Source organism: Stenomitos rutilans (assembly GCF_059505485.1).
In genome coordinates, this window is sequence record NZ_JCACKR010000139.1 from 173,015 (window position 1) to 256,377 (window position 83,363).

The window sequence follows — 83,363 nt, forward strand, 5'->3', positions numbered from 1 at the left end:
GCTACTCCGGCTTCTGACCTCTATAGTCTGGGCGCAACCCTCACAGCCATGCTTGCAGGTACTCACCCTTCTAGCCTGCCGCACAGAGGCATGAAAATCGATTTTGCCGCGATCGCCAATCTCAGCCTCGCCTACGTGGAATGGCTGGAGTGGTTAACCGATCCGAACCTGGAGCGTCGGGCAAAATCAGCCCAGGATGCACTGACCGCTTTAGACCAGGGCATTCTAAAAACAGAGGCGATCGCACCAGTAGCGAAACCTGCCGACACCAAGATTGCTTTGATGAAAGAGCCAACTAGCCTGGAAATTTTGCTGCCGTCTCTTCTGGGTCAAACCCATCTCCATATCGATCCGCAGCAGATTTCCTTTACCAGCAAACGCTTGGGTTTTCAGTCTGGCCGCCCTCAAACGGCACCCCGTAACCAAATAAATCGGCTAGAGTATCGTAAAGCTGGCAGTGAACATGGTGATGGTGATCCGCACCTTGCTGTCTGGGCAGGCACGCAAAAGTACGAACTGCGAGGAAATCCACCCCTGACTGTGCCAGAGCTAGACTGGCTAGCTTATGAGCTTTCGACGTGGTTAAAACTGCCGATTAGTTGAAAAATAGCGTCGTAATCGGCTATCAGCGGTCAGCTTTGAAACATGTCAATGGATTTATACCACTTCCCTTTCATTGAGCTGGTGCGGTCACTCAAAACTCAAAACTGGTATTAGAGGTTGGTTGTACAAAGCTGCCTTAAACTAACAGCTCAACCTCTAAACGTAGCGATCACCTCGTTGAACAAACTGCTTTAAAATTTCTCTAGGAGACCGATCCCAGGTATCGACGTGGGTGATGATTAGCCCATCCTGATTGAGGGTGTAGATGGAGTAGCCGTGAAAGAGGAGCTTTGCGTTCCAGGGCACTCGTAACGTGCCACGCACTGTCCAATCGGCACGAATCGTCTCCAGGTTTGCTTGCTGAACGCTGTGTAGATCGAAGTGCAGTTCTGTGAAAAAGAGCTGCCCATGAAACCGCAATGTCCAGAAGATAATGCGGTAGTTAAACTTGCCTTTAAAGTGATTGACGGGATCTCGAAAAGCAATCTCTCGACTGTAAATGTCGTAAGAAAGATCGCGTTCAAAGAGTGTGGGCAGATCGTGCTGGAGGGTTGCGATCGCCGTTTCAACCCGTTCCTGGTAATCACGCTCAGCCACGCTACGTTCTGTCACAGTCGTCATGCTCACCCAAAAACAGCTTATCTACGGTTGCGTTCTAGGGCGCGTCATCAATTAAAGCTCATAAACCTCGCGTATCAGCCTTATCCCGCCCGTCCTAACAAACAAGGCTAGGGGCTGAACTGCAAATCATGTGTATGAGCTATTGATGACAGCCCCTAGCTATCACCCTGCGTTTTGGGCTTGATGGCATCCGCACGGTTCAGTTGCTTTAATTCTTCGATTTGTACCGTGATGTCGCCTTTAGCACCCACATTGACCGCGCCCAACTTGTTATCCAGGCCAAATTCATCGCCAGGTTTTGCTTGAGCAAAATCGAAGGATTTAATTAATTGAGCCATCGCGTATTCTAACTGAGCGCCAGGGTCCATAGCGATCCAGCCTTCTGAGGTAAGCTGCCGAAACTCAAAGTGGAGGTGAGGGCCAGTTGACAGCCCGGTGCTACCGACACGACCAATCACCATTCCTTGCTTCACCATCTCACCAGGCTTCACAAAGATTTCAGAGAGGTGCCCGTAAAGGGTTTGCTGGGTGCCCTGGTTGTGGTCGATCGCGACCGCTAGCCCGTAGCCACCCAAAAAGTCCGCCAGCGCCACCTTTCCAGCATACGCTGCCAGTACAGGGGTTCCCATCGGTGCGCCTAAATCAGTCCCAGAGTGAAAGCGTTGCCCACCTTCGATCGGATGGGTACGCCAGCCAAAGAGAGAGGTAATAGGAGCTGGGATGGATAAGGGGAAAATGAGACGAATGTTGCCATTCCCCAGCAGGGCAGGTGGGCGTAAGGTGCGGTAGTAGAAATCCTTGACGGATGGCGTTGCACGACCAATCGTGACGCTATAGTCGCCGCCTGTAGACACTCCGCCAACGCTAAGGGGGGTAGATACAGAAGGCAAGGCAGGACGCTTTGCAACGTCACTACTGCGCTCAGTTGCCCCAATGCTGTAGCTAGTTGAGTCAATGTAGCGATCGTCCCCACTACTGCTAGAAGCTGAGGGAGCAAACTTGGGATTAGTATCCAACGGTGCTTGTACGGTTGGAAAAGATTCTGGTGCCGTTGGCGCGATCGGGGGGGCGACACTAGGAGACGCGTTCAGAGCGGGGTTGGGAGTATCTAGTCCTGGTGGTACGGTGCTTTCAGGCATTGCATCTAGTGCCTGGTCAGCAGCTTGTGCCCATACGGTGCCACCACTGAGAATTGTCACGGCGCTGACAACGCTGAAGCCTCGGCTAAGGAGCGATCGTCGGGACGCGTCAAAGAGAGAACGGGCAACAGGAACGGGCAAAATCATGGTGCGATCCTTAATATCTGACGAACCGAACGGGTAGGGTAGAGTGGCGCTTAAGCATCATCACGGTAGAAGCACTAAGGAGTTTGTGCAGGGGGCGTTTGTGCGGGAGACGTTGGGGTCGCGGGGGCAGGAGTTGTAGAAGCGGGTGGTGTAGACGGTGTCTCTGAAGGCGTTGGCGTGGTTGTACTGGGCGTGGTTGTACTGGGCGTGGTTGTACTGGGCACTGAAGGCGTTGCGGGCGCACTGCCTCCGGGAGCTACCAGACTCGGAAGGGTTGACCCCGTGGGAATGGGGAGATGGGTAACGGCACGCTGTAAGGTCGCCAGCGATCGATTGTAGCCAATAATCGCATTGACTCGATTTCCTTCTGCGGTGGTTAAAGCATTTTCTGCGTTGATGGTATCGGTTGATGTACCAACTCCAGCTCTAAAGCGCAACTGCGCCAAGCGAAGTGCTTCTCTGGCCTGGTCAAGCGCTTGCGTTGTGGTGCCAATGTTTTCAAAGTTGGACAGCAGATTGGCGTAGCCTTGCTCAACCGAAAACCGTACCTGATTACTCTGATCGGCAAAATTCTGTTCTGCGATCGCAATGTTGGCTTCTGCTTGCCGCGCGCGCGAAATGGATGCACCGCCATCAAAGACGTTCCATGTTGCACCTAACTGGAAGGCGTAGCCATCTCCAACGGGATTGTTATCGTCCAAAATATCAGACAATTGGTACTGTGCTTGCGCCGTGACCGTTGGACCTAGCCCTGCTAAAGCGGCTCGTCGTTGCTGCTGAGCTTGCTCACGCAATACAAGCTGCTGCTCTAGTTCTGCTCGGTTTTTGAGCGCCAGCACAATGCTTTCTTCCAACGATAGATTCCATTCCCCTGCAACCGCGACTGGATCAGCAGCGGCCAAGTCGATCGCAGGCGAAGCACTGAGGCGCTGAGCCAGTTGCCGACGATTGATCTGTCGTTGCGCAATAGCATTGGTCAAGTTTTGGCGTGAATTAGCGAGTTGCACCTGAGACTGCAAGACATCAAAGCGAGTTCCTAACCCTGCACGCTCTAAAGCGAGAGTATCGCGCAAACTTGCTTCATTATTACGGACTGTGGCTTGCTGAATCCGAACCGATTCATCGGCCTGCTGCAAGTTGTAATAATCGCCAGCAACATCGAGTCGTAGCTGCTCCTGATTGATTTCAACCTGAAGTTCATCGGAGCGCAATTGTCGCTCGGCTGCCCGAATATTTGCCGGACGTTGACCAGAGGTAAAGATGTCGTAACTCAACGTTGCAGAGGCGCTGAAGGCATTGCTGATCGCGCTTTCGCTACTACTGCTATTTCCCAGTAGCGAAGACAGTGCGTTGTTTTGGCTGCGGTTGCTGCTTGCAGACAATGAACGACTGAGGTTACTTTGAACCGTCAAGGTTGGATAGCTAGCGGCCTGCGCCTCACGTAGAGACGCTCTGCTGCGTTCTAATTGAAGACGTGAAACTTGAAGACTCCGGCTATTCCGCTGGGCAAGCTCGATCGCCTGCTGTAAGGTGATTGGCTGAATACCACGAAGCCTCACTTCGTCTGGCTTCGTTGGAAAGCTTAGTGGATTTGGGTCAGGGTTGAGGTAGTCTGGGGCTGCACCTGGTTTGGCTGGCCCTAAAGGGCGTGAAGGCCCTGGGTCAGGCGTTGATAAAGGTGGAGCGGCTGGACTAGTAGGATCGGGCGCTAGACTTGGCGTTGTGGTTGGCGTCGCTTGTCCAACGTTGATCTTAGGCGCATTAGTAGGTTTTTGATCAGCCGCTTTGATTGCACTGCGATCGAGTGGGGTTGCTTCTGCAAGGGGCTGCATCTCTTTAAGCCAGCTCTTTACTTTGCTGCGGTTGGTTTCACTCGTTGTGAGCGTAAGCGGCTCAGTTGGCACGATCTTAGACAGCACCGTTTTGGGCGTTGGCGTGCTGAGCGCTTTAAGATGAGCTGCTCCTAGCGATGTAACAGCCTCTTGCAGTGATGAGGGATGTGATTCATCTGGTCTAGCAGTGGATGAGGGTGGACTGGGAATTGTCTCCGATACGCCAGATGGCATATTACCGAAGGCAACTAAAACTCCTACACCGACAACAATGAAATGATGAGAAGGTTGCATACGTTTCTTGCTTGCAGTCGAGAAAACTTTTTTGATGGCACCCATCGAGGAGCAACCTTATGCAGAATAGCCGCTTACTCATGTGTTTGGCAAAGCCAATTCACTTTAGAAGTATATACTAAGGACGCTAACTAAATTTACAATAGGCAATTCAAACAACTACGTTCCTGTGCAACAACGCCTTTAAACAGCAGGATGTTTCCATTTATTCCACTTAAATAAGAATAAGCATTTGCACAGAATCGTCTCCAGCCTAAAGGAACACGTCTTGAAAACACTTCATCCGGTGGCATTACCTGACCGGGTGAAACGAGTATTGATAAGAAATTTTTATCTGCAATCCGTCCTCGTTCGTGATTGCAGGTTGTACACCATCCAATCTGCGGTTGAGCCAAATACACGTTGTGCGAGGTACAGCCATCAATCTGGCACATTCGTTTTACAGCTCTAAGGATTCGCTGGGAAATAACATCCCACTGTTCATCCATCCATTCACCCCCTTCAAGCTGGAATTTTATGACCATTTCTCTTATGTCTTTGCAATTGAGGTTTTAGCTTTATTGACATCTGGGTGATTAAGATTCAGGTCCAGAGGCCCAGATGTCTCGCCATTTTACGGTGCCTTCACTCGCAATAACCCAACGCCGAGCGACTAAATTTTCTCGTAACGGTGCCTGTCCTTCACGCCACATCACGTATTTATAAGTAATCATTTTGCCCACGCTTTCTTCAAAGGGAATTTCGCCGAACCAGGTGTTTGTGTTGATATATTCCAGTGGGTATGCCTTCGAGATATCCCAATTACCCAGTTCGGGGCAATCGCCAGTGATGACGATCGTCTCTCCTGGTTTGGTTTGCACGCCGTTGAGTTGCGCTCGCACAATGGTTTGACCTTTGATGCGATCGCCCACATGACTAATGACAATTACCCCACGAGACGGCAGTTCCAGGTCGTAAATCTTGCCATCGCTCACGTCAAACTTCTTACGGGTTAACACACAGGTATGTTCTCCATCCGGTAGCTCAGTATCAACAGATTTGACTGTGGTGGCTTCGCCTCGGTTCAATGCCACAAAACAAATGGAGTCGCGGTAGCGTCGGGCGTAGCAGTAAACATCGGCTTCCAGGTGCTTTTGCCAGTGTCCACCCATCGAAACGGCTGGATTGAGGCGACGTAGGCCAGAGAGTAGGCGGATGGAGCGGTAAATTTCAGTATCCGTATCCCACTGCGTCATCATGGGACGGTTGTAAGGATCATTGCCACCATCGGTATCGTCGTGGAGATACTGTTCCGTACCGTAGTAAATGCAGGGAATGCCGCGACTGGTCATAACAAGTGCAATGGCGGCCTTCAACATCTCTGGATCAGGGTTCAAGCTCTGAAAGCGGGGCATGTCATGATTATCAATAAAGGTCACCAATTCGTTTGCCCCAAAGTAGCGGTGATCCAGATCAAAAATTTCTTGAATCAGATGAAAGCCACCTTCGGCTCCCTGTGCTAGGGCAGCTCGAATCGCGGTGCAAAGGCCGAAGTCGAGTAAGGTCATCCCAGAGTGGTTGGCAAATTCGACGGAGCGATCGTCCGAAGGATGGCTATAAATCCACTCGCCAAAGGTGAACACATCGGGCCGATGTCCTTGAATATCGGCGTTAAACTCTTGCCAAAACCAGATCGGCATGTGTTTGACAGTATCAACGCGTAGAGCATCGACTCCACGATCGAGCCACTGCTTAATCGCCGCTTTAATGTAGCTACGGTAATCACTATTGTTTTCGTTAAAGGTGGCTAACCCTGCCAACTCTCGGTTTTGCACCTGCCATTCGTCTTCCCAATCTGTAATCTCGCCGTAGTGGTGATACCAGTTATTTTTGTCGTGATTAAAATCAGCAATTTTGACACCATCGTCATAAAGTTCGCCCTTTTTGCCGCTGAAATCGGGATTGCTGTGATTGCAAACAATATCGAGGACAAACTTCATATTGCGCTTGTGCAGTTCATGAATAAGGCGATCGAATGTGGTGTTTTTCTGCTCCTGGGTATTGTTTAAAGACGGATCTTCGCCTTTACCGATGTAACGAGGATTCAAGCGCTTAAAGTCCCGTGTCCAATAACCATGAATCGCGGCATTGTCTACAAATAGCGCTTCCACTTGTTCAAATAAGGGCGTTAACCAGAGAGCGGTGATACCCATATTTTTTAAGTAATTCAGTTTATCAATAACGCCTTGGAGGTCACCACCCCAATATTTACCCCAGTCTTCTCGATCGGGATCAAAAAGTTCTGGATTGGGTCCTTCACTATTATCAGGATCACCGTCATAGAACCGATCGACCACTGCAAAATAAATCGTTTCTTGGCGGAATTCGATCGCTCTTGTGTACAGAAACTCTAAATCAATTTCGCTATCTTGCCGGGGTTCTGTGACCAATGCTTCGACTTGTGCTTTGTGGTCATCAGTTTCGTATTGTGTACGAGATCTTTGAGCTGGAGAGCTTTCTACCATAGGAGGTTTGATAAGAAGAATGGGGTGAAATTAGCGTTTTGAACAGAGGCAGATGGTCAACTAATCATTAGAATAAAGGCTAATAGGACGTATGCGGTCGGCCCCTTCTCTTACATGCCTAAAGGGCTTTGAACCCCCAGAATTGGGGGCTGGAGGCTAGTTTTACGAGAATTGACGTAAGTCCTAGTTAAAAAACTTTATTGAGGGCATACCGTAATTAATGAAGAATGGCGAACGGCTATAGGTAGACTCCTATTAATCTTACTGTGTAGAATTTACGCGTTGTTTCCCCGTTTGGGTATCCCACTTTGGATAGTAGTTTGCAATTTTTCGTCAGTCTAAAGGTATAAAACCTGTCATGTTGCCAACTGACCTGCTCATGCATCGCTATAGCGGCGAGGAAATTGTGCCTAAACGAGTGGCGATTGCAGGTAAGCCACTGGCGATCGCAAACGACTTAATCAACCTTTTTCAAGCAGCTCAAAATAATCCCCGCAGTCTTCTCAATCAGCAACTGCAAGCGTTAGAGGGCGAAGGTATCGACTATCGCATGCAGCGTGGTTTAGCTCATTTGCTGACAAGTGACACCTTTAGTCGCTTTGAAACCATTAGCCCACTTGAGCCGTTGGCCTTACGTCAGCGCGTGTTTGCCCTGTCGGCGCAAAAAGCAGGCAGTATCCTGGCAACGCAGGCCACGCTGCATCAACTGGCAGAAAGCCTGAGTCAAGAGTTAGCGCGTGAGGTGTTGCCGTCACACATTCAAGCTGGGCTGTATGCCGATCTGAGTGAAAACCAAATTCTGACCCATTTTGCAGCGCCTACGGCAGAAGCCTTACTGCATCGCTACAATTTGGCACAAGTTCAGGGTGTGTTTTACCGTGCCAGTCACGTCACGCTCACAGCTCATCGTAATGATCCGGGTGAATACAAGCTCCTGTTCCGCTATCTCAAGCTGTTTCGCTTGATGACGTATATCGAAGGTGACGCGGAGCATGGGTTTACATTGACGATCGATGGCCCTACCAGCTTGTTCAAACCCAATACACGCTATGGCTTGCAACTGGCGATGCTGCTTCCGGCGTTGCTGCACGTGACCAAATGGAACTTAACTGCCATGCTGCAACAACGAGATGCCTATTCTGGTGAGCCGCGATCGGGGCGCTTTAGCCTGAACTCAGACTGTGGGTTGGTGACGCACTACCCACCCGGTAAGACGTATGACAGCATGTTGGAGGCTGGGTTTGTTGATCGCTGGTCAAAGGCTAAAACCGAATGGAGACTAGAACGCGAAGTCGATCTTATCCCCATTCCGGGTAGCGTGATGATTCCCGACTTTCGCCTAGTGCATCCCGATGGACGCACCTTTTTGCTGGAAATTGTTGGCTATTGGCGACCTGAATACTTGCGCAAAAAATTCTCCCAGGTGCGCCAATCAGGACGCGATGATCTCATTCTGGCAATCTCAGAACGGCTCAACCTGGAGAAAGCAGGTGTAAAGATGAGCGATATTCCTGCTCAGGTTGTTTGGTTTAAAGATCAACTCATGCCTAAAGGGGTTTTAGAACTGTTGGCTAACAGTTAGGCTGAGCTCATTAGACCCACCAGAAGGCTAGCTTGCTCAACTTGGCTAGACCTAAGTTCCCTCTTGTAGTGCGTATCAGCAAGTTCCATTTCATTAAAAAAAGCCTGACACGACCCGATTCGTTTGTGAAAGGGAAGAGCAGGCTTTGTAAAAGACAAGATGATTTAGCGATCGCTCGTACCACATGAACGCGTGATCGCCAAGGATCGATTAATTGAACGTGAGGTAGTCACGCGCGACCCAGCCGCCACTACCAAGTTGTACCCAGGTGCGTCCACCAGCGTACTGCTCTGCACCCGTCAGGCTAACGCGCTGACCATAGCCTCGGCTACCAACAACATAGCCAGCCGGAGCATTCCGCACCAGCAGTCCGCTTCCAGCATTGACATAGACCCCACCAGCTACAGGAAACGAGCCACCGTTGCCGCCACCACTGCCACCACCGCTGTAGCTTAGATATGAACTGGCAACCCAACCGCCACTGGAAAGCTGTGACCAATTGCGGCCAGCAGCATACTGTTGAGCACCTGTCAGACCCACTCTCGTACCATACCCACGACTACCAATGGCATAGCCAGCAGGCGCGTTGCGAACAATGAGTCCACTCGAAGCCGTGACATACGCACCACCAGAGACAGGAACCGATCCACCGTTACCTGTACCAGGCCCGTAAGGACCAAGATTTGCGACTAATCCAAGCGCTGGGAGAGTTGCTGGTCCTGCAACACCGTCAACTGCTAAGTTGTTGTTTGCTTGAAATGTCCTCAAAGCTGATAGAGTTTGGGGGCCAAAAATACCATCACGGCTCACGCCAAGCGCAGATTGCAGTGCGGCAACACCAGAGCCTCTTTGCCCATAGTAAATTGCGGCTTCGGCCTTATCCGTATGAGATAGTGTTGTCGCTATAACCCCTGCTGCAACGAGACCCATCGCTACAGATCCTGTCACTTTAAGGTCAACGTTTTCAAATGCAACAACCTCAGGGTCAGGAGTGGGATCTTCGTGGGCAACGGCGGCATGAATGAAGGCTAATGTTTCCATATGGCACCTGTGAGACAGTGTGTAGTGGACTAAATGAATGAAAACACATATAAGCGATCGGCAGAAGATTCTGCATTGCTTAAACATGTTTTAAGGAAGCTTCTGTAACTATTAGAAACGATCACAGTGCTGTAAGCAATGCTTCAAAACAAGTGCTTGTTACAGCGCTGAAACTTTCAAAACTGAATAAAAACAACCAAAAACGCACGATCGCTAACCGCACACATTGGTTGGTTCAATTCCATTAACCTAATCTGGGACAGAAGATATCCATAGAGATGTTTCTATTGAGATAATATCAGAGGACTCGGCGATAGTAAAGTCTAGAAAGCATAAGAAGAAAGATGATTAGAACAGGCTTAGGAGCGAAGCAAAGATTTGTTGATCGCCCTTGTTTTCTGACAGCATGAAGCGAGATGATATACAGTCAGATGCGCCAGCTATGTGCTTTTGAATCAATTGCTTGAGGTGCATTCTGTCGACTTTATAGCGGCACGATCGAGCAATCTTTAGCGCATTAATCATCACAAAGGGTGAGGAACGTAGCCTCCTCGTCCGCTAGAACAGGCAAGATTGTGCGGATCTGGGTGGACGCTCAGAACCCAACCCGAAGGTCTTGCTGCTGTTGGTTGCGGCTAATGGTAAACACAGCGCTAGTGGGACGGCGCTTCAAGAATGCCTGTAAGTCTTCAAAGCGATTGAGCTGCTGTCCATTCACCGCTAGGAGTCGATCGCCTGCGCTCAGCCCTGCATTCTCGGCTGGGGACTGTGGTTCAACCAGTTGAATCACCAGTGACTCGCTATTTACGATTGCCCCTAACCGCGCACCGTCAAGCAGTACAGGTGGCTGATGGACCTCCGCTGGAAGCTCGGATGGCGTTTTTAAGTCTGCTGGTTGCTGAGGCACCTCCTCAAGGGGCGATGTTAAGGATCGCCCAGCAATGGCGTCAGCTTTCGCTTGATTCTGCTCAAGGAAGCGTTGAGCGATCGTGGCGGTCGTAGCAAACCCGATGCCCACATTCTCGCCAGACTCGGATAGCCAGATGGCCTTATTCACACCAATCATGTCGCCCTGAGTATTGAGCAACGGGCCGCCTGAATTTCCAGGATGCAGCAGGATTGAAGACTCCAGATCACCATTCTCGCGGGTGCCTGTGAGTGTGCCCAGGGTGATGATGCCTGTACGCCCAAAGGGACTGCCGATCGCGCAGACTTTTTGCCCTTCCTGAACGGTATTGGACGTTGCCAGGTGGATAACAGGCAGCGTCTCCTTTGTGTAAAGCTGCACCAGTGCCAAATCGTGGACTGGATCGCTGACGACAACTTGCCCTGTGTACAAACTTCCATTCCAACCCCTTGCTCTGACCTGTCCGCTGCTAGAGGCTTCGATGACGTGATGGTTGGTTAGCACCAAGCCGTTAGACTTGATGATGCTACCAGACCCAAACTCGCTGCCAGCGTAAAGCGTGATTACGGACGATCGCGCTGCTTGACAAGCACTGGCACTGGTTCGTTCAAAATGTCCTGGTTTTACTTGGGGCGTGCCTGGTAGAGATAGGGGAAGGGTTTGAAGCGATGGAATGAACGATGCAAGGGTATGCGCTGACAACAGTAGAATCCCTGCCCACAACCAGCGGTTGAGTCTCATGGAATGATGGTCACAATAGCCGAATTCAAGAGCTTGAGCAGCGTTGTCTACTTGCTGTAGAAGACATCAGCTATCCCAATTCTAATTGGCTGAGACGGATCTGTATGCTACCTCGAAAAACTGTATGGCTCAGTCAAATAGTCGTTATGTACGGAACGATCGCCACAATCTCCACAGACGACTCAGCAATGTGGCTAAAAATTCACCTGAATGTTGGTAACCTGCTGGTGACGATCGAGGGTCAAAACAGCTGTGCTTGGCTGCTGGCTGAGGAACGCTTCTAGCTGCTGCTGTCCGCTCACACGGTTACCATTAATCGCAATCAGGCGATCGCCCTGTTGCAGACCACCTAACGCCGCCGGAGAGTTGGGCTCAACTTGCTGCACGGTCATACCTTGATCGCCAAAGCTGGCTCCTAGCCTGCTAGCAAGGGCGACCTGTGCTTGTATAGGCTGCTGTGGCGATAAAGCTTGAGGTGAGAAGACTACTGACGCTTGGAGTGATGCTGGCATAGGGGCTTTGATGGGTTGTACGCCTATCGAGCTGGTAGTGGTGCGGCGATTTTGATTGATAAACGCTTGGGCGACCTGAGCGCTTGTGGCATAGCTAATACCTGTATTTTGTCCACTACTGGACAACCAAATCGCTTTATTCACGCCCACTAATACTCCCTGAGCATTCAGCAAAGGTCCGCCTGAATTGCCATAGGTAAGACGTACTGCCGACTGTAAATCACCATTTGCCAGCATGTTTTGGAAAGTGCCCTGGCTCAAAACGCCTGTACGTCCAGCAGGGCTCCCGATCGCGCAGACTTTCTGCCCAGTTTGAAGGCTAGCATCACTGGCTAATGCGACTGTTTGCAACGTTTCGTTGACTGGAATTTGGACAAGGGCGAGATCGTTCCGTGCGTCGCTGGCGATCGCCCGTCCAATGTAGCGATTGCCATTGGCTAGCTTGACGTAAATCTTGACTTTGTTGGGGCTGCGGATAGCTTCTTTGACAACATGCTGCGCCGTTAAAATTGTGCCATCAGTATTCAGAATACTGCCAGTGCCAATTTCAGTTCCTGAATAGAGCGTGACGACAGCATTGGCTGCTTGTTGACAATTGCGATATGCATCAGAGGCTTTTGGTAAGTTGCTCGTAGGTGCCTGAGCCACTGTTTTAGCGATGGGCACAATGGCAATTGCCTGATTACCCAACAGCACACAAGATGCAGAAAAAAGCAGCAAAGACTTGAATTTCATGATGAGTGAGTCACGAATGGAGAGACGCAGACTATACGGTTACCGTAGCGTTCCAACCTGAATGGTCGATCGCTCAAACGGCAAGATTACTTAACTGGAAAAACTTAACTAAAGAACCTGCTGTGGTAGATACGGTTTTAGCGGCGATCGCTTGCAGCCATTTTCAGTTGCATTCACCACACCCGACACCCTAAACCCTCATACCCGCCCTCAAAAGGCTGTGGCTTAGCAAAGCACTAACCGACCGCTGACACATTGACCACACCCTGACATCTCAATGGTCAGTTTATTTCGCCTGGAACTGACAATTTACACAGTTTGTGATTCAGAAATTCAAGTTATACCGATTTAAAGAATGATGGCTACAGATCAATCGGTGGGTAGGGGCAAGGCATTGCCTTGCCCCTACAGGATGTGTCGCATTTTCAATTCAAATTGGTATTAAATGCTGAGTCATAGCAGGCAAGACGCACCGTTTCTAACGGAGGTTCCAACTAAAAACGAACTTGCACACTGGTGCGTTGCCGGCCACGCGCGATCGTAAACAGCGCAGTATCCGGTTGGCGATTGAGAAATGACTGTAAGGCTGTGAAGCCCGTGATGCGGTTGCCATTCACTGCAAGCAAGCGATCGCCTGCACGAAAGCCACCAGTAGCTGCCACAGAACCCGCTTGCACTTGTTGCACCACTAGATTTCGGATGTCGATCGTCATGCCCAACCGTCTACCAGCTTCTGTCCGCAGCGTTTGCGGTGTAGTGGTTACACGTCCAGGTGAGGGGGTGGGGGGCGAAACTGGAGCGCTGGGAGCTACCCATGTCCATTCCGGCTCAGACGGAGTGGCGATCGAGGGTTGAACGTCTGGTACTACAGGGGACGCTTCCATTGGCGCTGTTTCTATCGGAACACTGTTGGGAGCATTCGCCACCGTGGGAGTATTGGTTACGAATGAAGAACCCAGCAGCTTTCTTACCGCCTGCACGCTAGTCGCAAAGCTAATGCCCGTATTTTTGCCGGATGGCGACTCCAAAATAGCTTTATTGACACCAATCAGCTCACCCTGAGGATTGAGCAGCGGGCCGCCTGAGTTGCCGGGATAGAGGCGGATATTGGCCTGCAAGTCGCCGTTCTCCCGTAGCATGCTAAGCGTGCCTTCGCTCAACACACCAGGGCGACCATAGGGGCTACCGATCGCGCAGACGGGTTGTCCAATTTGAATCGCACTTGCCAATGGCACAGCAGGAAAGGTCGTTTGGGTCTCTAGTTGCAGCAATGCCAGATCATTGCGGGTATCAATCTTGATAACGCGTCCCTGGTACTGCTGACCATTTGCTGTTGCAGCTACGATCGGCTGATTTCCCCGCTCTCGAATGACGTGATTGCTTGTAATCACCAGCCCATCTGGGCTAACGATGCTACCAGAACCCGTTTCGTTACCCGCATAAACGGTGACGACGGCAGCACTTTGAGTTTGACAAGCTTGATAGTTGGTTTGAGATGCATCGGCATCAATGAGGCGGGTTGCCGTGGTCAAGCGATCGAGCGCTCGAAGCGGGGCCGCCAGCGATGTGGTGATGCCGACCAGCCAGACAGAGAACGCGAGTAGAAGCAGGTACTTAAATTTCATAGCTTGAAGGGGATGAAGTCTCAAGGAGAGTACATTTCGGCACGCGAATCGGTGCCTTGGCTGTTGCAAGACAACTAGAGCGATACGCCCTTTACGTCAAAAAATCACATCAAAATTTAGAAATTAGAGATACTGACAGGCACCGACTCTCGGAACGTTAAAGGTGCATCCGTGGGGATAGCATCAGGTTTCACCGGGGTTAAATTAGTTTCCGGACTATTTCAAAATCTGCTTACGTGATCGATTGCAAAATTCGCTTTCGCGATCGTGTAACGCCTCCTTGTGCCAAATGACCTGTTCGCTCAGTGCTACAGGCTTTTCTGGCTCTGCTTTCTACCATTCCCAAAACTGTGGCTACAGATGCAACAAACCCAACGGCAAGCCGCTGAAGCCTCTGTATGTAGCACACCTCAAAGCGGAAGCCGGCTTACAGCGTTGACTAAAGCCAAAGAGCTATTTTGTAGAACTAGTAGTAAGAGTGAGATCTCAAGAGCGAGGTTAGGAAGCAACCTGAAGTTACAGCTATCGTAGAAAGTTTTGTCTTCGATCGCCTTGAGATAAATGTCTGTATTGAATCAGGACAAACGTAGTAGTAGCAGGTAGTACTAAAGTCACTGCTTGAAGGGTACAGTCTGCTGCATAGAATGAGAAAAGCGATCGTCCGGAGTCTGTGTGAGCGGAGCCATCAAAGACCAAGCACGAACTCAATATTCCATCCACCCACCCAGCCAGTTTGTTTGCAACCAACGGAATAAACTACTGCCTGATTGGTTGTTTCCGGTACGATCAATGCTCATTGTGCTCCAACCGTGCGAGTGTGATTTGCACGAGCGATCGCTATTGGCAGAAAGGCAGAAACGGAAACTGCGGCGGCAATTTCTGAAGTTTGGCTATGCGATCGTCGCTCAAATCAAGCACAGGGGATATGCTGCTGCGCTGTTCGATCCACGGACTGGTTTACCACTGCTAACGCGTCCTGGAGCCTTGCGGCTAGATGACGTCGCAGTTGTGCAAGCGGCGCTGGGCTATCAAGTCGCCAATAGCCACGGCTGTTCGATGATTCTTCACCCCATCTGGGGCAGAGCTGTCTATCCCTCAACATTGGTTTCATCCGCAGAACCAGCCGTCGTGGAACAGATTTTGCGCACGATGAAGGACTGATCGCAAGCAGCTAACAGTGGTCGATCGTGAGGTTTCGCTAAACTGACCACTCACATGTAGCCAACCCTAACGCTTGACGCTATGGTTAGGTTGCCAATTCGTGCCGTGCGCAACATTCATCTGAACTTGGGCACCCTAACACTAAACATCGTGTTTCATGACGGTGTGAAATGGCTTAGAGCGCTGTTCAGGATCGATCGCCATCTCTATAATCAGGGAGTGCCAACACTCCAATGCTTCACGCCTGCGTCACTCGCCCAGCATCCCGGTTTTTTGATCCTTGGTTTTTGGAGCCAGCACTATGAATCAGCGTCAGCAAAACCTGCGTTATGCAGCAGCTAGAGCCTTTATAGAGTCGCTCGATCAGTTGCAAGAGACACTTCAACCATCTGAAGCTCAACCCTTAGCGCCTATCGCTCCTGAGAAAGACAACTACAAAAGTGCAAAGATATCTCCCTCCGACCCCTTTGACTTAAGTAGCTTTGAGCAAGCAGTGGCGGATATTGAGGAATTTATTCAAAAGCGACAGCAGGGCGGAGAGGTCGGGAAGTAGGAGGTAGAAGGCAAGGGGCAGAAGGTAGAGGGCAAAGAAAAGGTAAAGGGCAAAAGGTATGAGCTGACCGCTGATCGCTAACCTAAAACATTTACTTATCCCCGCTGCCGTTTGGCTTCGTAGAGCATCAGCGCTGCTGCGATCGCCACGTTCAAAGATTCAACACCCGGATTTAAGGGAATGGTGACCTGCTGATCGGCGATCGCGGCAAGTTCGGAGGACAACCCAGCACCTTCGTTGCCCATGAGAACTAACGTTGGTTGCCGCAAATCAACCTGCCAATAGGTCAGCGTTGCGGCGGGACGTGTGGCAATAATCTGCATGCCCTGGCTTTGATAGCGGCTCAGGTCTGCTTTGAGGTCAGAGCTTGCTGCCATAGGGAGCTGAAACCATTGACCTGCGGAGGCTCGCAACACTTTTGGATGATCAAAATCTACACTATCGCCACTCAGCAGGATACCTTCGGCTCCTGCTGCTGCTGCTGTACGAATCATTGCTCCTAAATTACCAGGATCTTGTATCGTCTCCAGCACTAAACCAAGACTGATAAACGAGGGTGCTGGTGTTGCTGTGCGTTCAATCGTTGCTACGACCCCGTCTGGTTCTACCGTAGTAGCAACGGCTCTTAAGACATCGACACTGACCAACTCGATGCGCTGTGCTACCTGTTGTGCTTGCTCATACAACTGGGGATACTTTGATTGCCAGGCAATGGTGTAGCAGAGGGTGACGATCGGACGATCGGCTTTCAGTGCTGCCTCTAAGAGGTGAGTTCCCTCGACCAAAAAAAGCTGTTGTTGTCGTCGCTCTTTGGTCTGGTGCAGTTTCCGCATCTGTTTGACCAAAGGGTTCTGAAGACTAGTAAGCACAGAAGAAAAATTAATTAAAATTTTGTTACAAATCGCACGGAACGTATAAGTAGATCTGAGGGATGCACAAAGCGAATGTGATACCTCGGTTCCTCGAATCGTTTACGTTCAATGAATCTTCTTGAATGCGGAACCCGGGACTTGAACCCGGAAGTCCTTGCGAACACTAGAACCTGAATCTAGCGCGTCTACCAATTCCGCCAGTTCCGCATGTGTGCAGCTACAGCCGCGATTCATAATCATCGAGTAATTAGTGTCATCTGTCAACCACTTTTGGTTAGAAATAGAAGACACGTCTGAGGTGCGCTGTCGCTGTCGCCTTCGATCGCCTGTGACGAAAAACTGTACATTCTGCATCTTTCCGGTAAAATTTCGGTGTTCGTTTTTTCGACCTTCAGATATTGTGGCTTGAAAAACGACGTAGTTGATGCACTTGATTAACCCAGTATTTATTGGAGGACAGACCAATTACTCTCTCGCCTAGCCTCTCCAACACTCACTCTTCATCGGAAGAAGATAAAGCCGTCCTGCAAATCTTGGGTGGTTCCTCTTTGCACGGTCATGTTGACATTAGCGGTGCTAAAAATTCGGCGCTTGTCATCATGGCCGGAGCGCTACTTTGCTCACAAGATTGTCGCATTCGCAATGTTCCCGCCTTAGCGGATGTCACCCGCATGGGCGAAATTCTCTCCGCATTGGGAGTGAAACTAGAACGGCAGGGAGACAGCTTATTGGTGAATGCGTCTCACATTGCTCAATCGAAAGCGCCTTATGAGTTGGTCAGTCAACTTCGCGCCAGCTTTTTTGTGATTGGTCCGTTGCTAGCTCGTTTAGGCGTTGCTCGTATTCCGTTACCCGGTGGCTGCGCGATCGGTGCGCGTCCTGTAGATCTCCATGTGCGCGGGTTGCAAGCGATGGGTGCCGATGTGCAAATCGATCATGGCATTGTAAATGCTCATCTGCGCGGCAGAAACAAACGCCTTCAAGGTGCCAAAATTTACCTCGACTACCCCAGCGTGGGCGCGACCGAAACGCTAATGATGGCAGCGACGCTGGCAGATGGCGAAACGACCATTGAAAACGCGGCTCAAGAACCAGAAGTGGCTGACCTGGCAAACTTTTGTCGGGCGATGGGTGCCAAAATTCGGGGGGCTGGCACAAACACGATTACGATCGTGGGTGTTCCCAGGTTACACACAACTGACTACGCCATTGTTCCTGACCGCGTCGAGGCAGGCACCTTCCTGATGGCGGGTGCCATTACTCGGTCTGAAATTAGTCTGTCTCCAGTGATTCCAGACCATTTGACGGCGGTGATTGCCAAACTCCACGCGATCGGCGCTCAAATTATCGAAGATGCACCTAATCGCCTTCGCATCGTGCCAGGTCAGCGTCACGTGGCAACCGATATTGAGACACTGCCCTATCCTGGATTCCCCACTGATATGCAGGCACCGTTTATGGCGCTGCTCACCTTGAGTGATGGTGATAGCGTCATTACCGAAACGGTGTTTGAAAATCGGTTTGGTCATGTTGCTGAGCTAACCCGTATGGGGGCAGATATCCGCGTCAAGGGCACGCATGCGATCGTTCGAGGCGTGTCCATGCTTTCGGGTGCTCCAGTCGTAGCAACCGATTTACGTGCATCTGCGGCTCTGGTGCTGGCAGGGTTGGCGGCACAGGGCAAAACGACCATTCAGGGCTTGCAGCACCTCGATCGTGGCTACGAAAAGCTAGACATCAAACTCCAAAAGCTAGGTGCCAATCTACAACGGTTACAGGCTAGTGATGCGGTTGACGGTCTCTTGGTGACTCCTGATACCGCGATCGCTGCACCAGCGGCAGATTTGGGCTAGTAGAGTGCCGCCTTTGAGCTAGGAGTCGATGGGTGAGTGGATGATCACCACCGATGCATCCACCCATCTACTCTTCACTGCATTCTTGACAGACTACTAGGAGACGACTAAAGGGCACGCGATCGACCTGGCGTTTGGCGGTATCAAAGCGTGCCAGACTTCAGGTTATTCGGCAGTCTTGAGCTTTAAGGCGTTGTGATTCGCAAGCGGTTAGCGCTTCTCGTTATACTAGCGGTAAGTTGCTGGCGTCGGTGCTCTGCTTTCAGCCATCTACTGACGACTGCTTACAGCTATTTGCATTTGCATTCACTGCACCCGATACCCTACACCCCGCACCCGAAAGCACAAAACTGTAGCTTATCCAAGCAATAACTGCTGTAAGTGCCGAAGCTAGACAATGACTGCCAGCTTCAAAATACGGACAACAGAAAAGTACGGACAACAGAACCGCTGCTGACCTCTAGACTCCAGCGTTTGCCTTCTATCGGTCTCACACCATGTCTTTCCTCAAAACGCCACTCATTGGCTTACGAGCCGACCACTTTCGTCATCCTCTAGACTTTGAGGCAACAACGAACCTGAAACAATTGCCAGGGTTAGATGTCGTGATTCGGAACTTGCTGGGGCCGATCGCGGAACAGTTTTTCTATCTCGAAAATATTGCGTCTAGCGTTTTGGTCGGCGAACAGCAATTGCCTGAGCTACATACGCTGCTGCTGGAAGCCTGCAAAGTGCTGGATTTAGAGCCGCCCAATCTTTATGTGCGGCAGCATCCTGTACCGAATGCCTACACGTTTGCGATGCGCGGTAAGCAGCCCTTCATTGTCGTCCATACCTCGCTGCTTGAGCTGTTGACCCAAGAAGAGATCCAGGCTGTCATCGCCCACGAGCTAGGGCATTTGAAGTGTGAACATGGTGTTTATTTAACATTGGCAAATATCTTGGTGTTGGCAGCAGGGCAGTTACCGACGCTGGGCGGCGCGATCGCGCAATCACTCCAAGCGCAAATTTTAGAATGGGTACGCTGTGCCGAATTTACCTGCGATCGAGCGGCGCTTTTGGCGATTCAAAACCCCAAAGTCGTGAGTTCTGTTCTCATGAAGCTGGCAGGTGGTTCGCCGACCCTTGCGGGAAAGCTGAATCTCGATGCGTTTCTCGCTCAGGCACGGGCCTATGACGACATCAGTAACGACCAGCTTGGTGACCTGCTCAAGCAGGCGATGACGGCTCAACTGACCCATCCCGTCCCTGTGCTGCGGGCGCGCGAAATTGATCGTTGGGCCAGCAGCCAGGAGTATCAGTCACTGCTCCAACGTCGTCCTATCCAGGCTCAAGCGGACGCAAAACCTTCAGGTGGTTGGCGAAATTGGTAGACTCGCTGGACTCTAATGTCCAAGCGAAACTCAAATCGTCGGAAATACCGATCAGGGACGATCGTGCTCTCCAGAATCCCCTAACTGCCTGTCGTCAATCGTTACTTTGACATTCTGGCCCAAGGGCGCGTCCTCAATTAAGCTCAGAAACTTGCGTACCAATCTTACTGCGCCCGCTCTAACAAGCAAGGCTAGGGACTGGAACCCCTGCTGCAAGTCATGTGTATGAGTCATTGATGACAGCCTCTAGTAAATTATTTCGCGTCCGCTATAATCAGAGTGCCTTTACAGAACGACATATATGAGCAGCGCTGTGGTTTCGACTGAGCAGTTACTTCAACAGTTACAGTGGCGTTACGCAACTAAGAAGTTCGATGCGACGAAGAAGATTGGGGAAGACCTTTGGCAGACTTTAGTAGAAAGCCTGGTACTGGCTCCGTCGTCGTTTGGGCTACAGCCGTGGAAGTTTTTTGTGATTACCGACCCGGCTGTTCGGCAGCAGTTAGTTGAGCATACCTGGGGTCAAACTCAGGTGGTGGATGCCTCTCACCTGTTGGTACTGGCCTTTAAGAAGGATCTGAGTACGGCTGATGTTGATCGCTACATGCAGAACATTTCTACCGTGCGCCATGTGCCCGTTGAGAACCTGCAAGGGTTTGCGAAGGTCATCAATGGCTTCTTGGAAAAGCCACCTTATCCGCTTGACATTGATGAATGGTCAAAACGGCAAGTTTACATTGCACTAGGCCAGTTTATGACCAGTGCGGCACTCCTGGGCATTGATACGTGTCCGATCGAGGGCTTTAATCCCCCTAAGTACGACGAAGTGCTGGGGTTAAGTGACTTGGGCTATGCTTCTGTGGTGGTCTGTGCGACTGGCTATCGAGCAGACGATGACAAAAACGCTGCCTTACCGAAAGTCCGTTACCCAGTAGAGGAAGTCGTGCAGTATATTTCCTGATGCTGCATGGACGTTAAGCAACTCTGCAACCCTGCCGCGCTCATCATTGGTGCAGGGCAGGGCATTGGGCTAGAGTTCGTGCGGCAATTGTTGCAACGCAGCAAGATCGATCGCCTGTACGCTACCTATCGCAAGCCGCAGACAGCACTGCTGGCGATCGCAGATGCACGCCTTGTTTGCCTGCCAATGGATATTACGGACGAAGCGCAAATTGCGGCAGTTGTCCAAACCATTCAAGCGGAAACAAAAGCGCTGCATGCAGTCATCAATTGTGCTGGAGTCTTGCACGACGGCCCTATGCAGCCCGAAAAGAGTTTGCGTCAACTCAATGCTGAGCAGCTACTCCGTTATTTTCACGTCAACAGCATCGGTGCTGTGCTAGTGGCAAAGCATGTACAGCCGTTGCTGAAACATGGCGATCGTGCCGTTCTAGCCACCATCTCCGCCAAAATTGGCAGCATCGGCGATAATCAGCTAGGCGGATGGTACGGTTACCGTGCTTCTAAAGCCGCGCTGAATATGTTCATGCGTACCACTGCGATCGAATACAAGCGCACCTGTCCACGCGCGATCGTCGTGACTCTCCATCCCGGTACTACCGATACCCAACTCTCTCAACCATTTCAGCGCAATGTACCACCTGAAAAACTCTTTTCGGTCGATCGTACCGTGAAGCAACTTTTAGCCGTGCTGGATCAACTTCAGGAACACGACAGCGGCGAGTTCTTTTCTTGGGATGGCACTCGATTGCCTTGGTGAGAAGTGAGGGAATGGGGTGTAGGGTATCGGGTCTAGTAAAACGAATGGAAATGCTGTAAATATCACTCTCTCGTTATTGGTTCCGCAGTTTGAGTGCGTGAAAGAGACTCAACACGTCATGCTGCCATTGGGGCAAGATGATGGTCATGGCAATCTCTTCTAAACTGTTCAAAGCGCAGAAACCAATAGCAAGCCAGAGTGTGGTTGCGTAGCCAAACCCAAATAAGCCAACGGTCGCAATTAATAACGTGATGCCCCAGGCTTTGGCAGTGTAGGTATGAAAGCTGGGAAACTTGCCAAACTTGACCAGACTGATTGTGAATAAGACAAGTTGTGCTCCGATCGCGATCGACAAGGGTAAACCAAAGTCAACAATGACTTGGGGATACACTAACCAGGCGCTTATGGCAATGCAAACATAGAGACAAATATCTGCCCAACTATCTGCCTGCCGTAGCTGAACGGTACTCACACCCAGGCGGCGAGCAATGATGCCATCAAAGATATCTGAGAGGACAGCCGCAACATAACCAACCATAAACCCGATGCCTGTTGTCCGATCAAGGGCATCCCAGAGCAGCAGCAGCGCGATCGCAAATCGGAGCCCTACCAAGAGACCTGGAACGCGATTGAGTGGCATCATTTTCCCTAACGCAACAACAGTGAGGCTGACTGAAGCAAGCCGATGAGGAAGCCGAGAATGCCACCCAGATTGACGATCGCCTGAAGCTCACTTTTCACAATGCCGTTGATGGCATTCTCAAGATTCTCTGGTGAGGTGGCTTTGACGCGATCAATAATCACCTGATCAATGTTGAGAATGGGAATGGCTTGCTCGACGAGTACCTCTAAATCGCGTTCTAGATAGCGCTCCAGAATCAGTGCCAAATCCAAACTCACAATTTCTAGCGAAGCATTGACCACTTCAGAGGTGCGTAACCGATTGAGAATCAAGGTTGCTACATTCTCCCACTCAACCGATTTTCCCAATTCTTGCAGTACGTCAGAGCCTTTCTCTTGAATGTAGAGACGCACGCTATCCCGCAGGGTTTTACGTAGCTGCCGCACGGTTGAAATCGGCAAATTTTGGAGCGACAGATTTTGCAGCCATTCTTGCAAGCGTCGTCGCAAATTAAGGGTTGAAACTAACTCAGCAATGCGCGTGTTACTGTTTTCTTTTTCATCTAAACAAAAGGTACGTAACCGCACTAAAGAATTGCGGACTCCAAACAAATTTGCAACGACCCAGGAAGTTCCACTGGTGCGTTCTCGAAAGCCTTCATCAATGACCTGAATGTTGCGATCGGTTAGAAAGTCAATCAGCACCAAACGAATGGTGTCAGGTGGCAACACAACCTGTAGCAACCAATCTGCCAGCTTAATAGACTGCTCATCATTCAGTTGAAACTCTAGCAATACCTGGTCAAAAATTTGATTTAATTGTGCTTCTAGAAAATCTTCACGACGCGCCCATACTTTTAGCAGACGCGGCAACGATTCACCCAACAAATCGCGCAAAATATTTGCCAATACCTTTGCTGTTTTCTGTTCTTTATCGATTTCAATTTGCTCTAAGCCCAACTTCAATAACCAGAGGATTGCGCCCTGAACACGTTCGGTTTCCAAAAGCCGTTTCGCCAACTTTTGCAGTTCTTCTGGCGTGAGCAGCGAGCCCATAATGGTGTCAGAAATGCGTTTGGCTAACCGTTCCTGGTTGCGGGGGATAAGTCCTGGCGTGAAAGGCACTTGCCGCCCACCAATGTAGCGCGGTTGGTAAGGACGAAAGAGCATTTTGATGGCGATGTCATTGGTGAAATAGCCAATGATGCCGCCAACAACCGGAGGAGCGAGAAACAGCCAGAGTGCGGAGAAGTCCAGCGCAGAGAAGTCCAAAACAGAAGGCATCAGTTCTTAGTTTTTAGTGGTTAGTTGTTAGTTGCTAGCTGCCACTAGCAACTAACAACTAACCACTAACTACTTAATCACAACCAGCACTCCCATCGTACCGCTTGCAATGGGGTAATGTGTGGCTCTGGTAAAGCCTGCCCGGTGCGCTAAAGCAACTTGCTCTGCTCTCGTAGGGAAGCGATCGAGGCTGGGCGCAATGTAGGCGTACTCTTCGGTGAGGCCAAACTGTTTTGCCGCGGGCACGACGATCGCATCCAGATACCATTGCTGAAGGGTACGCATCTGAGCATTCGATGGGCGATGAAAATCAAGAATAGCCGCTTTGGCGTGTGGCTTTAAGACACGATAAAGTTCCTTCAGACTGCGGGGAATATCTGTAACGTTCCGCAAACCGTATCCCATCGTGGCGGCATCAAACTCATTGTCAGAAAAAGGGAGAGCCAGCGCATCGCCTTCTAGCCAGGTAATAGAAGGAGTGGGATAGCGTTGTTGCGATCGCTGCTGGGCGATCGCGAGTTGTTCTGCGGCAAAATCGATGCCAATGACCTGACCATTTGCACCTACTTGTTGTGCCAGTAATAATGCCAGATCACCGCTGCCACAGCACACATCCAAACAGGTATCGCCCGCCGTTGCCCCGCTCCACTTAACCGCCATCTGCTTCCAAATGCGGTGTTGTCCCAGACTCAGCCATGTATTGAGCTGGTCATAAACAGGGGCAATACGGTTAAAGAGTGTGCGAACGCGATCGGAGGTCATGAGCTTGAAGATTGGAGCTTGCAGGTTCCATGAATAGCTCACATTCAGTGAACAAACAAGCCCTCATCGCAAATCTACAAGACTAGACAACTGGACGGTAGTAGCGAGTGCAGGTCAGTGCCAAGGCGACTTGCTGTGCCGAGAGTTGTATCAGCATCAGTTCATCGTCCCGTAAGGTGGCTGGCTGCTTCCATTGCAACGACAGTACCGCGAGCACTTCTTTCCGATAAGTCACGGGAATCAACAAGTGTGACTGAATGCCAGAGGTCGAGTAATGTTCGACACCAGCGAGTGTTGGGTCTGCTGCAACGTTGATGACAACCTGAGTTTTATGGGTTGCGATCGCCTCTTTAACCAGAGGATCATGCTCCAACCAGTTATCCAGTTTGCCGTTGGTGCTGTATTCTCCCTGCGGCGGTACCAGGCGATCGCCTTCAACTAGTTGCAGAATGCTGCCGTCTGCCTGAAAGTTTTTGCCAAAGACGGACGCGATCGGCTTCAGGCTCTCTTCTAAACTGGCTGCTTCTTGCGCCGTGTGGACAATCGTAGATAAAAGTGCCATTTGCGCTTGCGATCGACGAAGCTCCTCGGTGCGCTGCTTGAGTAGCTCATACGTTTCGGCAGCACGTTGCACAACCGCTTTCAGTTCATTTGGGTCCCACGGTTTGGTGATGTATTTGTATACCTGTCCAGAGTTAATCGCCTCAACCAGATCTTCGACATCCGTAAAGCCTGTGAGGATAATCCGCATGGTGTCTGGAAACTGAGGCACCGTGCGGCTGAGAAACTCAGTGCCTTTCATCTCCGGCATCCGCTGATCTGAAATGATAACCGCGACCTCGCCTTCCGATGCCAGAAGTTCGAGAGCGCGAACCCCACTTTCTGCTTTTAGTACCTGAAAGTCGCGCCGAAAAGTGCGGTACAGCAAGTCAAGATTATCCGGTTCGTCATCGACGACCAGCATTTTTGCCTTCTTTGATCGATCGAGGCTCATCGGTTGGCGACTAGTGGCATCAAGATCAATGGTTGCGTAGTCCATAGGTTAAGTTAGGCTCCTTAGGTGCCGCTGGGAGGGAAGCACCCCCAGGAAAGTGCGTTGAGAAAACGTGCATTGAGCAAGACAGAATGAGCGGTACAAGCAAAGGAGCAGCGTAAACAGTAATGGCGAAGCTTCGCTTTTGTGCTGGCTGGGACGTTGCCCAAAGTATATCGGATCGCTAAAGACGTCTTCGCTTTAGACGATCGAAGCACCATTAGACAACGAGACACTGCCCTTGCATGGACGTAACCTAGTCTTGCCAAACTTACGACATTTCTAACTTTAAGCAGTAAAAAAGGTTAAATGCCAAACGAATGCTACTGGCGTGTGTTGAATGGCTCTGGCTGTTGAGCTTGCCATACGCTTGAATCAATGGCTGAGACATGCGCCGGGTAGCTTGCTTCTTCAATTTCCACCACCCAAGCCGCAACATCCTCAGCGGACAGCCGCGATGAGGTAATTGGCGTTAAGCCTGCCACGTAGCCAATATAATTTCCCATCAGAAAATAGACGACAACCATGGCTGCGGCTGAAAAGGCAACCAGTGTGCCCGCCAACATCAACGAGAACTCACCGCGATCGACGGCCTGCTGCATTAAGTGCAGTGACCACGCAACCAGGAGAACAACAATGGCAAGAATGAATATCAACATACCTAAAGTATTGTAACAGATACTCAGATTCCGTCATCCCCAGTTTGTTATTTTCTGCCGTAGTAGAAACTGATTGAGTCAGTCTGCGCTGGGTTGGTCTACTCATTACTGCGGACGAAAGCCCATCTGTACCAAAAGTAACGGCTGGACGATTAGGTTCCCCTCTCTGTCAAGCGAACAGGGACGTGTTGTGCAGCTAAGTGTGCTTTAATTTCGGCGACCGTCAAGTGGCCGTAATGGAGCAGAGACGCAAGCAAGGCAGCCTCTGCCCTGCCTTCTGTAAGTGCAGCATGAATATGTTCACAGGTGCCAGCACCCCCTGATGCAATGACTGGGATCTCCACTTGCTCAGCGATCGTGCGCGTTAGCTCCAGGTCATAGCCTGTTTGTGTACCATCTGCATCCATGCTTGTCACTAACAATTCTCCAGCACCGCGTTGCTCGACATTCTTTGCCCAGGCGATCGCGTCTAACTCTGTATTTTCCCGTCCGCCACGCACGTATACATCCCAGCCAGGATTGTCATTGTCTAGCCGCCGCCGTGCGTCGATCGCCACGACGATACACTGGTTGCCGAAGCGATCGCTGGCGCGATCGATAAGGCCAGGATCACGTACTGCCGCTGAGTTAATGCTGACCTTATCGGCTCCGGCTCTTAACAATTGTTTAATAGTTTCTAAGTTTTGAATGCCGCCGCCAACCGTGAGCGGAATGAACACCTGCTCGGCTGTGCGATAGACCACATCAAAAATGATGCCTCGATCTTCGTGCGTTGCCGTGATGTCGAGAAACACTAGCTCGTCTGCCCCTGCCTGGTTATAGACCTGTGCCAACTCGACCGGATCACCCGCATCTCGCAGATCAACAAAATTAACGCCTTTAACTACCCGCCCTGCCTTTACATCCAAACAGGGCAAAATTCGCTTCGCCAGCATGGTTTTTCGTCACGTTGAACGTTTGCATTCTAAAGCTTTTGGAGGCAGAGGGCAGAGGGGATGGGGATGAAGAATGAGGGCTAAAGGATTTAGCTTGCTTCCCGTTGGCGAAGCCTGCCGAAGGCATAGGGTAGGCTAAAGGCTAAAAAGCTGAAAGCTGGTGGCTGACCGCTGACCGCTGAAAGCTGATCGCTCATCAACTCAAAACTCAAAGATTTCCCCGCATCCTCTACGCCAAAATCTCTTCTGTGTGACACTATCTGACGCTCGACGCTGATACACTGAGTTTTGGTTTTATAGTCTCGGAGCGGCGATGGAAGTTGGTCAGAAGGTTCGTATCTATCGGTTGCGCGATCGTGTGTCGCCAGTGATTGCTAAGAAACTGGGTGAGTACGGTGTGATTCAGGATTACAAGATGACGGACGGTAGCGGCGTTGGGTATCTGGTGAAGTTTTCAGATAATTCAGCGACCTGGTTCTTTGAGGATGAAGTGCAGGTTGTCTCTGACTGATGGTTGTCTGGCTAATAGTTGAGGCCAGTGTAAGCGTGCGATCGCCGTGCAAGATTACCTCGCCGGGATGGGTGCAGCGTTTAAGCAATCGTTACCATAAGAGGGACTGCTGGCAGAATCTTCGGCTGGCACACGTAGTGCATTGGGTTGAGAAGCGAACACATGGCTCTAATTTTGACGTTTTTGGGTAAGGGTGGTGTTGGTCGGACGACGATCGCGATCGCAGCCGCTAAGCGCTTTGCGGCTCAGGGGAAACGGGTGCTGCTGACATTTCAAGAGCCAGAACCCGCGATCGCGATTCTTTTAGGTACGGTTCCCAGTCCTGACCCGCAGGAACTTTCGCCAAACCTTTCTACAGTGCAATTTCAAGCCTCCGCTCTGCTAGAACGCAGTTGGGAAGAGGTGAAAAAGCTGGAAGCGCAATATTTGAGAACGCCATTCTTTAAGGAAGTCTTTGGACAGGAACTCAGCGTGTTGCCGGGGATAGACAATGCTTTGATGCTGAATGCGCTGCGCGAGTATGATGCGAGTGGTAAGTACGATGTCATTGTGTTTGATGGAACTGGCGATCAGTCAACGCTGCGGCTGTTTGGGATGCCTGAAAGCACAAGCTGGTATGCTCGTCGCTTCCGTAAGGTCTTTGCCGATTCAGATTTGGGCAAGACGCTCTCACCATTCTTGCAGCCGATCGCCAGCGCAGTGCTAAACGTCAGTTGGACGGACGACATTTTCAATCAGCCCGCCGCACAGCAGGCAACGAATCTGTTGGAGCAAGGCAGGCAAGCATTGGCTGATCCCAATCGAGTTGCGGCTTATTTGGTGACGACGCAGGATGCAGCCGCGATCGCCACGGCAACCTATCTCTGGGGAGCCGCGCAGCAGGTGGGGCTGACAGTGGGTGGGGTGCTGGTCAATCAAACACACGACAGCGCTGGGCTTGGGGAAACGTTTGCTCCCTTGCCTGTGACCCCAATTCCCCCACAGTCGGTTAACGACTGGCAATCTCTAATGGAGTCGCTACCCGATTTAGAGCAGGCGGCTCAGGCACCTCGACCGATCGCCATCAATGTGGCAGAGCGCAAAGTGAGCCTGTTTCTACCTGGTTTTGATAAGAAGCAGGTGAAGCTCACCCAGTCTGGGCCTGAAATTACGATCGAGGCAGGCGACCAACGACGCAACATTCTCCTACCACCAGAACTAAGCGGTAAGCCCGTTGCTGGAGCCAAATTTCAGGATAGTTTTCTGATTATTTCGTTCTAGCGTTCACTGAAGCCACCACTGTCTGCGCTTATTACTGTCTGCGTTACCTGAGAGCCAATGACCTTACCTCCTGACTCCTGGCTCCTAACCAAACTCTCCACCCCTGCGAGTATCTCAACCGTATGACTGAATCGAATCCTGCCCCACTATCAGATGATGCTGTGACTGCCGCTGTGTCACCGGAGGAAGCGGCTTCGGTTTTGCCTGCGGGCGATCGCACGGCTCAAGCCCGCCAGCTTTTGGGCATGAAAGGCGCGCAGCAGGGCGAAACGTCGATCTGGAAAATCCGCCTCCAGTTGATGAAGCCGATTACCTGGATTCCACTCATTTGGGGCGTGGTGTGTGGCGCAGCTTCTTCGGGCAACTACCGCTGGACGTTGGAGAATGTTTTGATTTCGGCGGCCTGTATGTTGATGTCGGGGCCACTGCTGACGGGTTACACCCAAACGCTGAACGATTTTTACGATCGTGACCTTGATGCAATTAACGAACCCTATCGCCCCATTCCATCGGGAGCAATTTCAATTCCCCAGGTGACGGTGCAAATTTTGGTGCTGCTGGCTGGCGGCATTGGCGTGGCCTATGCGCTAGATCAATGGGCAGGACATACGTTTCCGACCATTACCGTGATGGCGATCGCGGGGTCTTTTGTGTCTTACATCTATTCCGCGCCCCCCTTAAAGCTAAAGCAAAATGGCTGGCTGGGCAATTATGCACTGGGTGCCAGCTATATCGCGCTCCCGTGGTGGGCGGGACATGCGCTGTTTGGCGACTTGAACCCGACGATCATGGTTCTGACCCTGTTTTACAGCCTGGCAGGCTTAGGCATTGCGGTTGTGAATGACTTTAAAAGTGTGGAGGGCGATCGGCAGCTCGGTTTGCAATCGTTGCCCGTGATGTTTGGGGTCACAACAGCCGCCTGGATTTGCGTTGGCATGATTGATATTTTTCAGGCTGGTATTGCGGCGTATCTCATCAGCATTCACGAAAACCTGTACGCAACCATTTTGCTGTTGCTAGTCATTCCCCAAATCACCTTTCAAGATATGTATTTTCTGCGTGACCCGCTGAAAAACGATGTGAAATATCAGGCAAGCGCACAGCCCTTTCTGGTGTTAGGTATGTTTGTAGCTGGGTTGGCACTGGGGCATGCTGGAGTTTAGTGGCTGCATTTGGTTAAGCTGAACACAAATTCATGACGCACTCGCCTGTCATAGTAAGCAGGATTAACGGCGAAAGGGGCATGAGTATCCGCCTTTGTGAACGTAGTATTTTGCTTGAAACTTCGACTCGATGGTCATTTTCAGCGATCGCCGCCTTGATCTCTAGCGAGATTCTGTCAAGATATATCAGACCCTCATTTTGATCGATGATCGAGGAGTGCGCTGGATGTTGAAGTTGTTAGGGTTTACTTATGCCCTGAGACGCTTTTTGATCCCAACCCCTTACAATGAGGACGACGATCGTGTGGTGGTGATGAGGCTGTAGTGTGGAAAATTTTCTTTCAAAACTCAAAAACTTATCGATCCGCTCAAATGGTTCTCAGCCGTTAACGTCTGATTTACGACGAGACCGTGAGGGCAACCCACCATCCGCGTTGCCCATGAAAGCGCCGCCCAACGCGACCGATCGGGCTGAACCTGTAACGCTACGGGGTAAGCGCGTTCGAATTGGTAAGCCGCTCCACCGCCGCTATGCTTTCTGGCTGGCACTGGTGGCACTAGGGGGAGGTGCTGCCCTTGCCTGGGGCGCATGGAAAATTGAACAGAGCCTGCCTGACGTTTCAGATATTTCCAATTTCTCTCAAAATGGCACGCTAACCATCAAAGCGGCTGATGGCACTGTGTTACAGCAGCTTGGTTCCGCAACCCGACAAAAGCTGACGATCAAGCAAGTTCCTGATCGCGTGATTAAAGCGTTTATCGCCGCTGAGGATCGTCGGTTTTATCAGCACAACGGGGTTGACTATCAATCGATCGTGCGAGCATTTGCGTCTAACCTGCTGGCCCGTGAACTCGTTGAAGGGGGCAGTACGATCACTCAACAGGTCGCGCGGATTGTCTACTTGACTCAAGATCGCACGGTTGGGCGCAAGCTTCAAGAAGCCTTCCTGGCACAAAAGATTGAGCGTACCCTGAGCAAGGATCAGGTACTGGAAAAGTACCTTAACTTAGTCTACTTAGGTTCGGGAGCCTATGGCGTGGCAGATGCTGCGTGGGTGTATTTCAGCAAGCCGATTGACCGTCTGACCTTATCAGAAACCGCTATGATTGCGGGCATGCCGCCTGCACCCAGTGACTACTCGCCGTTGGTGAACTTGCAAGTGGCTCGCCAACGGCGCGATATTGTGCTTGAGCGGATGCAGGAGGCTGGCTTCATCACAGAAGCCGAAGTCGAGCAGGCACGTGCCCAGACGCTGACGCTAAAGCCTAGCTCGCCGAAAAAGCTCTATAGCGATACGCCTTATTTCACCTCATATGTACAGCAACAGTTGCCCAAGCTGATTACAAAAGAGCAACTGGAGGCGGGTGGGTTAACCGTTGAAACGAGCTTGAACTCTACCTGGCAAAAAGCCGCCGAGAAAGCCGTCAAGGATGCCGTCAAAAATATTGGGCCCGCTGAAGGCTTTAAACAGGCGGCGCTGGTAGCCCTTGATCCCCGCAATGGTGAAATTCGCGCGATGGTGGGTGGTACTGACTTCATCACGAGCCAGTTTAATCGAGTGACGCAGGCTCAACGACAGCCAGGGTCATCGTTCAAGCCGATCCTGTACACGACTGCGATCGCGACCGGCATTTCACCCTATGCCTCTTACCTGGATGCACCATTAACCGTAGACGGCTACCAACCCCAAAACTACAGCCGTAAATACAGCGGTTGGCTAACGCTGCGTGATGCCATCACGAACTCAGTCAATCTAGTTTCTGTGCGTCTCCTCATTGATGTGGGCTTTGACCCGGTGATCAAACTGGGGCACGATCTGGGCATTCAGTCTGAGCTTCTGCCCACGTACTCGCTAGCATTAGGCACCTCTGAGGTAAACCTGCTGGAATTGACCAGTGCCTATGCAACGTTAGCGGCAAAAGGCAGCCACACAGAAACACATGGTATTCGTCGTGTGCTTAACCGCAAAGGTGAGGTGATTTATACGGCGAAACCAAAACCGAAGCAGGTTGTGGATAAAGACTCCGTTGCGATCGTCACCTGGATGATGCAAAATGTTGTCAACAGTGGCACCGGGCAGGCGGCTCAAATTGGTAGACCTGTAGCGGGTAAAACAGGCACTTCTGAAAACGCGCGCGATCTCTGGTTTATTGGTTTTGTACCCCAGATGGCTGCTGGCGTTTGGCTGGGTAATGATGACAATACCCCCACCTGGAGCTACAGCAGCACAGCCGCAGAGGTGTGGCATAACTTTATGACGACCGTTGTGAAAGGCATGACGGTTGAGAAGTTTGCCGAACTACCCAAGCTGGACGATCGCAAAGGCACGATTAAAGCCAAACCAGTGAGACCTAACCAGATGTATGACGGCGAAGCACCCCGATCTGAGGCTGGATCGTCTGGATGGTCGCGTAATGATGCTCCATCTGGTGGCACGGCCAAAGCGGCACCGGATGCGTCCACTGGTGCGCCTGCTCCTTCAGAAGCGCCTGCTCAACCCTCAGAAGCAGCACCCGCCCCTGAGACGGCCCCTCCCCCTGAGAACACTGCACCTGAGTTGCCTCCAGCCGAGCCAGCTCCACCCCCCACTACGTCTGGGCCACCTCAGCCAGCGCCTAGCAACTGAGTTTCAGCGCACGAGCATGAGATTCTAGGTTTCAGATTGCAACGCTGAAACAGTCGCACACAACTTAACTATGTTTTCTAAAGTTCTGATTGCTAATCGGGGTGAAATCGCTTGCCGGATTATGCGGACGCTTGATCGCCTGGGGATTGCTTCGGTTGCCGTCTATTCTGAAGCCGATGCCCATGCGGCACACGTAGCTGCTGCGGGTGAAGCGGTGTGCGTTGGCGCTGCCCCTGCCTCTCAAAGCTATTTACGGGTAGAGGCGATTCTAGCAGCCGCGAAAGCAATGGGTGCTGATGCCATCCATCCCGGCTACGGCTTTTTAAGTGAGAATGTGGCCTTTGCTGAAGCGTGCGCTCAAGCGGGGATCGTGTTCATTGGCCCCACTCCCGACCAGATTCGGCAGTTTGGGTTGAAGCATGAAGCACGGGCGATCGCGCAACAGGCCGGACTTCCCCTTGTGCCCGGTACTCCACTGCTGGACAGCCTGGATCAAGTGAAAGCAGGGGCAACAGCGATCGGCTATCCCGTGATGATCAAAAGCACAGCGGGTGGTGGTGGCATTGGAATGCAGTTTTGCCGGGAGGAGGCCACGCTGGCGGAACTCTTTGCTTCAGTGCAGCGGTTAAGCCGCAACAATTTCAGCGAAAGCGGGGTCTTTCTGGAAAAGTATGTGGAACGGGCACGCCACATTGAAGTCCAGATTTTTGGCGATGGGCAGGGGACGGTCGTAGCATTGGGTGAGCGGGACTGTTCCATCCAACGACGCAATCAAAAAGTCATCGAAGAAGCGCCTGCCCCTAATATCAGTGATGCACTCCGACAGCGCCTGTATGAGTCAGCCGTGCAGCTGGGGCAGGTTGTGCATTATCAATCGGCGGGCACCGTTGAATTCATCTACGACGTAGACACCGAGCAGTTCTATTTTCTGGAAGTCAACACCCGCTTACAGGTCGAACATGGTGTTACAGAATTGATTACCGGAGTTGACCTGGTGGAGTGGATGGTGCGTCAGTCAGCGGGTGAATCGCTATTGCTGGATACTTACCGCTATCAGCCCAATGGTCACTCCATCCAAGTACGGGTCTATGCCGAAGATCCCAACAAGAATTTTCAGCCGAGTTCAGGGACACTGACTAATGTGCAGTTTCCCGATCGCATTCGTTGTGACACCTGGATTGCGACGGGCACAGAGGTCTCACCCTTTTATGATCCGCTTTTGGCAAAAGTGATTGTGCATGGGGCATCGAGAGCAGGGGCGATCGCGGCCCTCCAAACGGCTCTGGCTAGCTCCCGGCTTGACGGCATCGAAACCAACCTGGAGTATTTGCGCCAAATCATTGCGGCTTCTGCATTTGCCGATGCGGCAATGACCACCAAATTTCTCAATAGCTTTGTCTACCACGCCCGGACGATCGAGGTTCTTGTGGCAGGCACCATGACCACCGTGCAGGATTATCCAGGGCGTGTGGGCTACTGGGATGTAGGGGTGCCGCCGTCTGGCCCAATGGATTCGCTTGCCTTTCGCCTCGGCAACCAGACTGTGGGCAACTCAGAAGCGGCAGCAGGCTTGGAATGTACGCTGTCAGGCCCCACGCTGCGCTTTAATACCGATACTGTTATTTGTCTGACAGGTGCAGCGATGAAGGCCACGCTGGATAAGGAACCGATCGCCTTTTGGACTGCTGTTCCCGTGAAAGCAGGCAGTGTGTTGCGTCTGGGTGCCATTCAGGGCAATGGTTTTCGGACATACCTGTCTGTTCATGGTGGCTTTGATGTACCAGATTACCTGGGCAGTAAGGCGACGTTCACACTGGGTGGGTTTGGTGGTCACGGGGGCAGAGCGCTGCAAGTCGGCGATGTCCTGAAATTGCAACCAGCGTCCCCTCAAGCATCACAAACGTTACCTCCTGACCTCATTCCAACCTATCTTGAACATTGGGAAATTGGGGTGCTGTACGGCCCTCACGGTGCACCAGATTTCTTTACAGATGCAGACATTGAGACGTTCTTCAACACCCACTGGGAAGTTCACTACAATTCAGCGCGAACGGGCATTCGGTTGATTGGCCCTAAACCTCAGTGGGCGCGGCAAGATGGCGGTGAAGCAGGGCTACATCCCTCTAACATTCACGACAATGCCTATGCGGTCGGTACGATCGACTTCACAGGTGACATGCCCATCATTTTGGGATTAGATGGCCCCAGTTTGGGCGGCTTCGTGTGCCCTGCCACGATCGCTGAAGCCGAATTGTGGAAGATTGGACAGCTTAAACCGGGCAACACGATTCAATTCCATCGCCTAACGTTCAATCAAGCGTTGCAGCAAGAATTGGTGCTCGATCGCCAGGTCCAAACGCTGCAAGTTGGGCAACCGATCACCGTTGCCGACGATGATTCCAGTGATCGCGCCGTTCTTGCCACGCTCCCTGGCTCTGAAACCCGGATTGCGGTAACGTACCGACAGGCAAGCGACAAGTATTTGCTGATTGAATACGGGCCACTGGTGTTGGATTTCAATTTGCGCTTTCGCGTGCATGAATTGATGACCTATCTGCAAGCCAATCCGATTACGGGCATTCTGGAACTGACACCGGGAATACGATCACTCCAGGTGCATTACGATAGCCGCGTCCTATCTCAACAGGATTTGCTAGCAGCGTTGCAGGCGATCGAGGTACATTTGCCCACGATCGCCGACCTGAAAACCTTACCAACCCGCATTGTCCATCTCCCCCTCTCCTGGGACGATGCCTCAACGCAATTGGCGATTCAAAAATACATACAGTCGGTTCGCAACGATGCGCCCTGGTGCCCCAGCAATATTGAATTTATTAGACGTATCAACGGTCTGGACAGCATTGATGAGGTTAAAGAAATTGTCTTCAATGCCAGCTATCTTGTCGTGGGTTTAGGCGATGTCTACCTCGGTGCCCCAGTCGCCGTGCCGCTTGATCCCCGCCATCGCCTCGTCACAACTAAATACAACCCCGCGCGCACCTGGACACCCGAAAACGCAGTGGGCATTGGCGGTGCGTACCTTTGCATCTACGGCATGGAAGGTCCCGGTGGCTACCAGTTTGTAGGACGCACAGTGCCTGTGTGGAACCGTTACAAGCAAACGGCAGATTTCAAGGATGGAAAGCCTTGGCTATTGCGATTTTTCGATCAAATTCGGTTTTATCCTGTGTCCCATGCGGAACTGATGCAACTCCGCGAAGACTTTATCGAAGGCACGTTCAAACTGACGATCGAAGAAACGACCTTCAACTTACAGGACTACCAGCAGTTTTTATACGGCATCGCCGAGGAAGCATCTGCCTTCAAAACCCGTCAGCAAACGGCCTTTCGGGAAGAGCGCGATCGCTGGGCACTCAACGCCCAGGATGAAAGCGCGATCGTGGAGGAACCCGATCTTCCGCCTGCTCCAGCGATCAAAATTCCTGATGATTGCTATGCCATTACAGCGGCTACTACAGCAAATGTATGGCAAATTTTGGTGCGACCGGGCGATCGTGTCACCGAAGAGACAGGCGTGATCATTCTGGAAGCCATGAAGCAAGAAATGACGCTCTTACCAGAAGAACCAGGCGTTGTCACTGATATTCTATGTAACCCTGGGCAACTCGTCACTGCTGGACAAATCCTGGCAATTATTCGCATCGACGACGCAGCCTCTTTGTAAAGAAATTCCTTGTAAGCGCTTGTTAGCCCGCTGTTCGTTGAATTGCCAGACTTAAACCTTATCTCAGATTCAACAGGGTCTCTCTAACGCTCGCTCTTATCTTCCTGGTTTGGTAGAAATTTCAATGGAGTTTTCAGCGATACCCAATCAAGGTAGAGGATCAATATCTTACGCCTTCGCTCAGTTTCAGAGTTGGGAAAGAGCAGGCAGCTGTGTCAGGCCTGCTTCACAAAACCAAATTTTCTTAGGATGCAGTTACCTAACCCTCGTGCAGAAGCGTTTGCACAAACTGGTAGAGGTCAGTCTCCGATCGCCCCTGCACCTGCTGATCTTTGAGGTCAATTAATCCTTGAGCCAACGTTGGTGCTTGTTTTTTGTAGGAGTTGTGTGCCGCCAGTAAATCTAAAAACACCTCGCGCTCAACCTGGAGGCGATCGGCTTCGTCTGCAAGATGAGAGGCATACTCAACCGTATCCACGTTGTAGCGCAGCAGAAAAATGAGTGCACCTGTAAGCTGCTGAAGTTGCTGCTGGAGTTTGCGCGTATCCAGTTCCAGCCGATCGAACCCGACTTGACCGTCGATCCGCAGTTCCACAATTGGCGCTGCTGCTGGACGAATTTTTCCTGATTGAATCGCCTGCTGCATCGTTGCGATCGCTGCTGCTTCCAGCTCTTCTTGACTTTCTTGTCCGCGTGCTGTCATTTGCAAGCGCACGATCGACCGCTGCTTGTAACCGCGCTTAAGATCGGCTCGAATGCCATCTCCATCCATCTCGACGAAATAAACGCCGCGCTCGAACTGACTTTCCTCAATGTTATTCGCTTCTACAGAGCCAGGGTTAAAGATCCAGCCCTCCATCGTGTAGTTTTTGTGAATGTGCCCCAGTGCCAGGTAGTCCACGCCTGCCTCTTTTAGGGGCAACAGATCGTTGTACCGGAGTGCTCCCTGGTAGCGGGCAATTTGCCCTTCTAACCCGTGGTGAAACAGCATGACCGTATGGGCAGGCGGTGGCGGCAAGATTTTGATGGCATCTGCAAGACTGGCGATCGCGCTGGATGCCGATGCGCCATACCAGCAAGCCCCCAAGACCCGCACGCCACAGTCCAGATCGATGTAGCCACCCTGCTTAGCCTCTTCATCCCACGCCTCATAGAGTGCGTTGCCTGCATTAGGGCTACTTGGCTCTAGCAGTTTGAGCAAACCCCAGCCAGCCAGATACCTTAGCCAGCTTGTCTTTGTCCCATAAGGTGTACTGTCATGGTTGCCCTCGATCGCCAGCACCGGAATCCCTGCTTCCTGTAGATCCTGTAAGCAAAGCTGTGCCTGATTCAAAACATTGGGCTGAATGTGGCGATGCTCAAACAGGTCGCCCGCAATGACGACAAAATCGACCTGCGGCACGATCGCATACTGGTGCAACGCATCTCGAAAGGCGTGATAAAAGTCCAGGGTGCGCTCTTTACTGTCATAGCGATCAAACCCCAAGTGAATATCAGATACGTGAAGAAACCGAGGCATAACAATAACTACCAGAGACGCAATAGGTGCTGAGATGCAGAATCAGTCCATGAAACCAGATGAGCCGTATCAGCCGCGACACGTATCAGCATTATAGTCAGTGCCCTGGCTAGCCGCAGAAAGCCACTCTTTAAGGAACGAGAATTAATTAAAGTGTGATCTTGAAGTACGGGCGCACGGCCGTGCGCCTCCTACAGAACATCTCACTTGTCGAAGTTATTTAAGCCGCGATCCTAAGCGATCGTGTAGCGCTTCAAACTGAGAAATTGCATCGGCTGAAGAAAAGAATGGAGTCATATTGCACCTGTTAAGTCCATGTGTCAAGCTGTGATTCGCGACTCATTGTTCTCTGGGGCTGGCAGAGATAAACAACTGCCTGCTGGGCATCTTACGCCTCTAATCCAGTTCAGGGAGCAGGAATGGTAATATTTGCATTAAGTCTAAGATGCGCACGGTGTCGTTCGGTAATAATAGAGAGGATAAACTGAATGCGGGTGCCTGGTGATTAGTCGCCAGTACAGCCTGACGTATTGACACTGTTCTAGCTTGGATATCTGCCTGATCTTTGTCAGAAGTCTTTCCTCGCCGCTTGTGCAACCTCAAAAAGCTCAAAAAATCGATTTAGCTCAAAGCTATCCCTGCCCCTGCCGCCGTCGTGGACAGTTGACTCAGATTGCCTTAACGGAAGCGTTTGGGTGTAACCGTTGCCAGCAGATTTTTGTGGTCGAAGAGGGCGGCTATGTGCTGGAAGAACTCTCTACAAGCTATCGTTACAAGCGCACTTGGCGATGGAATGGGCATCAATGGAACGGCGTTTCGTCTGGGCTGAATGATAGCTATCTGCCGATCGTCCTGGGGGTGGTTCTGGTACTGTTGATCATTGGCTTGCTGTTAGCACTCACCTCTCCCACCAATTCTGGAGTGGCCTTTTGGGCAGTTGTGCTACTACTGCTAGCCTTGCTTCCAGCACTCATGGTATTGCTAGCTTACAGACGTTAGCTCAATGACAACTGATTCCTTTAGCCCATCCTCCGACCCGATTGCCGCTGTGCATCGTGCCCATCGCGCCTCTGTAGAAATGGCAACAATGAAGGGTGCTATGCGGGGGCAGGCAGTGCAGGCAATGGCTCAAGCACTCAAGCAACGGCAAGACGATATTTTAGATGCCAATACATTGGATCTAGAGGCCAGCCGTGATATGGCCGTCCCTGACTTAATTTTAGAGTGGCTGAAGCTAACGCCAGAACGGCTCCAGGCTGCGATCCAGATTTTGCAGCGGCTGAGTGAACTGCCCGATCCCATTGGACGCGTCATGAACGCTACCTATCAAATTGACCACTGCCAAACGTATTCGCAACTCATGCCTTTGGGGGTCATTGCGCTAATTTACGAGGCGTTTCCAGAACTCGGCGCGATCGCCGCTGGACTGTGTGCCAAAACGGGCAATAGCATCATCCTCAAGGGTGGCAGCGAAGCCAGCAACTCAAATTTGGTGATTGCTCAGGCGCTACATGGGGCGATCGAGCGTGCTGGTTTACCCAATGACTGCTTTCAAGCACTGCCGTCTGACCAGGGTGCCTCCGTGCGTGACCTGATTAGCCAGGATCAATACATTAACCTGGTGATTCCCTACGGGCGGCCAAACCTGGTACAGCAAATCGTGCGCCAATCAACTGCGCCTGTGCTGAAATCAGCGATGGGCAATTGCTACTTGTACTGGTCGCCGTCTGGACATCTGGATGCAGCCCGCTGGATGATTCTGGACAGCCACCAGAGCGAACCTGATCCTGTAAATGCGATCGAAAAAGTGCTGATTCATCGCAACCAGAACTCAGCCTCGCTCACCATGCTGTGGAACAGTCTGCGAGACAAAGGCTTTGAGATTAGAGGCGATGCAGAACTGGTGGACGAATTTCCTGACCTCAAGCTGGTTGAAGACACAGAATGGCGGCAGGCGTATCTCGCCAAGATTGTCGCCTTCAAAGTCGTGGACCATCTTGAGTCTGCAATCTCCTGGATCAACCTCTACAGCAGCGGACATGCTGACTGCCTGGTGACCGAATCCTATCAAGAAAGCCGTCAGTTTGCGCTAAGCGTCAATAGCGCGTCTACCTACATCAATGCGTCGCCCCGCTTCTCGCGCAACCCGAAACGAGGCGACTCGATCTTTTTAGGCATGTCTAACCAAAAAGGGCATCGACGTGGCTTGATTAGTTTAGAAACCCTTACGACCGTCAAACACATCGTGCAAGGCATGGGGCAGTTTTGAGGGAAAGTATAAAGGCTAAAAGAAGGTGGTTTCCTAGCTTCACTTAGCCTTTAGCCTTCATCCTTTAGCCTTTCCCCCTGCTGGCAATCAACATATGTGGGGCATCAGGAAAACTTAGCCTTTAGCCTTCATCCTTTCTCCCTCACCCCTCTTTTTCTGCCAGCTTCACCTTCTTTGCTAACCCTAATGCTTGAAGGAGCTGAATCGTCATCCAGGTAAAGTCAATCTCCCACCACTGCAAGCCATGACGGGCGGAGTGTTGAAACGCGTGGTGATTGTTATGCCAGCCTTCCCCATAGGTTAGTAAGGCAACCCACCAGCAGTTGGTAGAGCGATCGCCCGACTCATAGGTGCGGTAGCCAAACTGATGCGTGGCGCTGTTAACCAGCCAGGTGCAATGGAAGACTGCCACCAGGCGCACAAACACCCCCCACACCACAAACGGCCAACCACCTAGCAGGTAAAGACCGAGCGCTAGCAAGATTTGAATGGGGATAAATTGCTGATTTAAGAAAAGGTAAAACGGATCATCGTGCAGATCTTTGGTGAAGCGATCGACTTGAGAACGAGAGGGAATTTCGCGGAGCATCCAGCCCATATGACTCCACCAAAACCCACGATTAGAGTCATGGGGATCAGCTGTCTGATCAGAATATAAGTGATGCAACCGATGCATTCCCACCCAGTCAATCACCCCACCTTCACACGCCAGCGTGCCACAGAAGGCCAGAAAATACTCCAACCATTTCGGTGCTTGAAAACTACGATGGGTCAGCAGACGATGGAAGCCAAGAGTAATCCCCAGTCCGCCTGTTACCCAATGTAAAAAGACTGCAACACCGATCGCCGCCCAGCTAAAGTTTGCGGGCAAGAGGGCTAAGAGCGCGCCTCCATGCACGATCGCCATGAAAAGAATCACGGGCAAGTCAAAGTTTAATTTTTTAGAAGTTGCAACAGTCATTCATTCATCTCAATGTGGATTATGGTGCCAATCTGTGCGACGGTGGTCAGTTGCTCCCGTTCAAGCGAACGAGTGAGATCACAAGCTAAGACTGCGATGAATCACGGCGATGCTCAGAACACACCTAGCGTATTCTAGAAAAAAATGAGGCATTTAATGAGCAGCTTTAGTTTGTTAAAAGAAACGGAGCAATCACTATCCTTGATTTTTTCTGGAATTGACGCACAGGTCAAGGAAAATTTGCGACGAGTGCTGAGTGCGTTTCGCATTCACCGAGTGGGCACGCATCACTTTAGCAGCGTGTCAGGCTATGGGCATGATGATTTAGGTAGACAAGTGCTCGATCGCGTGTTTGCCGAGATCGTAGGTGCAGAAGCCGCAGCAGTACGGGTGCAGTTCGTGTCTGGTACCCACGCGATCGCCTGCGCGCTGTACGGCATTCTACGACCGGGCGATGAACTGCTAGCCGTAGCAGGTGCGCCCTACGACACGTTAGAAGAAGTGGTTGGGGTGCGTGGACAAGGGCAAGGATCGCTTGCAGAGTTTGGTATCCGCTATCGGGAACTGGCGTTGACCGAGTTGGGCACGATCGACTGGCACGCCTTAGAAACGGCCATCAAACCAGAAACCCGAATGGTCTTGATTCAGCGTTCCTGTGGGTACTCGTGGCGCTCCAGTTTGGCGATCGCTGAAATCGCCAAGATCGTCCAAATTGTCAAGCAGCAAAACCCCAATACGGTTTGCTTCGTGGACAACTGCTACGGCGAATTTGTAGCTGATCAGGAACCAACGGCAGTCGGCGCTGATTTAATGGCAGGCTCGTTGATTAAAAACCCTGGCGGCACGATCGTTACGGCTGGGGGCTACGTGGCAGGGCACGCCGATTTGGTAGAAGCAGCTACCTGCCGTCTCACCGCTCCAGGTATTGGCAGCTCTGGTGGAGCCACCTTTGACCAAAATCGACTGCTGTATCAGGGCTTATTTCTCGCGCCGCAAATGGTGGGTGAAGCGATGAAAGGCAACCACCTGACTGCTGCGGTGTTCGATCGCCTGGGCTATCCCGTCAATCCTCTTGCCCAGGCTCCCCGCCGTGATGTGATCCAGGCAATCCAGCTTGGCACTCCCGAAAAACTGATCGCTTTCTGCCGCGCCATTCAACAACACTCCCCGATCGGCTCTTACCTTGACCCCGTACCCGCTGCCATGCCTGGTTACGATAGCCAACTGGTGATGGCAGGCGGCACCTTCATCGATGGCAGCACTTCTGAATTCTCTGCCGATGGGCCTTTACGCGAACCCTATACCGTTTTCTGCCAAGGCAGCACTCACTGGACGCATGTCGCGATCGCATTAGAAGCAGCGATCGAGGCGATCGGACAGGCTTGAGTAGAGAGAGAATGGTTGAGAAAGGGCGATCGGGCTGAATTCAAATCATCCAGACATTGCAACAATTGTCTATGGCGATCCTACACACAGAATTACATCTTTAGGACTTACGCAAAAGCGGGTATATCTCGCCCCCTAGCCCCCAATGCTGGGGGAACCGAGCCGATTAAAGCACCCAGAATTGGGGGTTTGGGGGCAAATGCGTAAGTCCTAATCTTATTTAATCCACGATCCTAAGTGAGACATGAGAAACAATGTTGCTACTAGCGGTCAGCTATCAGCTTTTCTCTGCCTGCTGACCGCTCAATGATTAAATTTTGCTCACAATTGATTTGGACTGCTAGGTAGTTGAAGCAGCGCGGTCACTAAGCTTGTGAGCTAGGTAGGGTGTTGGATTTTGGTTTGTAGGCAAGCTCAGATGAAACCATGCCTACTCTTTAGTCTGATGGGAAGCGTGTTGCTTAAATTTCTCAGATTGCTCTTGCCGAGGCAATTGCACAATGCCAATCCAAATCAAAAGATGAAGTGCTTTTGACCAAGCTCGTAGCATTTTACCTCCTTCAGGTGAACCCTGGGGAGCAGTGTATCTGAGTGAATCACTTCGATCGGAGTGATCCCTGTCATGAATTAAGTGCTGGAATTTATGACACAGGTCATATTTTTAAGTAAAGCGAAATCTCATACTGTACGAGAATGTTGCTTCTAGCTGTGGCTCATTTGATAAATCCGGCAATAAATTTCTCTCCAGCCTTTCGTCAAACATTGCGTTATGTCGAGTGGCTCCTCGTGGCTGCTTTTTTCTTGGTATATGGATTAGACCTCAGCTCCAACGATTCACTCGGATTTGTAGGAATCGTGATTTACATGATGGGTTTCGTTGGCTTAAGCTGGATTTTGCCAACCCACTGCCCGAATTGGCAACGGCAGCTCTATGTTCTATGTGGAATTCTATTGTCGCTTTCGCTCCAATGGATGGGGCTAGATTGGGATCTTTTTTTGTATTTTTATATTGCCAAAAGTTGTTTCCTGCTTGAGCGCAAACTCCTCAGCGCAACCATCACTGGAATTGTCCTCTTAAATGTTTTAATTCATTACTGGACTTTGCCAAAAGTTTTTCAAAACAACCTGGCTCATATGCAAACGTTTTCGGACGCACAACCCCTGTGGCAATGGACATTGGCATATGCTGCTAGCTTTTGTGCTGCCGCTGCTTTTGTGATGTGTTTTAGCTTGATCTTAATTTCAGAGCAAAAGAACCGACAACGTGCGGAAGTCCTAGCGCAACAGGTCGAAACATTGGCTGCACACCTAGAACGAACTCGCATTGCCCGTGATATTCATGACTCCCTTGGGCATCTTTTAACCGATCTCAATGCTCGGCTAGCTGTTGCTCAAGCACTCCGCGATCGTGACCCTGATGAAGCCTCTCAAGCCGTTGATATGGCAAGAAGCCTTGCCAGTCAAAGCATCGCAGAAGTGAAACGATCTTTGAAAACTATCAGAAGCTCTGACTTTAACTTAAATCAAGCACTGACAAACTTAATGGAACAACTGCGGTACAACCAGAATTTAAGAGTTCATTGGGATGTAAATCTGCCGCCTTTACCGCTATCTACCAGTCATCATCTTTACTGTCTTCTTAAAGAAGGATTGATTAATATTCAGAAGCATTCCTACGCCTCAGAAGTTTACTTGCAGTGTCAATCCACTCCCCAGGAATTGTTTTTGGAGTTGGAAGATAATGGTAAAGGATTTAACCCTGCTGATCTGCATGATGGGTTTGGCTTAAAAGGAATGGAAGAGCGAGTTCAACTTTTGGGCGGTAAGCTAACAATTAACAGTACGCCAGGCTGCGGCACCCAAATTAAGATTACGCTGCCCTTATGATTCGTCTGCTGCTTGTTGATGATCAAACGATCTTTCGCCAAGACCTAGCGAAACTACTCTCTCTTGAAGGCGATCTGGAAGTCACAGGACAAGCCTCTAATGGGCAAGAAGCGCTTGCGCTTGTTCCCACACTTCAACCAGATGTAATACTTATGGATGTAAGAATGCCAGTCTGCAATGGTGTTGAAGCGACTCGTGAAATCTGCCAGCGCTATCGTTGGATACGGGTATTGGTACTGACCATGTTTGATGATGATGAGTACATTCATCAAGCTTTAAGAGCGGGCGCGCTAGGCTACTTACTCAAAGACACTCCTGCCATGCAAATTGCGATCGCGGTTCGCTCTGTTTATCTTGGCTATGCTCAGTTGGGTCCTTCCATTGCTCCAAAAATATTTGCTCAACTCAAAACGAATGAACTGCTTTCAGAAGAAAAGGTAAAATACCTTTTGAGTAAACGAGAATTAGACGTGTTGAGCTTGATTGGGCAAGGTAAAAATAATCAAGAAATCGCTCAAACTCTCTACCTCACTGAAGGCACTGTGAGAAATTACGTGACGCGAATCCTGAGCCAACTGGGGGTACGCGATCGAGTTCAGGCTGCACTGTGGGCAAAACAACATCTGCTTGACTAGGCAACCTGTATTGAAAACGATCACGTCTTGCCTGTAACCTTTCTACAAAATGGATTGAGTATTCAAGGTTCATCTCCTAATAACAGGCAACGGTTATTTGCAACTTAAAAGTGAGTGCCATTTGTGATGTATGAGCAGCTTGAAGATGCAATCCAGCGTTTGATATACCTCAAACCAGAGGAAAAGCTTCTGTTGAGGCAGTTGTTTGTTCCTAAGTATTTAGAGAAAGGAGACTATTTCTTACGTGCAGGTGAGCCGTGTCAGCATGTTGCCTTTATTCAGCAAGGGCTTTTGCGCTACTACTTGCTCGGTGATGGTGAAGAATTTACTTACTCTTTTGCCAAAGAACACAATTTTGTGAGTGATTATGAAAGCCTTTTATCTTCACAGCCTTCTAAGAAAAGCATTCAAGCGTTAGAAAGCTGTTCGCTACTTGTTACGACCTACGAAAATTTTCAACTGATTTATCAACAGTTTGAAGAAGGGGAACGACTGGGTCGATTACTACTTGAGACCGTTTTTGTCAAAATCATTCAGCAGCTAACGTCGCTCTATCAAGATTCTCCGGAAGAACGGTATAAATTTTTTCTTGAGCATTTCTCAGAGATTCAGCAGCGCATTCCTCAATACTATGTTGCGTCCTATGTGGGGGTGAAACCGCAGTCGTTAAGCCGCATTCGTCGTCGGCTTGGCATTTGAGTACAAGATTCTATTAATGAACCTGAGTGAATGACTTCTGCTTTAACCAGCGGTACTTTGGGCTGTAGAGGTTAGCAATTTTGCTTCAGCGCATCCATTTCGGAGGAAACAATGGTTGTTCTTGTACTTAAAACAATCTCAGTTATCGTCGCGGGCTTGATGGTTGGTAATGAACTTGCCGTTAGTGCGTTTGTACATCCGCGCCTTTCGGCTCTAGACGACCAAGCTCATGCGGCTTCTGCTCAAGCGCTGGCTCGTGTTTATGGTGCTGTTATGCCCATCTGGTATGCAGTTGTTTTAATCTTGACAGTAGCGCTTACGCTGGTTGTGCCGTGGTCAATAGCCACTGAGCTTGCCGTCGTCTCCGCTGCTATTTGGCTTGGCTCCATCATTTTTACCCTTGTATTTCCAGTGCCCATTAATAATCAGGTGATTCGTTGGAATTTGGACGCGTTGCCCAACAACTGGAAAGCCTTGCGGAAGCAATGGGATCACTTTCATGCCATTCGCATCGTTATGCTTCTACTTGCGTTAACGTGTCTTACGGTTGCGGGTCTCATTGCTTAGTGATTGCTGTAATCTACCCCGCGTTGAGGGTCTAATGACGAGATGCCACTGGTATTACACTGGTACTAAAGGAGCGGAAGTGATGGCAGTGAATTACGGACTGATTACCACACTTTTTATTTTGGTTACAACCAGCCTGGCTGTTGGCTATGGGTTTGGCGTTAGAGTTCAACGCCTTCCCTTTACGGCCGCCATTGGCTTTAGCGAACAGCAGTGGCAATTCCTGCGGTGGTGGGTCAAGTTAGCCTTAGTAGTTGGGGTTTTGTTGCCGATCGCCTTGTTGATTCACGCTTGGGGACAACCTTCGTCACGAATGTTTTGGAGCAGTTACCTACTGGTTGTCGCGGTGCAACTCATCTCTGAACGTGTGTTGAGTCAGTGGTTAGTTCCCAGCGTTGTCGTACTCATTGGCTTTTTCTACACGCTTTTTCGGCTATGGCAATTACTGGATGGCTTTCTACAGCTATCCCTAACTGGTTTAACACTAATAGGCCTTGTTGCGGTTGTACTCTTCTGGGCAGCAAACTTGCTGATGTTGATGATCATGGCGATACCAGCGGTCTACCAGAGGCAGAGACTTCAAGAGTAGATGTTCCCCTAACGCCTGCATTCCAGTCAGCTTGAGCTACGGCAAATGCCTCGGCTTTGATCTGTTTGGGGATGGCTGGCGAAGTACTCCTGCAACCAATTGCATCCTTGAGTCAGAAGCTCATCTAACTTTGCAAGATGCCAGAGCTGCGTTTTGCCCGTTTCACTAACCGTGACCAACAGTTTACCGTCATGGCTAAACTCAATCCCTCGCAGTTGAGAGGGGCCGGCGTCAAATTGTGCCAGTTGCCGACCTGCCAAATCCCACAGACGAGCCGTGCCATCCTCACCTGCTGTTGCAAGCTGCTGCCCATCGGGGCTAAACCCAACGCTGACAACACTGCCCCAATGACCATTGAGCTGGGCCAGTTGTTTACCCGATCGCTCCCAAACGCGTGCAGTGCCGTCTTCGCTAGAGGTCGCGAGTTTGGTGCCATCGGGGCTAAAGGTGACATGCAAAATCCAACTGGAATGTCCTTGCATTTGCCCGATTTGCTTACCAGTTAAATCCCATAAGCGAATGGTGCCATCTTCGCCTGCGGTGGCGATCGTTTGACCATCGGGGCTGAAGCTGGTGCTGACTAACCAGCGGTGCCGTCCATTCAATTGAGTGACCAATTTGCCAGAACGATCCCATAGTTTGGCTGTACCGGACGACCCATCTACCCCAACCGACATCAACTGCTTACCGTTGGGGCTAAAGTCAAGGCTCAAGATCCGACCTTGAGCGCTTTGCCATTGCGCGATCGACGTCCCAGACAGATCCCAAACCTTTACAGAGCCATCATCGGCAGCGGTGGCAAGCTGCTTGGTACTGGGGCTGAAGCTAATAGCTCTAATAAAGCGCTGTTGGCTCTGGAACTGGGCAAGTCGTTCCCCAGACAGGCTCCAGATTTGAATGGTGCCGTTTTCGCTGGCGATCGCTACCTGCGTTTTATCCGGGCTAAAACCCACACCGCTGATCGACGCTGTATTCCCAGAGGCCAGTTCACCAAACGTTTTGGTCTGGGTTGACTGCTGCCGTGAGACATCCCAAAAGCGCACGGTGCCATCATCACCTGACGTGACCAGCATCGTCCCGTTGGGGCTAAAACTCACATTACCCACAGGGCCTCGATGCCGCTTGAGAACGGTGAGCAACTGCCCGGTAAGCGACCAGAGCCGAATCGTGCCATCAGCTCCTGCTGTAGCAAGGCGCTGTCCATTTGGGCTAAAACTCACGCCCAGCGATCGCCCCTGATGCGTTTTCCATTGGCTTTTGCCCTGCACCCGCTGCGGATCGGACAAGTCCCAGAGTTGTACGACATCATCGGAGCCTGCGGTAGCAAGATACTGTCCATCCTGACTAAAGCTCACGCTCAGGACTCTGCCTTGGTGCCCATTCAACTGCACAAGCTGTTTGCCCTGAAAGTTCCACAGTCGGGTTGTACTATCCATTCCAACGGTTGCTAGAAAAGGCCCTTTAGGGCTAAAACTCATGCCAAAAATCCACCCTTGATGCCCGATTAACTGCGCCAAGAGTTTGCCGTTGAGTGCCCAGAGCAGTACGGTACCGTCCTCACCTGCTGTGGCTAGTAGTTTGCTATCCGGGCTAAACGTGACGCCCAGCACGCGACCCTTATGCCCCCTGAATTGAGCGAGCTGTTTGCCTGCCAGCGTCCACAGCCGTGCGGTGCCATCTTCACCCGCAGTGGCGATCGATTGGCCGTCTGGACTAAATGTGACACTCAAAATGCGACCTGCGTGCCCTCTAAATTGCGCGAGCTGCTTACCACCCAGATCGGTAAGGCGAATGGTGCCATCTTCACCCGCAGCCGCAATTAACGCGCCTGTAGAGCCAAAGGTGACATCGGCAATCCAGCCTTGCCCCAGATTGATTTGATTGCGTTCATGAATGGTGCCCAGAATGGTTTGAAGGGCAAGCAGCGGACTGGTGATAGGGTAGGGAGTAGGGGAATGGTTGCTACTGGCGATCGTAGTCAGTTCCCGTCCGGTTTGCATCGCCGCAATCAGCGCATCAATCTCACTAATTTGGTTGGCTTGAAACTGCTGTAAGGTATCGAGGGCAGTGGCTTCAAGGCTTTTGATCTTTAGGCTAATCGTCGTAGTGCCCAGGCTCGTTTGAGCCTGAAACGCTTGACGCTGCGCCTGCTGCCGAACTTTTTCTGCACTCAACGCTTTGGCTTCAGCGGTTTGAGCGTCATTCTGGGCAAAAGCTACCCGCTTGCGCGCTTCTAGCAAGTGGGTTTGCAGCGTTTCTAAGTCTGCGCGGGTATCAATCATGGTCTGCTGAGTTTGCCGCTGCGATTGCTCAGCAATTTTGGCTTTTGCTTCGGCAAAGCGCATATTGGCAGTGGTCATTTGAAGCCGCTGTTCGGCGCTTTGCAGTTCCGTCTGGGTTGCCAGCATTTTTTGGTTGGCTTTGGAGGCTAGCAAACCCGCCGCGATCGCCAGCGTCAGGGTGCCTGCAAGGATGACAAAGCCCTTATGGATCGTGCGTCTGGCTTGCCGCTGCGCATCAGACAACAGTCGCGTGACTTCTTTTTCTGCTTCCAGAGCAATTTGTTTATCTAACGCCTGACTTGCGACCAAAAATTGGTAATCAGCATCGCTTAAGCTCTTGTCTACGGCCCATCGCTGTGCATTTTGGAGGGCAGAACCCCGCAGCAAGTGAGCCGCATCCTGGCAGTTGGAACCCATCCAGGCATCCAACGCATCGGCATAGGGGCGATGGCTTGCAAGGATGGCATTGACCCACTCCTGATCAAAAATGGAGGCATAGATGCGGTTGCAAATGGCGAGGACGCCTTGCTGCTCAACCACAATTCCAGAGAGCTTGAGTTCCATGCGCTCAGAGCCATCATCGGCTGAAAGCTTCTGCCGCTGTAAGATTTTTTGATAGCAGCCTAGAATGCGATTGGTGCGCTGTGGGTTCCGCAGGAGTCGATCGCGAATGGTTTTTAAGTGGGGTGGCTCGTCCTGGGACTCCCAGTTATCAATGATGTGGGTGTGCACCAATTGCTCAAGCCACGGAGCCTCTTGCCCAATCGGAATGACTACAGGCGAAGCATGGATCAATTTGCACAGCTTTTGGGTCAGAAAGGGCTGTCCACCCGTCCAGGCTAGCACTTCTCGCAGCATCGCTTGAGGATTGCTGGCAGCTGATCGTAACCCTTCTAGCAGAGGCTGTGCTTCGTCCAACTGAAAGCCACTCAAGGGGATAGCTTTGCCGATATTGAACGGAGTCCGACTTTTGTCCTGAATCAAATCAGATGGGGTGGCAACTCCCAACAGCGCAAAGGTGAGCCGCTGGTATTCTGGGCGATCGGCCCGCTTGTTGTAGCAGGTGCGAATCAGCGCGAAAAAGTCATCAATCAAAAAATCCAGGCTGAGGACGCTATCAATTTCATCAATGAAAATGGCGAAGGTTCGCTCACTGTCTGCCAGCAGCACGTCTTCCAAAAACTTGCCCAGGCGCTGCACAGGGGGCAAAAAGGCATGTTCGCGCCACCACAGCCGCAAGTTAATGGGATTAGCTAGATCAAGGCTGCTTTCTAAAGCGTAGGCGACTCCGGCATACCACTGTTCGGGGCTAACGTTGCGGTTGCCGATCCCCGACACGTCGATCGCGGCACAGGTCACGCCTTCCGCCTGGAGTCGCCGCATGGTTTGAATGCGCAAACTCGATTTCCCCAACTGCCGCGAGTTGAGGACGTAGCAAAATTCTCCTGCTTTTAAGCCTTCATACAGATCACGATCGGCCTGCCGCTTGACATAGCTCGGTGCGTGCAGCGGTAAGCTACCACCAACCTGATATTCATAGCTTAACTCTGCTGTTGCCACCATGCCTGTTTCTCGATCGGGATGCCCTCTTTCTACTTCCGAAAAGATGTAATCGTCATCTTACCCTGTTCACCGCCTGCCGTTTTAATTCCTCAACGTTAGCGAGTTTGGCATTACTTCTACCGTACCATCTGGACTTAAGGTGACAATGACGTCAAGCCACTGTGCTGCCTGACGAGCGGTGGCGGTATCTGCTGACGTAAGTTTCAAGTCGGCAAGATAGGCAGCCGCTTCTTGGCCCACGGGGATAATCTGTTGAATCGCGCCTCGCGCATCTAAGCGCAACGTGTATCGCAACTTTGCCGTTAACTGTGGTGTGGCTTTCCATCGCGTTTGCAGATATTTTTTGAGCGCTTTCAAGCGAAGGGCGATCGCCGAGGTTTCATTGAGGTCGTCGATTTCACCCGTTGATCGGGTTTGCTCCAGATTACCTGTCAACAAATCAAGACTGCTGGGCTGCACAAAGTTGCGCTGGACTGTATTCGATGAAGTGGGCTGAACCGAGCTGGTTTGAACCACATTGGGTTGACTCACGGTCGCTTGTGTTGAATATTGAGGCAGTGGTTCAGTTAATGTAACCACGGCGTTCGGTTGGTTACTGGGCTGCTGGAAATTGACCATCGGAGACGTGCTGCTAGTACCGCCGATTGTCTGCGACGGTTGGGTAGATTGTGGCGATGGCATCGTTTGATTTGAGCAAGCAACACCGCAATCTGGAACAGTCGTACTCGGCAGCGTGGCATCGGGTGGGGTAGACTGACGGATCGATGCACCTGGCAAAACCTGATTGGGTGGCGCGACTAAATTAGGTTTGAGCGGCAAGACCTGCTCTGGCGGAGGCGCGACTAAGCGCAAGGCTGGTTTTGTCGTTGGGAAAAAAGCCGCTGCATCAAAAAGAGTGCTCCTTGCATATTGGAAGACGCCATTCAGCCCTGCGGTTGCTTGCTGTACCGCTACATCGCCAGACGCAATGGCAACCCCAGACCCTGTGAGCGTGACTTGCCCATTGGCATCAACGGTTAGCCCGGTTGCGTTGCTACCGCTGCCACCAGTAAGCAATTGCGGTAACGAGAGTATAGGCAGTGTCCAGGCTTCAACGCGATCGTTGGGAGTGGGACGCTGCACCTCCAGACTTAGCACACTTCCTGGCTGACTCAGACGCACAATGCTCTGTCCGGGTACGGCTGCAACAATAATTTGTCCCTGAGGGGCGTCTAGCCCGCCACTACTGACCACCGTGCCGCCTAGCAGCGTCAGTTGTTGCCCCACACCCACGGTTAAATAACCCGCATTGACGATCGCGCCTGGCTGCGTCACCGTAAACGCATAACTGCTGGGATTGCCAACTAATGTCTCGTAATTGTTAGTGCCGGAAGCATTGAACCAATTTGACCCGAAGCCAATGCCGTTCGCGGTGGTTGCGGTAAACGAACCGGGTACATTCAGCGTGGCGCTGGAGCCAAAGATAATGCCAGACGGATTCATCAAAAACAGGTTAGCGTTACTACCGCTTACCTGAATAAGCCCATCCAACCGGGAGGCATCACCGCCTGTCACCCGCACTAAGATGTTGCGAGTGCTGGGGTTAGACAGGAAATTAGCAATCTGAGCCTGAGTCAGACCAAATTGAGACAGACTGTGAAACAGGTTTGCATTGTCGCCCGAAAGCTGACCGCCACCAATATCAAAGCGGTTGCCAACTGGGGTGACGATCGTATTTGTATCGCCTGGATTTGCTACAACTTGCGCCTGTAACGATTCAACTCCGATTACACCACCGACAGCAATCGCTGCCAACAATACCGATATGTCTCTAGCGATTCGTCTCATTGCCCTTCCATCTCATAAACCTTAGAGGCGAAGTCTTATAGAAGCACTGATTACCTCTAAACGACGCAGATGTAGATGCCTAACGTAATCTCTACAGTATCAACGCTCACAAAACGACGGACAGTAACGCACACCAGGTTCATACAAACTTTAACTAGATGAGACTATGTAACGCTATATGAAGCAAAAGCGCTCAAGCCGTTCAGCAAAATTACGGATTGCCTAATTGCTCTGCATTCTTGCCGAACTGTTGAGGAAAGAAAACTAACGGCACGCCTAATGGCTCGCAATTGAACTTGCAGCATCTAACCAGGCGATGAAGCATGAATGAATTGAAGCGGAACGCTGATTACCTTATATGCTGAGCAAGCGATCGCGAAAATACTGACGATACAACTCATAGCGCAGCGTGACATTGTTGCCATTAAGATGCACTAACCCCATGCTATGCAGCTTAAACGCCTGGGATGCTTCCAGCCTCACTGGTTCAGTGGTGGCAACGGTTCTCGCTAACGCGGCGGCAATGTCGGGATACTGCTCCAGGTTCCACAGATGTCGGCGCAGGTGGTCACTGTAGGGGCCTGCTTCGGTCGGGGCGTTCTGGAGCAACTGCTTCAGCGTCATATCTTGTTTGGCAATATGGTAGAGCGCGACCCGCACTAAATAAGGATGACCACCCACAAGTAACATCAACTGGTGGCTTTGAGACTCCCCCCAGTGCAGCCCATGACGAGCGGCCAGATCATGCACTTGCTCTAGATTAAATTCAGGTAGTTCGATCGGTAGCCCGACATTAAACGGCGATTGATTATTATCCAGCGGTACATAAACCTCTGTAGAATGCACTACGACCAGGCGGAGTTTTTGCCAGACGGCGCGGTTCTTCGCTTCCTCATGCCACGCTCGGAGTAAGCCAAAAAAGTCTTCGGCAATCTGGCGATGCTCAAACACGCGATCAACTTCATCCAGTCCCAACACTAACGGAGTATCCATCTCTCGCAACAGATACTGCTCAAAGTAGGCCTTGCAATTGACTTTGCTGCCAAAAATGTCGTCCCAATAATCCTTTAACTTATTGGGTAGCTGTAGCCCTAGCCCTACACTGGCGCAAAACCAGCGCAAAAATTTGTCCAGATCAGAAAAGATAGCGCGATCGGCAAGCTGAAAGCTCAGCGGCAGCGTCACATAGTTTTGCTGCTCACCGTGATACAGAATGCGGGACATGAGCGAGGTTTTACCCATTTGTCGGGGGGCTTTAATACGAATCAAGGCCCCCGGTTTAACGATCGTGTCGTAGCAGCGCGTTTCTAACGGCGATCGCTCTACATAAAAGGCAGAGACGAGATTGACCTGTCCCCACGGAAGTTCGGGTTCTGCTACGGGCAGCGGTGGCGCGTCTGGGTCTTCCAGAGCGGTACCTGAAGTTGGTAGTGCCTGGGTAGTCAACTCTGCCGTTGGGGAGTGTCCCTCTGTCAATAGCGTATGAAAGGCTTGCAGTAGCAGTGGTGTATCGCTGGTTGATCGCCATTCCCACTCTTGAAAGCCGTGCAGATACCCTCGTAAATTATGGTTGAGTTGCAGCGTTCCCACCCGCACAGGCACAATCATCGGTCTGTGGTGAGGGTGAGCATCATAAACCTCTCTGACTCGCCGGACTTCTTCAGTCACCATCTCACTAACCGCCGAGTGAGGAGCCAGGAGGAGCAAGAAGTAATCACATTGCTCCAGCACAGTATTTAAGTGCCTTAGCACCTCGGTGAGCGATCGGTGATTCTCCTCCAAGACCGATACCTGGTGCCCCGCCCCTTTCAACCCATCGTAAAACTGCTGAGCCAAGCCAACGCTGATCGATTGATTCCCGTGGCTAATCACCACACTGGCACGTACAGACACGGCCCCCATGTGTGTGGCGTGCTGAAAAGCCTTGTGTGTGGCAGGCGCAGGCTGTATCCAGGCTGACTTTGAGATCAAGCCAGTCGGCAATCCAGTACCAGAAGATCCTAGCTTGTACCCCGCTTCTTCTAAGGTGTGAATCACAGTTCTAGAGTTAATTTTGCCTTCTGGCAGTTCGCAAAGGGCCTCTAGATAGCGGTACAGGCTACACAGCGCCACACGAACGCCACCCACCCCTTTACACAACTCCTTCGCAATCTCTTTGGGGCCAAGACCCAAAAGCAAACCACGGAGATGTTCTTTTTCGGTTGGGGTAAGCTTTTCTCGCTTTGCAGAGGCTAAATCAGCATAGAGTCTGCTGGTATCCCAGAGTGCTTCAGCGCGTGCAAAGGTTTCTTCTGGCTGACTTAAATCAGGTGCCATGAGGGGTTTTGAAACTTCTAACGTAATGCCTAACGCTCTGACTAATCATTCCTAACGCTTGTTAGTTCAATCTACCGCACCATCTCGACTAACCTTTCTATCTAGAAGAGCAATGACAACGATGCACCCCCCCGACACCTGAACCTTCAGGTTAAGCCGTTCGTCAACGTTACTTTACACACCACAACTTGTGCAACCGTTCTTCGTGGAGAGACTAGGCATGAACTCGATTCATGAAATTGTTCAACAGGTTCTCACAACCGGCTATCTATCTGTTAGCACCGAGGAGCAGCTTCGGCGACTACTCGCAACGAAATACGGCAGAGAAGACTTTTGTGCCTTCATGAGCTTGCAGCAAGCGGCTATGACAGGACGGGTCAAACAAGAATCGCGTGAGTTGAGATGCCTGACTCCCTCTAGAGCGTGACACTCAACTAAGCCAGGGACGATCGACACGCCAAGGTGGTAGCAACTACGATGCGTTTGAGCCAATCTATCATTTGCCTGGAGCTGACATGCTAACCCGTGATTATGAAGTCCCCGATCGCCTCGCTTGTACCTGCCACATCCCCTCCAGCGATAGCCATTACGCGCCACGTCTCGCTACAGTAGCGCTTGAAACTAGCTTCAACGACATCCTCGAACCAATATCTTTGCTGAGTGTGCTGGTAGATGCACTGCCGAAGGGTCTCATCGTGCTCTCCACAGATCACGCTGTTATTTACTGGAACCAAACTGCTAAGCGGCTATGTCAAAACTTGTCTGGCGCACAGCGCTACTGGACGCTACTGCCCAAAGTCATTACTGAACTTTGTGACCAGGTTTTGGCCTCTGAGCATGAGTATGAGCCGATCCTTTTAGAGTATCAAACCCCTGAATGCTCCTCCTTCCGGCTCACGGCATCCTGGCTTGCAACTGCTAGTAGTGACAACCTGCACGCTGCGATCAATCACCAACCGTACATCCTGATTACAGTAGAAGACCGGGATGAGGTCTTGCGCCAAGAGATTCAAATGGAGCAGAAGAAGTTCCAGTTAACCAATCGAGAAGCGGAAGTCTGGCTACTGCTGAAGCAGGAATATAGCTACCAGGCGATCGCCAAGGCGCTTCACATCAGCCTCAACACGGTGAAAACGCACATCCGCAACATCCACGCTAAACGGAACCCCTATCAGTCACTACCTGCTTAGCAAAAAGCCAGCGCGATCGGGCTAATGCCTCCTGCATCCACACTTCTCACATGCTTGCGAGGGAATTGATCTTAGCAAGCTTGTCTGTGCTTAGCCCTTCCAGGTCGGTTGGGTGCAGCCAGCCTTCTTTGACTAAGCCAGCAAAAACAAAGAGCAGACCAGAGTACTGATAGTCGTACTTGCCCTCAACCTGATACCGCTTAGCACTCAAGAAGTCGTGTAATCGCCAGAGATCACTCAACTCTACAATTGTGCTGGCTTCGTCTCGAACTTGCTTTAGCAGCGCTTCAATCTCGCGCGCGTAGGCTTGATCAAAAGCAGTTCGAGCGATGATTTTCTCGGTGTCAGTCCACTCAGCTTCACTCACTTGCATGACTCAATCTAAAATTTGCGCGGTAATTAACGGGTCTGAAATGATTGCGTTTGCTCAATGTGATTGAGCGCTCCTGGTTAGAAGAGACTGGCTCTTGATCGATGAAACGGGAATTGAATTTTTGAATGGGGGCTTGGCATCGCCAAGCCCCTACTAGATGACGATCGCTCAAGTTCTATTGATCGCGATCGATCAGGATGTTTCTTGCCTTTTTACCTAGCGAACCAGGTTTAAAAGCTCTTTGGGAGACGCTAACAAGTCAATGGCAACGAAAAAGATCTTGCCTTCAGGGTTGAGCAAGAACCGCCAAGCCATATTCATACCTACGGCTGCGCCAAACCAGGGAGTTTGAACTTTACCAGTCACTTTCATCTGAGTGTAACCACCGTCCGCTGGTTCAGAGACCCCGCGTTCTGGCAACAGGTTGAGGTTCTGACACTCTTCTCGGAAAAATCGCATGATGGCATCTTTGCCCACGATCGGTCTTTGGAAGGGAGGCTGTAGCGCACCGTCCTCTACGAATAGCTTAATGAGTTGCTCAAAGTCATTCGCATTTAAGTTGTCCATGTAGCTCAACACCGTTGGGTTATCGAGTCCTTGAATAGTCACTTGAGTTCGCTGCGAGGTTGTCTTCGGCACAACCACAGGTTCAGAAATTCTGGTATAGCTGCCTAGTTTATTCGTATCAAAACCCATGTCTACTACAGAGTTTCGCAAGACGGTAATTTGTTGCCCTTGATCCAACGTTTTGAGGGTTTCCAAAACAGCGCTGGCATTGGCTGAAAGCTTATAGCCGATCGGAATCGGTGCGACAATACCTTGCTCCATCCATTCACCAAGCTGGTTCCAAAAACCAAGCTTAATGTTGGGCGACCAGGTAGCATAAGTGCGACAAATGGGTGTATCAGCATGGTTCGCCAGATCGCACATCACCTGAGTTTGCTCTTCAAAGGTCATCTGCTTGATTTGGCTTAGGGTGCCTTCGGCAAACTGCATACTGGCTGCACCGGGGGCTGCAACAGTGACAGTTTTGCCCATTTCTAGGAAAGCAAACCACGTCCATGCCAATTGATCTTCAGCACTAAGCTGGTTAAAGCGCGCAGTCAAAGCGGGTACTGCGTCAGCCGACAAGGTACCGGGAAAAATGCCACGAGCGGAATCAATAGTAATTGCCATAAGAAGGGCTACCTCACTAAGGTGTAACTGGCTAAGGGTGAAGCAATACGTCTCCAGAGATACCGTTTTGCCTTCAGTTAACAAATTATCACGAAATGTTACGAAAAATTAAGTAATGTTTCTGCCCAACTCAAAACTCTAGTTCTCTTATTCGCTTTAATGCTTGCTACAAGAGCGTTGCAGCGAATAATCACTATTTTGAATCAATATTAGACTCTAAGATTTAATACATTTAATTGACAAATTGGAGAAGTAGTGTATGAAGCGATCGCCTCCGCTCACTTCTCCAGTTCAACCGCGCCGAGTGCCTTAAGTGAGGACTTTTGAGCTTCGGTGAGCCCGGTAGCGCCTGTAATGTCTTTTGCTCTCGCTTCGCTGGCGCTGAGGATTTCCATGAGCAAGTCCAGTGTTGTATTACACGGAGCGATCGCCAAGCTTGTAAGTCGCCACTATTAGTAACGAATTGTCAGCGTGACAGTTGCGCTAACTATTTGGGCACCAGTAACTACAGTTGCGAACTGCTGACGGTCAAGCGTAGCAGTTCTTGCGTCTAATGCGTCCACCCTGCCAGTTAATCCGTTGCTAGAATAATTAAAGACTCTACCAATGACGTTGGGGCGAGGCGCAAGGATTTGAACTTCTGCCACTTCCTGTTGAGTAGCTTTCATGGCACTCAGAGCAGCACTAGCTTTTTGTTCAGCATTCTGAAATGCCTCTCGAATAACTTTTTTTTGCGCTGCTTCAATCACATCTTCGGAAGAAAAGAGAGTCAGGCTACTAATTTGGTTCGCTCCAGCTTCAACAACTTCACCCAAAACGCTACCTACTCGCGCACTTGGAACCTGAAACCTAATGGTGTTAGTAGCACGATAGCCAACAATCTGATTCTGAGTTTCTGATCTGTAATCGTTTATCGGCTCCAGTTGAACATCTGTCGTCTCTAAGTTCTGCACCTTTCGTGCTCTCAGCAGAGCGATCACTGCCGATCTTCGACGTGCGACTTCTTCTTGAACTTTGTTAATCTCCTTACCTCGAATATCAATGCCAACGTTAATACCAGTCATCGTGGTTGGAATTTGAACCTGTGCATCTCCAGCGACGGTCAACGTTCTTACCCGTTTTTCTTGTGTTAGAGCTGGAGTGGCGACACTCAAATTTAGTAGTCCGATCGCCAGTGGTAACAGCATCCATCGGTTAAGCCCGTTCATTGTCAAATCCCTTCTGAGCAAAGACCTGATGTAGTATAGGCAAAATAGAGCTTGCAGATGCTATAGAGAAATTACTTAAAGCCGTGAGTTTGAGATTGCTAGGGGCTGTCATCAATGATTCATATACATAGCTAACAGCAAGGGTTCCAGCCCCTAGCTTATTTGTGAGGACGGGCGCGGTAAGGCTTATACGCAAGGTTTCTTAGCTTAATTGACGACGCTTCCTAGGCAAGTCAGCGACAGAATCTTGATGAGCCGCTACTCTTCATAGACATCCCGACGATGACCAACCTTAACCACTCTCACAATCAAGGAAATATCCTCAATGCTGTAGATGATGCGGTAGTCGCCTGAGCGCACACGGTACTGATTTTGTCGCTGCTTGAGCTTCTTGCAGCCTGATGGTCTAGGCTCCTCTGACAAACTTTCAATCAGTGCAATGATGTCTTTCTGAGTCGCCAGCGTGAGTTTTTTAAGTTGCCGTTGTGCAGCAGACTTAATAAAAACTTGATAACTCACTCCAACCCCAAATCTTGCTTCAAGCTAGCTAGAGAGATTTCTCCTGCTTCTTGTAAAGCCGTATCGGCATCAACCCCATCGATCTCGTCTTCTAGTGCCTCAAGCGTTGAATCTAAATCGACGCTGTATTTGAATTGCAAATATTGCAAGAAATGATATAGCTCATCCAAAGCGGCTCGCGGCAACGAGGGTACCTCTAAGGCGACAGGCTCAGTCAGCGGTAGAGTCGTCATAACTTACTTGGAAGCTAGCTTAAAAGGGCGGTACTTCTATCTTAGAGCCATTTAACGACGATCGCCCCCGCTCACTTCTCCAGTTCAACCGCACCGAGTGCCTTGAGTGAGGACTTTTGAGCTTCGGTGAGTCCGGTTGCGCCTGTAATGTCCATGCCTTCGTAGAGGCGATCGAACTTGAGCTGCCGCAGACGGCTACATTTGTGCACATCCCAAAGCTGTACGGAGCCATCTTCGCTGCCACTCACCAGCAATTTACCGTCCTGGTTGAAGGCTACGGCACGGATAGCCGCTGTATGTCCACGCCGAAGGGTGTCTTGGCAGGTGCCACTGCTGACATCCCAGAGTTTCACCGTTGCATCGCCGCTGCCGCTGGCGAGGGTTTTTCCGTCGGGGCTAAAGGCGATCGTAAACACCTGCTGGGTATGGTCTTTAAGCGTTTGAAGGCATTTACCCGTTGCAACGTCCCACAGTTTGACGCTCTGATCTTTGCTGCCGCTGGCGAGGGTTTTGCCGTCAGGGTTAAAGGCGATCGACCACACGAGGTCTTCGTGATCTGACAGCGTTTGCAGGCACTGCCCCGTCGGCACATCCCACAGTTTCACCTTGCCATCCGCATCACCACTGGCGATCGTCTGTCCGTCAGGGCTAAACGCTACCGTTCCAATCCAGTGAGTGTGCCCTTCAAGCACGTTGATGCATTGCCTGCTAGTGACATCCCATAGCCGAACAGTGCGATCTTCGCTGCTGCTAGCAAGAGTTTTGCCATCGGGGCTAAACGTCACCGTCCAGACCCAGTGAGTATGCCCTTCTAACAGCTGGCAGTGCGGGTTTTGGCGATCGCGTAGATCCCACAGTCGAATGGTGTAATCGCTGCCTCCGGTTGCTAGTAGCGGCTCTTGCGGGCTGAACGTCACCGATCGTAGCCGTCCTTTACTTTTGGGGTCTTGCAGGATGTCATGCTGTTCGTGATGCAGATTCCAGAGCCGCACGATATTGTCATCACCACCGCTGGCAACGATTTGCCCATCGGCGCTAAAGGCAACCGAGTAAACGCCTAACGCGTATCCTTGCAAGACGTTGAGCGCTTTGCCACTGGTCGCATCCCAAAGCCGAACCGCCTGATCATCACTGCTGCTCAGGAGTGTGCGTCCATCGGGGCTAAAGGAAATTGACCAGACCTGGCTAATGTGTCCCGTCAGATTTTTCAGGCATTCGCCTGTTTGACTATTCCAGAGCTTAATGATGCGATCTTCGCCGCTACTGGCAAGGGTTCTGCCATCGGGGCTAAAGCGAACGGCATGTACTTTTTTGCTGTGTCCTTTCAACGTTTCCAGGCACTTGCCAGTCTGCACATGCCAAAGTTTGACCATCTGGTCTTCGCTGCTGCTGGCAAGCCGTTGTCCGTCAGGGCTAAAGCGAACCGAATAAACCTGGCTGGAATGCCCCATCAACGTTTTCAGGCATTTGCCCTGACTATCCCATAGTTTGATGGTGCCATCTGCACTACCGCTCACCAAATGCTTTGGCTCGATCGGGTTAAACGAAACCGACCAGACCGAATCATGATGCTCTTTGAGCGTTGTCAAGCATTGTCCACTGCTGGCGTCCCAGAGTTTGATGGTCTGGTCTTCGCTACCGCTGGCGATCGTCTTGCCATCGGGACTGAAGGCAACGCTGTAGACCTTACCTGAGTGCTGGTCGAGCGTGTGAAGGCATTTGCCCATCTGCACGTCCCAAATTTTGATGGTGTGGTCTTCGCTGCCGCTGACCAGTAACTGACTGTCTGGGCTAAAGGCAAGTGCCCAAACCCAGGCTGTGTGACCTTTAGAGCGATGGGTTTGCTTATTGTCAGCCGCCTGCCAGAGCCGAATTTCACCCTCACCCCCTCCGGTGGCAAAGAGGTTGCCATCGGGGCTGTACTGCACGGAAACCAGGCTGGCTAGTCCCAGGATCTCAGCAAACACTGAACCGCCCAGATCGGCATGGGTGAAGCTGGTGTCCTGAAGCTTGACGTTCTTTAAATAGGCACGCCAGATCGTGAGCGCTGAAAAATCGCGTCCACTCAAGTCTGCCTGAGTCACATTGCTTTGCATCTGGCAGAGTAAATTAATGAGATTGCCGATCGCGTATCCCTTTTTGGTAAACGGTTGCCCACGTAGACGATCGAAACTGCGACGAATGCGTGCTTCAAGATCTGCCTCATACAAATCAAGTAGCTTAGTCTTGATCGGCTCTAGAATTTCTTTTTGTTGGGCTTTGCGAATGTGGTCTAAGGCTTCGGCTTTCACTAACGAGTAACTATTTAAGAACCGCAGTTTTCTCCAGCTAAAAATAGCTTCCTCTGGTTGCTCTAACAATTGATTAATTTCAGCCGTTACATATTCCACTAAGTACTCAGTGGTGTATTCCATAATGGCAGGCAGTTGACTGAGCTTGCCTGATTCGGGTGCGCCAACAATGAGCGATCGACGCGAGAGAGATTCCACGGCTTCTAGCAACCGCATCGACGATTCGGGAATGGGGATATCGTCTCGTAAATCTGCCATCGAAACGGGATCACGGTTAATCGCCAACCAAACCATTACTCGTTTTTCTAAGTTAGAAAGGCGTGCAAATTGCTGATCTAAGAGAGCACGAATATCGCCATAAACGGCTGTTTCTTGCTTGATTTGAGTGAGAAAGGCCGCGATCGTATTATTGAATAAGTTATGAATAGTGGTCGCTACAATTTTGAGCGCTAGCGGATTACCAGAGTAGCGCTTAACCAATTCAGCGAGTTCTGCTTCAGTGCCTTCTAAGCCTTTATCTTTTAGAATGAGCTGTGCTTCAGCAGGCGTGAGTCCAGCAAGTTGTAGCACTTTGACCGGCAGATTTTTACCTTCTAACGCAGCGGCATCTTTAGGCTTTTCACGACTGGTTAACAGCAAGCAGCTTTTGTGTGACGTTTCACCCAGCTTTTTGAAGAGATACCCGTACAGGTCGTACCCTTCTTTGTACTCGCCTGCGCGATCGTAGTCTTTGCCTTCACCACTCCGCAGAATCGATTCCACATTGTCGAGAATAATCAGACACCGATGGTCTCGCAAGATCTGAAGTAAGCGCAGCAGACGGCTGTTTTCATCATCCGGTAATTCAGCTTCGGAGCCAGGTAGAAACTTGAGCAGTTCTGCCAGGATGTCGTTAAGGGACGGTGTGTTGCGCAGCGATCGCCAGATGACGTACTCAAATTGATCCTGTACCTGTCTGGCAATCCGAGCCGCCAGAGTTGTTTTACCAATACCGCCAATCCCCAAGACTGCAACCAACCGACAGCGGCCCGCGCGATCGCGCCCTAGCGTGCTTCCAACAATCCAATCTTCTAGCTCTGCGAGTTGGGTTTCACGTCCGCAAAAATCAATCACATCAACGGCTTCGCCCCAATCTTGAGTGCGTTGAATTTGATTGGGTTGGCGTAACTGATATTCAAGGAGGAGTTTTTGTTTCAGGTGCGTGAGCTTTTTGTTGCCGCCCGCGTCAATGTGAAACTTTTTGTAGCTTTCACCCAGCCGCTTACGCACCGCTGCTTCACTAATTTCCAGTGCTTTTGCAATCTCGGCACCGGGGCGATCGTCCAACGCGAGCAAGAGCGCTTCTAGCTCTGTGCGGGTGACCCCATTCCTAGTTGCCATTTCGGTGACGAAGCTATCAGGGATGTTAGACATGAAACCAAACACTCCTTGAACACACGCGCTAGATAAAAAGTATCGATATGTGAGTGAAATCGTTATAGCACGAACGGTAGAGCCGACCGAGAACAGGCAGCAAGGCTTTATCGCCCCCTCAAGGTTGTCAGGACACTCTTTACACTACCGATACATAGAGGATTCAATCACCCATCTTTATAAAGCGCATGATAGGCCGATTCTGCATGGATGCTTACAAAACTAGGCAATGTAACCGTCTGACGCACTAAAAAACATGCCTACCTCACATGAGTGAGGTAATAAATAACTGAAATCACAGCCTTTTGGCTCAATAGCGACAAAATGTAGCATAAGCTACAGGCTTGCCTCTAGGTTTTGTGAGATAAGTTTTACATCAAAGATAGAAAATATTACTAAAGCGCTAGCTCAAGTAAGTCTGCTATCATTCTTTTACCTTTAACTTCCAGGCTTCTATCTTTATATTATAGCTAGCCTACCGTTGTGTGAGAGTGAGACTGTAGCGTTTCTGATTCAGATCAGGTCATTGGTGCTGCTGCTTTAGCCAATTGCCCCAATGGGTTTATCGAAACACTTTATTGAGGAACGTCGCTATGCCCCCATCGATCGCCAAGTTTTGGACAGGTGCAGATGCCATTCAGATGTTTGTTGGGCTTCACAGCCACCCTTCACCGACCTTACCGGGAGATACATTTTTACTGGAAGGTCGATCGAGTGGTCAGCGTGTGAGCCAGACTACATTGATTGCACTTCCTTCTGTTTTCTCTCACACAGCGTTTCGTTTGATCGAGATGTTGTCTATCACCCAGCACGGTGAGTTTATCACCAGCAGTCGGAGAGGCAATTTTCAAACCATTGTGGAAATTGGCGGCCACGTTTGTCAGCGTCAATTGTTGGCTGAAGCAGAGTTGCAGCATATCCAGCAGCTTTACCAACAGATTGACTTGCAGGTGCTGCGCTGGCGATCGTCCACTTAACCCCTGTCAGGATGTCCTTTGGCTTGAGACCGTTCCAGCGATCGCACAGGCTAGAACCCCTGACGCTGGTAACGCAAAATCGCGCTGATGCATCATGCCATCTAATACCCATTGCATCTGACTCTAAGAGGCTCGAAGTCCATAGTCAGCAACGTGAACATCACGTGCTGGCTTTTTTGTTGTCTGCTTTTTGCTGTCTTGTGTTGACCCCTATCCTATGGAGAACCATCGTCATGAGTGATTTCTTTAAACCAAAGCCGCTTCGCCATTTACCGCAACAAGTTGCCGCCAAATTAGAAGCATCCGATACCGGGACTTTGAGAGTAGCGTATGGTGGTACATCCTGGCGGTTTAAGCTACTTGTCTCGATGGGGCAAATCCAAATCATTCAACTGCTGCCCGGTCAGACGGTCACGATCGTTGGAGTTGAGGATACTTCTACGTTGATTATCGAAGTATGAGGGGAAGAAGGCAAAAGGTAAAGGGCAAAAGGTAAAAGGCAGAACTGAAGGGAGCTTTCAATGTAGCGATGCTCACTCGTCTTTGCGACTTCTAACCCATCCCCCGTCCCCATTACCCATGCCTTCTTCGGTTTTTCTGCCTACAGCGTGTGTTCCCTTTGCTTAAAACGATTGGGTTCTATCAGGAGTATTGTCATGAGAGTCAAAGCGTTGATCCCGTCTAGAGTTTAGACTAGACGGTAAAGAAAGGCAGCCAGACCGAACGATCGAATTATCGAGGTCGTGCTGCATCCTGATGGCGCAAAAAGCTTCCTGCTGCTGCTTAAGTGGTGGATGGTGGAGCGGACTCACGGTTGGCTGCACTGGTGTCGTCGGTTCAACGTCGATTATAAGCGACTGCCTACTGCCTCAGAGGCACTCATTCACCTTGCGATGATTCACCTCATGCTGCGTCGGCTTGCTTGAACTCTTTTGACTTCTCCGTATTTCTAAACATCTCTAAAGAGATAGATACCTTTTATGCCGACTTCACTATTCTATTGAATGAATACTTCGCTATTCTGTGGAATGAATGTAGATAGCGATTTCCCATAAACAAGAAACACGAAACCCATCAACTAAAGATTAATTTAAAAAGTAATGTTTCATTTATCGCTTAATCAGCAGGGGCTTCCTTACCCTGATCCGATTCACCCCATCATTGTTCACTTTGTGATTGCAATGGTGTTTTGTTCGTTTGTGTGCGATGTGTTAGGTTACTTTGCTCATAAACCTCGTTTGTTTGAAGTTAGTTTTTGGAACTTAATCGTTGCTGCCATTTCTATTTTTCTTGCAGTTATTTTTGGTCAATTTGAAGCAGGTTTAGCAGAACCTCAAGCAGAGGCCCAATCAACGCTTAGTTTACATACGGTCATGGGATGGTCTTTAGCGGCTTTTTTAGTCATTATTACGGCTTGGCGTTTTGCCATGCGCCATCAAAGTCCTTTAAGAGTTTCTCCGCTCTATTTAGGATTTACAACGCTTCTAAGTTGTCTAATCTTTTTTCAAATGATGCTGGGTAGTCAACTTGTTTGGGTGTATGGGCTGCATGTAGAACCTGTAGTAGAGGCAACTCGACAGGGGCTTTTGAAATGATACTCTTACTCTTGAATCTACCTGGATTAAAGCTGGGAGCAAATGGACTGCCCTACCCTATCCCCATTCATCCTCAACTTGTTCACCTAACATTAGGACTGCTCATCATTGCAGTAATCTTTGACATTGCTGGAACGCTGTTTCCGTTGGGAAGACCCATCTTCAAATTTTTAGCGCTTCCTGCCATTCGTGCAGGGTTTTATGAAGTGGGTTGGTACAACTTGTTAGGGGCAGCGATTATCACCTTTTTTACTGTTGCAGTCGGATTCTTTGAACTGATGTTAGCCACTCCACCCACCGATCGAGTCAGCGGTTGGGGCCTGGATGCCAAGTCAACCATGTTGCTGCATGGATTGGGAGGCATTGCATTGTTAGCAACGATCGCTGGAATGGCTTTATGGCGAGGAGCACAGCGCTATCGCTGGCGAAAAGATCGTCTTAGAGAAGTGCAGTGGAGTTACTTGCTGGTAGGTGTTGTTTTACTAGGAGCACTCTATTTGCATGGAACCTTAGGGGCACAATTGGGCGATGAGTTTGGGATTCACAATACGGCAGTGCATCAGTTAAGACAAGGAGGAAATTCAACTCATGAACTGCCGTCTGGACAAGAGTACGGACTGTTCAACAAGTGATATCAACGTTATTAAGGTCACATTGAAATGATCAACTTTAGCGCTCTACTCGCGGATGCTCCTTTACCTGATCCAACCGCGTTACGGTCTCCTTCTGGTCTTCAAAATGATCCCACTATCGATCATGGTGGGCAATTTGCTATTTACGTTGGACTGTTGCTAATGGTTGCATGTATCGCCGCGATCGTTGGGTTCTTTAGTCGTCGGGTTGAACACGCTTTGATCACTGCATTGGTTCTCAGCTTATGTGTGATAGTGTCTTTTGCTTTTATCCGGTAACGACACTCAGTTGTGAAGCTCTTTCAACGTATCGTGATTGACATCGGGTAGGGCCTCGCTGGGAAATAACATCCCAATGCTCATCCACACATGCACTCATTCACCCCCTTCAACCTGGGATTTTATTGGTCACCAGTTCCCTTAGCGATGACGAACAGGTTCATCTACGTCAGTGTGCTGTTTCAAGGATGCGAGCGCTGTTGCTTGCTTGAGCTACAGCATCTTGGCTGGCAGGCGTGAGTATCAAACCAAAGCCAACTCCACCACACAGGTCGAAGATAGCATGACTTCGGTTATGAAGTTCTTCACAGCATTGAAAGCGTTTCTCAGGCAAATAAGGTGCACAGGGCCTTGATCTGCCAGCAGTTTTAGATGCATCAACATGCCTCAGTAGATTAGGAAATACATTAAGAGGCTATTCAGTTTCTTTGGAGCATCTAATACTCCTTCGTTGGCTAGATGGAGCCTCTGTGGGTTTATTGTAATATCTATCCGAATCTTGACGTGATTACACGATGAGACAGTGCACGCTTGGGATGCAATGTTAAAGTTCCTCGAATACTTTTTACTGACTATTTTGATTGCTGGAGCAATGCTCATCAGTCATTGGATGGGGCAACAAGCTTATACCTGGATGCCACCCCAAGCAACCGCAGAAGCACAGCGGGTAGACACCTTATTTAGCTTTTTGGTGTCAGTCGGTATGTTTATTTTCCTGGGGCTGGTGGGAATGATGCTCTACTCTGCCCTGTTTTTTCGAGCAAAACCGGATGACTACAGTGAAGGACATCCCTCTAGAGGCAGCGTCAAACTAGAAATTCTCTGGACAGCCGCTCCAACGCTGCTCGTCTTGTGGATCGCTTTTCAAAATACTAATATTTACAGCCAACTCAATATTTTGGGACTTAAACAAATCGTTCAGCTTCCCCTAGAAGCCCCAGCCCACGCTGCCTCAGTAGAGTCTCCGAATGCTGCTTCAGATACCCCCAAACCCGCTGACGAGCGAATTCAGGTGATAGCGACGCAATGGAAGTGGACATTTCGCTACCCCAATCAAGCCGTTAGTCATGAACTACATTTGCCTGTGAATGAACGTACTCGACTAGATTTACAGGCAGAAGCGGTGATTCATGGCTTTTATGTGCCTGCTTTTCGCCTCAAGCAAGACATGATTCCTAAACGTGATATTGATTTGGTGGTGACGCCTAATCGTATCGGTAAATATCGCTTGCAAGACTCACAGTATAGCGGCACCTACTTTGCACTCATGGAAGCAGATGTTTATGTGGAGTCGAGAGAAGCTTACAATCAGTGGCTTGTTGCGATCGCTCAACAGCCCATTGATGAGATTAATTCAGTGATTGCGGAACAACTGCATCCACCCAAGACACTCTTTAAAGCGAGATGGAGTTCCAAAGCGGTTGAAGCCGTTGCAAAATCTACTGAAGTTCAGGAGGGTGATTCATGACGAATCCTGCGATCTCGCCTGATGATTCAGGTGGGATTGAATTAAATCAACCCATCGATCGCCATTGGCGGGACTATTTTCGCTTCAGCACTGACCACAAAGTGATTGGGGTGCAATACATCCTCACTACCTTTATCTTTTTTCTGATCGGTGGATTGATGGCGATGCTCGTGCGGGCAGAACTGATCACCCCTGAGTTAAACCTGGTCGATCGTCCTCTCTACAACGCTCTCTTTACGCTGCATGGAACGGTGATGATTTTTTTATGGATCATTCCTTTCAATGCAGGGTTGTCAAACTATCTGGTGCCCTTAATGATTGGGGCGAGAGATATGGCGTTTCCGCTGCTGAATGCCATTTCGTTCTGGCTGATTCCCCCCGCTGGCATTTTGCTAATTGCCAGCTTTTTACTGCCCAATGGTCCAGCGCAGGCGGGGTGGTGGTCGTATCCACCTGTGAGCCTACAAAACCCCTCTGGTCAACTCGTTTGGATTATCAGTCTGATTTTGCTTGGCATTTCTTCCATCATGGGTGCCGTGAACTTTGTGACGACGATCGTCTGGCTCCGTGCACCGGGAATGACCTTTTTTCGGCTACCTATCTTTGTCTGGTCGGTTCTCAGTGCTCAACTGCTGCAACTGATCAACCTACCCTCCCTAACAGGCGCATTAATCCTGCTGACATTTGACCTTGCTTTCGGTACAAATATCTTCAACCCGACTCAACAAGGCGATCCCGTTCTCTACCAGCATTTGTTCTGGTTCTACTCCCATCCTGCGGTTTACATTATGGCACTGCCTGCCTTTGGCATTTTTGCTGAAGTGTTGCCTGCCTTTGCCCGCAATCCTTTGTTTGGCTACCGTTCATTAGCGATCGCCTCTTTAGGCATTGCGGCTGTCAGTATCTTTGTCTGGGTTCATCATATGTTTGCCAGCGCGACTCCTGATTGGATGCGAATCACCTTTGCGATTACGTCAATGCTGGTAGCTGTGCCGACCGGAGTTAAAGCTTTAGGGTGGACTGCCACGATTTGGCGGGGTAAATTGCATCTAGATACGCCCATGCTATTTGCAATGGCAGGAGCCGCCATGTTTATTTTGGGTGGCATTACAGGGGTAATGCTGGCGGCTAACTCCTTTGATTTACATGTCAATAACACCTACTTTGTAGTGGGGCACTTTCACTACATTGTGTTCAATACCATCACAATGGCAATCTTTGCCGCCATCTATTTCTGGTTCCCTAAAATCACTGGACGAATGTATGCCGAAGGCTGGGGCAAACTACATTTCTGGCTAACGTTTATTGGAGCAAATCTGACGTTTTTCCCAATGCACCCACTGGGTTTACAGGGCATGGTACGGCGGGTTGCCTCTTATCCGCCCGAATACCAGGGGTGGAATGTCATCGCCAGTTTAGGAGCCTTTTTATTAGGCGTTTCAACTCTACCGTTTATCGCTAATATGGTCGGTTCTGTACTGGCGGGCAGTAGAGCCGTTGATAACCCCTGGCAAGCTACCGGATTAGAGTGGACAACCTCCTCGCCACCTCCCAGAGAAAATTTTATTGAGATTCCTCAGGTGATCTTTCCACCCTATAACTATGGCAATCCCAAAGCCTACGGTGAAGCTTCTGCAACACAATCAGGAGAAGACGTTTCTAATGAGTAGCTCACCGCAGCCCAAACCGATTCACGTTGATGAAAGCCCGATCGACCTGGAACGGTTACGGCAAAAGTTTCCCCCCTGGTTGCGGCGTTTTCTGCCCAGTGGAGGCGGGAGCCACGAAGACCATCATGGCAAAGGAATGTTTGGGGTGGTGGTTTTTCTGTTATCCGAAAGCATTATTTTTCTCAGTTTTTTCTTTACCTACATTGTTCTGCGACTAACAGCTTCTGAATGGTTACCCCCTGGAATAACGGGGCCAGAACGATCTACATTTGTCATCCTCAATACGATCATTCTGCTCTCTAGCAGTGTTGTGATTCAACTGGCAGAGCGATCGCTCAGTCGCCATCATCTGGTTAAATTTCGCTGGCTATGGTTGATGACGATCTTGATGGGTTCTTATTTTTTGATCGGTCAAGGAATTGAATGGAGTCAGCTTGATTTTGGCTTGCGAACCGGATTGATAGGTGCAACATTCTACATATTGACAGGCTTTCATGGGTTGCACGTTCTGAGCGGTGTCATTTTGCAAGTGATTATACTGGGACGATCGTTTATCCGAGGTAACTACAACAGCGGTCACTTTGGGGTTAGTGCGACCACTTTGTTCTGGCACTTTGTCGATGGTATCTGGGTTATTTTGTTTTCCCTGCTTTATATCTGGTAAATCAGGCAGAGATTTCAACTTGGCATTTGTACCTAAACTGGAAACCCGTTTACAGCTTTTCATCCCATACTTCAACGGGCAGCTTACAGTCAGGGCAAGCGTAAATCATATGGTCACGACTTACTCAGTTCACTAAGTTTCGCCCCCCTGAACCCCCAAATTTGGGGGGGATTGGATTGGAAGTCCTCCAGATTTGGGGTATTTAGGGGGCAAGTGCGTAAGTCGTGATGGTATTGATAATCACTTCTTAGCTTTATTACGTTCCAGTCGGCCATAGAGATGACGTTCTCTAACTTCTTGAATTTGCGCACAGGTGACAGCGTCCAAGTTCCGCTTGCCACCAGAGGAACCTTCAGCCGTACTCCAGCCGTGGAAAAATTGAGCGTGAATTTGATCTCGTTCGGCCTGGAGTTCAACAGAAACGGAATGGTGAGAGCCAAACGCCATTGATGAGTCGTACCTAGCAGGAAAAGGCTAAATGAATAGAGAACCAAGGAGAGAACTGGCAACCAGCGCTTACCAAGTAGCAGCAAGGGCTTGAATGGTTGTCCTGGCAGCAGCAAGCTCCTGGTCGCGCAGTTCAGTATTCAGTCGATTGGCGTTGATGACCTCAATATCAGTGATGCCGATAAAACCAAAAACAGTTTTTAGGTAAGGTTCTTGGAAGTTCATGGAAGCATAAGCTGAACCATAACGAAAATCACTGCCTCTTGCTTGAACAAGGATCATTTTTTTATGCGTTATTAGTCCTTTGAAACCATTCTCGGTTACGGCAAAAGTACGTTTGGGACGCACAATATAATCGATGTAAGATTTGAGAACAGCCGGAATGCCAAAGTTATACATGGGGGCCGATAACACATAGCAATCGGCTGCCAGGAATTCATCAACTAACTCGTCAGAAAGGGCGATCGCAGCAGCCGCTGTAAACTTTGCTGTAATCCAGGTAGCATCTAAATAGGGCACCGGGTCGCGTACCAGGTCGCGGTGGGTAATGATTGCACCCGGATGATAAGGTTTCCATTGTTCCAAAAAAGCACTTGCAAGTGCTCGCGAGTGCGATCGTTCCAGACGAGGACTGGAATCTATTTGTAGAATGTGAGTCATGAGATATTTCCCTTAGGTAATAGCAGGCTGCACAAACTGAACTTGCTCCTGCTTCACATAGATTTTGTTGACAATCTTCCATCCACTGTCAAGTTTCAGTAACTGGAAGAAATCGATAAATTTGACTTCTGGTAGGACAAACTCCACCTTGACCGCAGCACCCGTTTCAAATTGATCAACGGTCAAATTTTCAATTGCTAGAGGCAGCGGGCCTTGCTTTTTCATGAACTCAATGTAGTCGTTGATTCCAGTTTCTGCATAACTTCCGGCTTCTACAAACTTTAATGCAGCTTCGCTATGAAACGCCTCTCTCATCAACTCTGAATTTCCAGATAAGACCGCATCAACAAATGTCTGAATGGGCTTCAAAACATCATTGTTGCTAATCTCTAAAGATGGGTGCATGATGGCTTCTCCTGAGCACTATTTTGGGCTGTATTAAGATTAATCAGGGTCAAAAGTATAGATTGCAAGTATCTCTGGAAATTAAGCTATGTTGAGAAACAATAGTCTAGATAAGTAGGAATTCCGTTGGGTGAAAAACGTTCGTAGCTGTTGCGGGTAATCTTCACTGACTGCCTGCTGAATAGAAGGACGCGATCGCAGCGCTTGCCGCCAGTTCCGTACATGGGGAGTGATGGCAAAAACTTGGAAATCAGCAATGGTGTCAAGCACATCAAAGTAACGAAAAATAGGTCCATAAACTGCATCAACAAGTGAAAATTCATCTCCTGCAAAATATAGCTCTCCCTGCCAGTGATGCTCGATCCAGGTAAATTTATCAACCAAGTCAAGACGTTTTTGCTCAAAAGCATCTGCGGTGGTAGCGTTGTAAAACCCTGCGATCGTATTAAGAATGCTGGAGCCAAACTCAATCCATGCGCGATGCTTGGCTTTCATTAATGAATCTGCTGGATGAAGTGAACCTGGCGTAATTTCGTCCAAATATTCACAAATAACAGCCGATTCAAACAACACCTCATGGTCTACTTTCAGCAGAGGCACTTTGCCCAGTGGAGAGACTTGGCGAAACCAATCGGGCTTATTCGACAAATCAATATACGTGCGTTGGTGAGGAATGTCCTTTTCCAACAGCGTAATCACAGCCCGTTGTACATAAGGACACAGATGATGGCTCACCAGTTCTAACTCTGAATTGAACATGATTGAACTCCTTACAATTGGGTTTAGGTGTTGCAGCAGGGTCAGCATTTGCTCTGGTTACGGGCGTTGAACCTGAACAGACTCAGCCTCTTTGAGTTGCAGAACCGTAACGGCACTCATGATGAGAACGCCCCCAATGATTTGCAGTAACGTCAAGGTTTGTCCAAACCAGAGCCACGCCAAAATGGCAGCAACCAGGGGTTCTAAAGTTGCCACGATCGCGGCTCGTTCAGCATTCACGCGTTGAATGCTCCACAAAAACATTAGATACGGCAGTAGATTTCCAACGATTCCAACCACTAACACTTTTGAGAAGTGGTTAGGAGAAAGCAAATTAAGCGGCAATCCTTGTGTCAACTGGTAAGCCAACCAAAATAGGCTGGCAACCGCATAGGTTTTTAGCAAGATGCCAACAGGTTCCCCTGTCTCTACCAATTGCTCACTCAGAATAACGTAGGCAGCAAAGCATCCTGCTGTGATCAGACCAATTCCAATCCCAAACCAGTTGACTTGCTCCAGTCTGCTTTCCAGCAGTTTCGAGACTAGAACGACCCCCAAAATCGACAGTGCCAGGGCCATTAGCACTGAGCGAGAGGGAATCCGGTGAGCGGCGAGTGCTGTCCACAAAACCACCAGAATTGGTGAGGTAAAAAGAAGCACGATCGCGATCGCAACAGGTAACTGTTGAATGGCAACATAGTCGGCTGCCACCAGAAGCACGAGAATGCCCCCCAAAACAAATTGTTTCAGGTTCATTGGCTGAGCTTGTCCACAACTCCAGAAACAATGCACGATTGCCAACCCAAACGTTGTAATCATGGCACTGGCTCCTGCTAACTCTAGTGGATTGATGCCAGTCGTAAACAAATCAAAGGCAACATTTGCCGCAAACGCCCAGCACAGAACTGTCAGGAGAATAGCCACAAGCCCAAGAGTCTGGGAGGAAGACGATCGAGGCGGAGTGTTAGCCATTGAAACACCTCCAGAAGGAGCATGAGAGAGTCATTGAAGAAAAGGGAACGGAAAGATACCGCTCCTAGCCCTCAGCCCGATCCCGGTTTATCAACTGTACAAAGCCTGGTTGCCTGACAAAGCTTTCAGCGATCGCTGGCCCTGCCCTGCTGAAAATGCTGGCTTACACCATGCAGTCCTCTGTAGGCGTTGCCTTCCCGAAGGGTAGAGAACTGCACACATCTTTCAACCCGTTGAAACGGGTTTCGCACCGTTAGCCCAGATTTTAGTTACAGGTGAGTGAGCTGGAGCAGATGGTCGCGATTGAAATAATTACATTTGTAACTACTCAAGGTATACCACTGTTTAGTTGCAGATGCAATAATTACAGTAGAAATTAATTAGATCGGTGAAATGGCTCAGCTTGGAACGGCTCGCAACACTCTATGGAAGCTCTTTCTGACAGTGCATACTCACCTGGTTGAGCAGGTAGAGCAAGATTTTAGGCAGGCTGAACTGCCACCTTTTGAGTGGTATGACGTGCTGATTGCTCTAAAGCAAGCTCCTGAGCAACGACTGCGTTTGAGCGAGTTGGCAGAAACGCTGCTCGTAAACCGCACCGATGTAACCCGACTGGTCGATCGTCTGGAAAAAGCAGGGCTGATCTACCGAGAAGCCTGTAAAGACGATCGCCGAGGTGCGTTCGCCGTCCTAGCGCCTGCGGGATTAGAGATGCAGCAGAAAATGTGGGCGGTGTATGCTCAAAGTATTGCTCAACATTTTGGTCGCCACTTAACGGAGCAAGATATTAGTGTTTTGACGAACGTGTTGTCTGCCATGCTGAGAGACCAGTAGAAATCAGCGAGGAAGAGGAGTTATCAGTGCTGTTCAGAATGTCCTAATGCTTGTGGCGACCGCTATAATACCTTGATCGCCACCTTAATTTCTTCTCCAACTAACATGGCTGGAGCATCAATACTGTTGTTGTGCCATAAGTCTCGATGCAATCCGACTTGTTGTCGTTCACTCACATCCTCGTCCTTTAACAATCAAGGTACGTCATCGACTAGAAATCTCTTATTCTTCCTCTGACTAACTACTAGAATCAACCCATGCATCCCGGAGAATACGATGTCGTCCTTGGTGGTTCTGCCCCTGCACCGTTTGGGTCGATGGTGTTGGGCGGCTCGGAGGGCGTAAGACAGCGCTTCAACAGCCCGATCGCGGCTCAACGTCTTGCAGCCCTGGTGGAAGCTCGTCAGTATGGTGCGCTAGAACTAGAGTTGCTGACGCAGGCCTTGCAGGACAAAGCAATAGAAGTGCAAAAGGCGGCTTATCTAAGGTTGCAGACACGCACCGAGGCAGCCGCAGAACGAGCCTTAGCCGCCTATGATCCTTACGTGCTATTTGAATGTCTGGCAACGCTGGCGGGGCATTGGGCAGGAGTGACAGCCGTGGCGATTAGTCCTGATGGCCGATCGCTAGTCAGCGGTAGCCGCGACAAAACCATTATCGTTTGGGACTGGTGGGCACAAGAAGCCATTTTCACGCTCAAGGCACACTCGTTCATCTATGCCATTACGGTCAGTGACGATGGCGAAACCTTTGCCATGCGTGGGCGCGATCACATCGTTAAAGCATGGCATTTAAGAACAGGGAAGCAGATCCACCCCGAAAAAGGAGCGTTACGAACGATCGCCTCCGTCACGTTGACCGACGATCGACACCTCATTAGTAGCAGCCAGAACGCAATCAAAATTTGGAACCTCAAGTCAGGGCGTGAACTCTGCACCTTACAAGGACACACCAGTCTGGTAACTGCCGTTGCTGTTAGTGCCGATAAACAATTGATCATCAGTGGTAGCGAAGATCGAACGGTAAGGGTTTGGGGTGTAGCGTGAGTAGTGGGCGCGGGGAGTAGAGTGAGTTAAAAGTTTTGGTGCCGATTCTCTGCATCAGGGTTGGGCATGGGCGTAGTCAGTCCAGGTGCGATACTCATACCATTCCTGGCACGCTTATCCTTTCTGCTTTTGTGCAATGAAACTAACGACCCGTGGACATTACAGCGTTAAAGCAATGCTTGATCTAACCTTGCAACCAGGCTACGGGCCAGCTTCTGTCAAGGCGATCGCGCAGCGTCAAGATCTGCCCGCCCCCTACCTCGAAAAACTCCTCATTGAAATGCGCCGTGCAGGTTTGGTGCAGTCTGTTCGCGGCGTTCAGGGCGGCTATCAGCTAGCGCGATCGCCTGCCAGCATTTCATTGGGACAAATTTTGGAAGCCGTTGGCGAAAGCGTTGACCCGCTTCCTCGTCATGCGCCTGATGGGTCACAGGCAGAAGATTGGGTTACGTTCACCGTGTGGAATCGGCTCCACCAAAAGCTGAAAGAAGCCCTCTACAGCATTTCGCTAGAAGACTTATACTTCGATGCTCGCAGTTGGCAAGCTGCGCAGGGGGAGGAGACGAGCTTTGTGGTTTAGAGGGGAAGCGGGGGGAGCTACATCCGATCGCCAATCCCCCACTGTCCCTCACCTGCAACCGCTTGTCCGTTGCTGGCAATCGGTTGCCCATTGCTGACAACGGCTGGTTCTGTCCCGGTGGCACTGCTGTCTTCGGTACTAGGCTTGTTATACGAGCACTTGACGGTAATTTTGAGATTGCTTTGTGCCTTGCCGCTGGCGATGTAAGGAATACCCGCATCGGCACTGAGATTGATACCAAACTCTAGCGTCACTTCATCGACGTTGGCAGCCGCACAGTTTTTGAACGCATCTAAACAATAGGTGGTGTAGGTGCGAATCGTGCTTTGTACCATTTGCATGGATTGGGTTGGCGTGGGGCGAAACGGCAACCTCGGATCGCCAATGCCTTTTGCACCGCCACGCCGTTGTTCTACTGTTTCGTCAAGCGGGGAGGGAGGAGCGATCGACGGTGCTTCCGTTTCGTCTTGCGCTTCAACGTAGAGGACGGTGCCGTTGTCTAATTGGACGGGGACAATCTTAGTCAAGTGTTTTCCTGCCAGTGAGGGGGGATGCGATTTCGATTCTGGCTAAGAACGATCGCTTTCCTTTAATGGGTGACACCCCTCAAGGGGAAAGAATGAGGCATGATAGGCAAAAAGTAGAGGGTAGAAGGGGAAGGGCACTAGTTTGATCGCCCGACTTTAACTCGTTATGGCCCTCGCGTTAGCTGTTCGATCGACAGGGATCATTAACCATTGGCGCGACGGAGCCGATCGCGCACCTGCCCAATGACCACCTGACTACTGATGGGTTGACGAGGTTGAGGCAACTCCGTGTTCGGCCACCCAGGCAGATCAATACAAGGGCACTCTAGCGTGGCAACGCCTTGCACCTTTACGGGTACGGGCATTTCACAACGACTGCATGGATTCACTTCCCAAGCTGGGCTTAGCAGTTCGGCGATCGTCTGGTCAGTTCCTTCTAAATAACAATCGCCTGCTTCACCAGAACGAATCTGCTGCCAGCATGACTCAAAGGACTGACTGTAGCGATCGCCTTGAATTACCGGGCGAGGCTGCAAAAACTCCTCCCCACCTCGAATCGCAAGGCGCTTTCCTAGCTGAAACCAGTAGGCAAGGTATTGTCTAACGTGCTGTTCAGATGCCATAGCGTTGAAACAAAGAGCAAAAATGCTCTGCAATAGTTGAGTGGTCTTTACTCTCTTTATGGCGCTTCTGTAGCTAACAGGCTTCCAGCCAAAGGTTGAACTTGAACGCAAAACTTTCTAGTAGCCCTATGCTAGTCCCTGCAAGCCAGTCTACAAGCAAGGCAAATCTGTAGCTAAGCTTAAGTTCTTAGGGCAAGGGGCAGAAGGCTGGAGAAGTTGTTGGTTGTTAGGAGATTGCAGGCCACAGATCGCTAATCGCTCTTTGACTCAAAACTTCTACGCTGTCCCCTTGCCCCTTAATCTGTTTTTAGCGGTGTTCCCAGGGTACTCAGGTTCAGGACGTGCCCCCCGGTGACAAGATAGACCGGATGGGCGATCGCACCAATGTGGCGAGCGAGTGTGCCAAGCCGATCGCGAAAGACTCGTCCGATGGGGTAGGCAGGCACAATACCCCAACCTGTTTCTTCAGCGACCACAATGACATCACTGGTGGCATGATGCAAACTGCTTAGCAACTCGCGTACAGTTTTGCTCCAGGTGGCTTCGTCTTGCTCTAAAAGGTTAGCAAGCCAGGTGCCCAGGGAATCGATTAACAGACAACTGTTGGGTGGTGCAGATTGAATCGCTTCGGCCAAAGCGATCGGGATAGCCAGCGTCTGCCACGTGGATGGGCGGCGCTGACGATGCTGCTCAATGCGTGTTTGCCACTCATGGTCGGTGAGATCAGTTTGAGCCGTTGCTACGTAGATGACTGTCTTACCAGAGCAATTTGCGAGGGTTTCTGCCCATTCGCTTTTGCCCGATCGCGCAGGGCCTGTCACCAAAATGAGTTGATGGTCAGTCATTGCCGTCACGCCTCCGTTAACTGGGTTCTCATACCAATTAAACAGTCATGGTGACAGAGCCGCCGCAATGTAAAGCTCTCTAACAGCACTGCATGGCAATGCATTCCTTCTTACAGGCGATCACAAAGCAATGCAGAGCGATCGCAAAGCAATGGATTGTGATCGGGAAGCAATGAATCGCGATCGAGAAGGAATGCAGGTCAATCAAGAAGGAATGGATCACGATCGCAAAGCAATGCAGGGTGATCAAGAAGGATTTGCAGGCGATCGATTCCTTCAAGAATGCGAACAGGAAGCCGTGTTACACCATTTCTCTTTCATTGAGCTACATCTTTCATTGAGCTACAAATGATGCACTCAAGCCAGCGATGCTATGCAGGTTCGACCACTCAAAACTCTAGCGGTCAGCGGTCAGCCGCCAGCCATCAGCTTAATTCAAAACTCAAAACTCGTATAGGTTCGATCACTCAAAACTCTCTGGCTTGTCGCAACTCAAAACTCAAAACTCAAAACTTTCATCGGTGTCTTTAGCCTATGCGTGCCATCAATACCACAGACGATCGCGCCTCGACGGGATATTTTTTGCGCCTGACTTGTGGTGCAGCATCCGGCTCCGCAATATCTCTGGGGGATGGTAGTGCTGTGTCGATGATGCGGTACCACCGTTCGCCCTTACCGAGTGGGGGCAATTCAAACGTCAGGGTTTCCCAATAGGCGTTGAGCATCACGTGAAAATGTTCCGTTGCTTCGGGGTGGCGCAACGTAAACGCAAGGCAATGAGAATGTTCACCCCAGTCTGGTTGACCTAGCTCGGTGCCATGCCAGACAATGTGCGGTTTCTGGCTACCAAAGGTGACTTCTAGCAGCCGTTCTTGTCGAAAAATTTCGAGCGATTGGGTGAAGTGAATGAGCGTCTGCACAAAGCGCAGCAGCGCACTTTCCTGGTTAACGCCGCTCCAATCAAACCAGCTCAGTTCATTATCTTGACAGTAGGCGTTGTTATTGCCCCGCTGCGATCGCCGCACCTCGTCGCCCATCAGCAGCATAGGGGTTCCCTGGGCAAAAAAGAGAATGGTCAGGCAGTTTTTAATCTGCTGTAGCCGCAGGGCGGCTATTGGGGGATCAGCAGTCTCACCTTCGACCCCACAGTTCCAGCTATGGTTATCGTTGGAACCATCACGGCTGTCTTCCCGGTTCATTTCGTTATGCTTTTCGTTGTATGAAACCAGGTCATTCAAGGTAAAGCCGTCGTGGCAGGTCACAAAATTGATGCTACGGCTAGGTTCTCGATCGGGATGAGGATAGATATCAGGGCTGCCAAGCAGTCGGTTTGCCAGCGTTGCTACCGTGTTGGTATCGCCTTTCACAAAGCGGCGGACATCATCGCGGAAGGGTCCATTCCATTCGGCAAAGCGATCGCCAATAAACGAGCCAACCTGATACAACCCCGCAGCATCCCAGGCTTCGGCAATAATCTTGGTACCCGCCAGAATGGGGTGTGACTCGATCGTCCAGAGAATCGGGGGATCTTCGAGTGGCTGACCCGATCGACTGCGCGACAGCACAGAGGCCAGATCAAACCGAAACCCATCCACATGCATATCGGCAACCCAATAAAGCAAGCTTTCCAGGATCATGCGCCCCACAATATCGTGGTTGGCCTTTAGCGTATTGCCACAACCGCTGTAGTTGCTGTAATGCTCCTGGTCTGGCTCCAGAATGTAGTACGCCGAATTTTCCAGCCCTTTGAACGATAAGGTGGGGCCAATCTCATTACCTTCTGCCGTATGGTTAAACACCACATCCAGAATGACCTCAATGCCAGCCCGGTGGAGCGCTTTCACCATGTCACGAAACTCGTCTACAGGCCCCATCGGGTCACGCCGAGAGCTATAGCCTGTATGCGGTGCAAAAAACGCGATCGTGCTGTAGCCCCAATAGTTCGTTAGTCCTGGCTGCACATCCTGTTCGTCAAACTGATGAACAGGCAGCAACTCTACCGCCGTCACACCCAACTGCTTGAGGTAAGGAATTTTCTCAATCAGCCCAGCATAGGTGCCTCGTTTGTGTGGCGCAACGCCTGCATTAGGGTTGCGAGTAAAGCCGCCCACATGCATCTCATAAATCACGCTGTCAGCATGGGGAATATTGAGCGGTGCATCCCCTTCCCAGTCATACGCGCTGGAATCAACCACCACTCCTCGCAACGCCTGAGCACAGTTATCGCCTGGATGCATCGCCGCTTCGCGACTGTAATGCTCCCAGCCCACCACCGCTTTAGCATATGGGTCAAGCAAAACTTTGTCAGCATCAAACCGATGCCCCTGCTCAGGCGCAAACGGGCCATTCACCCGGTAAGCATAAATCTGCCCGGCACCAATCCCTGCAACAAACACATGCCAGTAATAGAACGTTTTGTTCTGCTTGGGATGGAGCGTAATCACCCGTGAAGGTTTAGGATCACTCGCCTGATCGAATAAGAGCAACTCAATGGCTTTGCCGTTCTTGGAAAAGATCGAAAAGTTAACGCCATCCGGGTAAACCGTTGCACCCAAAGGAAAACTGCGACCGGGTAAAACTTCAGACTGCATGGGGGAAGGGGTAGAGGCGGGGGATTGGGGGATGGGGCGTAGAGGGGGCAGGGGAGGCAGAAGGCAGGAGGAGGCAAGGGGAGGCAGAGGAGGCAGCGGTCAAACATCAACTCAAAACTCAAAACTCAAAACTTAAAACTCAAAACTCTCCTCCTGCTTCCTCCGCTTCCTCCTCTCTCCTGCACCTCATCCCCCACCTGCCCACTAGTTGTCCTGATTCAGTTCTCTTGCAGGCAAGGGTTCTGGTTTTACGGTGAGAGTTTGCTTTTGCCCGTTGCGGTTGACGACAATTTGCAGTGGGCTGCCGATCGCCCCTGCCTCGACCTGTTGCTGCACTTGCTGGGCCGTTTGAATCGCGGTGCCATTGATGCTGACAACCACATCGCCCTGACGCAACCCCCCACGCGCGGCTGGAGAATTGGGCTGTACACCCACAATGAGAACGCCCTGATCCTGATTCACCGTAAAGCCAGCATCGCTTTGATTAATTTCGTTCCGAATCTCAGGCGTTAGCTCTGCCATCTGAACGCCCAGATAAGGATGCTGTGCCTTCCCGGTGGTGACGATCTGTTCAGCGACCCTCGAGGCTGTGGCGATCGGAATGGCAAACCCCAGCCCAGCCGCACCTTGAATAATGGCAGAGTTGATGCCGATCACTTCCCCCTCAGCATCGATTAATGGGCCTCCAGAGTTACCGGGATTGATCGCCGCATCGGTCTGGATAAAGTCTACTCGCTCGGCTGGAACACCCACATCCGCTGCTGATCGCCCCGTAGCGCTGATAATGCCCTGCGTCACGGTGAAGCTCAGCCCTAGAGGATTCCCAATGGCGATCGCGGCTTGCCCTGGCAACAGGTTATCTGAATTGCCCAATTTCACGGTAGGCAAATTTTGGGCGTTGATTTTGACCACTGCCACATCGGTCGTTGAGTCGGCTCCTACCACCGTGCCTTTAAACCGTCGCCCATCTTTCAGCACTACGGTTACACTATCGGCACCCTGCACCACATGGGCATTGGTCAACACTCGTCCATCCGCTGTCGTGATAAAGCCTGAACCGGTACCGCGCTGTACCCGTTGCGATCGGGGCACTTGCCCTCCAAAAAAGCGCTCAAAGCCAGAATCTCCAAAGGATTGCGCGACTGTCCGAGTAGAGTCAATCCGCACCACGGCTGGCCCTACACGCTGCACAATCTGAGCCACGTAATCCAGGCTCGTTAGCTTGGGTGGCGGTGCGAGAGGCGACGTTGAAGGGCTGGGTTGCAGGGCAGTCGGTGATTCCTGCGGAGTCGGAGCCGTGCCAAGCTCGCTACGAAGCACCCCACAGCCAGAAATACTGCTTAAGAGCAACAGTACGAGGGAGAGGAATGGCTGCTTTAGACGATGGCGGTGTAGCAATAATAGTTTCATATCACCGATTTTACCTCTTCGACGGCTCTACTCTTGAGTGAGCTATCAGCTATCAGTTCTTCACTCTTCAATAAAAGGCTAACCGCTGACGGCTGACCGCTGCTCACCGATCATCCTTGAACTAGACCCGCAATAATGTTGATAGTCATCGCCACGATCGTCGTGTTGAAGAAGAACGATAAAACTCCATGCATCAGCGCCAGCCGTCGCATAGAGCGTGATTCAATCTGCACGTCAGACACCTGACTGGTCATACCAATGACAAACGAAAAGTAGAGAAAATCCCAGTAATCTGGCTCAATGTCATCGGGAAAATCCAGCCCTTCTGCCTTGTCCGCTTCCAGCGATTTACGATCGTCCTGGTAGTAGCCATGAGCATAGTGCAGCGCAAAAATGGTGTGTACTAGCAGCCAGGAGCCAAGAATGGTGACAACCGACAGCACAATGTGGAGCAGCACGATCGCACTCGATCCGCTTTTGGCATCTTTGAGCAGAAACCCGATCGCAAAAATGCTGACACATGCCGCCGCTGTCACCAGGCTCAAAATCACCAAACGCCCTTCATCCTGACGTTTTGCATTGAGCCGCATCGTTTCTGGCGTTGCCCGCAGCATGACCCACCAACTCAATCCCAAAAAGCTGAGCATCCCTGCGTCCCAAACACACAGCACGCGAGACGGCAGATGCAGCCAGGAGGGAAGTAGAACAGTCACCACCCCAGCCACTATCAGAGAAGCAAACAGGTGGGTTCTTGCATAGTATTTTTTTCGAGGCATTGAAGTGGATGTCAAAGCGGGTTCAGGCAACTTTCCTGAGTGGCAGTATATCTTTGAACGAGTGTGCCTCGAAAAGACCTTTGAGTCACTTCATCGAGTTGCAAACCGCTGTATCTAATTAAACGCGCAACCTTGATCAATTTCACGGTCGATCAATCAGTACTGCTTTAACGTTTCTCATAAACATGCAAACGTTTCTAATGAGTGGAGCAACGTTGGTGACAAATGCCGCGATGCTGATGATAAACGTCCCGACGTTACGGTCAAAGCTGTAGTGTTCATCATAAACGCTAGGGCAAACGCACACGTTTCTTCATTTTTTAGTAACTGGATTAGATTGAGACA

76 protein-coding genes and 1 tRNA gene (1 of these 77 cut by a window edge) are annotated in these 83,363 nt (G+C 50.5%); 36 read left to right on the plus strand and 41 right to left on the minus strand.

Annotation, left to right across the window (positions count from 1 at the left end; all coding sequences use genetic code 11):
* Nucleotides 1-603, plus strand: the 3' portion of a protein-coding gene (locus AC5JLP_RS29285) for a serine/threonine protein kinase (RefSeq protein ID WP_496071383.1). It extends 567 nt beyond the left edge of the window; only the last 603 of its 1,170 coding nucleotides appear in the window; its start codon lies off the left edge, out of view; the stop codon is at nt 601-603.
* A 156-nt stretch (nt 604-759) separates the two neighbouring features.
* Here AC5JLP_RS29285 and AC5JLP_RS29290 read toward each other — a convergent pair whose 3' ends face one another.
* The 5 genes from AC5JLP_RS29290 to AC5JLP_RS29310 form a co-directional block, all read right to left on the minus strand.
* Nucleotides 760-1,224: a C6orf136 family protein gene (locus tag AC5JLP_RS29290; RefSeq protein ID WP_496071384.1), complete on the minus strand. Its 465-nt coding sequence runs from the start codon at nt 1,222-1,224 to the stop codon at nt 760-762.
* Between the two features lie 155 nt (nt 1,225-1,379).
* Nucleotides 1,380-2,510: a M23 family metallopeptidase gene (locus tag AC5JLP_RS29295; protein ID WP_496071385.1), complete on the minus strand. Its 1,131-nt coding sequence runs from the start codon at nt 2,508-2,510 to the stop codon at nt 1,380-1,382.
* Nucleotides 2,511-2,584: 74 nt separating this feature from the next.
* Nucleotides 2,585-4,636, minus strand: coding sequence for a TolC family protein (locus AC5JLP_RS29300; protein ID WP_496071386.1), 2,052 nt, complete (start codon nt 4,634-4,636; stop codon nt 2,585-2,587).
* Nucleotides 4,637-4,773: 137 nt separating this feature from the next.
* Nucleotides 4,774-5,124, minus strand: a complete 351-nt coding sequence (locus tag AC5JLP_RS29305; RefSeq protein WP_496071387.1) for a hypothetical protein — start codon at nt 5,122-5,124, stop codon at nt 4,774-4,776.
* 87 nt (nt 5,125-5,211) lie between these two features.
* The gene (locus AC5JLP_RS29310) at nt 5,212-7,140 is read right to left on the minus strand and encodes an alpha-amylase family glycosyl hydrolase (RefSeq protein WP_496071388.1); all 1,929 of its coding nucleotides are present in this window, start codon (nt 7,138-7,140) and stop codon (nt 5,212-5,214) included.
* A 358-nt stretch (nt 7,141-7,498) separates the two neighbouring features.
* On the opposite strand from AC5JLP_RS29310, the gene AC5JLP_RS29315 reads away from it, so the two are divergent.
* Nucleotides 7,499-8,722: a DUF790 family protein gene (locus AC5JLP_RS29315; protein WP_496071389.1), complete on the plus strand. Its 1,224-nt coding sequence runs from the start codon at nt 7,499-7,501 to the stop codon at nt 8,720-8,722.
* A gap of 210 nt (nt 8,723-8,932) precedes the next feature.
* Here AC5JLP_RS29315 and AC5JLP_RS29320 read toward each other — a convergent pair whose 3' ends face one another.
* From AC5JLP_RS29320 to AC5JLP_RS29330, 3 genes are all read right to left on the minus strand, one after another.
* A complete protein-coding gene (locus AC5JLP_RS29320) occupies nt 8,933-9,763 on the minus strand; it encodes a peptidoglycan-binding domain-containing protein (protein WP_496071390.1) in 831 nt (276 codons plus the stop codon).
* A 595-nt stretch (nt 9,764-10,358) separates the two neighbouring features.
* On the minus strand, nt 10,359-11,411 hold the full coding sequence (locus AC5JLP_RS29325) for a S1C family serine protease (protein WP_496071391.1): 1,053 nt from the start codon (nt 11,409-11,411) through the stop codon (nt 10,359-10,361).
* A gap of 194 nt (nt 11,412-11,605) precedes the next feature.
* Nucleotides 11,606-12,658, minus strand: a complete 1,053-nt coding sequence (locus AC5JLP_RS29330; protein ID WP_496071392.1) for a S1C family serine protease — start codon at nt 12,656-12,658, stop codon at nt 11,606-11,608.
* Nucleotides 12,659-12,663: 5 nt separating this feature from the next.
* Between AC5JLP_RS29330 and AC5JLP_RS29335 the strand changes: the two genes are divergently transcribed.
* Nucleotides 12,664-12,852, plus strand: a complete 189-nt coding sequence (locus tag AC5JLP_RS29335; RefSeq protein WP_496071393.1) for a hypothetical protein — start codon at nt 12,664-12,666, stop codon at nt 12,850-12,852.
* Nucleotides 12,853-13,152: 300 nt separating this feature from the next.
* On the opposite strand, the gene AC5JLP_RS29340 is transcribed toward AC5JLP_RS29335, so the two are convergent.
* Entirely contained in the window at nt 13,153-14,283 is a 1,131-nt protein-coding gene (locus AC5JLP_RS29340; RefSeq protein WP_496071394.1) for a S1C family serine protease, read from the minus strand.
* A 672-nt stretch (nt 14,284-14,955) separates the two neighbouring features.
* Here AC5JLP_RS29340 and AC5JLP_RS29345 point away from each other — a divergent pair.
* The gene (locus AC5JLP_RS29345; RefSeq protein WP_496071395.1) at nt 14,956-15,444 is read left to right on the plus strand and encodes a methylmalonic aciduria and homocystinuria type D protein; all 489 of its coding nucleotides are present in this window, start codon (nt 14,956-14,958) and stop codon (nt 15,442-15,444) included.
* A gap of 301 nt (nt 15,445-15,745) precedes the next feature.
* Complete coding sequence (locus AC5JLP_RS29350) at nt 15,746-15,997, plus strand: hypothetical protein (protein WP_496071396.1); 252 nt, start codon at nt 15,746-15,748, stop codon at nt 15,995-15,997.
* A gap of 95 nt (nt 15,998-16,092) precedes the next feature.
* Here AC5JLP_RS29350 and AC5JLP_RS29355 read toward each other — a convergent pair whose 3' ends face one another.
* Together AC5JLP_RS29355 and AC5JLP_RS29360 are read right to left on the minus strand one after the other, a co-directional pair.
* Nucleotides 16,093-16,866, minus strand: a complete 774-nt coding sequence (locus AC5JLP_RS29355) for a TrmH family RNA methyltransferase (protein ID WP_496071397.1) — start codon at nt 16,864-16,866, stop codon at nt 16,093-16,095.
* 126 nt (nt 16,867-16,992) lie between these two features.
* A tRNA-Leu gene (locus AC5JLP_RS29360) sits at nt 16,993-17,076 on the minus strand.
* Nucleotides 17,077-17,318: 242 nt separating this feature from the next.
* Here AC5JLP_RS29360 and murA point away from each other — a divergent pair.
* From murA to AC5JLP_RS29380, 4 genes are all read left to right on the plus strand, one after another.
* Nucleotides 17,319-18,722, plus strand: coding sequence for a UDP-N-acetylglucosamine 1-carboxyvinyltransferase (murA, locus tag AC5JLP_RS29365; RefSeq protein WP_496071398.1), 1,404 nt, complete (start codon nt 17,319-17,321; stop codon nt 18,720-18,722).
* A 497-nt stretch (nt 18,723-19,219) separates the two neighbouring features.
* The gene (locus tag AC5JLP_RS29370) at nt 19,220-20,095 is read left to right on the plus strand and encodes a M48 family metallopeptidase (RefSeq protein ID WP_496071399.1); all 876 of its coding nucleotides are present in this window, start codon (nt 19,220-19,222) and stop codon (nt 20,093-20,095) included.
* A 301-nt stretch (nt 20,096-20,396) separates the two neighbouring features.
* On the plus strand, nt 20,397-21,056 hold the full coding sequence (locus AC5JLP_RS29375) for an NAD(P)H-dependent oxidoreductase (RefSeq protein WP_496071400.1): 660 nt from the start codon (nt 20,397-20,399) through the stop codon (nt 21,054-21,056).
* A 6-nt stretch (nt 21,057-21,062) separates the two neighbouring features.
* Nucleotides 21,063-21,815 (plus strand): SDR family NAD(P)-dependent oxidoreductase, encoded by a 753-nt coding sequence (locus AC5JLP_RS29380; RefSeq protein WP_496071401.1) that lies wholly within the window; start codon nt 21,063-21,065, stop codon nt 21,813-21,815.
* Between the two features lie 73 nt (nt 21,816-21,888).
* Here the strand turns inward: AC5JLP_RS29380 and AC5JLP_RS29385 are convergent, their stop codons facing one another.
* The 7 genes from AC5JLP_RS29385 to AC5JLP_RS29415 all read right to left on the minus strand — a co-directional run bounded on the left by AC5JLP_RS29385 (nt 21,889) and on the right by AC5JLP_RS29415 (nt 27,366).
* Complete coding sequence (locus AC5JLP_RS29385; RefSeq protein ID WP_496071402.1) at nt 21,889-22,428, minus strand: CDP-alcohol phosphatidyltransferase family protein; 540 nt, start codon at nt 22,426-22,428, stop codon at nt 21,889-21,891.
* Nucleotides 22,429-22,463: 35 nt separating this feature from the next.
* Nucleotides 22,464-23,720 (minus strand): DUF445 domain-containing protein, encoded by a 1,257-nt coding sequence (locus AC5JLP_RS29390; protein ID WP_496071403.1) that lies wholly within the window; start codon nt 23,718-23,720, stop codon nt 22,464-22,466.
* 69 nt (nt 23,721-23,789) lie between these two features.
* Nucleotides 23,790-24,524, minus strand: coding sequence for a bifunctional demethylmenaquinone methyltransferase/2-methoxy-6-polyprenyl-1,4-benzoquinol methylase UbiE (gene ubiE / locus AC5JLP_RS29395; RefSeq protein ID WP_496071404.1), 735 nt, complete (start codon nt 24,522-24,524; stop codon nt 23,790-23,792).
* A 40-nt stretch (nt 24,525-24,564) separates the two neighbouring features.
* The gene (locus AC5JLP_RS29400) at nt 24,565-25,521 is read right to left on the minus strand and encodes a response regulator (RefSeq protein ID WP_496071405.1); all 957 of its coding nucleotides are present in this window, start codon (nt 25,519-25,521) and stop codon (nt 24,565-24,567) included.
* 317 nt (nt 25,522-25,838) lie between these two features.
* Nucleotides 25,839-26,174, minus strand: a complete 336-nt coding sequence (locus AC5JLP_RS29405) for a hypothetical protein (protein WP_496071406.1) — start codon at nt 26,172-26,174, stop codon at nt 25,839-25,841.
* Nucleotides 26,175-26,326: 152 nt separating this feature from the next.
* Nucleotides 26,327-27,109, minus strand: coding sequence for an imidazole glycerol phosphate synthase subunit HisF (hisF, locus tag AC5JLP_RS29410; RefSeq protein ID WP_496071407.1), 783 nt, complete (start codon nt 27,107-27,109; stop codon nt 26,327-26,329).
* 89 nt (nt 27,110-27,198) lie between these two features.
* The gene (locus AC5JLP_RS29415) at nt 27,199-27,366 is read right to left on the minus strand and encodes a hypothetical protein (RefSeq protein ID WP_496071408.1); all 168 of its coding nucleotides are present in this window, start codon (nt 27,364-27,366) and stop codon (nt 27,199-27,201) included.
* A 56-nt stretch (nt 27,367-27,422) separates the two neighbouring features.
* Between AC5JLP_RS29415 and petP the strand changes: the two genes are divergently transcribed.
* From petP to uca, 5 genes are all read left to right on the plus strand, one after another.
* On the plus strand, nt 27,423-27,620 hold the full coding sequence (petP, locus tag AC5JLP_RS29420) for a cytochrome b6f subunit PetP (RefSeq protein ID WP_496071409.1): 198 nt from the start codon (nt 27,423-27,425) through the stop codon (nt 27,618-27,620).
* A 162-nt stretch (nt 27,621-27,782) separates the two neighbouring features.
* Complete coding sequence (locus AC5JLP_RS29425; protein WP_496071410.1) at nt 27,783-28,880, plus strand: Get3/ArsA fold putative tail anchor-mediating ATPase NosAFP; 1,098 nt, start codon at nt 27,783-27,785, stop codon at nt 28,878-28,880.
* A 122-nt stretch (nt 28,881-29,002) separates the two neighbouring features.
* Nucleotides 29,003-30,043 carry a chlorophyll synthase ChlG gene (gene chlG, locus AC5JLP_RS29430; RefSeq protein ID WP_496071411.1) on the plus strand — a complete coding sequence of 347 codons (1,041 nt, stop codon included), beginning with the start codon at nt 29,003-29,005 and terminating at the stop codon, nt 30,041-30,043.
* Between the two features lie 326 nt (nt 30,044-30,369).
* Complete coding sequence (locus AC5JLP_RS29435; RefSeq protein ID WP_496071412.1) at nt 30,370-32,670, plus strand: transglycosylase domain-containing protein; 2,301 nt, start codon at nt 30,370-30,372, stop codon at nt 32,668-32,670.
* Between the two features lie 70 nt (nt 32,671-32,740).
* Complete coding sequence (gene uca / locus AC5JLP_RS29440) at nt 32,741-36,355, plus strand: urea carboxylase (protein ID WP_496071413.1); 3,615 nt, start codon at nt 32,741-32,743, stop codon at nt 36,353-36,355.
* A 259-nt stretch (nt 36,356-36,614) separates the two neighbouring features.
* Here uca and AC5JLP_RS29445 read toward each other — a convergent pair whose 3' ends face one another.
* Entirely contained in the window at nt 36,615-37,874 is a 1,260-nt protein-coding gene (locus tag AC5JLP_RS29445) for a metallophosphoesterase family protein (protein WP_496071414.1), read from the minus strand.
* 591 nt (nt 37,875-38,465) lie between these two features.
* Here AC5JLP_RS29445 and AC5JLP_RS29450 point away from each other — a divergent pair.
* Together AC5JLP_RS29450 and AC5JLP_RS29455 are read left to right on the plus strand one after the other, a co-directional pair.
* Nucleotides 38,466-38,873, plus strand: a complete 408-nt coding sequence (locus tag AC5JLP_RS29450; RefSeq protein ID WP_496071415.1) for a hypothetical protein — start codon at nt 38,466-38,468, stop codon at nt 38,871-38,873.
* A gap of 4 nt (nt 38,874-38,877) precedes the next feature.
* The gene (locus AC5JLP_RS29455; protein ID WP_496071416.1) at nt 38,878-40,143 is read left to right on the plus strand and encodes a glutamate-5-semialdehyde dehydrogenase; all 1,266 of its coding nucleotides are present in this window, start codon (nt 38,878-38,880) and stop codon (nt 40,141-40,143) included.
* A gap of 142 nt (nt 40,144-40,285) precedes the next feature.
* Here the strand turns inward: AC5JLP_RS29455 and AC5JLP_RS29460 are convergent, their stop codons facing one another.
* On the minus strand, nt 40,286-41,104 hold the full coding sequence (locus AC5JLP_RS29460) for an acyl-CoA desaturase (RefSeq protein WP_496071417.1): 819 nt from the start codon (nt 41,102-41,104) through the stop codon (nt 40,286-40,288).
* A gap of 156 nt (nt 41,105-41,260) precedes the next feature.
* Between AC5JLP_RS29460 and AC5JLP_RS29465 the strand changes: the two genes are divergently transcribed.
* From AC5JLP_RS29465 to AC5JLP_RS29490, 6 genes are all read left to right on the plus strand, one after another.
* On the plus strand, nt 41,261-42,490 hold the full coding sequence (locus tag AC5JLP_RS29465; protein ID WP_496071418.1) for a methionine gamma-lyase family protein: 1,230 nt from the start codon (nt 41,261-41,263) through the stop codon (nt 42,488-42,490).
* Between the two features lie 864 nt (nt 42,491-43,354).
* Nucleotides 43,355-44,377, plus strand: a complete 1,023-nt coding sequence (locus AC5JLP_RS29470) for a sensor histidine kinase (RefSeq protein ID WP_496071419.1) — start codon at nt 43,355-43,357, stop codon at nt 44,375-44,377.
* Entirely contained in the window at nt 44,374-45,012 is a 639-nt protein-coding gene (locus AC5JLP_RS29475) for a response regulator transcription factor (RefSeq protein WP_496071420.1), read from the plus strand. Before AC5JLP_RS29470 ends, AC5JLP_RS29475 begins: the two co-directional genes overlap by 4 nt.
* A 126-nt stretch (nt 45,013-45,138) precedes the next feature.
* On the plus strand, nt 45,139-45,711 hold the full coding sequence (locus AC5JLP_RS29480) for a Crp/Fnr family transcriptional regulator (RefSeq protein WP_496071421.1): 573 nt from the start codon (nt 45,139-45,141) through the stop codon (nt 45,709-45,711).
* 111 nt (nt 45,712-45,822) lie between these two features.
* Nucleotides 45,823-46,278, plus strand: coding sequence for an anthrone oxygenase family protein (locus AC5JLP_RS29485; protein ID WP_496071422.1), 456 nt, complete (start codon nt 45,823-45,825; stop codon nt 46,276-46,278).
* An 82-nt stretch (nt 46,279-46,360) separates the two neighbouring features.
* Nucleotides 46,361-46,867: a hypothetical protein gene (locus AC5JLP_RS29490; RefSeq protein WP_496071423.1), complete on the plus strand. Its 507-nt coding sequence runs from the start codon at nt 46,361-46,363 to the stop codon at nt 46,865-46,867.
* Between the two features lie 26 nt (nt 46,868-46,893).
* On the opposite strand, the gene AC5JLP_RS29495 is transcribed toward AC5JLP_RS29490, so the two are convergent.
* The 3 genes from AC5JLP_RS29495 to AC5JLP_RS29505 all read right to left on the minus strand — a co-directional run bounded on the left by AC5JLP_RS29495 (nt 46,894) and on the right by AC5JLP_RS29505 (nt 54,855).
* Nucleotides 46,894-50,712 (minus strand): WD40 domain-containing protein, encoded by a 3,819-nt coding sequence (locus tag AC5JLP_RS29495; RefSeq protein ID WP_496071424.1) that lies wholly within the window; start codon nt 50,710-50,712, stop codon nt 46,894-46,896.
* 81 nt (nt 50,713-50,793) lie between these two features.
* A complete protein-coding gene (locus tag AC5JLP_RS29500; RefSeq protein WP_496071425.1) occupies nt 50,794-52,539 on the minus strand; it encodes a filamentous hemagglutinin N-terminal domain-containing protein in 1,746 nt (581 codons plus the stop codon).
* A gap of 354 nt (nt 52,540-52,893) precedes the next feature.
* Nucleotides 52,894-54,855, minus strand: a complete 1,962-nt coding sequence (locus tag AC5JLP_RS29505) for an AAA-like domain-containing protein (protein WP_496071426.1) — start codon at nt 54,853-54,855, stop codon at nt 52,894-52,896.
* A 220-nt stretch (nt 54,856-55,075) separates the two neighbouring features.
* Here AC5JLP_RS29505 and AC5JLP_RS29510 point away from each other — a divergent pair, with 220 nt between their 5' ends.
* Entirely contained in the window at nt 55,076-55,282 is a 207-nt protein-coding gene (locus tag AC5JLP_RS29510) for a hypothetical protein (RefSeq protein ID WP_496071427.1), read from the plus strand.
* 88 nt (nt 55,283-55,370) lie between these two features.
* On the plus strand, nt 55,371-56,045 hold the full coding sequence (locus tag AC5JLP_RS29515; RefSeq protein WP_496071428.1) for a helix-turn-helix transcriptional regulator: 675 nt from the start codon (nt 55,371-55,373) through the stop codon (nt 56,043-56,045).
* Between the two features lie 46 nt (nt 56,046-56,091).
* Here AC5JLP_RS29515 and frp read toward each other — a convergent pair whose 3' ends face one another.
* From frp to AC5JLP_RS29550, 7 genes are all read right to left on the minus strand, one after another.
* Nucleotides 56,092-56,418, minus strand: a complete 327-nt coding sequence (gene frp / locus AC5JLP_RS29520) for a fluorescence recovery protein (RefSeq protein ID WP_496071429.1) — start codon at nt 56,416-56,418, stop codon at nt 56,092-56,094.
* Between the two features lie 216 nt (nt 56,419-56,634).
* Complete coding sequence (locus AC5JLP_RS29525) at nt 56,635-57,594, minus strand: orange carotenoid-binding protein (protein ID WP_496071430.1); 960 nt, start codon at nt 57,592-57,594, stop codon at nt 56,635-56,637.
* A 278-nt stretch (nt 57,595-57,872) separates the two neighbouring features.
* Nucleotides 57,873-58,028: a hypothetical protein gene (locus AC5JLP_RS29530; RefSeq protein WP_496071431.1), complete on the minus strand. Its 156-nt coding sequence runs from the start codon at nt 58,026-58,028 to the stop codon at nt 57,873-57,875.
* Nucleotides 58,029-58,046: 18 nt separating this feature from the next.
* A complete protein-coding gene (locus AC5JLP_RS29535) occupies nt 58,047-58,802 on the minus strand; it encodes an SIMPL domain-containing protein (RefSeq protein WP_496071432.1) in 756 nt (251 codons plus the stop codon).
* A 258-nt stretch (nt 58,803-59,060) separates the two neighbouring features.
* Entirely contained in the window at nt 59,061-59,321 is a 261-nt protein-coding gene (locus AC5JLP_RS29540; RefSeq protein WP_496071433.1) for a type II toxin-antitoxin system RelE family toxin, read from the minus strand.
* Complete coding sequence (locus tag AC5JLP_RS29545) at nt 59,318-59,554, minus strand: hypothetical protein (protein ID WP_496071434.1); 237 nt, start codon at nt 59,552-59,554, stop codon at nt 59,318-59,320. Before AC5JLP_RS29545 ends, AC5JLP_RS29540 begins: the two co-directional genes overlap by 4 nt.
* Nucleotides 59,555-59,625: 71 nt before the next feature.
* Nucleotides 59,626-63,258, minus strand: a complete 3,633-nt coding sequence (locus AC5JLP_RS29550) for a WD40 domain-containing protein (RefSeq protein ID WP_496071435.1) — start codon at nt 63,256-63,258, stop codon at nt 59,626-59,628.
* Between the two features lie 593 nt (nt 63,259-63,851).
* On the opposite strand from AC5JLP_RS29550, the gene AC5JLP_RS29555 reads away from it, so the two are divergent.
* The 8 genes from AC5JLP_RS29555 to AC5JLP_RS29590 all read left to right on the plus strand — a co-directional run bounded on the left by AC5JLP_RS29555 (nt 63,852) and on the right by AC5JLP_RS29590 (nt 70,543).
* Nucleotides 63,852-64,235 carry a hypothetical protein gene (locus AC5JLP_RS29555; RefSeq protein WP_496071436.1) on the plus strand — a complete coding sequence of 128 codons (384 nt, stop codon included), beginning with the start codon at nt 63,852-63,854 and terminating at the stop codon, nt 64,233-64,235.
* 233 nt (nt 64,236-64,468) lie between these two features.
* On the plus strand, nt 64,469-64,696 hold the full coding sequence (locus tag AC5JLP_RS29560; RefSeq protein WP_496071437.1) for a hypothetical protein: 228 nt from the start codon (nt 64,469-64,471) through the stop codon (nt 64,694-64,696).
* A 282-nt stretch (nt 64,697-64,978) separates the two neighbouring features.
* Nucleotides 64,979-65,161: a transposase gene (locus AC5JLP_RS29565; protein ID WP_496071438.1), complete on the plus strand. Its 183-nt coding sequence runs from the start codon at nt 64,979-64,981 to the stop codon at nt 65,159-65,161.
* A 174-nt stretch (nt 65,162-65,335) separates the two neighbouring features.
* On the plus strand, nt 65,336-65,830 hold the full coding sequence (locus AC5JLP_RS29570) for a DUF2231 domain-containing protein (RefSeq protein ID WP_496071439.1): 495 nt from the start codon (nt 65,336-65,338) through the stop codon (nt 65,828-65,830).
* The gene (locus tag AC5JLP_RS29575; RefSeq protein WP_496071440.1) at nt 65,827-66,462 is read left to right on the plus strand and encodes a DUF2231 domain-containing protein; all 636 of its coding nucleotides are present in this window, start codon (nt 65,827-65,829) and stop codon (nt 66,460-66,462) included. The genes AC5JLP_RS29570 and AC5JLP_RS29575 overlap by 4 nt, the downstream gene beginning before the upstream one ends.
* Before the next feature lie 820 nt (nt 66,463-67,282).
* Entirely contained in the window at nt 67,283-68,209 is a 927-nt protein-coding gene (locus tag AC5JLP_RS29580; protein ID WP_496071441.1) for a cytochrome c oxidase subunit II, read from the plus strand.
* Nucleotides 68,206-69,879 (plus strand): cytochrome c oxidase subunit I, encoded by a 1,674-nt coding sequence (locus tag AC5JLP_RS29585; RefSeq protein WP_496071442.1) that lies wholly within the window; start codon nt 68,206-68,208, stop codon nt 69,877-69,879. Before AC5JLP_RS29580 ends, AC5JLP_RS29585 begins: the two co-directional genes overlap by 4 nt.
* Nucleotides 69,872-70,543 carry a cytochrome c oxidase subunit 3 gene (locus AC5JLP_RS29590; protein ID WP_496071443.1) on the plus strand — a complete coding sequence of 224 codons (672 nt, stop codon included), beginning with the start codon at nt 69,872-69,874 and terminating at the stop codon, nt 70,541-70,543. The genes AC5JLP_RS29585 and AC5JLP_RS29590 overlap by 8 nt, the downstream gene beginning before the upstream one ends.
* Before the next feature lie 240 nt (nt 70,544-70,783).
* Here AC5JLP_RS29590 and AC5JLP_RS29595 read toward each other — a convergent pair whose 3' ends face one another.
* From AC5JLP_RS29595 to AC5JLP_RS29615, 5 genes are all read right to left on the minus strand, one after another.
* The gene (locus tag AC5JLP_RS29595; protein WP_496071444.1) at nt 70,784-70,990 is read right to left on the minus strand and encodes a hypothetical protein; all 207 of its coding nucleotides are present in this window, start codon (nt 70,988-70,990) and stop codon (nt 70,784-70,786) included.
* Between the two features lie 69 nt (nt 70,991-71,059).
* On the minus strand, nt 71,060-71,650 hold the full coding sequence (locus AC5JLP_RS29600) for an FMN-dependent NADH-azoreductase (protein ID WP_496071445.1): 591 nt from the start codon (nt 71,648-71,650) through the stop codon (nt 71,060-71,062).
* 12 nt (nt 71,651-71,662) lie between these two features.
* Nucleotides 71,663-72,055 (minus strand): nuclear transport factor 2 family protein, encoded by a 393-nt coding sequence (locus AC5JLP_RS29605; protein WP_496071446.1) that lies wholly within the window; start codon nt 72,053-72,055, stop codon nt 71,663-71,665.
* Between the two features lie 81 nt (nt 72,056-72,136).
* Nucleotides 72,137-72,814 carry a glutathione S-transferase family protein gene (locus AC5JLP_RS29610; RefSeq protein ID WP_496071447.1) on the minus strand — a complete coding sequence of 226 codons (678 nt, stop codon included), beginning with the start codon at nt 72,812-72,814 and terminating at the stop codon, nt 72,137-72,139.
* A gap of 57 nt (nt 72,815-72,871) precedes the next feature.
* Nucleotides 72,872-73,786, minus strand: a complete 915-nt coding sequence (locus AC5JLP_RS29615; RefSeq protein WP_496071448.1) for an EamA family transporter — start codon at nt 73,784-73,786, stop codon at nt 72,872-72,874.
* 393 nt (nt 73,787-74,179) lie between these two features.
* On the opposite strand from AC5JLP_RS29615, the gene AC5JLP_RS29620 reads away from it, so the two are divergent.
* The 3 genes from AC5JLP_RS29620 (at nt 74,180) to AC5JLP_RS29630 (ending at nt 76,246) form a co-directional block, all read left to right on the plus strand.
* Entirely contained in the window at nt 74,180-74,620 is a 441-nt protein-coding gene (locus AC5JLP_RS29620) for a MarR family winged helix-turn-helix transcriptional regulator (protein WP_496071449.1), read from the plus strand.
* Nucleotides 74,621-74,877: 257 nt separating this feature from the next.
* Nucleotides 74,878-75,666 (plus strand): WD40 repeat domain-containing protein, encoded by a 789-nt coding sequence (locus AC5JLP_RS29625; RefSeq protein WP_496071450.1) that lies wholly within the window; start codon nt 74,878-74,880, stop codon nt 75,664-75,666.
* 136 nt (nt 75,667-75,802) lie between these two features.
* Nucleotides 75,803-76,246, plus strand: coding sequence for an Rrf2 family transcriptional regulator (locus tag AC5JLP_RS29630; protein WP_496071451.1), 444 nt, complete (start codon nt 75,803-75,805; stop codon nt 76,244-76,246).
* 17 nt (nt 76,247-76,263) lie between these two features.
* On the opposite strand, the gene AC5JLP_RS29635 is transcribed toward AC5JLP_RS29630, so the two are convergent.
* From AC5JLP_RS29635 to cobU, 3 genes are all read right to left on the minus strand, one after another.
* Nucleotides 76,264-76,773 (minus strand): CU044_2847 family protein, encoded by a 510-nt coding sequence (locus tag AC5JLP_RS29635; RefSeq protein ID WP_496071452.1) that lies wholly within the window; start codon nt 76,771-76,773, stop codon nt 76,264-76,266.
* A 203-nt stretch (nt 76,774-76,976) separates the two neighbouring features.
* A complete protein-coding gene (locus tag AC5JLP_RS29640) occupies nt 76,977-77,396 on the minus strand; it encodes a hypothetical protein (RefSeq protein WP_496071453.1) in 420 nt (139 codons plus the stop codon).
* 296 nt (nt 77,397-77,692) lie between these two features.
* Nucleotides 77,693-78,241 (minus strand): bifunctional adenosylcobinamide kinase/adenosylcobinamide-phosphate guanylyltransferase, encoded by a 549-nt coding sequence (gene cobU, locus AC5JLP_RS29645; RefSeq protein WP_496071454.1) that lies wholly within the window; start codon nt 78,239-78,241, stop codon nt 77,693-77,695.
* 130 nt (nt 78,242-78,371) lie between these two features.
* On the opposite strand from cobU, the gene AC5JLP_RS29650 reads away from it, so the two are divergent.
* Nucleotides 78,372-78,593, plus strand: a complete 222-nt coding sequence (locus AC5JLP_RS29650; RefSeq protein ID WP_496071455.1) for a hypothetical protein — start codon at nt 78,372-78,374, stop codon at nt 78,591-78,593.
* Between the two features lie 175 nt (nt 78,594-78,768).
* On the opposite strand, the gene glgX is transcribed toward AC5JLP_RS29650, so the two are convergent.
* The 3 genes from glgX to AC5JLP_RS29665 form a co-directional block, all read right to left on the minus strand.
* The gene (glgX, locus tag AC5JLP_RS29655; protein ID WP_496071456.1) at nt 78,769-80,832 is read right to left on the minus strand and encodes a glycogen debranching protein GlgX; all 2,064 of its coding nucleotides are present in this window, start codon (nt 80,830-80,832) and stop codon (nt 78,769-78,771) included.
* 204 nt (nt 80,833-81,036) lie between these two features.
* The gene (locus AC5JLP_RS29660; RefSeq protein ID WP_496071457.1) at nt 81,037-82,242 is read right to left on the minus strand and encodes an HhoA/HhoB/HtrA family serine endopeptidase; all 1,206 of its coding nucleotides are present in this window, start codon (nt 82,240-82,242) and stop codon (nt 81,037-81,039) included.
* A 110-nt stretch (nt 82,243-82,352) separates the two neighbouring features.
* A complete protein-coding gene (locus tag AC5JLP_RS29665; protein ID WP_496071458.1) occupies nt 82,353-83,018 on the minus strand; it encodes a DUF1345 domain-containing protein in 666 nt (221 codons plus the stop codon).
* Between the last annotated feature and the right edge of the window lie 345 nt (nt 83,019-83,363).

Excerpts from the sequence above, each read along its gene's own strand:
- AC5JLP_RS29370 (WP_496071399.1), top strand. The coding sequence starts at position 19,220 with ATGTCTTTCCTCAAAACGCCACTCATTGGCTTACGAGCCGACCACTTT.
- AC5JLP_RS29380 (WP_496071401.1), top strand. The coding sequence starts at position 21,063 with ATGGACGTTAAGCAACTCTGCAACCCTGCCGCGCTCATCATTGGTGCA.
- AC5JLP_RS29575 (WP_496071440.1), top strand. The coding sequence starts at position 65,827 with ATGATACTCTTACTCTTGAATCTACCTGGATTAAAGCTGGGAGCAAAT.
- AC5JLP_RS29615 (WP_496071448.1), bottom strand. The coding sequence starts at position 73,786 with ATGGCTAACACTCCGCCTCGATCGTCTTCCTCCCAGACTCTTGGGCTT.
- AC5JLP_RS29305 (WP_496071387.1), bottom strand. The coding sequence starts at position 5,124 with ATGGATGAACAGTGGGATGTTATTTCCCAGCGAATCCTTAGAGCTGTA.
- AC5JLP_RS29610 (WP_496071447.1), bottom strand. The coding sequence starts at position 72,814 with ATGTTCAATTCAGAGTTAGAACTGGTGAGCCATCATCTGTGTCCTTAT.
- AC5JLP_RS29475 (WP_496071420.1), top strand. The coding sequence starts at position 44,374 with ATGATTCGTCTGCTGCTTGTTGATGATCAAACGATCTTTCGCCAAGAC.
- cobU (WP_496071454.1), bottom strand. The coding sequence starts at position 78,241 with ATGACTGACCATCAACTCATTTTGGTGACAGGCCCTGCGCGATCGGGC.
- AC5JLP_RS29295 (WP_496071385.1), bottom strand. The coding sequence starts at position 2,510 with ATGATTTTGCCCGTTCCTGTTGCCCGTTCTCTCTTTGACGCGTCCCGA.
- AC5JLP_RS29525 (WP_496071430.1), bottom strand. The coding sequence starts at position 57,594 with ATGGCAATTACTATTGATTCCGCTCGTGGCATTTTTCCCGGTACCTTG.
- AC5JLP_RS29510 (WP_496071427.1), top strand. The coding sequence starts at position 55,076 with ATGAACTCGATTCATGAAATTGTTCAACAGGTTCTCACAACCGGCTAT.
- AC5JLP_RS29460 (WP_496071417.1), bottom strand. The coding sequence starts at position 41,104 with ATGACTGTTGCAACTTCTAAAAAATTAAACTTTGACTTGCCCGTGATT.
- AC5JLP_RS29465 (WP_496071418.1), top strand. The coding sequence starts at position 41,261 with ATGAGCAGCTTTAGTTTGTTAAAAGAAACGGAGCAATCACTATCCTTG.
- AC5JLP_RS29660 (WP_496071457.1), bottom strand. The coding sequence starts at position 82,242 with ATGAAACTATTATTGCTACACCGCCATCGTCTAAAGCAGCCATTCCTC.
- AC5JLP_RS29350 (WP_496071396.1), top strand. The coding sequence starts at position 15,746 with ATGAATCAGCGTCAGCAAAACCTGCGTTATGCAGCAGCTAGAGCCTTT.
- AC5JLP_RS29560 (WP_496071437.1), top strand. The coding sequence starts at position 64,469 with ATGAGTGATTTCTTTAAACCAAAGCCGCTTCGCCATTTACCGCAACAA.
- AC5JLP_RS29555 (WP_496071436.1), top strand. The coding sequence starts at position 63,852 with ATGCCCCCATCGATCGCCAAGTTTTGGACAGGTGCAGATGCCATTCAG.
- AC5JLP_RS29320 (WP_496071390.1), bottom strand. The coding sequence starts at position 9,763 with ATGGAAACATTAGCCTTCATTCATGCCGCCGTTGCCCACGAAGATCCC.
- frp (WP_496071429.1), bottom strand. The coding sequence starts at position 56,418 with ATGCAAGTGAGTGAAGCTGAGTGGACTGACACCGAGAAAATCATCGCT.
- AC5JLP_RS29665 (WP_496071458.1), bottom strand. The coding sequence starts at position 83,018 with ATGCCTCGAAAAAAATACTATGCAAGAACCCACCTGTTTGCTTCTCTG.
- uca (WP_496071413.1), top strand. The coding sequence starts at position 32,741 with ATGTTTTCTAAAGTTCTGATTGCTAATCGGGGTGAAATCGCTTGCCGG.
- AC5JLP_RS29325 (WP_496071391.1), bottom strand. The coding sequence starts at position 11,411 with ATGAGACTCAACCGCTGGTTGTGGGCAGGGATTCTACTGTTGTCAGCG.
- AC5JLP_RS29315 (WP_496071389.1), top strand. The coding sequence starts at position 7,499 with ATGTTGCCAACTGACCTGCTCATGCATCGCTATAGCGGCGAGGAAATT.
- hisF (WP_496071407.1), bottom strand. The coding sequence starts at position 27,109 with ATGCTGGCGAAGCGAATTTTGCCCTGTTTGGATGTAAAGGCAGGGCGG.
- AC5JLP_RS29650 (WP_496071455.1), top strand. The coding sequence starts at position 78,372 with ATGCAGAGCGATCGCAAAGCAATGGATTGTGATCGGGAAGCAATGAAT.
- AC5JLP_RS29300 (WP_496071386.1), bottom strand. The coding sequence starts at position 4,636 with ATGCAACCTTCTCATCATTTCATTGTTGTCGGTGTAGGAGTTTTAGTT.
- AC5JLP_RS29600 (WP_496071445.1), bottom strand. The coding sequence starts at position 71,650 with ATGACTCACATTCTACAAATAGATTCCAGTCCTCGTCTGGAACGATCG.
- AC5JLP_RS29620 (WP_496071449.1), top strand. The coding sequence starts at position 74,180 with ATGGCTCAGCTTGGAACGGCTCGCAACACTCTATGGAAGCTCTTTCTG.
- AC5JLP_RS29375 (WP_496071400.1), top strand. The coding sequence starts at position 20,397 with ATGAGCAGCGCTGTGGTTTCGACTGAGCAGTTACTTCAACAGTTACAG.
- AC5JLP_RS29290 (WP_496071384.1), bottom strand. The coding sequence starts at position 1,224 with ATGACGACTGTGACAGAACGTAGCGTGGCTGAGCGTGATTACCAGGAA.
- AC5JLP_RS29630 (WP_496071451.1), top strand. The coding sequence starts at position 75,803 with ATGAAACTAACGACCCGTGGACATTACAGCGTTAAAGCAATGCTTGAT.
- AC5JLP_RS29455 (WP_496071416.1), top strand. The coding sequence starts at position 38,878 with ATGACAACTGATTCCTTTAGCCCATCCTCCGACCCGATTGCCGCTGTG.
- AC5JLP_RS29550 (WP_496071435.1), bottom strand. The coding sequence starts at position 63,258 with ATGTCTAACATCCCTGATAGCTTCGTCACCGAAATGGCAACTAGGAAT.
- AC5JLP_RS29400 (WP_496071405.1), bottom strand. The coding sequence starts at position 25,521 with ATGGACTACGCAACCATTGATCTTGATGCCACTAGTCGCCAACCGATG.
- glgX (WP_496071456.1), bottom strand. The coding sequence starts at position 80,832 with ATGCAGTCTGAAGTTTTACCCGGTCGCAGTTTTCCTTTGGGTGCAACG.
- AC5JLP_RS29490 (WP_496071423.1), top strand. The coding sequence starts at position 46,361 with ATGGCAGTGAATTACGGACTGATTACCACACTTTTTATTTTGGTTACA.
- AC5JLP_RS29390 (WP_496071403.1), bottom strand. The coding sequence starts at position 23,720 with ATGCCTTCTGTTTTGGACTTCTCTGCGCTGGACTTCTCCGCACTCTGG.
- AC5JLP_RS29640 (WP_496071453.1), bottom strand. The coding sequence starts at position 77,396 with ATGGCATCTGAACAGCACGTTAGACAATACCTTGCCTACTGGTTTCAG.
- AC5JLP_RS29485 (WP_496071422.1), top strand. The coding sequence starts at position 45,823 with ATGGTTGTTCTTGTACTTAAAACAATCTCAGTTATCGTCGCGGGCTTG.
- AC5JLP_RS29580 (WP_496071441.1), top strand. The coding sequence starts at position 67,283 with ATGTTAAAGTTCCTCGAATACTTTTTACTGACTATTTTGATTGCTGGA.
- petP (WP_496071409.1), top strand. The coding sequence starts at position 27,423 with ATGGAAGTTGGTCAGAAGGTTCGTATCTATCGGTTGCGCGATCGTGTG.
- AC5JLP_RS29570 (WP_496071439.1), top strand. The coding sequence starts at position 65,336 with ATGTTTCATTTATCGCTTAATCAGCAGGGGCTTCCTTACCCTGATCCG.
- AC5JLP_RS29330 (WP_496071392.1), bottom strand. The coding sequence starts at position 12,658 with ATGAAATTCAAGTCTTTGCTGCTTTTTTCTGCATCTTGTGTGCTGTTG.
- AC5JLP_RS29625 (WP_496071450.1), top strand. The coding sequence starts at position 74,878 with ATGCATCCCGGAGAATACGATGTCGTCCTTGGTGGTTCTGCCCCTGCA.
- AC5JLP_RS29590 (WP_496071443.1), top strand. The coding sequence starts at position 69,872 with ATGAGTAGCTCACCGCAGCCCAAACCGATTCACGTTGATGAAAGCCCG.
- AC5JLP_RS29470 (WP_496071419.1), top strand. The coding sequence starts at position 43,355 with ATGATGGGTTTCGTTGGCTTAAGCTGGATTTTGCCAACCCACTGCCCG.
- AC5JLP_RS29480 (WP_496071421.1), top strand. The coding sequence starts at position 45,139 with ATGTATGAGCAGCTTGAAGATGCAATCCAGCGTTTGATATACCTCAAA.
- AC5JLP_RS29500 (WP_496071425.1), bottom strand. The coding sequence starts at position 52,539 with ATGAGACGAATCGCTAGAGACATATCGGTATTGTTGGCAGCGATTGCT.
- AC5JLP_RS29545 (WP_496071434.1), bottom strand. The coding sequence starts at position 59,554 with ATGACGACTCTACCGCTGACTGAGCCTGTCGCCTTAGAGGTACCCTCG.
- AC5JLP_RS29535 (WP_496071432.1), bottom strand. The coding sequence starts at position 58,802 with ATGAACGGGCTTAACCGATGGATGCTGTTACCACTGGCGATCGGACTA.
- AC5JLP_RS29605 (WP_496071446.1), bottom strand. The coding sequence starts at position 72,055 with ATGCACCCATCTTTAGAGATTAGCAACAATGATGTTTTGAAGCCCATT.
- AC5JLP_RS29505 (WP_496071426.1), bottom strand. The coding sequence starts at position 54,855 with ATGGCACCTGATTTAAGTCAGCCAGAAGAAACCTTTGCACGCGCTGAA.
- AC5JLP_RS29585 (WP_496071442.1), top strand. The coding sequence starts at position 68,206 with ATGACGAATCCTGCGATCTCGCCTGATGATTCAGGTGGGATTGAATTA.
- AC5JLP_RS29310 (WP_496071388.1), bottom strand. The coding sequence starts at position 7,140 with ATGGTAGAAAGCTCTCCAGCTCAAAGATCTCGTACACAATACGAAACT.
- AC5JLP_RS29515 (WP_496071428.1), top strand. The coding sequence starts at position 55,371 with ATGCTAACCCGTGATTATGAAGTCCCCGATCGCCTCGCTTGTACCTGC.
- AC5JLP_RS29595 (WP_496071444.1), bottom strand. The coding sequence starts at position 70,990 with ATGGCGTTTGGCTCTCACCATTCCGTTTCTGTTGAACTCCAGGCCGAA.
- AC5JLP_RS29445 (WP_496071414.1), bottom strand. The coding sequence starts at position 37,874 with ATGCCTCGGTTTCTTCACGTATCTGATATTCACTTGGGGTTTGATCGC.
- AC5JLP_RS29425 (WP_496071410.1), top strand. The coding sequence starts at position 27,783 with ATGGCTCTAATTTTGACGTTTTTGGGTAAGGGTGGTGTTGGTCGGACG.
- AC5JLP_RS29340 (WP_496071394.1), bottom strand. The coding sequence starts at position 14,283 with ATGAAATTTAAGTACCTGCTTCTACTCGCGTTCTCTGTCTGGCTGGTC.
- chlG (WP_496071411.1), top strand. The coding sequence starts at position 29,003 with ATGACTGAATCGAATCCTGCCCCACTATCAGATGATGCTGTGACTGCC.
- AC5JLP_RS29405 (WP_496071406.1), bottom strand. The coding sequence starts at position 26,174 with ATGTTGATATTCATTCTTGCCATTGTTGTTCTCCTGGTTGCGTGGTCA.
- AC5JLP_RS29495 (WP_496071424.1), bottom strand. The coding sequence starts at position 50,712 with ATGGTGGCAACAGCAGAGTTAAGCTATGAATATCAGGTTGGTGGTAGC.